Annotated in this window: 101 protein-coding genes, 2 tRNA genes, 1 other RNA gene and 2 pseudogenes (2 of these 106 cut by a window edge); 63 read left to right on the top strand and 43 right to left on the bottom strand. The window is 33.7% G+C overall.

Annotated elements, in window-relative coordinates:
• Positions 1-324, bottom strand: the 5' end (the start) of a protein-coding gene (locus PQO00_RS13725; protein ID WP_274185416.1) for a T9SS type A sorting domain-containing protein. It extends 1,620 nt beyond the left edge of the window; the window shows 324 of its 1,944 coding nt (coding positions 1-324); it begins with the start codon at positions 322-324; its stop codon lies off the left edge, out of view.
• A 105-nt stretch (positions 325-429) separates the two neighbouring features.
• Positions 430-1,365, bottom strand: coding sequence for a spondin domain-containing protein (locus PQO00_RS13720; protein ID WP_274185415.1), 936 nt, complete (start codon positions 1,363-1,365; stop codon positions 430-432).
• 381 nt (positions 1,366-1,746) lie between these two features.
• Here PQO00_RS13720 and PQO00_RS13715 point away from each other — a divergent pair, with 381 nt between their 5' ends.
• The 6 genes from PQO00_RS13715 to PQO00_RS13690 all read left to right on the top strand — a co-directional run bounded on the left by PQO00_RS13715 (position 1,747) and on the right by PQO00_RS13690 (position 9,625).
• A complete protein-coding gene (locus PQO00_RS13715) occupies positions 1,747-2,610 on the top strand; it encodes a hydroxymethylglutaryl-CoA lyase (RefSeq protein ID WP_274185414.1) in 864 nt (287 codons plus the stop codon).
• A 147-nt stretch (positions 2,611-2,757) separates the two neighbouring features.
• Positions 2,758-3,957, top strand: coding sequence for a DUF4856 domain-containing protein (locus PQO00_RS13710; RefSeq protein WP_274185413.1), 1,200 nt, complete (start codon positions 2,758-2,760; stop codon positions 3,955-3,957).
• Between the two features lie 102 nt (positions 3,958-4,059).
• The gene (locus PQO00_RS13705) at positions 4,060-5,163 is read left to right on the top strand and encodes an imelysin family protein (RefSeq protein WP_274185412.1); all 1,104 of its coding nucleotides are present in this window, start codon (positions 4,060-4,062) and stop codon (positions 5,161-5,163) included.
• A 231-nt stretch (positions 5,164-5,394) separates the two neighbouring features.
• A complete protein-coding gene (locus PQO00_RS13700; protein ID WP_274185411.1) occupies positions 5,395-6,759 on the top strand; it encodes an HTTM domain-containing protein in 1,365 nt (454 codons plus the stop codon).
• A complete protein-coding gene (locus PQO00_RS13695; protein ID WP_274185410.1) occupies positions 6,740-9,163 on the top strand; it encodes a TonB-dependent receptor in 2,424 nt (807 codons plus the stop codon). Before PQO00_RS13700 ends, PQO00_RS13695 begins: the two co-directional genes overlap by 20 nt.
• Before the next feature lie 12 nt (positions 9,164-9,175).
• Positions 9,176-9,625, top strand: coding sequence for a heme-binding domain-containing protein (locus tag PQO00_RS13690; RefSeq protein WP_274185409.1), 450 nt, complete (start codon positions 9,176-9,178; stop codon positions 9,623-9,625).
• A gap of 248 nt (positions 9,626-9,873) precedes the next feature.
• Here PQO00_RS13690 and PQO00_RS13685 read toward each other — a convergent pair whose 3' ends face one another.
• Positions 9,874-10,074 carry a hypothetical protein gene (locus PQO00_RS13685; RefSeq protein WP_274185408.1) on the bottom strand — a complete coding sequence of 67 codons (201 nt, stop codon included), beginning with the start codon at positions 10,072-10,074 and terminating at the stop codon, positions 9,874-9,876.
• Positions 10,075-10,125: 51 nt separating this feature from the next.
• On the opposite strand from PQO00_RS13685, the gene PQO00_RS13680 reads away from it, so the two are divergent.
• Together PQO00_RS13680 and guaB are read left to right on the top strand one after the other, a co-directional pair.
• Positions 10,126-10,833: an Insecticidal toxin complex protein gene (locus PQO00_RS13680; protein WP_274185407.1), complete on the top strand. Its 708-nt coding sequence runs from the start codon at positions 10,126-10,128 to the stop codon at positions 10,831-10,833.
• A gap of 59 nt (positions 10,834-10,892) precedes the next feature.
• The gene (gene guaB, locus PQO00_RS13675) at positions 10,893-12,365 is read left to right on the top strand and encodes an IMP dehydrogenase (RefSeq protein ID WP_274185406.1); all 1,473 of its coding nucleotides are present in this window, start codon (positions 10,893-10,895) and stop codon (positions 12,363-12,365) included.
• A gap of 85 nt (positions 12,366-12,450) precedes the next feature.
• Here the strand turns inward: guaB and PQO00_RS13670 are convergent, their stop codons facing one another.
• A complete protein-coding gene (locus PQO00_RS13670; protein ID WP_274185405.1) occupies positions 12,451-12,687 on the bottom strand; it encodes a hypothetical protein in 237 nt (78 codons plus the stop codon).
• 137 nt (positions 12,688-12,824) lie between these two features.
• Here PQO00_RS13670 and PQO00_RS13665 point away from each other — a divergent pair, with 137 nt between their 5' ends.
• The 12 genes from PQO00_RS13665 to PQO00_RS13610 all read left to right on the top strand — a co-directional run bounded on the left by PQO00_RS13665 (position 12,825) and on the right by PQO00_RS13610 (position 28,336).
• The gene (locus tag PQO00_RS13665; protein ID WP_274185404.1) at positions 12,825-14,777 is read left to right on the top strand and encodes a peptidylprolyl isomerase; all 1,953 of its coding nucleotides are present in this window, start codon (positions 12,825-12,827) and stop codon (positions 14,775-14,777) included.
• A gap of 35 nt (positions 14,778-14,812) precedes the next feature.
• Positions 14,813-15,637: a peptidyl-prolyl cis-trans isomerase gene (locus tag PQO00_RS13660; RefSeq protein WP_274185403.1), complete on the top strand. Its 825-nt coding sequence runs from the start codon at positions 14,813-14,815 to the stop codon at positions 15,635-15,637.
• 49 nt (positions 15,638-15,686) lie between these two features.
• Positions 15,687-17,051 (top strand): peptidylprolyl isomerase, encoded by a 1,365-nt coding sequence (locus tag PQO00_RS13655; protein WP_337992848.1) that lies wholly within the window; start codon positions 15,687-15,689, stop codon positions 17,049-17,051.
• Positions 17,052-17,055: 4 nt separating this feature from the next.
• Complete coding sequence (locus tag PQO00_RS13650; RefSeq protein ID WP_274185401.1) at positions 17,056-18,009, top strand: MoxR family ATPase; 954 nt, start codon at positions 17,056-17,058, stop codon at positions 18,007-18,009.
• A gap of 602 nt (positions 18,010-18,611) precedes the next feature.
• Complete coding sequence (locus PQO00_RS13645; protein ID WP_274185400.1) at positions 18,612-20,882, top strand: aconitate hydratase; 2,271 nt, start codon at positions 18,612-18,614, stop codon at positions 20,880-20,882.
• A gap of 157 nt (positions 20,883-21,039) precedes the next feature.
• Entirely contained in the window at positions 21,040-21,813 is a 774-nt protein-coding gene (gene mazG, locus PQO00_RS13640; protein ID WP_274185399.1) for a nucleoside triphosphate pyrophosphohydrolase, read from the top strand.
• 220 nt (positions 21,814-22,033) lie between these two features.
• On the top strand, positions 22,034-24,511 hold the full coding sequence (locus PQO00_RS13635) for a T9SS type B sorting domain-containing protein (protein ID WP_274185398.1): 2,478 nt from the start codon (positions 22,034-22,036) through the stop codon (positions 24,509-24,511).
• 347 nt (positions 24,512-24,858) lie between these two features.
• The gene (locus tag PQO00_RS13630) at positions 24,859-25,296 is read left to right on the top strand and encodes a GNAT family N-acetyltransferase (protein WP_274185397.1); all 438 of its coding nucleotides are present in this window, start codon (positions 24,859-24,861) and stop codon (positions 25,294-25,296) included.
• A 23-nt stretch (positions 25,297-25,319) separates the two neighbouring features.
• Complete coding sequence (locus PQO00_RS13625) at positions 25,320-25,511, top strand: hypothetical protein (RefSeq protein ID WP_274185396.1); 192 nt, start codon at positions 25,320-25,322, stop codon at positions 25,509-25,511.
• 34 nt (positions 25,512-25,545) lie between these two features.
• Positions 25,546-26,352 (top strand): pyrroline-5-carboxylate reductase, encoded by an 807-nt coding sequence (proC, locus tag PQO00_RS13620; RefSeq protein WP_274185395.1) that lies wholly within the window; start codon positions 25,546-25,548, stop codon positions 26,350-26,352.
• 1 nt (position 26,353) lies between these two features.
• On the top strand, positions 26,354-27,124 hold the full coding sequence (gene proB / locus PQO00_RS13615; RefSeq protein ID WP_274185394.1) for a glutamate 5-kinase: 771 nt from the start codon (positions 26,354-26,356) through the stop codon (positions 27,122-27,124).
• 12 nt (positions 27,125-27,136) lie between these two features.
• A complete protein-coding gene (locus tag PQO00_RS13610) occupies positions 27,137-28,336 on the top strand; it encodes a glutamate-5-semialdehyde dehydrogenase (protein WP_274185393.1) in 1,200 nt (399 codons plus the stop codon).
• Positions 28,337-28,867: 531 nt separating this feature from the next.
• Here PQO00_RS13610 and PQO00_RS13605 read toward each other — a convergent pair.
• The 7 genes from PQO00_RS13605 to PQO00_RS13575 all read right to left on the bottom strand — a co-directional run bounded on the left by PQO00_RS13605 (position 28,868) and on the right by PQO00_RS13575 (position 38,850).
• On the bottom strand, positions 28,868-31,381 hold the full coding sequence (locus tag PQO00_RS13605; RefSeq protein WP_274185392.1) for a DUF349 domain-containing protein: 2,514 nt from the start codon (positions 31,379-31,381) through the stop codon (positions 28,868-28,870).
• Positions 31,382-31,488: 107 nt separating this feature from the next.
• On the bottom strand, positions 31,489-32,229 hold the full coding sequence (locus PQO00_RS13600; protein ID WP_274185391.1) for a shikimate dehydrogenase: 741 nt from the start codon (positions 32,227-32,229) through the stop codon (positions 31,489-31,491).
• A complete protein-coding gene (locus PQO00_RS13595) occupies positions 32,222-33,241 on the bottom strand; it encodes a DUF368 domain-containing protein (RefSeq protein WP_274185390.1) in 1,020 nt (339 codons plus the stop codon). The genes PQO00_RS13600 and PQO00_RS13595 overlap by 8 nt, the downstream gene beginning before the upstream one ends.
• Positions 33,241-34,161 carry a DUF368 domain-containing protein gene (locus PQO00_RS13590; protein ID WP_274185389.1) on the bottom strand — a complete coding sequence of 307 codons (921 nt, stop codon included), beginning with the start codon at positions 34,159-34,161 and terminating at the stop codon, positions 33,241-33,243. Before PQO00_RS13590 ends, PQO00_RS13595 begins: the two co-directional genes overlap by 1 nt.
• 133 nt (positions 34,162-34,294) lie before the next feature.
• Complete coding sequence (locus PQO00_RS13585; protein WP_274185388.1) at positions 34,295-35,683, bottom strand: lipopolysaccharide assembly protein LapB; 1,389 nt, start codon at positions 35,681-35,683, stop codon at positions 34,295-34,297.
• Between the two features lie 162 nt (positions 35,684-35,845).
• The gene (locus PQO00_RS13580) at positions 35,846-37,027 is read right to left on the bottom strand and encodes an aspartate aminotransferase family protein (RefSeq protein WP_274185387.1); all 1,182 of its coding nucleotides are present in this window, start codon (positions 37,025-37,027) and stop codon (positions 35,846-35,848) included.
• A 2-nt stretch (positions 37,028-37,029) separates the two neighbouring features.
• Positions 37,030-38,850 (bottom strand): OstA-like protein, encoded by a 1,821-nt coding sequence (locus PQO00_RS13575; protein ID WP_274185386.1) that lies wholly within the window; start codon positions 38,848-38,850, stop codon positions 37,030-37,032.
• Positions 38,851-39,151: 301 nt separating this feature from the next.
• Here PQO00_RS13575 and PQO00_RS13570 point away from each other — a divergent pair.
• Positions 39,152-39,301 (top strand): annotated as a pseudogene (locus tag PQO00_RS13570) (IS3 family transposase); the annotation flags it as partial.
• A 103-nt stretch (positions 39,302-39,404) separates the two neighbouring features.
• Here the strand turns inward: PQO00_RS13570 and PQO00_RS13565 are convergent.
• Complete coding sequence (locus PQO00_RS13565) at positions 39,405-40,493, bottom strand: M42 family metallopeptidase (RefSeq protein ID WP_274185385.1); 1,089 nt, start codon at positions 40,491-40,493, stop codon at positions 39,405-39,407.
• 101 nt (positions 40,494-40,594) lie between these two features.
• On the opposite strand from PQO00_RS13565, the gene PQO00_RS13560 reads away from it, so the two are divergent.
• Together PQO00_RS13560 and PQO00_RS13555 are read left to right on the top strand one after the other, a co-directional pair.
• Positions 40,595-41,269 (top strand): DUF4294 domain-containing protein, encoded by a 675-nt coding sequence (locus tag PQO00_RS13560; protein WP_274185384.1) that lies wholly within the window; start codon positions 40,595-40,597, stop codon positions 41,267-41,269.
• 4 nt (positions 41,270-41,273) lie between these two features.
• Positions 41,274-41,900, top strand: a complete 627-nt coding sequence (locus PQO00_RS13555) for a hemolysin III family protein (protein ID WP_274185383.1) — start codon at positions 41,274-41,276, stop codon at positions 41,898-41,900.
• Positions 41,901-42,042: 142 nt separating this feature from the next.
• Here PQO00_RS13555 and PQO00_RS13550 read toward each other — a convergent pair whose 3' ends face one another.
• The 3 genes from PQO00_RS13550 to PQO00_RS13540 are packed head-to-tail and all read right to left on the bottom strand — an operon-like array spanning position 42,043 to position 46,030.
• A complete protein-coding gene (locus tag PQO00_RS13550) occupies positions 42,043-42,798 on the bottom strand; it encodes a T9SS type A sorting domain-containing protein (protein ID WP_274185382.1) in 756 nt (251 codons plus the stop codon).
• A gap of 2 nt (positions 42,799-42,800) precedes the next feature.
• A complete protein-coding gene (locus tag PQO00_RS13545; RefSeq protein WP_274185381.1) occupies positions 42,801-44,219 on the bottom strand; it encodes a DUF1501 domain-containing protein in 1,419 nt (472 codons plus the stop codon).
• A 5-nt stretch (positions 44,220-44,224) separates the two neighbouring features.
• A complete protein-coding gene (locus PQO00_RS13540) occupies positions 44,225-46,030 on the bottom strand; it encodes a DUF1800 family protein (RefSeq protein WP_274185380.1) in 1,806 nt (601 codons plus the stop codon).
• Between the two features lie 292 nt (positions 46,031-46,322).
• Between PQO00_RS13540 and PQO00_RS13535 the strand changes: the two genes are divergently transcribed.
• The gene (locus tag PQO00_RS13535; RefSeq protein WP_274185379.1) at positions 46,323-46,814 is read left to right on the top strand and encodes a GNAT family N-acetyltransferase; all 492 of its coding nucleotides are present in this window, start codon (positions 46,323-46,325) and stop codon (positions 46,812-46,814) included.
• Positions 46,815-47,023: 209 nt separating this feature from the next.
• On the opposite strand, the gene PQO00_RS13530 is transcribed toward PQO00_RS13535, so the two are convergent.
• The 3 genes from PQO00_RS13530 to PQO00_RS13520 all read right to left on the bottom strand — a co-directional run bounded on the left by PQO00_RS13530 (position 47,024) and on the right by PQO00_RS13520 (position 49,337).
• Positions 47,024-47,452 carry a DUF4268 domain-containing protein gene (locus PQO00_RS13530; RefSeq protein WP_274185378.1) on the bottom strand — a complete coding sequence of 143 codons (429 nt, stop codon included), beginning with the start codon at positions 47,450-47,452 and terminating at the stop codon, positions 47,024-47,026.
• Positions 47,453-47,884: 432 nt separating this feature from the next.
• Entirely contained in the window at positions 47,885-48,559 is a 675-nt protein-coding gene (locus PQO00_RS13525; protein WP_274185377.1) for a ZIP family metal transporter, read from the bottom strand.
• Positions 48,560-48,605: 46 nt separating this feature from the next.
• Positions 48,606-49,337: a bifunctional 2-polyprenyl-6-hydroxyphenol methylase/3-demethylubiquinol 3-O-methyltransferase UbiG gene (locus PQO00_RS13520; RefSeq protein ID WP_274185376.1), complete on the bottom strand. Its 732-nt coding sequence runs from the start codon at positions 49,335-49,337 to the stop codon at positions 48,606-48,608.
• A gap of 486 nt (positions 49,338-49,823) precedes the next feature.
• Between PQO00_RS13520 and PQO00_RS13515 the strand changes: the two genes are divergently transcribed.
• The 4 genes from PQO00_RS13515 (at position 49,824) to PQO00_RS13500 (ending at position 54,144) form a co-directional block, all read left to right on the top strand.
• Positions 49,824-50,981: a class I SAM-dependent RNA methyltransferase gene (locus PQO00_RS13515; RefSeq protein WP_274185375.1), complete on the top strand. Its 1,158-nt coding sequence runs from the start codon at positions 49,824-49,826 to the stop codon at positions 50,979-50,981.
• 675 nt (positions 50,982-51,656) lie between these two features.
• Entirely contained in the window at positions 51,657-52,916 is a 1,260-nt protein-coding gene (locus tag PQO00_RS13510; protein ID WP_274185374.1) for an ImmA/IrrE family metallo-endopeptidase, read from the top strand.
• 19 nt (positions 52,917-52,935) lie between these two features.
• Positions 52,936-53,565 carry a hypothetical protein gene (locus tag PQO00_RS13505; RefSeq protein WP_274185373.1) on the top strand — a complete coding sequence of 210 codons (630 nt, stop codon included), beginning with the start codon at positions 52,936-52,938 and terminating at the stop codon, positions 53,563-53,565.
• Positions 53,566-53,805: 240 nt separating this feature from the next.
• Positions 53,806-54,144, top strand: a complete 339-nt coding sequence (locus tag PQO00_RS13500) for a ThuA domain-containing protein (RefSeq protein WP_337992847.1) — start codon at positions 53,806-53,808, stop codon at positions 54,142-54,144.
• Positions 54,145-54,417: 273 nt separating this feature from the next.
• Here PQO00_RS13500 and PQO00_RS13495 read toward each other — a convergent pair whose 3' ends face one another.
• From PQO00_RS13495 to rlmD, 3 genes are all read right to left on the bottom strand, one after another.
• Positions 54,418-55,149 carry a DUF6048 family protein gene (locus tag PQO00_RS13495; protein WP_274185371.1) on the bottom strand — a complete coding sequence of 244 codons (732 nt, stop codon included), beginning with the start codon at positions 55,147-55,149 and terminating at the stop codon, positions 54,418-54,420.
• Positions 55,115-55,660: a DUF6452 family protein gene (locus PQO00_RS13490; RefSeq protein WP_274185370.1), complete on the bottom strand. Its 546-nt coding sequence runs from the start codon at positions 55,658-55,660 to the stop codon at positions 55,115-55,117. Before PQO00_RS13490 ends, PQO00_RS13495 begins: the two co-directional genes overlap by 35 nt.
• A 311-nt stretch (positions 55,661-55,971) precedes the next feature.
• Positions 55,972-57,384, bottom strand: a complete 1,413-nt coding sequence (gene rlmD, locus PQO00_RS13485; protein ID WP_274185369.1) for a 23S rRNA (uracil(1939)-C(5))-methyltransferase RlmD — start codon at positions 57,382-57,384, stop codon at positions 55,972-55,974.
• Between the two features lie 293 nt (positions 57,385-57,677).
• Between rlmD and PQO00_RS13480 the strand changes: the two genes are divergently transcribed.
• From PQO00_RS13480 to rocD, 3 genes are all read left to right on the top strand, one after another.
• On the top strand, positions 57,678-57,908 hold the full coding sequence (locus PQO00_RS13480; RefSeq protein ID WP_274185368.1) for an RNA polymerase sigma factor: 231 nt from the start codon (positions 57,678-57,680) through the stop codon (positions 57,906-57,908).
• Positions 57,909-57,971: 63 nt separating this feature from the next.
• Positions 57,972-58,358: a DUF6768 family protein gene (locus PQO00_RS13475; protein WP_274185367.1), complete on the top strand. Its 387-nt coding sequence runs from the start codon at positions 57,972-57,974 to the stop codon at positions 58,356-58,358.
• Positions 58,359-58,580: 222 nt separating this feature from the next.
• Positions 58,581-59,825: an ornithine--oxo-acid transaminase gene (gene rocD, locus PQO00_RS13470; RefSeq protein WP_274185366.1), complete on the top strand. Its 1,245-nt coding sequence runs from the start codon at positions 58,581-58,583 to the stop codon at positions 59,823-59,825.
• Between the two features lie 784 nt (positions 59,826-60,609).
• On the opposite strand, the gene PQO00_RS13465 is transcribed toward rocD, so the two are convergent.
• The 5 genes from PQO00_RS13465 to PQO00_RS13445 all read right to left on the bottom strand — a co-directional run bounded on the left by PQO00_RS13465 (position 60,610) and on the right by PQO00_RS13445 (position 63,766).
• Positions 60,610-60,939 (bottom strand): CCC motif membrane protein, encoded by a 330-nt coding sequence (locus tag PQO00_RS13465; protein WP_274185365.1) that lies wholly within the window; start codon positions 60,937-60,939, stop codon positions 60,610-60,612.
• A 9-nt stretch (positions 60,940-60,948) separates the two neighbouring features.
• Complete coding sequence (locus PQO00_RS13460; RefSeq protein WP_274185364.1) at positions 60,949-61,233, bottom strand: DUF2752 domain-containing protein; 285 nt, start codon at positions 61,231-61,233, stop codon at positions 60,949-60,951.
• 15 nt (positions 61,234-61,248) lie between these two features.
• Positions 61,249-61,635 (bottom strand): DUF2752 domain-containing protein, encoded by a 387-nt coding sequence (locus PQO00_RS13455; RefSeq protein ID WP_274185363.1) that lies wholly within the window; start codon positions 61,633-61,635, stop codon positions 61,249-61,251.
• Between the two features lie 10 nt (positions 61,636-61,645).
• Positions 61,646-61,918: a CD225/dispanin family protein gene (locus PQO00_RS13450; RefSeq protein WP_274185362.1), complete on the bottom strand. Its 273-nt coding sequence runs from the start codon at positions 61,916-61,918 to the stop codon at positions 61,646-61,648.
• Positions 61,919-62,002: 84 nt separating this feature from the next.
• Positions 62,003-63,766 carry a T9SS type A sorting domain-containing protein gene (locus PQO00_RS13445; RefSeq protein ID WP_274185361.1) on the bottom strand — a complete coding sequence of 588 codons (1,764 nt, stop codon included), beginning with the start codon at positions 63,764-63,766 and terminating at the stop codon, positions 62,003-62,005.
• Between the two features lie 178 nt (positions 63,767-63,944).
• Here PQO00_RS13445 and PQO00_RS13440 point away from each other — a divergent pair, with 178 nt between their 5' ends.
• Positions 63,945-64,136, top strand: coding sequence for a hypothetical protein (locus PQO00_RS13440; RefSeq protein WP_274185360.1), 192 nt, complete (start codon positions 63,945-63,947; stop codon positions 64,134-64,136).
• Positions 64,137-64,138: 2 nt separating this feature from the next.
• Positions 64,139-64,708, top strand: a complete 570-nt coding sequence (locus PQO00_RS13435) for a Smr/MutS family protein (RefSeq protein WP_274185359.1) — start codon at positions 64,139-64,141, stop codon at positions 64,706-64,708.
• On the opposite strand, the gene PQO00_RS13430 is transcribed toward PQO00_RS13435, so the two are convergent.
• Positions 64,701-65,624 carry a hypothetical protein gene (locus tag PQO00_RS13430; protein WP_274185358.1) on the bottom strand — a complete coding sequence of 308 codons (924 nt, stop codon included), beginning with the start codon at positions 65,622-65,624 and terminating at the stop codon, positions 64,701-64,703. The genes PQO00_RS13435 and PQO00_RS13430 overlap by 8 nt on opposite strands.
• A 154-nt stretch (positions 65,625-65,778) precedes the next feature.
• Here PQO00_RS13430 and PQO00_RS13425 point away from each other — a divergent pair, with 154 nt between their 5' ends.
• Both PQO00_RS13425 and PQO00_RS13420 read left to right on the top strand, forming a co-directional pair.
• On the top strand, positions 65,779-66,924 hold the full coding sequence (locus PQO00_RS13425; RefSeq protein ID WP_274185357.1) for a cysteine desulfurase family protein: 1,146 nt from the start codon (positions 65,779-65,781) through the stop codon (positions 66,922-66,924).
• 81 nt (positions 66,925-67,005) lie between these two features.
• Positions 67,006-67,755, top strand: a complete 750-nt coding sequence (locus PQO00_RS13420) for a hypothetical protein (protein WP_274185356.1) — start codon at positions 67,006-67,008, stop codon at positions 67,753-67,755.
• 87 nt (positions 67,756-67,842) lie between these two features.
• On the opposite strand, the gene PQO00_RS13415 is transcribed toward PQO00_RS13420, so the two are convergent.
• Positions 67,843-70,323 (bottom strand): carboxypeptidase-like regulatory domain-containing protein, encoded by a 2,481-nt coding sequence (locus PQO00_RS13415; RefSeq protein ID WP_274185355.1) that lies wholly within the window; start codon positions 70,321-70,323, stop codon positions 67,843-67,845.
• A 13-nt stretch (positions 70,324-70,336) separates the two neighbouring features.
• Complete coding sequence (locus PQO00_RS13410; protein ID WP_274185354.1) at positions 70,337-72,022, bottom strand: M23 family metallopeptidase; 1,686 nt, start codon at positions 72,020-72,022, stop codon at positions 70,337-70,339.
• 189 nt (positions 72,023-72,211) lie between these two features.
• Between PQO00_RS13410 and PQO00_RS13405 the strand changes: the two genes are divergently transcribed.
• The 4 genes from PQO00_RS13405 to rny all read left to right on the top strand — a co-directional run bounded on the left by PQO00_RS13405 (position 72,212) and on the right by rny (position 74,628).
• The gene (locus tag PQO00_RS13405) at positions 72,212-72,502 is read left to right on the top strand and encodes a hypothetical protein (protein WP_274185353.1); all 291 of its coding nucleotides are present in this window, start codon (positions 72,212-72,214) and stop codon (positions 72,500-72,502) included.
• Between the two features lie 15 nt (positions 72,503-72,517).
• On the top strand, positions 72,518-72,811 hold the full coding sequence (locus tag PQO00_RS13400) for a cell division protein ZapA (protein ID WP_274185352.1): 294 nt from the start codon (positions 72,518-72,520) through the stop codon (positions 72,809-72,811).
• A gap of 57 nt (positions 72,812-72,868) precedes the next feature.
• Positions 72,869-72,997: non-coding RNA, 6S RNA (gene ssrS, locus PQO00_RS13395), on the top strand.
• Positions 72,998-73,053: 56 nt separating this feature from the next.
• A complete protein-coding gene (gene rny, locus PQO00_RS13390; protein ID WP_274185351.1) occupies positions 73,054-74,628 on the top strand; it encodes a ribonuclease Y in 1,575 nt (524 codons plus the stop codon).
• Positions 74,629-75,980: 1,352 nt separating this feature from the next.
• Here the strand turns inward: rny and xerD are convergent.
• On the bottom strand, positions 75,981-76,877 hold the full coding sequence (gene xerD / locus PQO00_RS13385; protein WP_274185350.1) for a site-specific tyrosine recombinase XerD: 897 nt from the start codon (positions 76,875-76,877) through the stop codon (positions 75,981-75,983).
• Between the two features lie 225 nt (positions 76,878-77,102).
• On the opposite strand from xerD, the gene PQO00_RS13380 reads away from it, so the two are divergent.
• The 4 genes from PQO00_RS13380 to aroQ all read left to right on the top strand — a co-directional run bounded on the left by PQO00_RS13380 (position 77,103) and on the right by aroQ (position 80,063).
• A complete protein-coding gene (locus tag PQO00_RS13380) occupies positions 77,103-77,585 on the top strand; it encodes an outer membrane beta-barrel protein (RefSeq protein WP_274185349.1) in 483 nt (160 codons plus the stop codon).
• Between the two features lie 176 nt (positions 77,586-77,761).
• The gene (locus PQO00_RS13375) at positions 77,762-78,292 is read left to right on the top strand and encodes a porin family protein (RefSeq protein WP_274185348.1); all 531 of its coding nucleotides are present in this window, start codon (positions 77,762-77,764) and stop codon (positions 78,290-78,292) included.
• Positions 78,293-78,904: 612 nt separating this feature from the next.
• A complete protein-coding gene (locus PQO00_RS13370) occupies positions 78,905-79,417 on the top strand; it encodes a porin family protein (RefSeq protein ID WP_274185347.1) in 513 nt (170 codons plus the stop codon).
• A gap of 232 nt (positions 79,418-79,649) precedes the next feature.
• The gene (aroQ, locus tag PQO00_RS13365; RefSeq protein ID WP_274185346.1) at positions 79,650-80,063 is read left to right on the top strand and encodes a type II 3-dehydroquinate dehydratase; all 414 of its coding nucleotides are present in this window, start codon (positions 79,650-79,652) and stop codon (positions 80,061-80,063) included.
• A gap of 192 nt (positions 80,064-80,255) precedes the next feature.
• Here the strand turns inward: aroQ and lpdA are convergent, their stop codons facing one another.
• Entirely contained in the window at positions 80,256-81,632 is a 1,377-nt protein-coding gene (gene lpdA / locus PQO00_RS13360) for a dihydrolipoyl dehydrogenase (RefSeq protein WP_274185345.1), read from the bottom strand.
• Between the two features lie 194 nt (positions 81,633-81,826).
• Between lpdA and PQO00_RS13355 the strand changes: the two genes are divergently transcribed.
• Entirely contained in the window at positions 81,827-83,110 is a 1,284-nt protein-coding gene (locus PQO00_RS13355) for an NAD(P)/FAD-dependent oxidoreductase (RefSeq protein WP_274185344.1), read from the top strand.
• Between the two features lie 356 nt (positions 83,111-83,466).
• On the opposite strand, the gene PQO00_RS13350 is transcribed toward PQO00_RS13355, so the two are convergent.
• Both PQO00_RS13350 and msrB read right to left on the bottom strand, forming a co-directional pair.
• Complete coding sequence (locus tag PQO00_RS13350; RefSeq protein WP_274185343.1) at positions 83,467-84,024, bottom strand: DUF1572 family protein; 558 nt, start codon at positions 84,022-84,024, stop codon at positions 83,467-83,469.
• A 74-nt stretch (positions 84,025-84,098) separates the two neighbouring features.
• A complete protein-coding gene (gene msrB, locus PQO00_RS13345; protein WP_274185342.1) occupies positions 84,099-84,572 on the bottom strand; it encodes a peptide-methionine (R)-S-oxide reductase MsrB in 474 nt (157 codons plus the stop codon).
• Between the two features lie 163 nt (positions 84,573-84,735).
• Between msrB and PQO00_RS13340 the strand changes: the two genes are divergently transcribed.
• Positions 84,736-85,551 carry a M48 family metallopeptidase gene (locus PQO00_RS13340; protein WP_274185341.1) on the top strand — a complete coding sequence of 272 codons (816 nt, stop codon included), beginning with the start codon at positions 84,736-84,738 and terminating at the stop codon, positions 85,549-85,551.
• 570 nt (positions 85,552-86,121) lie between these two features.
• Positions 86,122-87,435 (top strand): MFS transporter, encoded by a 1,314-nt coding sequence (locus tag PQO00_RS13335; protein WP_274185340.1) that lies wholly within the window; start codon positions 86,122-86,124, stop codon positions 87,433-87,435.
• Between the two features lie 427 nt (positions 87,436-87,862).
• Here the strand turns inward: PQO00_RS13335 and PQO00_RS13330 are convergent, their stop codons facing one another.
• From PQO00_RS13330 to metE, 5 genes are all read right to left on the bottom strand, one after another.
• Complete coding sequence (locus PQO00_RS13330) at positions 87,863-88,594, bottom strand: head GIN domain-containing protein (protein ID WP_274185339.1); 732 nt, start codon at positions 88,592-88,594, stop codon at positions 87,863-87,865.
• 26 nt (positions 88,595-88,620) lie between these two features.
• Positions 88,621-89,703 carry a hypothetical protein gene (locus PQO00_RS13325; protein WP_274185338.1) on the bottom strand — a complete coding sequence of 361 codons (1,083 nt, stop codon included), beginning with the start codon at positions 89,701-89,703 and terminating at the stop codon, positions 88,621-88,623.
• 119 nt (positions 89,704-89,822) lie between these two features.
• Positions 89,823-90,392: a hypothetical protein gene (locus tag PQO00_RS13320; RefSeq protein ID WP_274185337.1), complete on the bottom strand. Its 570-nt coding sequence runs from the start codon at positions 90,390-90,392 to the stop codon at positions 89,823-89,825.
• A complete protein-coding gene (locus PQO00_RS13315; protein WP_274185336.1) occupies positions 90,385-90,945 on the bottom strand; it encodes an RNA polymerase sigma factor in 561 nt (186 codons plus the stop codon). The genes PQO00_RS13320 and PQO00_RS13315 overlap by 8 nt, the downstream gene beginning before the upstream one ends.
• A gap of 305 nt (positions 90,946-91,250) precedes the next feature.
• The gene (gene metE, locus PQO00_RS13310; RefSeq protein ID WP_274185335.1) at positions 91,251-93,563 is read right to left on the bottom strand and encodes a 5-methyltetrahydropteroyltriglutamate--homocysteine S-methyltransferase; all 2,313 of its coding nucleotides are present in this window, start codon (positions 93,561-93,563) and stop codon (positions 91,251-91,253) included.
• Between the two features lie 159 nt (positions 93,564-93,722).
• On the opposite strand from metE, the gene PQO00_RS13305 reads away from it, so the two are divergent.
• Positions 93,723-94,184, top strand: a complete 462-nt coding sequence (locus PQO00_RS13305; RefSeq protein WP_274185446.1) for an Lrp/AsnC family transcriptional regulator — start codon at positions 93,723-93,725, stop codon at positions 94,182-94,184.
• Positions 94,185-94,271: 87 nt separating this feature from the next.
• Here the strand turns inward: PQO00_RS13305 and PQO00_RS13300 are convergent, their stop codons facing one another.
• The gene (locus PQO00_RS13300) at positions 94,272-96,818 is read right to left on the bottom strand and encodes an ATP-dependent Clp protease ATP-binding subunit (protein WP_274185445.1); all 2,547 of its coding nucleotides are present in this window, start codon (positions 96,816-96,818) and stop codon (positions 94,272-94,274) included.
• Between the two features lie 261 nt (positions 96,819-97,079).
• On the opposite strand from PQO00_RS13300, the gene gyrA reads away from it, so the two are divergent.
• Both gyrA and PQO00_RS13290 read left to right on the top strand, forming a co-directional pair.
• A complete protein-coding gene (gyrA, locus tag PQO00_RS13295; protein ID WP_274185334.1) occupies positions 97,080-99,647 on the top strand; it encodes a DNA gyrase subunit A in 2,568 nt (855 codons plus the stop codon).
• A 17-nt stretch (positions 99,648-99,664) separates the two neighbouring features.
• A complete protein-coding gene (locus tag PQO00_RS13290; RefSeq protein ID WP_274185333.1) occupies positions 99,665-100,924 on the top strand; it encodes a tetratricopeptide repeat protein in 1,260 nt (419 codons plus the stop codon).
• A 53-nt stretch (positions 100,925-100,977) separates the two neighbouring features.
• On the opposite strand, the gene PQO00_RS13285 is transcribed toward PQO00_RS13290, so the two are convergent.
• A complete protein-coding gene (locus PQO00_RS13285; RefSeq protein ID WP_274185332.1) occupies positions 100,978-101,727 on the bottom strand; it encodes a C40 family peptidase in 750 nt (249 codons plus the stop codon).
• A gap of 218 nt (positions 101,728-101,945) precedes the next feature.
• Positions 101,946-103,124, bottom strand: a complete 1,179-nt coding sequence (locus PQO00_RS13280; protein ID WP_274185331.1) for an acetyl-CoA C-acyltransferase — start codon at positions 103,122-103,124, stop codon at positions 101,946-101,948.
• Between the two features lie 796 nt (positions 103,125-103,920).
• Here PQO00_RS13280 and PQO00_RS13275 point away from each other — a divergent pair.
• From PQO00_RS13275 to PQO00_RS13240, 11 genes and pseudogenes are all read left to right on the top strand, one after another.
• Positions 103,921-105,969 (top strand): HD family phosphohydrolase, encoded by a 2,049-nt coding sequence (locus tag PQO00_RS13275; protein ID WP_274185330.1) that lies wholly within the window; start codon positions 103,921-103,923, stop codon positions 105,967-105,969.
• A 95-nt stretch (positions 105,970-106,064) separates the two neighbouring features.
• Positions 106,065-106,153: transfer RNA gene (locus PQO00_RS13270), tRNA-Ser, on the top strand.
• A gap of 125 nt (positions 106,154-106,278) precedes the next feature.
• Positions 106,279-106,353 (top strand) — tRNA-Pro (locus PQO00_RS13265).
• Between the two features lie 219 nt (positions 106,354-106,572).
• Entirely contained in the window at positions 106,573-106,881 is a 309-nt protein-coding gene (locus PQO00_RS20355) for an Arm DNA-binding domain-containing protein (RefSeq protein ID WP_337992846.1), read from the top strand.
• A gap of 51 nt (positions 106,882-106,932) precedes the next feature.
• A complete protein-coding gene (locus tag PQO00_RS20350; protein WP_337992845.1) occupies positions 106,933-107,364 on the top strand; it encodes a phage integrase SAM-like domain-containing protein in 432 nt (143 codons plus the stop codon).
• A gap of 101 nt (positions 107,365-107,465) precedes the next feature.
• Positions 107,466-107,774 carry a site-specific integrase gene (locus PQO00_RS20345; protein WP_337992849.1) on the top strand — a complete coding sequence of 103 codons (309 nt, stop codon included), beginning with the start codon at positions 107,466-107,468 and terminating at the stop codon, positions 107,772-107,774.
• Positions 107,775-107,863: 89 nt separating this feature from the next.
• Positions 107,864-108,406 (top strand): Crp/Fnr family transcriptional regulator, encoded by a 543-nt coding sequence (locus PQO00_RS13255; RefSeq protein WP_274185329.1) that lies wholly within the window; start codon positions 107,864-107,866, stop codon positions 108,404-108,406.
• Positions 108,407-108,485: 79 nt separating this feature from the next.
• Positions 108,486-109,040: an NAD(P)H-dependent oxidoreductase gene (locus PQO00_RS13250; protein ID WP_274185328.1), complete on the top strand. Its 555-nt coding sequence runs from the start codon at positions 108,486-108,488 to the stop codon at positions 109,038-109,040.
• 43 nt (positions 109,041-109,083) lie between these two features.
• Entirely contained in the window at positions 109,084-109,560 is a 477-nt protein-coding gene (locus PQO00_RS13245) for a DUF4405 domain-containing protein (RefSeq protein ID WP_274185327.1), read from the top strand.
• Between the two features lie 231 nt (positions 109,561-109,791).
• Entirely contained in the window at positions 109,792-109,905 is a 114-nt protein-coding gene (locus PQO00_RS20420) for an FAD-binding oxidoreductase (RefSeq protein WP_369128016.1), read from the top strand.
• Positions 109,901-109,996, top strand: a pseudogene (locus tag PQO00_RS13240) (RteC domain-containing protein); the annotation flags it as partial. The gene PQO00_RS20420 and the pseudogene PQO00_RS13240, both read left to right, overlap by 5 nt.
• Here the strand turns inward: PQO00_RS13240 and PQO00_RS13235 are convergent.
• Both PQO00_RS13235 and PQO00_RS13230 read right to left on the bottom strand, forming a co-directional pair.
• Positions 109,979-110,131: a hypothetical protein gene (locus tag PQO00_RS13235; protein WP_274185326.1), complete on the bottom strand. Its 153-nt coding sequence runs from the start codon at positions 110,129-110,131 to the stop codon at positions 109,979-109,981. The pseudogene PQO00_RS13240 and the gene PQO00_RS13235 overlap by 18 nt on opposite strands.
• A gap of 49 nt (positions 110,132-110,180) precedes the next feature.
• On the bottom strand, positions 110,181-110,747 hold the full coding sequence (locus PQO00_RS13230) for a TetR/AcrR family transcriptional regulator (RefSeq protein WP_274185325.1): 567 nt from the start codon (positions 110,745-110,747) through the stop codon (positions 110,181-110,183).
• A 264-nt stretch (positions 110,748-111,011) separates the two neighbouring features.
• Between PQO00_RS13230 and PQO00_RS13225 the strand changes: the two genes are divergently transcribed.
• From PQO00_RS13225 to PQO00_RS13215, 3 genes are all read left to right on the top strand, one after another.
• Positions 111,012-114,575: a PAS domain S-box protein gene (locus PQO00_RS13225; RefSeq protein WP_274185324.1), complete on the top strand. Its 3,564-nt coding sequence runs from the start codon at positions 111,012-111,014 to the stop codon at positions 114,573-114,575.
• 173 nt (positions 114,576-114,748) lie between these two features.
• Positions 114,749-115,162 carry a hypothetical protein gene (locus tag PQO00_RS13220; protein ID WP_274185323.1) on the top strand — a complete coding sequence of 138 codons (414 nt, stop codon included), beginning with the start codon at positions 114,749-114,751 and terminating at the stop codon, positions 115,160-115,162.
• An 11-nt stretch (positions 115,163-115,173) separates the two neighbouring features.
• A protein-coding gene (locus PQO00_RS13215; RefSeq protein ID WP_274185322.1) for a hypothetical protein crosses the window boundary here: on the top strand, positions 115,174-115,343 show its start. The gene runs 223 nt beyond the window's last position; only the first 170 of its 393 coding nucleotides appear in the window; its start codon is at positions 115,174-115,176; its stop codon lies beyond the right edge, outside the window.

Below are 115,343 nucleotides of genomic sequence, written 5' to 3'. Positions count from 1 at the left end.
AATAGCGTTAAGATTTTCAATAGCCTTATTAAGATCTAAAATGTCAAGGCCGTTTGTACCATTTGAAGACCTAATAATATGGGCTTTAATAGGAATGGAATTCATTATTTTACGAGCACTACCTTTACCGGATTTACTAAAATAAAATGCTTGTTCGTATTGCTTAATTTGTGGTTTTATGCTCTGTATATATTCAAGGGATTCAGACGTTGTAATGGTGCCACAACCAGGTTCTGATTTATGCTGTCCGGAGACCATATAAAATGAAACCGATAAAAATATCGAAAGAAGTAAGGATTTAGGGTCAGTAGTAAAAATATTCATTAGGGCTAAACATTTTTCCAAATGTATACCTTAATAAAAAAGATGAATAATAAAAACGTTAAAACGTAAATTTTATCGCTTACCCTTCAATTATATACTTAATATTTAGTTGATTACTAATTTTTGTGACCTGTTTGCACCATCTATAGTTTTTAAATTTAATAGATAAATACCCTTATTCAGGTTTGTCAGATTAACATTTAATTTTGATACCCCTTGTTTAACATCTATTTGTTTTACTAAGCAGCCTAATATGTTATACACTTCAATAGCCTTTAATTCAATATTTTGAAGATGGGAAATCGTAATGCTTCCTCTAGTGGGATTTGGGAATATTTTTACCATATCAATCTTATTAATAGTTTCTGTACTTAGGGTCGATGAATTATATGTAAAGGTAACAGTGCCAATTTTTTTATTATTAAAAGGTGTTATATTCGATCGACTTGTTATAACTCCTATGGGGTTGCTATCTGCATTGTTTAAAGAATAACCGTCTCCGTCTTCGGTACCAGCATCGTAAGGAAACAAATCCAACGTAAATGTGTCTTTCCACCCATTGTTAATGCTATTATTTCCAGACCTTAGGGTAACACCATTAACGGCAATAAACCAATCTGGGGTAGGGGCTATCATTGAAACCAGCGTAACTAACGGAAAATTTTCGCTAACCTCCAAGCTGTTTATGGAAATGGTTCCTTTGGCACTATCAAGTCCGTTGCCAACAATCACCTTATCGGCATCAGGATTATTATTAACTTCAGTGACAAAAATACTTGTAGCACCAGTTTCTGCAATGGATTCAATACCAGGAGAAGCAGCCGCTCCCATCATTAAAAAAGTATTTGCAGTTTGGTGTGTCGTAACTACTAATGGTGACCAATGGGCATTTGAAGGTAAATCAATGGTACTTTGACCATCGGTGGCATTGCTGGCAGTCCATTCCCAAATACTTTCAAAAGTGACCGTATAATTTGCTGTGCTTTGACCAAAAGAAGACCAGGAAATAAAAAAAATAAAAAGGAAATTAATATGCTTCACGGTATGGTTATTTATTAACTCATTTAAAGTTTTTCAATGCATTCTATAAGATAAAGGTAAAGTCGTTTAATTGTATTTAAACTTACAGATAAATCGAAAAGAATTTCCCCTAGGATTTGTCTTGGGGATAGTTCGTTTCAAAAAATTATTTATGAAGTGATTTAAACTTTTTTCAATTGGCTGCAAAATGCTCCTTTTCACCCTTTTTTCGTCTTTTTATTACTTCGTAACGCTGCTATGAAGTGCAAAAAAGGCTTCAAAACGAATAAAAATCAGCTATTTTTCGCTTCAATCAAAAAAGTTTAAATCACTTCTATTTAAAAATCGTTAATAGCTTAACTAAATTAATAGTATTTTTATCTTTTCATTTTTTTTGACTAAATGCAAAACAACGTAAAGATTATTGAATGCCCACGAGATGCCATGCAGGGTATTAAAGACTTTATTCCAACAGAGAATAAAGTGCAGTATATCCAATCGTTACTTCGCGTTGGCTTTGATACTATCGATTTTGGTAGTTTTGTTTCTCCTAAGGCCATACCCCAAATGGTCGATACTGCCGAAGTGTTGTCAAAACTTGATCTCTCTAAAACGACCAGTAAGTTACTGGCCATTATTGCCAATACAAGAGGTGCGGAAGCTGCAAGTAAGCATCCAGAAATAGATTATTTAGGGTATCCGTTTTCAATATCAGAAAACTTTCAAATGCGTAATACGCATAAAACGATAGTGCAATCTGTTGAAACCCTTTCAGAAATATTGGAAATTGCTAATAAATCAAGAAAGGAAGTGGTCGTTTATATATCTATGGGATTTGGTAATCCTTATGGAGACCCTTGGAATGTTGATATAGTAGGGGAGTGGACTGAAAAACTTTCGAAGATGGGCGTGAAAATTTTATCTTTAAGTGATACTATTGGAAGTTCTGATGCCGAAAGTATTCATTATCTTTTTTCAAATTTAATCCCCCTATATCCAAATATTGAATTTGGAGCACATTTACATACAACGCCAAGCACTTGGTTTGAAAAAGTGGATGCGGCCTATAAAGCTGGTTGCAAACGTTTTGATGGAGCCATTCAGGGCTTTGGTGGATGCCCTATGGCCAAAGATGAACTTACGGGCAATATGCCTACCGAAAAACTATTGTCATACTTTACTTCAAATAAAAATAATAGTTTAAATGCACTCAGTTTTGAGAGTGCTTATAATGAAGCTTCTAAGATTTTTAATTTTTATCATTGATTTTTTTTGTTAAAGCGTTGATTTCAAAATTTATTTAAATTTAATCTAAATAAACTTTGTGTAAATAATTATGAGTTTTATATTTGCAACTTTAAAATAACAATTATTTATAATAAGTCTAAATAAAAATTATTAATCTACTTTAAAATGAAAAAAATAGTACTAAGTCTTTTTGTGGTATTGGCATTGCTTCAATCATGTTCAAGTGATGACGATGGAGGAAGTAAGCATAATGATGTTGTAGCTCCTGCAACTTATGAGTTTGTAAGAAATGGAAGCTCGACAGTAAATTTTGGTGGGCAAACAACAAGAATTCAAATGGCGGAAGAATTAGTGGCTGCATTCAAAGATAATTTACAAACAAAAATAGCTTTAGATGCTATGTTTGCTCATGTTGAAAACGAGAATGATTTTAGTGATCCAGATTTAAATGCATCTGATAAGAGCATTAGAAGTAAAACAGCTGCTTCAGTAGATTATTTTTCTGCAAATACCACTGAGGCAAACGCTATTAAAGCAGATTTTGACAATTGGATAGAATCGCAAGTTTTAGATGTGTTCCCTAACTGGAATACAACAGCTACACCAGGTAATGCTGGTAATTTACAAGAAGCTGGAGGTGGTTCTACTCGTTACATTAATGCAAAAGGCTTGGAGTACAATCAAGCATTTGCAAAGTCTTTAATTGGTGCTTTAATGGTAGATCAAATGTTAAATAATTATTTGAGTTCTGATGTATTGGATGCTGGGACAAATGTAGCGGATAATGATGCTGAAACTGTAGAAGATGGTAAGTCGTATACTACTATGGAGCATAAATGGGATGAAGCATTTGGTTATTTATACGGCAATGAAGAAAACCCTGAAGCGCCACAATTAAATGCTGATAGTTTTCTAAACAAATACTTGTCTAGAGTAGAAAACGATACAGATTTTGCTGGTATAGCTGCAGATGTTTATAATGCTTTTAAATTGGGAAGAGCAGCAATTGTAGCTAAAAACTATGATGTTAGAGATGAGCAAGCCGAAATTATCAGAGAAAAAATATCTCAGGTTATTGGTGTTAGAGCTGTACATTATTTACAACAAGGGAAAGGAAGTTTAGGAACCGATAATGCTGCAGCATTCCATAATTTGTCTGAAGGTTTTGGATTTGTTTACAGTTTGCAGTTTACAAGAAAACCAGGAACTAACGAACCATATTTTACAAAGGCAGAAGTAGATGCAATTATTGCAACACTTATGAACGGGAATGGCTTTTGGGATTTAACAGAACAAGCTTTAGACACTATATCAAATACGATATCAGCTAAGTTTAGCTTTACAACTGCACAGGCAGGAAGCTAAAAATAAAAGTTAGGATTAACTATTTATTATAAAAGTAGTTGTTGTATCATATAATACAACAACTACTTTTAGTATTTTTGCAAAAATTATATTTTATAGGTTATGTTTACAGTAAGAAAGACTTTTTTAGGTTTATTATTTGCCGCTTTTATGATAGGGTGTGGTTCTTCGTCTTCGGATGATGGGGCTTCTGAAAATACTGATACTTTTGACAGAGGCGCTTTATTAACCAATATGGCAGATAATATTGTCATTCCAGCTTTTCAAGACTTAAGTACTAAGCTTTCTACTTTAAAATCTGATAAAGAAGTTTTTATCGCAACACCAGATCAAACCAATTTAGATGCCCTTAGAGTATCATGGTTGGCAGCATACAAAACATGGCAGCATGTAGAGATGTTTAACATTGGAAAAGCTGAAGAGATTTTATATTACTTTCAAATGAATGTATATCCAGTTTCAACAACAGATGTCGAAGCAAATATAGCATCTGGTTCTTATGATTTGTCACATGTTAATAATAATGATGCTGTAGGCTTTCCTGCAGTAGATTATTTATTATATGGTATAGGTGCAGATGATACTGCTATTTTAGGAAAATATGCAGAGGTTAATTATAAAAACTATCTTTCTGATGTAATAGACCAAATGCAGTTATTGACAGAATCTGTGTTAAATGATTGGACTAGCTCTTATAGAGAAACTTTTGTAAGCCAAACAGGAAATACAAGCACCAGTGCTTTGAACAAGTTTATTAATGACTTTGTATTTTATTATGAAAAAGGATTGCGGGCTAATAAAATAGGTATTCCTGCAGGAAACTTCTCTACAGCTCCATTACCAGAAAAAGTGGAAGGATTCTATGGTAAAACATTTTCAAGGGAATTAGCTTTAGAAGCTTTAAATGCAGTACAAAATTTGTTTAAAGGAAAAGCATACTCCAGTAGTAATACCGGGGAAAGTTTTAGTAGCTATTTAATAGATTTAGGACGAGGAGAATTGGTGACTTTGATAAACTCCAGATTAGATAATGCCCGTCAAAAACTACAAGCTTTAAATGCAGATTTTAATTCACAAATAAATACTGATAATACAAAAATGACCGAAGCGTATGATGCGCTTCAATTAGCTGTGGTATCCTTAAAGGTAGACATGCTCCAAGCATTTAATATCAGTGTGGATTATGTAGATGCAGACGGCGATTAAAACAATGAAAATTAAAAAAAAGGTTGTCTTTATTTAGACAGCTTTTTTTGTATAGGACTCATTTTGATTTTTTGTTTTTAACCGAAAATGGGATAAAATTTGTTTGGATGAGGCCATTTTTGAAAGGTATAGCATAACTAAGCCTAAAAAAGCAACGAAATATGGACAAATTTTGGACATGCCTGTCTATGCAGATTTCGGGAAACAGAAAAGCGAAGATGAGTTCATAGAATGAATTTCGATATAAAAACATATTTAAGTAAAAATACCAACGCAGCACCTTTAGCAGTGTTTAGAATAGTTTTTGGTATTATGATGTGTTTTAGTATGATCCGTTTTTGGTATCATGGTTGGATTGAAACCTTATATATCCAGCCAAAATTCCATTTTTCTTATTATGGTTTTGAATGGGTAAAACCATTGGGAGGGTATACATATTTACTTTTTATTATATGTGGCGTCTCGGCATTGTTTGTAGCGTTTGGACTTAAATACAGATTAGCTATAATTACTTTTTTTTTAAGTTTTACTTACATCGAGTTGATGGATAAAACAACGTATCTAAATCATTATTACTTTGTAAGTTTGTTGAGCTTTTTAATGATTTTTTTACCAGCTAATGCTCATTTTTCGGTTGATAATATCTTAAGGAAAAAAACATTTGAGAAGGTCCCAAAATGGACCATTGATAGTGTGAAACTTCTATTGGGTATTGTCTACTTTTATGCTGGTTTAGCTAAAATAAATAGCGATTGGCTATTTAAAGCCATGCCTTTAAAAATATGGTTGCCGTCTAAATATGATTTGCCATTAATTGGTGACACCCTGATGCATCAAAATTGGTTTCATTTTGCTATGAGCTGGAGTGGTATGTTTTACGATTTAACGATTCCATTTTTATTACTATACAGGAGAACTCGGGTTTTTGCTTTCGTTTTAGTACTCATATTTCATGTATTTACGCGCATCCTATTTCCAATAGGCATGTTTCCATTTATCATGATTGTGTCAACATTAATTTTCTTCGATGCTAATTTACATATCAAGATTATTGGTTTTCTTAAGCGCATTTTTAAAAACCGAGCTGCAAACCCTACTATGAATATAAAATCGAGCTATAATTATCAATTTAAAAAGCCAGTGACTAGACTGTTAATCTTGTTTTTTATAGTTCAATTATTGTTTCCTTTTAGATATTTGTTATATCCAAACGAATTGTTTTGGACTGAAGAAGGTTTTCGTTTCTCATGGCGCGTTATGCTTATGGAAAAAAAGGGAATATCGACTTTTAAAATTGCAAATGCCGAAACTGGAGATTTTTTCTATGTTGATAATAAAGATTTCTTAACTTCATTTCAAGAAAAACAAATGAGCTTTCAACCAGATTTTATATTGGAATATGCACATTATCTGGGAGATCATTTTAAATCACAGGGTCATGAAAATGTTCAGGTTTTTGTTGAAAGCCATGTCGCATTGAATGGTCGGTTAAGCCAACTTTTTATAGATAAAAATGTTGATTTATATCGCGAAAAAGAATCATTAAAACCAAAGTATTGGATATTACCTTTTAAAGATGAAATTAAAGGACTGTAAACTTGTTTTTGCACTTATTTTTAGTGTATCTCTCTACTCGCAACAAACCATCAAAGGGGGTGTTGTATTTTCTAAAAACAATAAACCTATTGCAGGTGTAAGTGTTTATGATAAAACATCAGGCTTATTGGCAACTACAAATTCAAAAGGGGATTTTGAATTTCAAACGTCCAAAAAAGAAATAACCTTGGTGTTTTTTTCTTCTGAATATGAAATTAAAGAAGTGAATATAAATACCGAAAACACTCAGGATTTGAATATAGCTTTAGATGATTTAACAACAGAACTTTCGGAGGTGATAGTTACTGCAAATAGACAACGGATTTTTGAGTTAAAACGATTAAACGATGTCGAAGAAACAGCTATTTATGCAGGTAAAAAAACCGAGGTTATTTTAGTAGATCAATCAATGGCAAACCTGGCTTCAAATAATTCACGGCAAATTTACAGCCAGGTTGCAGGATTAAATATTTATCAAAATGACGATGCGGGGTTACAGTTGAATATTGGAGGTAGGGGACTGGATCCTAATCGAACTGCGAATTTCAACACCAGACAAAATGGATATGATATTAGTGCAGATGTTTTAGGATACCCAGAGAGTTATTATACACCAGCATCAGAAGGTTTAGAAGAGATACAAATAATTCGAGGTGCAGCTTCCTTGCAATATGGGACACAATTTGGTGGTTTGGTGAATTTTAAAATGAAATCACCAAAGCAAAGCAAACCTTTAGAAATAATAACTAGAAATACACTTGGAAGTTTTGGCTTGTATACCAATTTTACTAGTTTAAGCGGTACTAAGAACAAATGGAGTTATTACACATATTTTAATTACAAAAAGGGTGATGGTTTTAGACCAAATTCAGAATTTGAATCTAAAAATGTATTTGCCCATTTGGGATATCAATTTACAGAAAAGACGTCATTATCGGCCGAAGTGTCTTATTTAAGATATCTGGCTCAGCAAGGCGGTGGTTTAACAGATCAAATGTTTGATGAAAACCCTTTGCAGAGTAATAGATCGCGTAACTGGTTTGAAGTAGATTGGTTATTATATAACTTAAAATTTGCGCATGAATTTTCAAAACAAACAAACTTTACGTTTAATTTTTTTGGTTTAAATGCATCGCGCGATGCACTAGGTTTTAGAACGAACAGGGTAAACCAAGTTGATCCAAACACCGAACGGGATTTAATAAAGGGAGACTTTAAAAATTTTGGTTTTGAGTCCAGATTATTGAGTAAATACAAGTTGTTTAACAAGAATGCTACATTTTTAATTGGTACCAAATTTTATAAGGCAAATAATTACCAAAAACAAGGACCAGGAAGTGATGGTATAGGGCCAGATTTTGATTTTGCAACAGATCATTTTCCTAACTACCCTAATCAGTCGGAATTTGATTTACCAAACGTAAATGTTGCGATATTTGGAGAGAATATATTTTATGTATCGGATAAATTTTCTATAACGCCTGGATTTAGATTTGAATATATAAAAACTGAAAGCGACGGGTATTTTAAGCGTATAAATACTGATGGAGCTGGGAATGTTATTTTTGAAGAAACAGTAGAAGATGATAATAGCTTTGAACGTTCGTTTGTCTTATTAGGTTTGGGTTTAAGTTATAAAGCCAGTTCTGGTTTTGAACTTTACGGAAATATTTCTCAAAATTACCGTTCTGTAACTTTTTCAGATATTAATATTACTAATCCAGCATTTTCTATAAACCCCGATATTACAGATGAAGAAGGCTTTACCGCAGATTTGGGAATTCGTGGTAACTACAAAAGTTTGGTGTCTTACGATTTAGGTGTTTTTGGATTGTTCTATAATGGTAGAATTGGCTTTGTTCAAAAAGGATTGCCAGATGGAAGGGTTATTAGCGAACGTGGAAATGTTGGTGATGCCATCATGTATGGCATCGAGTCATTGTTCGATTTTAATCTAAAGAAATTGTTTGGTTTAGATAATAATTTTAAACTGAATTATTTTATTAATACATCCATTATAAACTCTGAATACACAGCTTCAGAGCAATCAGGTATTAAAGGGAATCAAGTAGAGTTTATTCCAGATTTAAATTTAAAAACAGGCTTACAAGGAGGATACAAAAATTTATTGGCCAGTATTCAATATACATACTTAGGAAAACAATTTACAGATGCAACTAATTCTACAATTGCAAGTTTAAGCGGAGTCGTAGGTGAAATTCCAGAATACGATATTCTAGATGTATCGCTGTCTTATAGTTACAAGCGATTTAAGTTAGAAACAGGGATTAACAATGCTTTAGACAATAGTTATTTTACCAGAAGAGCTACTGGATATCCCGGTCCGGGAATTATTCCATCTGCTCCTAGAAATTTTTATGCTACATTGCAGGTTAAATTTTAAACTTGATAATAAATGAAAACAATAAAAAAAGGACTGATTGTATTATTGGTAGCTTTGGTTTTAATTCAATTTTACAGACCAGAAAAGAATAATGCAGAGCTTAGGGACGTAGCAGCATTTGAAATGGAAACTAAACCCAATACAGAAGTAGCTAAAATTTTAAAAGCACAATGCTACGATTGCCATAGCAATAAGACAACGTATCCGTGGTATACAGAAGTAGCACCGGTATCTTTTTGGATAGGTCATCATATAGAAGAAGGTAATGAACATTTTAATGTATCTAAATGGGATACATATAATGATAAAAAGAAAGATCATAAATTAGAAGAGTTAGTAGAAGAAGTAGAAGAAGGAGAAATGCCATTGAGCTCTTATACGTGGATGCATGGCTCTATCACTCAGGAAGAAAAAGAAGCTTTAATCGCCTGGGCAAAGAAAGCTCGTGAGAATTATAAATAAGAATAGATGATAGCTTTTAAGGAGTTGTAACCGTCAAATGAGGCTATCTGAAAAGTAATATGTTTTGTCATTCAGAGTACTTCGACTACCCTCAGTACAGGCTATAGCGAAGAATCTTATTATTTTTTAAATCAATATATTATGTTTTTAAGAGATTCTTCACAGCTTCGCTGCTACCTTCTAAACAAAATATATTTTGTTTCTCGGTAATATTCAGAATGGCACTTTTCAGACCTTGTTTATTTTAATCAATCTCCATTGTTGTCGGTAGAGATTATTATAATAGAAAGAATACTTCTAGTGTCTCCGCTAAACAATATAGCTAATTCGTTAAGTTTTAGATGAAGTGGATTAACCCCGTTGGGGTTGCTATTAATAGCTTCAAATAAAGAGATGGAAATTACATCAATAACCTCATAATACTTCATTGATTTTATTATAAATGGCATTATTTAAAATTTGTGATAAATATGACTGCTAATTGTTTAGTTTTATAAACGATGAGGTTTTTAATTTTTATATTGATTATATTCCTAAACGCACCTTTACTATTAGCAAAAGAGTGGAAGAGCCTTAGGGTCTATAAAAAAGAGACCCAAAAAGAAACGCTATCATCTTCCGATTGGTTAAAGCTGGATAGAGTAAAAAACACTTTGGTGTGGCAAGAGGCTAATCTATTTAACCTTAAAAACAATTTACCGCAAGAGTATAAGAGCATTTCCCAACGACGCGATTTTTATAAATGGCTTTTTAGTGAATTGGATAAGAAGGAGCACGAGATTATTTGGGTGAAAATGGCCCATTTTATTTCAAAAAAAATGCACCTTATGGAGGTGTTTCCTTATTCGGTATTTTCAAAAAAAGATATAAGATCCTATGCAAGAAAAGGAAGTGAAATCGTTTTTAATAATGCATTTATTGAACTACAAGGACTTTATAATTCCCAATCAATATTAAAAGCAGGGAAGGCTTTGGAATGGGATAGGACCATAATTGAAAAAGAACAATACGAATGGCTACATGGTATCTATAAAACGATGGATGACGGTAATTTAAAGATTTTAGAGCGTATTGCTAAAGGAAAGTTTTTATATGGACTCTTGGTGCCAAAAGCTATCAGATTTAAAGGCAACCTTTTAAAAGCAGAAATGCGTTATAATTATGCTATTGAAGTGCTTAGGCCTTATTGTGAAAACAGATATAAATAATATCATATTATCTTAGAATTTAGTTGTATATTTGCACGCAATTATAACGTAATTGCATCATGACTGCACATCAAAATAAAATAGTAGGAGAAGGATTAACCTACGATGACGTCCTTTTAGTTCCAGCTTTTTCAGAAGTTCTTCCACGCGAAGTTAATATTCAAACAAAATTTACTCGTAACATTACTATTAATGTGCCTATTATTTCGGCAGCAATGGATACGGTCACCGAGAGTAAAATGGCTATAGCCATGGCACAAGAAGGGGGGATTGGTGTTTTGCATAAAAATATGACCATTGAGGCACAAGCCTTAAAAGTTAGAAAAGTAAAACGTGCTGAGAGCGGTATGATCTTGGACCCTGTTACGCTGCCTCTTACCGCTAATGTTAAAGATGCCAAACAAAATATGGCAGAACATGGTATTGGAGGGATTCCCATTGTAGATGCAGAAGGGACTTTAAAAGGTATAGTAACCAATCGTGACTTACGTTTCGAACATAATAACTCAAGGCCCATTGTCGAGGTTATGACCGGTGAAAACCTGGTAACTGCAGCTGTTGGTACTTCTTTAAAAGATGCCGAACAAATCCTTCAAAAACATAAAATCGAAAAATTGCTTATTGTTGATGATGCTTATAAATTATCTGGTTTAATTACATTTAGGGATATCACGAAGCTTAGTCAGAAACCAATAGCCAATAAAGATCAATATGGACGTTTACGTGTTGCCGCTGCCATAGGTGTTACTGGTGACGCTGTTGATAGGGCAGAAGCTTTAGTAAATGCAGGCGTTGATGCCGTTGTTATTGATACGGCACATGGTCATACTAAAGGTGTGGTTGGCGTATTAAAAGACATAAAAGCCAAGTTTCCAAGTTTAGAAGTTATAGTTGGTAATATTGCCACAGCTACTGCCGCAAAATATTTAGTTGATGCAGGAGCAGATGCCGTAAAAGTAGGTATTGGACCAGGCTCAATTTGTACCACACGTGTGGTTGCAGGTGTAGGGTTTCCACAATTCTCTGCGGTTTTAGAAGTTGCTGCTGCTTTAAAAGGTACTGGCGTACCGGTAATTGCAGACGGTGGTATTCGTTATACAGGGGATATTCCAAAAGCGATTGCAGCAGGAGCAGATACGGTGATGTTAGGATCGCTATTGGCAGGGACTAAAGAGTCTCCTGGAGAAACTATCATTTATGAAGGGAGAAAATTTAAATCTTACCGAGGTATGGGCTCTGTCGAAGCTATGAAGCAGGGTAGTAAGGATCGCTATTTTCAAGATGTCGAAGACGATATTAAAAAGTTGGTACCGGAAGGGATTGTCGGTAGAGTGCCCTATAAAGGAGATTTATACGAAAGCATTCATCAATTTATAGGTGGTTTACGAGCCGGTATGGGATATTGCGGTGCTAAAGATATAGAGACATTGAAAGAAAATGGACAGTTTGTAAAAATCACGGCTAGTGGCATTAATGAAAGCCATCCCCATGATGTAACCATTACCAAAGAATCTCCCAATTATTCAAGATAGTTTCGTTTTATATAGAACTCATTTTTCAAAATGGGAAATGGTATAAAGAGCTGCCAGAGGCTTATAAATTAAACAACAAGAGTGTTTAGACACTATAAACCTGGCCACGGTGTGGTTTTAAGGCATCTCTTAGAGGTTTCATTTTATTTTCCTCAACAACTAAAAAGGCTATAGCATGTGTCTCATTTAAACTTTCAATACCGGTAATAGAAATATTTAGGTTTTCTAATTGAATGTATTCTTTTAAATGAATCTCATGGTGTTGTGCTATTTTAGTAGCATTGGGGCCGTAAAAATCCCAAATAAGCTTTAATTTGCGCATAAAAAAGAAACTAATAAATGGAACCAAATATAATCTAAAAAAGCGTAATAAAAGCCTTTTTTAATCGTTTGTAAAACAACTTGCAATATAGGTTTATATTACTATTTTTGTAAACCATTGAATAATTTTTCACTCACATGCCATTAAGATCTTTAGTTACTTTTTTGTTAATCACATTCATATTAAATGTTAAAGCACAATCTGTTCAGGAAGATGTTCTTTTTTTTGTTGACGATACGCCTGTTTACACATCGGAATTTTTACGGGTTTATAATAAAAACCTTGACTTAGTTCAAGATGAGTCCCAAAAGGATGTTGATGAGTATTTAACACTTTTTACCAATTATAAATTAAAGCTAAAAGAAGCGAGAGCTTTAGGGCTTCACGAAAAGCCGTCATATAAAAGAGAATTATCCAGTTATAGAAAGCAATTAGCGAAAAGCTTTATGACCGATGCTAAGGTTACCGATGCTATGGTAAAGGAAGCTTATGAACGTATTTCCTATGATATAAAAGCAAACCATATTTTAGTAAAGGTTGATGAAAACGCAAGCCCAGAAGATACACTTGCAGCCTATAATAATATTTTGAAACTTAGAGACAGGGCTTTAAACGAAGGCTTTGAAGTTGTTAGAAAAGAAGTGCACAACGGACAAACTGTTTTTGGAGAAGCATTAGGTTACTTTTCTGGCTTTAGGATGGTGTATAAGTTTGAGACTGCTGCTTTTAATACCAATGTAGGAGAGATATCAAAACCTTTCAGAACACGTTTTGGATACCACATCGCTTATATTTTGGATAAGCGAAAATCGAGGGGGGAGCGTACCGTGGCGCATATTATGATCACTGAAAAAAGTGCAGGAGCTTTAGACGAAGCATCGGAAGCAAGAATTCAAGATATCTATAAAAAAATAAATCAAGGAGAGGCCTTTGATGTTTTAGCAAAACAATTCTCAGAAGACAAAAGTTCTGCATCTAAAGGCGGTGTACTAAAACCTTTTTCAAGCGGACAATTAGGCTCGCAAGCATTTGAAGATGTTGCTTTTGGTTTAAAAAATGTTAATGACATATCAGAACCTTTTAAAACTAAATATGGATGGCATATTGCTAAATTAATTGCAAAAAAGCCAGTACCGGAATTTGAAGCTATCAGGCCAGAATTAGAAGGGAGGGTAAAACGAGATGATCGCTCTAAACTAATTGATGAAGCCTTATACACATCATTAAAAACAAAGTATCATATTGAAAAGGAACAACCAGCATTAAATTATTTTGAATCTATACTTAATGATGACTATCATAAAAGAACATGGCGGTTACCAGGTGATTTTAGTAAAGATAAGCCTTTGGTTAAAATTGGTAAGAAACAATTTTTGTATAAAGATTTTGGAAGCTATTTATTAAAAACACAAGGAAGAGGCACACAAAAAACATCATCAAGATCACTTGTTTTAGAAAAGTACAAAGATTTTTTAAACAGTAATTTAGTAAAATATCGTGAAGATAATTTGGAAACCGACAACGAGGAATTTTCTCACATTATTAATGAATATAGAGATGGTTTGTTACTGTTTGATTTAATGGAAACCACCATTTGGAATGCAGCTAAAACAGATTCCATTGGTATTCAGGATTTTTACAAAGCGCATAAAAATAAGTACGTTTTGCCCCAACGAGTGGATGCTGTGGTAGCTTCTTCATCAAAGCAGAAAATATTAAGAAAAGTAGCCAAACTATTAGACCAAGGGATGCCGTTAGACCAAATAAAAAGACTCGTAAATAGTAATGATAAAATAGAAGTGATGTTTACTTCTGGTATTATGGATGCAGAGCATCAAGCGCTTCCTAAATCTTTTCAATTTAAAAAGGGGATTTCAAGGATGTATGCTCATAATGGTACTTTCGCGATTGTTCAAGTTAAAAATGTATTGCAAAAAACGCAACAAACCCTAGAAGAAGCCAAGGGAACAGTTATAAGCGATTACCAGGTCTTTAAAGAAGAAAACTGGCTAAAGGATTTGGCTAAAAAGTATAAAATTAAGATCAATCAAGAAGCTTTAAACAAAATAAAGGAACAAATTAAAAAATAAGGAAGTAGGTGAGGGACAAAATCATTATATTTTTTATGTTGTTAACGGTATTATCATGTGATTTTTTTAAAAAAACAGATGAGCAGATTCCTATTGCAAGAGTAAATGAATCCTATTTGTTTTACGATGATATTAAGGATTTAGTATCTGATGGGACATCAAAAGGGGACAGTACGCTTGTTGTGCAGAATTTTATTAATCGTTGGGCAACACAACAGTTATTAGTAGATGGTGCCATACTTAATTTAAGTGAGCAAAAGCAAGAAGCGTTCAATAAATTAGTGAATCAATATAAAAACGATCTATACACAAAAGCATATATAGAAGCTTTAGTAAAAAGAAGTATAGATACCATAGTCAATAAAGAAGAAGCTCAAGATTATTATGATAGTAATAAAGAAGTTTTTAAATTAAATGAAGAACTTCTTAAATTTCGCTACATCCACGTAGATGAAAATATTATTAACTATGAAAAGATCAAAGAAAAGTTTAAACGTTATAATGATGAAGATAAAAAAGAATTAGACTCTATATCCATACAGTTTAAGTCCTATTCTTTAAATGATTCTATATGGATAAAATTAACTCAAATAGTTGATAAAATTCCAGTAGTTACTTCCGAAAATAAAAATCAACTGTTAAAAAAATCTAATTTTATACAACTCAAAGATTCATTAGGAGTATATTTGATGCAAATTAATGATGTTTTATTGAGAAATGATAATGCTCCGCTTGAGTATGTTAAACCTACCATAGATCAAATAGTTATTAATAATAGAAAATTGGAGCTTATTAGAGAATTAGAAAAAGACATAACAAAAGATGCCATTAAAAACAAACAATTCGAAATTTACGATTAATTTGAAACATATATCAGTTTTATGCATAGCTTTACTAGTAGTAAATGTTATGTCTGCACAAGAAATTATTGAAGAAGAAGCAAAAAAAGAAGTCGTTAAAAAAGTAGATTCAACGCTTGCGAAGAATGCTAAAAAAGTAGATGGTGTTGCCGCTGTTGTAGGTGATTATATTATTTTAGATTCTGATGTGCCAAGAGAAAGAGAGCAAATAATAGCAGCTGGTGGTTCAGTAGAAGGTGTTACCAATTGTCAATTATTAGGGAAATTACTAGAAAACAAATTATATGCACATCATGCCATTCAAGATAGTATTCAAGTATCTGATGCAGAGGTTAGGCAAGAAGTTGAATATACGATTCAGCAATTTTTGCAACAAAAACCGGATATAGACGAGCTTGTTAAATTTTATAAGCAAGAAGATGAAAAAGGCTTAAGGGATTATATCTTCGAAATTATTAAGGGCAATAAGCTTTCTGGCAAAATGCAGGCTAAAATTGTTGAAGAGATTGAGATCACCCCAGAAGAAGTTCGTACATTTTTTGATAAAATACCAGAAGATGAGCGCCCTATTTTTGGTACAGAACTTAAAGTAGCTCAAATTGTTGCAAAGCCAAAGGTATCTGAGGAAGAAAAGCAAAAAGTGATTGATAGGTTAAAACAATTTAAAGTAGATGTGGTTGAAAATGGCGCCAGTTTCCGTTCAAAAGTGGTGCTTTATGGGCAAGATCCAGGCATGAAGCAGTCAGGGTATATTTATACATTGAACAGAAAAAAGCCTAAGATGGTAAAAGAATTTAGGCAAGTTGCTTTTTCACTTCAAGAAGGGGAAGTGTCCGATCCTTTTGAGACAGAGTTTGGTTATCATATTGTATATTGTGAGAAAATAAGAGGCCAGGAATACGATGTCAGTCACATTTTGTTATTTCCAAAAGTGTCGATTGAAGCTGTTAAAGAAGCTAAAGAGCGTTTAGAAAAAGTAAGGCAACGTATTGTAGATGGAGATATTACGTTTGCAGATGCGGCAAGAGAGTCGAGTGACGAAAAAGAAACTCGCGGCGATGGAGGGCAACTTATTAACCCAAGAACTCAAGATTACAATTTTGATCTAACAAAAATGGGACCGGAACAATATGCCCAGATTCAAAATTTAAAAGATAACGAAGTGAGTCAGGTTCTAACTGAACAAGATCGTAAAGGAAATGTTTCGTATAAGATAATGAGGGTTACAGATAGAATAGACGAGCATGAAGCTAGCTATGCAAGAGATTATTTAAAAATAAAGGAATTAGCACTTACCGAGAAAAAAATTAAAGCTATTGAAAAATGGCAAGAAGAAAAGATATTAGATACATATATAAAAATTAGCGGATCATATAGAGATTGTGAGTTTTCAGGTAATTGGTTAAAAAAGTAAGAATATGTCTGATGTAGCTGCTATTGAACAATTTGTAAAACAATATAAAGATTTAAAAACTGAAATCGCGAAGGTCATTATTGGACAAGATGATGTTGTGAATCAAATTTTGATCTCTATATTTTCAGGAGGACATTCATTACTTATTGGTGTTCCTGGCTTAGCAAAAACCCTCATGGTGAATACCATTGCACAAGCATTGGGATTGGATTTTAAGCGTATCCAATTCACTCCGGATTTAATGCCAAGTGACATATTGGGGAGCGAGATTTTGGATGAAGACCGTCATTTCAAATTTATTAAAGGCCCCATTTTTTCGAATATTATCTTAGCAGACGAAATTAATAGAACCCCACCAAAAACGCAGGCGGCCCTTTTAGAAGCTATGCAAGAAAGAGCAGTTACCGTTGCTGGACATCATTATAAATTAAGTTTGCCATATTTTGTTTTAGCAACTCAAAATCCTATTGAACAAGAAGGCACTTATCCATTGCCAGAAGCTCAATTAGATCGTTTTATGTTTGCGATCAATTTAAATTACCCCTCTTTTAAAGAAGAAGTAGAAGTCGTTAAAGCTACTACTTCAGACACTCAGGCTAAAGTAAATGCTTTGTTTTCGGCACAGCAAATAATCGATTTTCAACATCTTATTCGTCGTATTCCAGTTGCAGATAATGTGATTGAATATGCGGTTTCCGTGGTAGGGAGAACCAGACCTAACGGAGATGCTGCTACAGATTTGGTTAAAACATATATAGATTGGGGAGCAGGACCCAGAGCTTCTCAAAATTTAATTTTGGCAGCTAAAACACATGCCGCTATTAACGGTAAATTCTCTCCAGATATTGAAAATGTTCAGGCTGTAGCGAAGAGTATTTTAAGGCACAGAATCATAAAAAATTATAAAGCCGAGGCCGAAGGTATCACAGAAGAAGATATCATTAAAAGTCTATTTTAAATTCTTATACATTGAGTCTATCGATGTATAGCTAAGTCGCTATAAAATGGCAAAGAATATTTAGAAATAAAAAATAGAAGTTCAAGGCAAAAAGCGTAGGCATAGCCTAGTTCAATGTCATTAAGTTAAGGCCGTAATGTCAGTCTGAGCCTTTCGGCTTTTAGATTACGACACAGTCTGTGAGCGTAGCCGAAGTACTCAATGTGACAAAAAAAAGAACAAATTACCTTAACTTAATGACATTGAACAAAGGCTATGATTGAATTTTCTATCTTATCTGAACAAAATATAATTCAAATTATTTATAGCTCATTTTAAATAATAATTGGTATTATATCATTTATCGATTTTTTTTTTGAAAGCCCAATAACTAAATTAAGAGGTTCTAATTTTATCAAAAAAGATTTATTTAATAAAAAAGCTTATTGAATTATCAATTTTATTCAAATTATAGTGATAAAACGTAAACCATATTAATTAATAATGTCACTATAACAAATTAATATTATCAGGTCATGTATTACATCGTTTATTTTTAAAACTTTGTTTTTATTTTGTAATTTGCATGACTTTTAAATTAACTGATACTTAAATTTTTTTTTATGGCATTTGACATCGATATGATCAAAGGTGTATACACCAAAATGACTGAACACGTTGATAAAGCACGTGAAATAGTAGGGAAACCATTAACACTTTCTGAAAAGATTTTGTATTCCCATCTTTGGAATGGTAATCCTACGAAAGCATTTGTAAGAGGAAAGGATTATGTGGATTTTGCACCCGATAGAATAGCGTGTCAAGATGCAACAGCTCAAATGGCATTATTGCAATTTATGCAAGCAGGGAAACCTAAAGTAGCCGTGCCTACTACGGTGCATTGTGATCACTTAATCCAAGCGAAAGAAGGTGCTGCAACAGATTTAAAACATGCTAACTCGGTAAGTAGTGAGGTATTTAATTTTTTAGAGTCTGTTTCTAATAAATATGGGATCGGTTTTTGGAAACCAGGAGCTGGGATTATCCACCAAGTGGTTCTGGAAAATTATGCATTTCCAGGAGGTATGATGATTGGTACAGATTCCCATACAGTAAATGCAGGAGGTTTAGGAATGGTCGCTATTGGTGTTGGAGGTGCAGATGCTGTAGATGTGATGGCGGGTATGGCTTGGGAATTAAAGTTTCCTAAACTAATAGGAGTTAGGTTGACCGGTAAATTATCTGGTTGGACGGCTCCAAAAGATGTTATTTTAAAAGTAGCTGAGATCCTAACCGTAAAAGGAGGCACTGGAGCTATTGTTGAATATTTTGGTCCAGGTGCAACCTCTATGTCTTGTACTGGAAAAGGGACTATTTGTAATATGGGAGCAGAAATTGGAGCGACCACGTCAACATTTGGTTATGATGATTCTATGGAACGGTATTTGCGTGCCACAGATAGAGCAGATGTTGCAGACGCTGCAAATAATGTAAAGGAATATTTAACGGCCGATCCGGAGGTATATGTAAATCCTGAGCAATATTTTGATCAGGTTATCGATATAAATTTATCTGAATTAGGCCCTCTTTTAAATGGTCCTTTTACGCCAGATTTATCTACTCCAGTAGGTTCGGCAATGACCGAGAAGGCAAAAGCTAACGATTGGCCATTAAAAGTGGAATGGGGCTTAATAGGTTCGTGTACAAATTCTTCTTATGAGGATTTGTCGCGTGCATCTTCCATTGCACAACAAGCTTTGGATAAAGGTTTAAAAACAAAAGCCGAGTTTGGTATCAACCCAGGGTCGGAACAGGTACGTTACACTGCAGACCGCGACGGTATTCTTGAAGTTTTTGAAAAGTTAAACGCTAAGATATTTACGAATGCTTGTGGGCCATGTATTGGACAATGGGCCAGATATAGTGATCCGAAAAATGCACCAAAAAACAGTATAGTACATTCATTTAACAGGAACTTTGCTAAGCGTGCCGATGGTAATCCAAATACACATGCGTTTGTGGCTTCACCAGAATTAACAGCCGCTATAGCTATTGCCGGTCGTTTGGATTTCAACCCACTCAAGGATAAGCTTATTAATGAAAACGGGGAAGAGGTTATGTTAGATGAACCTACAGGATGGGAGTTACCACCAAAAGGTTTTGATGTAAAGGATAATGGATATTTAGCTCCTGAAGCAGATGGTAGCCATGTAGAAGTAACTGTTAATGATGACTCTGAACGTTTACAGTTATTAACTCCTTTTGAACCTATTGGAGGTTCGATTAATGGAGCAAAACTATTAATTAAGGCGTTTGGCAAATGTACTACAGATCATATTTCTATGGCAGGACCATGGTTACGTTTTAGAGGGCATTTAGATAATATTGCTAATAATACGTTAATAGGTGCCGTAAATGCTTTTAATCAAAAAACAAACTTTGTTAAAAATCAATTAACGGGCGATTATGGAGGTGTGCCAGATGTACAACGTGAGTATAAAAAAGCAGGAATTAAAACCATAGTCGTTGGCGATCATAATTATGGAGAAGGATCATCCCGTGAGCATGCTGCGATGCAGCCTAGACATTTAGGTGTTGCTGCAGTTATTGTAAAATCATTTGCACGTATTCATGAAACAAACCTTAAAAAACAAGGTATGTTGGGCTTAACCTTTGCTAATGAAGCAGATTATGATTTAATACAGGAAGATGATACGTTTAATTTCTTGGATTTGAATGAATTTGCACCTGATAAGCAATTAACTATTGAAGTCGTTCATGCTAATGGCAGTAAGGATCAAATAAAAGTAAATCATACATATAACCAGCCTCAGATAGATTGGTATAATGAAGGATCTGCTTTAAACCTAATAAAAAAACAAAATGCAGTATAATTACTGCGTTTTATTTATAAAAAATCCAGCTTTAAAGCTGGATTTTTTGTTTTGTCTTAATTGATAAAATTATTTATAATCGTATTTTTACTAAACTTGAAGTTTCCATTAAAATTGGTATTAAATAAAAATCAATAATTCTTTATTAACACTATATATGAATTCCAGAGCAACCCAACTAAAAGCCTTTGATAGATTGTTAACTATCATGGACGAACTTCGTGAACAATGTCCGTGGGATAAAAAACAAACTATGGAAACATTACGGCATTTAACCATTGAGGAAACATACGAGCTAGGAGAAGCTATTTTGGATAATGATCTGGATGAAATAAAAAAGGAGTTAGGGGATGTGTTGTTGCACATTGTTTTTTATTCAAAAATAGGAAGCGAAACGAATGATTTTGATATCGCGGACGTTTGTAATGGTATTTGTGAAAAGTTAATTAGCAGACACCCACATATCTATGGTGACGTTAAAGTTGAGAATGAAGAAGATGTAAAACGAAATTGGGAAAACTTAAAATTAAAAGAAGGCAAAAAAAGTGTTTTAGAAGGCGTCCCTAAAAGTTTACCTGCATTAGTAAAAGCAAATCGAATACAAGAAAAAGTAGCAGGTGTTGGTTTTGATTGGGAAGCCCCTCATCAAGTTTGGGAAAAAGTAGAGGAAGAATTGGCAGAGTTTAAAGCTGAAGTACAATCTGGGAATCAAGATGCGATAGAAGGTGAATTTGGAGACCTTATATTTTCCATGATAAACTATGCCAGGTTTTTAAATATAAATCCAGAGAATGCTTTAGAGCGTACTAACAAGAAATTTTCTAAACGTTTTCAATACCTGGAAGAAAAAGCTAAAGCACTTAATAAACCTTTAAAAGATATGTCTTTATCAGAAATGGATGTTTTTTGGGAAGAAGCTAAATTGTTATAATTTTTAAGACGATTTGCACAGAAAACTTCTATTAAAAAGGTTTTGATATTTTAAAAATTTTTAGAGAATATACAGAAAAGGACAGTTTTATTCATAGATAATTGATAAACAATAAAGTATTGACATTTCATCCTTTTAAATTATCATTTGGTGTATAAAGTTGATTAATCAAAAATATATTTTTTTAAATTGTATGTTTTAATTATCAACTATTAAATGGATGTTTCGTAAAATAAGTACTTTGCTAATGCTTTTGGTCTTTTTAGCTATAGCTAATAGCAGTGCACAAAATATAGCCCCAACCTTATCGGCAACAGGAAACCAAATATATTGTCCTTTAAACCCAATTAATATAGTTACCGATTTTAATATTGTTGACCCCGATGATACGGGAATTGATGCATTATTTGTCCAAATATCGACAGGATATCAGGCAGGGGAAGATATGTTGGTACTAACAGGAACCCATTCAAATGTTTCAACATCATGGAATGCGCTTGAAGGAAAGCTAACCTTAGAAGGAAATACGGCTGGTCCTGTTAGTTATATTGATTTAATAGAGGCAGTAAAAGATATTGAATTTCAAAGTACCAGTACACGTTTGTTGGATAAGTCGTTTTCTATTACTATAGGAGATGTTAATTATTTGCCTTCTACAGGCCATTATTATGAGTATATACCTGCACTGGGCATTACCTGGACGGATGCAAAAACAGCAGCAGAAACAAAAGAATATTTTGGGCTTAAAGGTTATTTGGCGACAATTACGTCTCCGGAAGAGGCCCAATTATCAGGAGAACAAGTTGCTGGAGCTGGATGGATAGGGGGCAGTGATGCAGAAACCGAAGGCGTTTGGAAATGGGTAACCGGACCTGAAAATGGTACGGTGTTTTGGAATGGTTCAATTAATGGGTCAACTCCTAATTATGCTAATTGGAATATAGCGGAACCTAACCAGGCAGGAGACGAAGATTATGCCCATGTAACAGATCCAAGTGTTGGAAGAGCAGGTTCCTGGAACGATTTGAGCAATACAGGAGCTGATTCTGGGGTTTATCAACCAAAAGGTTATATCGTTGAATATGGTAGTCCTTCCGAGCCTACTCTTGATATATCTACAAGTACAAGTATTTCCACAGCTAGTATTATTGCCAGTCAGGGAAGTTCTAGATGCGGAAGTGGATCACTTAATATGACGGCGACAGCTTCTCCGGGAGCTACGGTGCTTTGGTTTGACTCTGATTATGATCCTGTTTCTCCTGGTACGCAATTGGGTACGGGAAATTCTTTTACTACGCCAACAATCAACGCTACGACAACATATTATGCATATGCGTCCATTAACGGGTGCATAGTAGGCGATAGAACGCCGGTTCGTGCAGAAATTTTACCAATTCCAACTATTTTATCTGTTGATGGAGAAGTCGTTTGCGAATCAGGTTCTGGAGTTTTAAGTGCTGTACCATCGTCTGGTGATGTTAATTGGTATTATAATTTAAATGACGTGATCCCTTTTTTTACGGGAAATACATATACCACACCAGTACTTTCCAGTTCAACTACTTATTATGTTGAAGCAGAAAGAACGGCATTATCTGGTTGCAAATCACCAACTAGAACACCAGTTACTTTAACTGTGCAAAAAACACCGACTCCAACGGCTAATGTGTCGCAAGTTTTTTGCGATATTGATACTGCTACAATTTCAGATTTAGTTGCTACTGGAAATGCTATTAAATGGTATGTAACAAGTACTGGTGGCGTGCCGCTAGGCATTACTGAAGCGTTAACTGATAACACGACCTATTACGCAACCCAAACTGTTAACAATTGTGAGAGCATATTAAGGTTTGCTGTTCATGTAGAAATTTATGAAACAGTGAAAGCGCTTCAACCAGCAGATACCCCTATTTTATTCGAATGTGACACAAATGCAGATGGAGACAACACAAACGGTTTTTCTACTTTTGATTTAACCCTAAGTGAAGCTATTCTGTTAAATGGTAAAAATATGGCAGATTTTACTTTTTCTTATTTTATAGATAGCGCTTATACTGTTCCAGTACCAATGCCATATAACGTTTTTGAGAATACCATTAAGGATAACCAGACCATATATGTAAGGATTTCAAATAATATTGATAACAGTTGTTATACAGATACCTCGTTTACGATTGTTGTACCTCTTAAAGCATCTATCGATATGGAAGATGTTACCATTGTAGAGCTGTCCGATAATAATAGCATCACAATTAATATTGAAAATAATAATTTAGGTAATGCCGTATATGAATTTGCTTTGGATGATGAATTTGGAGCTTATCAGGATGAACCTTTTTTTGACCGGGTAGAGGCTGGGCAGCATACTATTTATGTTCGGGATAAAAATAAATGCACTACTGTTAAATTAGATGTATTTATTCTTGGATTCCCTAAATTCTTTACCCCTAATAATGATGGGAAAAATGATACATGGCAAATAAAAGGCATCGAAACAGATTTTTCTAATGCCTCGGTTGTGAACGTTTATGACAGATACGGTAAATTAGTTAAGCAACTAAATGCTAAAAATGGTAGATGGGATGGCACATTTAATGGTAACCAATTACCAACGTCAGACTATTGGTTTGTTGCACAACTTATAGACCATACGGGTGTTAAACGTATTTATCGTGGACATTTTAGCCTCATTAATTGATTTTTGAAATTTTGTTTAACTTAATTTGTAATTATCTTAACAAACGTGATTTGCTATTAAACCTCGTTTTTCGTAAGTTTGCACCATGGGAAAAAGAATTCATGAAAGGCGAAACAACAGAATCTTCAATTTTAATTTTTTGGTTTTTAGAAACCAATCGGATAAATTCATTCCCCCTGCTTTATAATAAATAAGCTTCACTACTACAAAGACATTTTTTATGCCTTATTGAATAATTATCTGTTTACTTATTACAAGTTAAGCATTTAATCAATCATATTTAATTAACTTTTTGGGTTGTATCTATTATCTAAGTTTTATAGGTAGAACTTATATTATATCATTTAATGACTATAAAAACCTTTGATGCTTTTTCTAGGCTGTCGATTATTGACATAAACCGTATTACAAATTTTTTATATGAACATTCAGGAGAGTTTAGAGATACAAAGACTGCCATACGAAAGGCTGTTATGTATGCAGCAAAAGAACTTCCGGGTTTAGGCGGTTATGTATTTGTTATGGAAAATAAAAATGAAATATTAGGAACTGTGGTAGTGAACAGAACGGGTATGAATGAATATTTATCAGAAAACATATTGGTTTATTTGGCTGTTAAACAGAATTTTAGAAAGAATGGTATTGCCAAGAAATTAATCGATCATACCATAAGGTATTGTAAAGGAGACATAGCTATTCATATTAACAAGCAGGATCCTGTTATAAAATTATTTGAAAAACTAGGGTTTAAGGCAAGAAATATAGAAATGAGATTAGAGAGATAATAATCAATTACAAAAAACAAACAATGACTATTTTAAACATAAAAAGAAAAACAAAATACGAAAAGCGACATACGGTCAAAATGGGCGAACTAACCACTAAAGTGACATATATAAAGAAATATTTATTCGGGTTACCTATAAAAACACTTCACAAATACCGTGAAACTTATTATGGAGAGGTTAAAGATTGTAACGACTGTATACTCTTTGTTTAATCGATAGAATTATTAATTAACTAAAATATATTAAATGAAAGTATTGGTGATTGGTGCAGGTAATATGGGGCTTACGTATGCTCAAGGGATGTCGAAATCTAAACTTCTTAAGAAGAAAAACATTATGGTATTGGACAATTCCGAAGAAAAATTAGAGGCACTTAATCAAATGTCGCATTTTGATGCATTTAATGAGTTGGATGCGTGTATTCCAAAGGCAGATATTATTTTTATTGCAGTGAAGCCACACCATTCCGAAGGTGTGTTTAAAGCTATAAAAAAATTAGTAAACCCCGAACAAATTATAATCTCTATTATGGCTGGAGTTTCAATCGCTTACATAAAAGAAACCACAGGACTGAAAAAAGTAGTTAGAGCGATGCCCAATCTACCAGCTCAGATAGGGAAAGGTCTAACATCTTATGTAAGGTCACCTGAAGTCTCAAGAATTGAAATGTTGACTGTTGAGAGTTTATTGGACACAACGGGAAAATCTGTTTGTGTATCTAATGAAAAGTTAATAGATGCTTCTACTGGAATTTCGGGTAGTGGCCCTGCTTATGTATTCTATTTTATGCAAAGTATGATGGAAGCTGCATTACAAATGGGCTTTTCAAAAAACGATTCTACAGTATTAGTGGGGCAGACTTTTACAGGAGCTGTTGAGCTTTTCAATCGATCTAACCTATCACCTAATTCATGGATGGAAAAAGTCGCTTCTAAAGGAGGGACTACACGTGCAGCTTTAGATTCTATGGAAGATAATAATGTAAATGAACTAATAAAGGAAGCTGCCTTTGCCGCATTTAACCGCGCAGTAGAATTGGGTAAAGAATATTAAAATGTGTAAAGAAAGAATAGTTATAAAAGTTGGTACAAATGTTATGACCAACAAGGATAATAGAATAGTCAGGCCTGTTTTAAGGCGATTAGTGAAACAGATAGCAGAACTTTATGAAAGAGGTATTATAACCGTTTTGGTGTCTTCTGGCTCTGTCATAGCGGGAAAAGAGGTTTTAGGTAATTCAAAAATTAAAGACAGGACCCAAAAGCGTCAAGTATATTCTGCTATAGGACAGCCAAGAATGATGCGTCTTTACTATGATATTTTTCATGATTATGGAATGAAATGTGCTCAGGTATTGCCTACAAAACGAGATTTTAGCCCTGGGGTTCACAGACAGAATATGGTTAATTGCTGTGAAGGGTTATTGTCTGAAGGCGTTATTCCTATTGCCAATGAGGACGATGCTGTATCGGTAACCATGTCTATGTTTTCAGATAATGATGAACTTGCGAGTTTGATCGCTCAACTAATAAATGCAGATAAACTTATTATTTTAACTGATATTGATGGACTTTATAACGGACACCCAGATGCAGATAGTAGTGATTTAATAAAAAATGTAGCCCCAGAAGAAGACTTAAACAAGTATATCAAAGATAGTAATAAAGCAGAAGAAAAAGGAAGAGGGGGCATGGGGTCAAAATTAGATTATGCACAACAGGCAGCTTCTAAAAATATCCCGACTTTTATTGCTAATGGGAAAAATGACAATACTATTATTGATATTATAGATGGAAAATCGGTTGGTACAAAAGTATCGCTTTAACAAAAAATGAAGATGGAATTATTATCAGAGAAAGTAAAGAATAGTGTTTTAGAAAGCATGGCAAACCTATTAAGGGAAAACCAAGAACTTATATTAGAGGCCAACAGAAAAGATCTTGAGCTTTTTAATAAAGAAGATCAAGCCATGTACGATCGTTTAATTTTAAATAGTAAGAAAGTAGATGGTATGATTACTGCCATTGAAGAAGTAAAAGCACAGGATGATCCTGTAAATAAAACGATAAGCAATAACAAATTAAGTAATGGATTGGAAGTTATAAACAAAACAGCTCCTTTTGGAACCATTATGATTATTTACGAGTCAAGACCAGATGTCACTGTAGAAGCCTCAGTTCTTGCTTTTAAAGCCAATAATAGAATTTTGCTTAAAGGTGGTAAGGAGGCATTACATAGTAATACTGCTATTGTAAAATTGTGGCACAAGGCACTTGAAGAAAATAATTTAAGCACAGATTTTATTAAAATGTTGAACATGAACAGGCAAGAAACACAAGCTTTTTTAAAGAACCCTGCGGAGCCCCTTGATCTCATTGTGCCAAGAGGTGGCGAGCAATTAATAAAGTTTGTAAAAGAACATGCTAAATGTGCTGTTCTGGTAAGTGGTCGAGGGAATAACTTTTTATATGTTGATGAAAAGGTAAACTGGAAACAAACAATAGAAGTCATTATTAATGCAAAAACCCACAAAATATCAGCTTGTAATGCCATTGATAAAATATTGATTAATAAAAACATTCCAGATTATGGGAGTAAGGTCAAAGAACTAAATACCATACTTAGAGAATATGGTGTAGAGGTTTTGGTTGATTATAAAACTAAAGAACTACTGGTCGATGAAAAATTAATTGAAGACCCTTCCATTTGGTATGAGGAATTTCTGGAAATGAAATGCTGTATCGGAACAATTAATTCAATTGATGAAGCTATTAAAATGATAAACGAGTTTTCTGGTAAACATTCTGCAACTATTATGACTACAAACGATGAAGCAGCTAAAGTCTTTATGGAACGAGTAGATTGCGCGGTTGTTTATCAAAATGCATCCACAAGATTTACTGATGGTGGACAAATTGGAGCAGGAGCAGAACTGGCGATTAGTACAGATAAGTTACATCATAGAGGGCCGTTAGGACTTAAAGAACTTGTAACTAATAAATACTATGTTTTTGGAGCAGGGCAGGTAAGAGTTTAGGATTTTTTGTCTTATCGATTGTTTTTCAATTATTTAGACCTGACAGGTCTGAGCTGTAAATATAGCTAAATCAATCTTTGGCTATATTTAAAAAAAGGGTTCAACCCTAAAAAGTTGAACCCTCGATAATTTTTATATTCAATAGGAATTATACCAATTATTACTCAAAATAACCCATATAATTTGTTTAGTTCACTATTTTTCATTTTAAAAATAGGAGTTCATGAATCTTCGATTTCTATTTCGCTCATATTTCAATATAAAACATGTGCTCAGCTTGACTGGGTATAAAACCATAACAAAGGCTCAATGTCATTAAGTTAAGGAAATTTGTTCTTTATTTGTCACATTGAGCGCAGTCGAAATGCTAATAAAAACTAGAACTCCAATTGGTCTTCGACTGCGCTCAGACTGACATTACGGCCTTAACTTAATGACATTGAACAAAGGCTATGATTGAATTTTCTATCTTATCTGATCAAAATATAATTCAAATTATTTATAGCTCATTTTAAATAATAATTGGTATGACTAATAGAAATCCTTAATTTTTTGGAGTTTACTTTTCCAAAGTTTTAGGGATTCTTTATGCGTTTTAATATTTTGATGAACTTCTTTTACAAGCGGGTTGTCATCGTTAACATTTGTAAAAAACTGTAAATTATTTTCTAGTTGATTGATTTGACTTTTTACTTCATCGATCTTTTTACGAATAAAAGAACGTTCATTATCTAAATTTCTGTTGTCATCATCAGAAGTATTCATGTGGTCAAGTTTGTTTTCAAACTTGATCATTTCAACTTCATTTTTATCCATATTTAAACTTGCGAGTAAACCATCAATAGTCTTTTGAAATTTACCTTCAATGTATCGTTTGTCATTTGGTACCCTTCCAAAGGTTCTCCATTGCGTAATTTGTTCTTTTATAATCTCTAGATTCTGATCTTTATTATCAGTTAATTTTAAATCTTTAAGTGTATTTAAGAAATCGTTCTTTTTATTGAAAGCATCTATGTTTTCTTGATTTGCAGAATTTCTTTTAGCATGTAACTTGTCAAAGTAACTATTGCATGCAGATTTAAATTGCTTCCAAATTTTATCACTGTCTTTTCTAGGAACGTGGCCTATTTTTTTCCAATCACTTTGGATTTTCTTCATTAAAGGCGTTGTTGCTTCAAAATCTTCACTGTCTTTATTATCTTCTGCTATTTTAATTAAATCTAATTTTTGTTGGAGATTTTTATACTGTTCTTTTTTAAGCCCTTTATAAAAAGCATTTTTACGCCTATTAAAAGTACGTACAGATTCCTTAAACTTGGCCCAAGTACTTTCATTTAATTTTATGGGAACCTTTCCTGCATTAAAAAAGGCATTACGCTGCTCTTCAATTTCCTTGATTTTCTTTTGCCAAGCGTTATGGGATTTATATTCTTGTGCATTGATAGCATCAATGTTGGCTATGATTTCAAGCTTGATCTCAAGATTTTTTTCGTAAACTTTATCTATTTCCTGATAGTAAATTTGTCTTCTGTCATTGATAATTTTTGTTGCGGCCTTAAAGCGTTCCCAGATTTCCTCCCTATGTTCTCTGGCTACGGGACCAAGCTCTTCTTTCCACATTTTATGTAATTCTTGTAGCTCCCTAAAAGCCCTCATAACATTGTCATCTTGAGCTAGCTCTTCAGCGCGGTCAATAATCATTAACTTTTTTTCTAAGTTATGTTTAAAGTCTAGGTCGCGCAGGTCCCTATTTAAATGCAAGAAATCGTAAAACATCTCTACATGGTGATGGTAACTATTCCAAGCGTTATTATATTTGTCTCTTGGAATAGGGCCAGTTGTACGCCAGCGTTCCTGTAACTCTTTAAAGTGTTTGTAGGTCGTGTTTATATTTTCTTCAACATTAATTAAGCCTTTTAGCTCTTCAATAATCTCTAATTTATTTGCTAAATTTTGCTTTAAGTTCTTTTCTAAGCCTTGGTAATGTTCATTTAGCCTTTTTCGATACTCTTTATATGCCGTTTTAAATCTTTTTTGAATGGGAGAAGCGTAATAAAAATCTATTTCGTTGCCACCATCATTCAAAAACTCTTCTTTTTTCTCGTCTATTAGTGCTTGAAATTTGCTTTTAAACACAGCATTTATATTATCTACATGAGATTTTATAGCCTGTACTTTTTCATTTTTTAAAAGCTTTTCCAATTCAATAGCAAGTGCTTCTAAAGACATCGTATCGTATTCTTTAACTTCAATAGTATGCCTTTCTTTGTTACCTTCGTCTTCAGCATCTTCGGCATTGGATTCTTCTATTTCATTGATAACCTCATCATCTTTTTCATCTGTTTTTGAAGTTTTGCCTGCTGCTGTATCTTTCTCAGCGCTTTTGTCTGTATCTGGAGTTTCAATATCTTTATTAGTAACATCATCGGCCTTTTCATTGGCATTAACCGCTTCCTCAGAATCAACAGGAGCTGCCTTTTGAGTGTCATTTAACTCTAATGAAGGATCGTTGGTCAAATTATTATCGGATTGACTTGCGGGTGGATTGCCTTCGTTGCCATCTTCTGTTTCTATAGTTTTGGCTTCGGCAGTTTCCTCAACAACATTTTTGTCTGTATCTGGAGTTTCAATATCTTCATTAGTAACATCATCGGCCTTTTCATTGGCATTAACCGCTTCCTCAGAATCAACAGGAGCTGCCTTTTGAGTTTCATTTAACTCTAATGAAGGATCGTTGGTCAAGTTATTATCGGATTGACTTGCGGGTGGATTGCCTTCGTTGCCATCTTCTGTTTCTATAGTTTTGGCTTCGGCAGTTTCCTCAACAATATTTTTGTCTGTATCTGGAGTTTCAATATCTTCATTAGTAACATCACCAACTTTTTCGTTGGCGTTAACTACTTCCTCAGAGCCGACAGAATCTGCCTTTTGAGTTTCATTTAACTCTGATGAAGGATCATTCGTCAAGTCCTTATCGGGTTGACTTGTGGGTGAGTTATTTTTGTTACTTTCTTCCGTTTCTTGTAGTTTATCAATATCAGACATTATAAAAAATGTTAAGGTTCATCAAATTACTTTCGACTTTAAAGATACTAACAAGTCTTATTAATTACAAAGATTAAGAAGGGGTTTTAATTATTGTAAGATAGCTCTTACCGTAAATTCCATATGGACCAAGCTTTTTCTGCCTGCAATTTTAACATATTAAGTCCATTGATTGTTACTGCCTTATTTTGCTTACCCAGTTTTAAGAATTTAGTTTCTTCAGGATTATATATTAAATCAAATAAAATATGATGGCTTGTTATAGATTGATATGGAATATTTGGACAATCATCAATATTGGGAAAAGTGCCTAGTGGGGTACAATTTATAATTATTTGGTGTTTTTTAATGTCCGCTTCAGTGAGGGAATTATAAGTAAAACCAATGCCTTCGGACTGTTTTCTTGAAACATATTGAAAAGAAATCCCTAACTTTTTTAAGCTATAGGCAATAGCTTTGCTTGCGCCTCCTGTTCCTAAGATCAAGGCTTTTTTATGCTGTGATCTTAAAAAGGGGGCTATCGTTTTTTTAAAGCCATAACAATCTGTATTATAGCCTACTAGTTTTCCTTTTTTAGTAATTTTTATAGTGTTTACGGCTCCTATGGCCTTTGCTTTTTTATTTACTTTATCAAGATATGGAATAACGGTTTCTTTATATGGTATGGTAACATTTAAACCCTTTAAATTTGAAGTGTTTTTTATTATGGATGGGAATAAATCGATGGTTTCAATATCGAAGTTTTCATAGGTTGTATTTGCTATTTTTTCGTCTTCAAATTTCTTTTTGAAATATGCTCTTGAAAAGGAGTATGATATATTTTTACCTAAAAGACCTAATTTATTCATGTTTTTTTCTAGTTTTTTGACCGTACCATTCTAAGGCTAATACTATAGCAATTCCAAAAAGAACAAATGCTATGGCATAATAGGTTTCTGTATTTAATTCTGGAATGAAACGCTTATAATTTTCTATTATTTTTTGACCTGTCGAATCTAATATATAATCACCATCAACAGTCATTTTATATATTGTTTTTTTCCAGGGCCACACAACACCTAGAGATCCAATAATAAAGCCTATAATGGTAGATGTTGTGATATTTTTATAGTGTTTTAAAATATAGCTTAGAACATGGGAAAAAGTGACTAAGCCTGTTACAGATCCTAATGTAAAAACGGTTAGCACTTTAAGCATTCTTATACGTTCTATATTATTAATAAAGGTGAAATCCCCCCCTAAAACTTCATAGAAGGTATCATAAAGAGCATTTACCGAATCTACTAGTAGTAAGACATAATTACCAAGTAAAATAAGTATGAAAGAGCCAGAAAACCCTGGGAGTGTCATACCAGATACACTTATAATACCGCAAAAAAACACAAACCAAAGATTGTCGTTTTCTTTCGCGGGGTTAAAAAAGCTAATACTTAAGCCCAATATGATTCCTAAGGCCAGAGAGCTGTAAGTTTTATAATTCCAACCTCTAAAATCTTTGTTGATATAATAAACAGAGCCTATAATCATTCCGAAGAAAACACTCCAAACATAAAGCTCATAGTGCTTTATTAAGTAATCCAGAACTTTAGAAATACTAAAATAACTAATGATCATCCCTAAAAAGAGAAGGCTTAAAAAGCGGCCATTTATGTAATTAAAAAAACTTTTAAATCGGCCATTAATGAATAATTTGAAAGCTTTGCCGTTTACTTTTCTAAGTGAATAGATAAACTCTTCGTAAAAACCAGCAACAAAGGCAACAACACCTCCAGATACACCAGGAACTTTATTGGCGGCTCCCATACCCAATCCCTTTAGAATAAGGAAAATTTTATCAGTAAATGTTCTGGTGCTTTCCATTATTGTTTTTTTGAACCTACTTTTTCTAAAATGAAAATAGTTAAAAAACCAATAATTATTAAAATAATAGCAAACAAAAGTTGGTTTTCACCATTGAAAGAAAGCGGAGAAATACTTTCTTGTAAAATAGGTGTTTTTATGCCTTTGGAATTAGTATGCCATGTTATGGTTTCTTTCCATGGCCATACTTTATTTAACGATCCAAAAATAAAACCGGTAAGTAATGCTAATGTAATATTGTGATAATGTTTGAAAAGCCATTTTAAAACATGGCTAAAACTAAGTAAGCCTATAATAGCGCCACTGGCAAAAATCAATATTTTTTTTATGTCCATGTCATGGATGGCATCGCTAAGTGCTTTGTAAGCTCCTAAAATAATTAATATAAAAGATCCTGAAATCCCTGGCAATATCATGGCGCAAATAGCAATAGCCCCGGCAAAAAATAAAAATAAAGGACTTTCATTTGTCGATAAAGCAGGAAGTCTTGTTATGTAAAATGCGATACCAGCACCAATAGTTAAAGCTACGACTACAGGTATATTCCATTTAGAAATTTGTTTTCCAATAAAGTAAATACTAGCCACGATTAATCCGAAAAAGAAAGACCAAATTAAAATGGGATGATTTTCTAATAAATATTTGGCAAGTTTCATAAACGACACAAAACTTATTATAATACCCAATGCTAATGCTAGTAAAAAGTTTCCATTTAATTGTGTCCAAAAAGCTATTGGGCCTTTAGAGAAAAGCGTTTTAAAAAGAGATATATTTATATTGCTAATAGACGAAATCAATTCTTCGTAAATACCAGAGATAAATGCTATAGTCCCACCTGAAACCCCTGGAACCGCATCTGCTGCTCCCATGGCTAACCCTTTAAAAGAAATTATTAAATAATCCGTTAAGCGTCTTTGCATTTTATAATTTTTAAGTTAAAATCAAAGGTATACATTTTAACCAAATTATGCATTAGAAAATCCCGTTTGCCAGACGACTAGGGATTACTACGTTAAGCATCTTTAAAAAGAAGGAAAAAGAAAGGATGCTGGCTTAAAGTTTTGGTTTAAGTAGCTTTTTTACTAATATTCTATTAGAAACTTCAGGAAAAAGCTCTTCGATTATAAAAGCATATTCCTCGTTAGAAAGGATGCCGTTTTTTAAATGAAATATGCCTTTATCATTTTCATTTAAGGTAAGGTATAGCCCAGCCAAGCGATATTCCAATTCAGCGTTTTCTGGATAAAATTCCAAAGCTTGTTCAAAATTATAAATGGCGGCTTGTGGTTCACCAAGTTTAATCAATAAATCGCCCCGAGACAACCATGTATTGAGCTCATAATTCCCTAACTCTAAAGTTCTTTTGAATCCACGTTCTGCTTCTTCATAAAAATTGAGCCGTTGGTTAATTTGTGAGTACAACTTCCAATAGATAACATTTTCTGGGTCTATATTAATAGCTTTGTTTATATAATATAACGCTTTTTGGTATTTTTTTTGTCTGTTATAATACTTTGTTATGGCTATCCACCCTTTATCTAATAAAGGATCCTCGTGAACCGTTTTGTAATAATACTGAACCGCTAAGTCATCATTTTTTAACTTTTCATAGCAGTTACCTATCCTTAACAAGGCAAAAGAAGTGGGCTCGTCCAGTTTTAAAGAGATGCTGTAATTTTCAATGGCATCTTCATAACGTTTCAACGCTTCAAGTACTTTCCCTCTTTCAAGATATGCCCCTACAAATGTATCGTCGGAGATTATAGCAAAATCAAAGGCAGCTAATGCCTTCTTGTATTTTTTAAGGGTGTAGTATTGTTTGCCCAATTGATGCCATGCTACTTCACAATATGGGTTTTTGTCTAGGAATACGTTTAAATAAGAAATGGCTTCTTCATTTTGATTTAGATACTCAAAGCAATATATAATATTGTAAAGAGAAGAATAATCTTCCAAATCTTCTTCTAAACATTTCATGAAATACATTTTGGCATTTTCAAATTGGTCTAAAAAAAGATATTCCATACCAATTAAAGAATATATGTCAATCACATCATCTGTAAGTTCTAATGCTTTTTTCAATACATCTATAGCTTGTTGATGCTCATCCTTTTTTGATAATATATTGGCTTTTTGAATGTAGATTTCCTCATTCATGGGATCTAAGCTATAGAGTTCATTTAGTAAAGCATCTGCTTCAATTAGCTTGTCTTCGAATACATAAACTTCAACTTTAAAAAGTCTTAGATTAATAGAGGTGGTGTGCTGGCTTAAACCTAATTTTATAGCTTTCTTTGCCAAAGCTATTTTACCATGATTTAGATAGTGGTGAATAATGTTTTCGAACTCTTCAGAATCAAAGAACAAAACATGATTTGTTTTTAACATCGATTCGAATTTTGATAGCGGCAAATTGTTGTTGTCATTATGACTAAACTCCATATAGCACTTTTGTAAGTTTCTACTTGAATAAATTTAAGCTTCTATATTGTCTTTATGCAATAGATTAAGCAAATGTTTTTAACAAAGTAATCAACAATCATACCTTTAGGCATGGTTTTAAAAGTTTTTTACTTTGATTTACAGGTGGTTAATGGCGTTTGATTAGTTCTGGAAGGTATTTAAAACCTTTATGATTATTGAGCACCCCTTAGTGATTTCTTCATTTGAAATGGTCAAAGGAGGCGTAATTCTTACTGCCTTAGGTTCAAAAAGGAGCCAAAACAGGATTAAACCTTCTTCCTGACATTTAAGAATTAATGCATTTGTTATTTCCTCTGAAGCGGTTATCAAGGCCAGCATGAGACCTTTTCCTCTTATCTCTTTAATTAATGGGTGGACTAATAGTTTACGAAAAACAGTTTCTTTTTCTGAAGCTTGATGCATTAAGTTACTTTCTGTGACTTCTCGTAAGGTTGCTAGGGCAGAGGCTGCAATAACTGGGTGACCGCCAAAAGTCGTAATATGCCCTAATTTAGGATGATCTTGTAATAAATCCATAAGTTTGCTTGATGCTGTAAAAGCACCTATGGGCATACCGCCGCCTAAACCTTTACCGGTAACTAAAATATCTGGAATGCAATGATAATGTTCAAATCCAAATAATTTACCTGTTCTGCCTATTCCTGGCTGTATTTCATCTAAAATTAAAAGAGCTCCAACGGCATCACAACGGCTTCTTACTTTTTCTAAATACCCCTTTTCTGGTTCTATAAAACCAGCACCACCTTGTATGGTTTCTAGAATAACGCATGCTGTTTTGGTAGTGATGTACTCTAAATCGGTTTCATTATTAAATGTGATGAATTGCACGTTTGGGAGCAATGGCCTAAAGGCTTGTTTTCTTTCTTCAAACCCCATGACACTCATCGATCCCATGGTATTACCGTGATATGCTTTATGTGCTGCTATCATTTCACTTCTACCAGTAGCACGTTTTGCTAATTTAATGGCCCCTTCTATGGCTTCTGTACCAGAATTGGTTAAATATGTTTTTTCTAAAGGGCTGGGGAGATTATTAGCTAATAATTTAGTGAGTTCTACCGCTGGCTTTTGGATATATTCCCCATATACCATGACATGTAAATAGGTGTCTAATTGGTTTTTAATGGCATGGACAACTTTAGGGTGATTATGTCCTAAAGGACAAGCTGATACGCCTGCAACAAAATCTAGATATGCTTTGTTGTTGGTATCATAAATATAGGAACCACAAGCATGGGAAATTTCCAGAGCTAATGGATGCGGGGTTGTTTGTGCTTGATATGTGAAAAAATCAGACCTCATTATTACTTGCTTGCCGCACGGGAGTTACTAAGCTTTTTTTTTGATTTTTTTATCATTTTTGGAGTTATAGGCTCTTGTTTTTCTTTTACTGATTTTGGTATGTTCCTTGACGCTTTAGAGGGTTCGTTTTTATCGCCTTTTGCTCGATTATCGGCGTTTTCAATACGTTTTAGCAACTCTTCATCAAAGAAATCCTCTTGAGGGATATAATCTTCTAATCCCTTAATAACTGGTAAAACTAAAGGAGGATCATCTTTAAATAAATCTTCAACGCTCATGGGGCGTTCGTCTTCACGCCAATCAAACCCTTTTAAGGTTTTTTCTTTTTCCGGGTATTGGGATTCTGGGTATAGTTTACCGTCAACTTGATTTATGCGGTTATATTCTTCAATATCGCCATTGTCAAAAAGCATGGAAATACTACCGGATTTTGCTTTATCAATGCCTATAAGTTCCTGTTTATCATTACGTGTATAAAAAATGGACTCTGCATTTTTAATAATATCAACTTGTCGCAATTTGTTTTCTTCATTAAATAGGCCTATCAATCGTATACCGCTAATTTGATTGTAACCATTTTCGCTTATGGTATCTTTGCTTATAATAAAAGCATTGTTGAAAACTTTAAGAGAGTCTATTTTTTCTGTTTTGGGGTTTGAAATTAAATGAATGGTATCACCTGTCATTTGATTGGCTATATTCCAAAGGATAGGTTTTCGTTTTGTAGAAAATTTATCGTTGGACGAAAAACGGTCTATATTTATTAGTTCGGTAATCCCAGTTTTTTGGTTAGAATGTATGGAATCTGCTTTCCCGCTTAGATCAGACTTAAAAATTTTAGCATTATAATACGCTCTAACAATACGGTTTTCGGGTTTGCCGGTGACCATGATTTTATCTGCGTGCATATAGATAGAATCGTTTTCTTGTTGTGTAATAGCTAAGGCGTGCTTTGTAATAAATAAAGAGTCTTTTTCTTTGAAAACCTCAGCATAATGCCCCTTTATGATACTATTATTTATAGTGTCTGTTACTTTTATATTATTGGTGGCCGAAGCAAAGCTGTTATTATTGTCAAAATATAAACTATCTCCTTCTATAATACGATTATCGTAATCTATTCTTGCTTGTTTAAGGGCATACCCTATTTTGTTTTCGGTGTCATAAAATCCCTTTTCGCAATACGTTACACTTGTTTCTGTTGTTATGGTCGAAGGGCCAAATAAATAGGCATGACCACTGTCTGAATAAAAATCAAAAAAATTGGAATGAATGGTTGATTCCTTATTTACTAATACCACATCTTCGACAAATTGATATTTTTTAAGGTCCATATAGTACCGACCAATTTTACTGGTAATCGTTCCAGAGGAATCTTTTACAACCGTTCCGCCATTTTTGTAAAATGCTTGTTGTTTAATGCGGTCTAGATATAGGGTGTCCGAAGATATTGTAGAATTAGGGTCTTTTAAAACCACATCCCCACTTGCAAATGCCAACCCACTTGCTCCGCTATATTCAACATATTTAGAGGTCATGTTAATAGTGTCCCCTTGTTTCATTTGAACATTGCCATAGGCTTCGATAAAATTTTCTTTGCCATAATGTATGGCTTTATCACACCACATGTCCGACCCCTTGTGCTTTATATGCACTTGTTGTGAATCATCGCGGGTTAGTATTTTGGCACCCGGGTAATTTCCTTCATCAATAGTGAGTTTACCAGCGTATTCTATTTCAATTTTCTTTTTTTCTTGAGCTTTAGCAGCTATTGAAACAAAGCCAATAATAAGTGTAAAAAATAAAACTTGTAGTTTGTTCAAAATATAAAAAGTTTGTCACAAAAATAACGATAATTATAATGAACTCGTCTTGACTTTTTCTATTTCCTAAAAAATGGCTGAAATTCGTCCATATTTAGTTTCTTTTATTAACTGTCGCGATACTTAGGCTTCGCTCAGCACAAGTGTTATGCCTATCAAAAAGAGACCTAGCTATATTAGACTGAAGATAGAGGTGCGAGATTTAGAGTTACATAAATTAACTTTGAATTATGGAAAAGCAGTACAGGAATTATAGCCATTTTTTAGGAAATAGAAAAAGAATAAGTTATGCCAGAGACAACACAAATACAATTATAGGTCTCAAGCTGAATTATCGGTTTTTTCTTGGATTAAAATGCGATACAATAAAAAGAGGATACACTCAATTTTAGGCTACACAACTATTAACGAATTTGAAATAGAAATGTATAACCAAAATGTAGCAGCTTAAATCTCGCAATTAATGGCCCTCTTTTTTATTGCGGGTCAATCTTAAAAAGCACCATTTAGGAAACATTATTTAAAATACAAACGAATACCAGAAGGTAGTGGCATTATTCAAAATAACTAAATGTTTCGCCATCTTTTATATTAAGTAATGTTTCATAAATTAATTTAATAACATTTTCTACATCGTTTTTATGTACCATTTCTACAGTGGTATGCATATAACGAAGCGGTAATGAAATTAAAGCAGAAGCTACGCCACCATTACTATAAGCAAAGGCATCTGTATCTGTTCCCGTTGCACGGGATAGGGCAGAACGTTGAAAAGGGATTTTCTTGGCTTCTGCAGTATCAGTAATTAAATCACGTAGTTTTTGCTGTACAGCGGGCGCATAAGCTACAACGGGCCCTTTACCAATTTCAAGATGCCCTTCTTTTTTTACTTCTATCATGGGGGTCGTCGTATCGTGAGTGACATCGGTGACAATCGCTACATTTGGTTTAATGGTCTGCGTGATCATTTCTGCACCACGTAAACCTATTTCTTCTTGTACCGAATTTGTAATGTAAAGCCCAAAGGGAAGTGCTTTCTTGTTCTCTTTTAATAAGCGTGCTACTTCGGCAATCATGAAGCCGCCCATTCGATTGTCTAAAGCACGGCAAACAAATTTATCATTATTTAAAATATGAAACTCATCAGGGTAGGTGATAACACATCCTACGTGAATTCCCATTTTTTCAACTTCTTCCTTGTCTTTGGCACCAACATCGATCGTAATATTATCCGGTTTTGGAGCTTCTTCCTTGGTTTTATTACGTGTATGGATAGCCGGCCACCCAAAAACACCCTTTATAAGGCCCTTTTTTGTATGTATGTTAACTATTTTGCTCGGGGCAATTTGATGGTCGCTCCCACCGTTTCTAATCACATAAATTAATCCATTATCCGAAATATAGTTTACATACCATGAAATTTCATCGGCATGACCTTCAATGACCACTTTGTATTTCGCTTTTGGATTTATAACGCCAACAGCTGTACCATAAGTATCTGTTATAAATTCATCTACATACGGTTTTAGGTAATCCATCCACAATTTTTGCCCGGTCCACTCATAACCCGTAGGGGCCGCATTATTTAAGTATTTTTCTAAAAAGTCCATAGACTTCTTGTTTAGAATGCTTTTCTTCGTCATTTATAAAAAATTTTTGCACTAAAATAGTAATATAAATAGAAAAAAAATGTTTTAAACGGTGTAAATTAGTAAATTTGAAATATCGAAGCTCCGGTATATTGATGAACTGTTTTAAATATATATTCTTGGTATTCCCAATTTTGCTCTTTGCACAGGAGGATCATGTTGTACAAGATTCTCTAACTGTCAAGTATCTTATTATTGAAGGCGATTCCGTTCCAAGAACATCCATCGATTTAAAAGAGGTGAGACTTTTACATAAGCTTAGGTTTGATGATAAAAAAGAGCGTATTGGATATTTGATTCTTAGAAGGAAAACGATGAAAGTGTATCCGTATGCAAAAATGGCGGCTGAACGTTTAGACTCTATGAATAAACATTTATTGACACTTAAAAGGAATCGCGAAAAAAAACGTTATACCAGGCGTATTCAAAAATATATAGAAGGAGAGTTTTCTGATGAATTAAAAAAACTGACTCGTACTGAGGGACAAATACTGATTAAGTTAATTCACAGGCAGACAGGCAGTACGGCATTTAATTTGATAAAGGAATTGCGTAGTGGCTGGCGTGCATTTTGGTATAATACCACTGCGAGCATGTTCGATATTTCATTAAAACGGGAATTTGACCCTGTACATGTAAAAGAAGACTATTTAATTGAGGATATTTTATTACGTAACTTTCAAAATGGCCGTTTAGAACGTCAAAAATCTGCCATTGAATTTGATTTTTATGACTTAACGGATAAATGGCTACCGGTTAAAGAGCCATGAATTCATGCGCATCCAAACTCTTTTTGAAGAAAAGCTAAATGTTGCCACACATGCTGTAGGTGCTTTATTTGGTATTGCAGCATTAGTACTTCTTATTGTTTTTGATAACCAAAAAACCAATTGGAGCCTCTTTAGTGTCATCGTTTATGGTATTTCAATTATTATATTATTTACTGCCTCTACACTGTACCATGCCATAAAAGGAAAGCGGCGAAAACATTATTTTAGAATTATAGACCATATTGGTATTTACTTGCTTATTGCGGGTACGTATACACCTGTTTTATTAATTGTACTACATGAGAGTTTAGGATGGACGCTTTTTTGGATCGTTTGGGGTATTGCAGCGTTTGGGGTGATTTTAAAATTGTTTTTTACGGGACGCTTCGAGGTTTTTTCTACATTACTTTATTTGGTAATGGGGTGGCTTATTATATTCGATTTTTCAAATTTATCTCATATTATAGGCCGTGATGGCATATTATTCTTGTTTTTGGGAGGATTATCCTATACCGTTGGGATTGTTTTCTATGCCATCCAAAAAATACCATTCAATCATGTTATTTGGCATTTATTTGTTTTAGCAGGTGCCATTTTTCATTTTTTTATGATCTTCTTTTATGTGATTTAGCTATATAAGACCGCTTCGCCATTAGAGCCAAAAACGAAGACTTGTTTTTAGTTGGTTTGAAGTAATTCAATTCATGAGGGTAGTAATTGTACAATATTACTTTGCATCTTAGTGTCTTAGCGAGGCCAATACCTAAAACCTATTATTTTCTTTTTATAATCTTGAAAGAGCGCTTTTTATTATGTTGTTCAACATTTAGAATATAAATACCTACAGAGAGTGTATGGCCATTTATTGGTAATTCATAAATTTCTGTGTCTTCAATAAAATCTACACTACTAGAGGTTATAGGTCTTCCCAACATATCATATAGCGTATAGTTTATTGGACTGGCTTCATCAAGAGACACAATTCTGAGATTAATATTATTTACAAAAGGGTTAGGGTAAACTAAGGCGTTAAACCCATTTTCTTCTTCAACAATATCAAAAGGATCTGTAATGTTTATTTTCATTTCACTAAGCCCATAACAAGCGCCTCCAAAATTTGAGGTAGGGGTAATGAGTACATATCTCGCTTTTGTAGCATTAAAGTTGGGACCTTCAGTGCCTTCATAAGTAGATAATCCTGACCCCTGTTCCATTTCAAAGGCTCCTAAATTTGTCCATGTAACACCATCTAATGAATGATCTAAATAATAATCATTGATCCCATAATTAAGGTTTTTTGGCTCGTTGGCATTCCAGAACTTAGATTCTTTTAATTCATATTCATATCCCAGATCATACATAATCCAATGGGTTTCGCCATATGCAGCATTAGGGTTTTGTGATATATCACAAGATATCCAACTATCGATCCAGCTTGTGCTATGCCTATCTGGGTAGCATTGTGCACTTATTGCAGGCGTGATAAATATAAAAGCAAGTAGTAATGGGTAGACGTGTATTTTTTTCATCATCATATCATGTTCATAAAACCTATTGGGGGTGTGCCAGAGTTTGTATCGTAAAAATTAGACAAGTTTGGAAAAATGGTTGAAAGATCTGAGGGGGAAACGCCAAACCATAAAGCTAATTCTGCCATATAAAGATCTGCTGGAGTTGTTGGGATCATAACGCCACTTTTTCGGAGATCGACATCACTGCCTAATGCTAAAACGGGGTAATCACCATATATTTCTTTACCTTGTACTGCGCCACCCATGATAAAAGCATTACCTCCCCAAGCATGGTCTGTACCATTTCCATTTGATGTAAGTGTTCTTGCAAAATCCGAGACACTAAATAAGGTCACACAATCATTTGTATTTAATTCATTCATGAGCCCATTAAAGTATTTTAAAGCGGCATTTACTTCTGCCAATTTATTTGCTTGGTTTATTAGTAGTTCATCGTGATGGTCCCAACCGCCAATTTGAACAAAAAATGTTTGCCTGGAAAAGCCTAAAGTATCTCTACTGGCAATGGTTTTGGCAACCATTCTTAATTGTTCGGCTAAATTGTTTTCTTCAGGAATTATAGTGCTAAATTCCGAAATCCCATCTATAGCAGCCTGAAACTCTAAACTTGAATCATTAGAAGATTTTATGGTGTTTTTATAGGTGTTCTTAAATATATCTTGATAATCTCGCTCCAACATAGAATTTAAAGCTTGTGTTTTAAGCTGATTAAAAGAATTCTCCCCGCCATAACCTCTAATACCTATACTACCACTGTTTTTAATAGCATATGGTATTATTTGATCACCGCGTTGAAATATGTTTGCCCCTCTTAATGAGACGTTCATGGAGATATTTTGATTGGAGTTCATGGATTGCACTAAATCAGCAATACGCCCGCCCCATCCTATATTGGTCCTTTCATGTGGTCTTCCTGTTTGCCATTGCTGTATCTGATCTGAATGCGAAAACAGCCCTAAGGGTGTTTTAACCATGTTATTTTTTATGTCGGTTTTTGTTGAAGGCTCTATAAGGGTGCCTACATTAGAAAGAAAAGCTAGGTTGCCATTTTCAAACGATTGCTGCATATCTGGTATGGCAGGATGTACCCCAAAAGCTCTACCATCTGAGATCTTTGGATTAATTGGTAGGATCTGATTTTGAGGGAGGGCCAGATTTGATCTTGTTGTGGCATATTCGGCATACTCACTATTTCCTCTGGGAATAAGCATGTTGAAGGAATCGTTGCCACCACCCAACATCAAACAAACCAAAGCTTTATAATCGCTTCCTAATGAAATAGTTGGCGAGCTGTTCATAGCTGTCGCTGCCATGGCCTTTAAGTTTATTAGTGATGAAAATATAGTCGTATAGCCTAGTGCAGCACATGACTGCTCTAAAAATTTTCGTCTTGATAGGTTATTTTTATGCTTTGTCATCTGTGTTATTTTAGTATAACATAATCTGGACTTATTAATATTAAATAAAGCCCCATTTTTACCCGGTTATACATATAGTCGGTATTTTGATTGGTGCCCTGTATAGGTTCAATAGCTTCGACTATGGTCCGCTTTGTTTCATCTGAAAGTTGTCCACGAGTAAATAATTTATCTAACATATTTACAAGCACGTCACTATCCTTTGCGTAATACTTTAGTTTTTCATAATTAAGGGGTGTTTTTTCAAGATCTAAATCCCAGGTATTTAACATGGATGTGTATTTGGGATTGGTCCATTTGTCTACTTCATTTATATAGGCCAGACTCGAGGCAGAAGTATGTATTTCAAATTCCGGCGCTTTTAAATTAGCATCTGAAAATTCAGAATTTGGAACATATTCTGGTAGAAAAAAGTTAAAAACACTAGGAGCTCCCATAGGTGATTGACCGGTAGCATTAAAAAAATCATACCCGATATTCCAATTTACCCCATTTCTGTTATCTAAATCTAATTGTCGGGTCACATTAAAATACCGCATCATAGGTTCTATTAATTTGCCATTATTGGGGTCGCTCATCCAACTACAACTTCTTGCTTCTTCATCTAATAAAATGGCTTTAATAACAGCTTTCATATCACCTCGAACGCCTTTGGTATTATTAAAAGCAGCACTAACCCTTGATATATAAGCTGGTGACGGATTGGATTTTACTAGTTGCTGAATTAAGCGTAAGGCAATAAAAGGTCCCGTGTTTTTATGATTAAACAAGTTGTCTATAGCATCTTCAATGTCTTGCATTCCAGATTGTCCACTAGGTACAACCTGCCCGTTTAATAACTTTTTTTCTCCAGATTGATGCCATTCGTCATACATGATCATTGGTAGGTCTTTTTTGGCAAAATTAAAACCAACTCCAAAATCTGGAGTAACCCCGTATTTGTTTCCCTCAACTTCTGGGGTTCCCAGCCCTGTGAATATTTTGGCGAATTCCTTTATGTCTTCATTGTTGTAAGTTGGAATTCTATCACCATTTCCATCCAACTCATAACTGCCATCTTGATTAAGTTCGTATAAACCAATGGTGAATAATTGCATAATTTCCCTTGCAAAATTCTCATCGGGATGAATGTTTCTTTCTGGATCGCTTTTAGGATTGTTATAATGGCTTAAATAACCACCCATCATAGGATGCAAGGTCATTTCCAGTAATAAGTCCCTGAAATTTCCAAAAGCATTGTCTTTTAAAACATCATAATAATCCCCTAGACCTACACCATAACTTTTTAGGTTAGAGTCCCATGATATGACCAGTATTTCACTTAATGCCAATGCTATTCTTTGTCTTAACAAATCTTCATTATCAATATTGGATTGCCACCAGGCATATTGAAAATGGGACCAATCTGGCCCATTATAATCGGCAGGATTCCCCCCTTTAGAAATAAAAACAACAAGCGCTTGATTGTAAACATTGTTGGTTAGATGCCCCATTGCAGGCGAATGAATATCAAATTGGGTATCGATCCAATCTTCAAACGCGTTTTTTGAAACCGTTTTAATATAGTCTAAATTAGTTCCAAAAGTTGCTTGTGCCAAGAATCGTGAGGTTTCTAATAAACGAGCATCTAAACCTTGCCCATTGACAGTGTTTTCTGCTCTAGCAGTTTCTCTCCAATCGCCACGACTTTGTTCGCTACTGGAGGTTACGGTAATTCCATTACCATGTCCTGCACCTAAATAGTCTGAATATTCTTGAGAAAAAAAGAAGTAGGGAAAACATAGGAAAAGGAAAAGTAAATGTTTTTTCATATAAGGGTTTGGGCTTTTGTTTTTTAGTTACGATATTTATTGAGGATTAGACTTTAAATATAGATATAAAAATAGGTGAAGTGCCTTTTTTTTCGATGAAGTACGCCTTTTAATATGTTTTGCCGCTTAGATAATTCGGTTTTAATCGTTTAATTTGAACTGTTTATTAATCCACGCCTTTGTCGTGGCAGCTTATCCCGCTTTATGTGCTGAACTTGCCAGTGCTGAGCATGTTTTAGTATTTCAGTATCCAGCGGGACCTCAGGTTTAATACCTTTTATTTAAATTTTATATGATAGATATTATTATAGCTAATACGGCGAACCATTATTCAAAAATTGCAAAACTAGCAGATGTTATTTGGCGAGAACATTATATTCCTATAGTTGGGAAGCCCCAGATAGACTATATGCTCGATAAGTATCAGTCTGCAACGGCCATAAGGGAACAGGTCGTAAATGGGTTTGAATATTTTTTAATAACTTTTAACACAACCCCTGTTGGCTACATTTCGATTAAAAAGGAAGCAGAATCATTATTTTTAAGCAAAATCTATGTTTCAAGTGTTTATAGGGGTAAGAAGATAGGTAAAGCTGCCATGGCATTTATTGAAGAAAAAGCAAAAGACTATGAATTAAAGCGCATCAGGCTTACTGTAAATATAAATAATACCAATTCTATTAAGGCTTATGAGAAATTGGGATTTGTAAATACGGGGCCTTTAGTTACAGATATCGGTAATGGGTTTGTGATGGATGATTATCAAATGGTAAAAACGGTTTAACTTTTATAATGAATTTCCAGTGTAGAATACCATTTCTAGCTTAAAATTAACCGTAGTTAGTGCTATGCTTGCATTTTCTTTTTCGCCTATGTAAAAGTGCTGTATTTTATTTTCGCCATTTTAAATCAGAACGGGTATCACTTGGTTAATTCTAAAACTAGTCTAGAGGGTCAGTTCGTTTTAAAAGAGTTTTATTGCTTAGGGTTTATTTACCCTTCGATCACATCTTTATATGTTTCAAAAAAGGCTTCAAAAGCGCTCATATTTTTATTGAAAAATCCCATAACATCGCGCCATGTGTTTTTATTGTGAATGGATACTTTCTGTTCTAAAGGCACATAAATTCTAGAAATTTCCTTTTTATTATCTAAAAAGTACGTTTCGTTAAAAATAGCATCTGGAAGAAATTCATCTAAAAGAATAGATTTTAAGGCCTGAAGTTTTTCCCAATATTTAATTCGGTTTTCAAGATCGTCTTCTAAATCTAAAGCCACCAAAGCTTTTTTGTTATCAAAATGAAACTTAAAGCTTAAACCTTTTAGTTTCGTATTGTATAAAATCCACTTCCGTGGAAACGATTTTCCAAAGCTAGTCCAAAATTCTTGCCGTAATTGTCGTGATTCTTCCTTACTAAACAAATTTGAATAGATAAAAATTAAAAAAATGAATAATTAAAAATGCTGCCACGAATATATGTGGTTTAATTAAAAGTGAGTAATTAAAAATTAAAAATGCTATTGTAAATTCACGAATATTTATTTTTCTAGCTTCTAGCTTCTAGCTTCTAGCTTCTAGCTTCTAGCTTCTAGCGTTTCGTGTCAAGCTTTATTAATTAATAACACCTTTACGTCTTAGTGCCTTTGCGAGAAAACACCTTTCATATGAGTTTAATTAAAAATGAATAAATAAAAATTAAAAATGCTGCTAGAGATTCACAAATATTTATTTTTCTTAATTCTTAATTCTTAATTCTTAATTCTTAATTCTTAATTCTTAATTCTTAATTCTTAATTCTTAATTCTTAATTCTTAATTCTTAATTCTTAATTCTTAATTCTTAATTCTTAATCCCTATATTAAATAAGCAATACCAACCCCTAAAATAATAGCAATAAATTTAGATAAATTGAATTTATGTCCATCACTACTTTCAAATAGAATAGTTGTAGAAATATGAAAAAAGATACCAATAACAATGGCATTTATAACATGCGCAAAACTAGCAACTGTTTGAGAAGTATGTGAAATAACAGTTCCTAAAGGCGTCATACAAGCAAAAATAATTAGAAAGATAGCAATCTGTATTTTACTGTAATTAGACTGAAATAAAAACATACTAATTAAGGCCGCAATAGGTATTTTATGTATTAATACACCGTAAACCATATCGTTGTGTTCGTGTATGGCAAAACCCTCTAAAAAACTATGAATACATAAACTAACAAATAGTAACCAGGGAAAAGCTGTTTCGTTTTTATGTATATGTACATGTCCATGTTCGGCACCTTTAGAGAATAATTCTAAAATAATTTGCAGCAAAATACCACACATTATATACAAACCGGTTAGTTTGGTGTCTAAATGCTCATAAACCTCGGGCAGCAGCTCAAAAAGTGTGAGGGCAAGTAAAAAAGCACCACTAAAAGAAAGTAGAAGTTTGGTATTCCAGGATTTTTTTGTTTTGGTAATGCTGGCTATTAGTACACCTAAAATAACAGCGTAAAAGGGTAAAAGGTAATTATTCATGTATTAAATTAAATATTCAAGAAAGTGTTTTATACCAAACTATGGGCTATTTAAAAATCATCACTAAACGTTCTGATGTTTTCTCATTAAACTTGCGCAATTTATAATCACCAAAAACATCTAGCAAATGTACATTTGCTTTTTTAAATAATTTTTCAAAATCATCAAGCGTAAATGCTTTTACACGCTCCTGAAAATTATAATTTTCATCATCAACAGAAAAAGAAATATCTTTTACTATATAACCGCTTTCTACATAGCGTTTTAAATTAAAATCAATGGAGTTAACTGTTTTAATTTCTTCGGGTACTAAATGATCAATTATAAACTCACTGTTCATAAAATCGATCACGCCAAAACCAACATTATTTAAATTGGCTTTTATGGCTTTAATAGTGTTTAGGTTATCTTCATCTTTATCAAAATATCCAAAACTGGTAAACAAATTAAAAACCGCATCAAATTGCTTATGGTAAGGCTTACACATATCATGAACCTCAAAATGCAACGTATCATTTTCAAATTGTTTGGCGTACTTAATACTATTTTCACTTAAATCCACACCTGTTACATCGTATCCTAAAGTGTTTAGGTAAACGGCATGTCTCCCTTTACCACAAGCCAAATCCAAAATAGTCCCGAGCTCAGGGATATTTAAATAGTTGGTAAGGGTATCCATAAATGCGTGTGCTTCGGCATGATCCCTATCCTTATATAAAATATGGTAAAATGGTGTATCAAACCAAGAAGTAAACCATTTTGCAGTATCTGTTATCATATTCTTTTTTTGGTGGTCTTCTTGTATCGTTTAGTAATACAAGGCGAGACTTTTATTTGTGGCTCCATATTTTATAATCGAGATATTCATGAATATAAATATTTCGCCATATCTTTTTGTTTAAAAAGATGTTTCTGTATCCTTTAACCTAATTCGTATTAACGTTAATCGAAAAGAGTTCCTTGAGGCTCTCAGCCTCGGGTTTCCTTTGAAATTGTCATTCCCGTGAAAACGGGAATCTAAATAATATCATTTCGATTTTTGACCAAAAGGGACAAAATGTAACGAAAAAAATATCTCTATGGCTCTACCCTGAGGATATTTCGTTTCAAGAAATTATATTAATTTAACACAAAATTACGCTATTTTTGCAAGCTAATAAATTGAACTCGTTTAAACTTTTATAATTGGCTGGAAAATGACTCATTTTCGCTTTATCCTAAAAGTTTAAAATGAGTTCAGGTATATATCAAGTAGTAGGAAAAAATGGAAGAAAATTTCACAATGGTAGCCAAAACTTTATTTGGTTTTGAAGAATTATTGGCAAATGAGCTTATAAAATTGGGAGCGCAAGATGTTAAAAAAGGCATTCGAAATGTTAGCTTTTCAGGAGATAAAGGGTTTATGTACAAGGCTAATTTAGGTTTACGTACAGCTGTTAAGATCTTAAAGCCTATTCATTCATTTACCGTAAATAGCGAAAAAGATTTATACGATAAAATTTATGCTATGGCGTGGGATAATTATTTAAAACCCACAGGTACTTTGGCGGTTGATGCCACTATTCATTCCGATTTGTTTTCACATTCTTTGTACATAGCCCAAAAAACAAAGGATGCTATTGTAGATAAGTTTCGCGACACCACAGGGCAGCGACCAAATGTTGATTTAAAATTTCCTGATTTAAAAATTAATGTGCATGTAGATAGGCGTCAATGTACCATATCTTTAGATGCTTCGGGAGATTCCCTACACAAGAGGGGCTATAAAACAGCGACCAATATAGCGCCAATAAATGAAGTATTGGCTGCGGGATTGATTCTATTGTCGGGTTGGGACGGACAAACCGATTTTATGGACCCTATGTGCGGTAGTGGTACGCTGTTAATTGAAGCGGCCATGATAGCTTGTAACATTCCACCTAATTTAATGCGTAAAGAATTTGCCTTTGAACGTTGGCAGGACTGGGATGTTGATTTATTTGAAAAAATAGAGGAATCGCTCCTTAAAAAAACTCGGGATTTCCATTATAAAATAATTGGTTACGATAAAGCGCCAAGCGCGGTTGCCAAAACCAGGGACAATGTAAAGAATGCCCAATTGGAAGATTTTATAGAGGTTAAGCACGAAGATTTCTTTAAAACCCAAAAAGGGGGAGATGGGAAATTGCACATGGTATTTAACCCACCATATGGTGAACGTTTAAATATTGACATGCAGGAGTTTTATAGTCATATTGGGGATACGCTTAAACAAAACTACCCAGATACCGATGCTTGGTTTATTACTTCTAATTTGGACGCTTTAAAACATGTAGGGCTAAGACCCTCGCGAAAAATACAGTTATTTAATGCCAAACTGGAATCGCGATTGGTTAAATATGTGATGTACGAAGGTAGTAAGAAAGGGAAATATATGAAGTGATATTCCATCGACCTGTGCTGAACTTGTTTCAGTAAGGCAGGAATCTCATCATTATAAGATTTCCCAAGTTTATCCAAAGGGAAAATACCACATGGTATTTAACCCACCATATGGTGAGCGTTTAAATATTGATATGCAGGAGTTTTATAGTCATATTGGGTCATACTGTCTGAAATCCATTTCATAGAGATTGAGACCTAAACTCTCATTTAATTCCACGCCCTGAAACTTTCTCTTCAAGGCTATATTGGTAGAGTTTAAATTATTATTGTATCCTTTATGTTTTAAGCCAAAAGGGTAGTAGTTTATGCGTTTTTTTCAGCTCTGGCACACTTTTACAGCCCACCACTCCAAAAAGCTACTACAAAAATTTTCATTTTAAGAACGTATACTTAAGCCACACTTTAGTGATAAAGTGTGGCTTCCTACTTTTATTTATTGTTTACTCAATACGGCACTCGTCAAAGACGAAGTGCTAGCGCATACGAGGACTAGCAGAGGGTTTTGTCCTTTCACGGACTGCAAGTCCGCGCTATCGGGTTTTTTATTTTTTACTTAGTATGTTTTAAGAACGTAATGTAAAGATAATAACTTGTTTATAAGTTGTAGTATTTTAAATATAAAATATATAAGGAAAATGTAACTTAGTAGAGTTTTACAAGTAATGTTATATAAATGAATAATGTTAAAAAAGGAGATGTCCTAGAGAAAAAAGCAATTGAAATCATTCATAGGCTGATAGATAGCAAAATACTTTATTTAGATAAAGAATACATTAAAATTCATTCTAAAAAGAAATACCAATCCAATATTAGGAAAGGCAAAATTGAGTTTGATTTATCAATTGAAGTATGGCCACCAAATGCGGACAGGTATTCAATGATTTACTTACTTGAATGTAAAAACTACGATAAGAGGGTGCCTATGTCAGAAGTAAAGAAGTTTTATGACGATATTATGGAAACCCAAGGGGTAAATGCTAAGGGTATTTTTATTAGTAATTCTCCATTACAAAAAGGAGCCTATGAAATAGCCGAAGTTCGAAGAATGATGGTCATTGAAGGAGAATCCAAGGACGATTTCAAAATAACATTATATAGAAAAAATAAGCCAGTAGAAAATCGAATTCCAATCATGGAAGAAACCGTTGATAGCAGTTTAATAGATGAAGGTGTAAAGATATTTGAAAAAATAATTGATGCCGAGATTTTAAACTGTTTAGCAGTTTCTAAATCTAATGTTTCGTACGGCATAGATTTGCTTACTAAGAAAGATATATCCATAATTGCTAAGGACGAACTAAATAAGTTAAATGAATATTATCTCACCCATGCAGAAGGTTTAGATGCTAATACAATTGCAAACTACTTAAAAACGGAATATGGTATTGAGGTAACAAAATTCAATCCCAAAGGAAATAATTATTTGGGCACATGCAATATTGAAGAAAAAACAATTGGTCTTAGTAAATCAATTGTTGGTACACCCAGAGAGTTATTTGTACTATGCCACGAATTTGGTCATTTCATTCTACATCAAAAATTGTCTATAAACCAAGTACTACTGGATTCTTTCTCTGATTCGGTAAAGAATCTTGCGACTGGAAAACATAGTTTGGAAAATCCTAACCATTGGTTAGAATGGCAAGCTAATTATTTTTCAGTTTCATTTCTCTTACCCGAAACTTCAATTGCCGCAATGTTATGGAAATCGCAACTTAGAAGAAACCTTCCAAAAGGGAATTTATATTTAGATGACCAAAGAAGTAGCCAAAAACATTTTAATGCAATTATTGCATTTTTAGCATATCACTTTAATGTTTCAAAAACAAGCGTAATATACAGATTAGAAGAATTGCAACTGATAACTCATAATACCAGTGTAAAAACAGTTGGAGAGCTAATCAGGGATTATAAGACAAATTTTTTCGCATAATTTTAATAGCAATTTTAATATGGAATTAGATGAGAAATTTTGGGAGTTTAATAATCGTGCGAATATACATTTCAATATTATACATAGACTGGGAAGTTTGTTATTAATGTATTGTGTAACAAATGAAAAGATAGATGATTTTCCAAATGATGTTAATTGGTATAACAAAGATGATGTTCGTTCTACCAACAAACATCGAATGAAAGAAACCAGCAGAATGATGCATGGTTACAGAAAAAACCTAAATGAACTTACCATTATTGGATTAGCTAAAACTATTGAGGACTTAATTAATGATTTAAGAGATTATTTAAACGTGGACGTGAGTTTTTGGAACGATTGCGAAGGCTTTATTTTTTTTGAAGAAATGAAAATCATTAGAAACTTAAATAACTGTATTAAACACAGTAAAGGGATTATAAAAAGAGGACATCCCGCTAATGATTACCTAATAGATATTGCTGGGTTTAATGAAAATTCGGCTGTTGAGAGTTTAAGTTTGGATATAGAAAAATATATTTATAATTCATTTTCTTTCCAGATGGATTTGTTCTGGAGTACGGACAAAAGAAATAATCCTTACGATGTTATAAAAAATGAGTATAAGAAAATAAGACATCAATTAATTCCTGAATTTATAGAAAAATAGATTACCATTATTTAAAACTAAATATAAAACTATTGTTTATAATTTTACCCAATAATAGAAATCAATACAAAATATGGAAGAACAAATATTAGATATAAAAAACCTATTTAGTCATGGAATAAACCTCGAATTATTTGAAAAGCTGATTCTTCATTCTACTGATGGAACCAATAAAAGACATTCAGCATACCAAAATGATTTAAACATCGATGGCTGGACTGCAAGTCCGCGCTATCGGGTTTGCATACTAAAGATGAATTATACGAACGTTTAAGAGGGCCAGCTAAAAATATGACTGTATTAGCAACCGCATTTTCCGGTACGGAAGCCGACATATATAAGGCTAATAAAAATGAGGGACGGACAGGCAGGCATGAACCGTTGTTAATGGCTGTTGAATATGGCAAGGGCAGGGTATTTCATTCTGCTTTAGGCCACATGGATTATTCTATGGAATGTGTTGGGTTTATAACGACACTTCAACGAGGAGCAGAATGGGCTGCTACAGGCAAGTTCACTCAAAGTATTCCCCACGATTTTCCCACTGCCAATACAGTAAGTGCCAGAAAATTTAAGTAATAAAAATTATTTGATATAATTTCTAATACCAAATGAATTTTAAAATGATTGGTAATAAATTTGAATTATATTTTCTTTAGATGAGATAAAAAACATATGCATAGCCTAGTTATGGTTACGTTTTTTATTGAAATATAAAGGAAATAGTAATCGAAGATTCATGAACTCCTTATTATAAAAATAAATGATAGTGAGCTAAACGGATTTAACCAGTTATTTTGAAGTTTATTTGGTATAAAAGAAGAAAGCGCCTTTTTAAGTAAAGAAACAGGGTTATTTGTCTTTCTTAAAAAGAGGAATCCGATAAGATAGTGTATAACTATAACCAGTGCCAATCCTACTACTATCATAGGTTTTGTTAAACCCTGGGATGTAAACGTTTTCAAAATTATCTGGAACAGTTTCGCTAGCCAATATTTTAAGCTGTGCGTTTAGGCCTACATATAAATTATTAAATAATTCTACTTCTATACCTAAAATAAGTTCTGCCCAGAATGCTGTTAAACCATTAAATTCCTGTTTTTCACTTGAAGAAAATTGAGGCCCCCAGTATTGGTTTGTACTATAAACGGTAAAGCTATTTAAATCATGACTAAAAGTGCTGGCCCCAATACGGAAACCAGCATAGATCATATTATCCATATCCAGCCAGTTTCGATACATATTATAGTCGATACCGCCTTTAATGTAAGAGCCCTTACTTGTAATATTTAAATAGTCGTTAACCGTATTTTTTTCTTCAATACCAATTTCACCTGCAATATATAGACGTTTTTTTAGTCTGTAATCCGCCGAGATTTCAAACCCGCTATATTCGTCATCTACAAACGAACGGATTAGCTTGCCCACATCGCCCCCTACACGAAGTCCATATTTCAATTTTACTTTTATAGAATCGCTTGGTGTGCTAATAATACTATCATTTTGAGCGTTAACAGTTACGCACAAAAGGAGTAAGCATACAAAACTACTAATGAGACATTGTAAAGTGCGCTGTTGTTTCATTTTCTACAGATGGGTTATCGGTTATGGGTTGTCTGGATATTATCCAAGGGTCTGTGTCACTTGCGTCCAGATTAAGTGTCACATTTTTAAAAATAGTCTTATAGCCACAGGCTCTTGATACATATACCTCTTCACGACTATAATTGATAGTAATAAGATCGTAATTGCCATCAATAAAATCATCAGATGCATCATCAGGCGTACCATTATCATTTATAGAAGCTTCTTTTATAAGTCTATATTGCGTGCTATTTTCATCCGTTCTTAACGGAAGCACAAGATGATCTGTATCTACAAAACTGTAATCGGCTAAAATGGCATCATCGGCAACACCAACACCAGCGGCAACTAAATCAAAAACACGCTTTTTATTATCGGCATTATTAACATCGAGAAGATCAATAATTAATCTAGGGGTAGTGGGTGTACTATCTGGACAGATATCGTCCCGCTCACAACTAAAATAGCATATGGTTATGATGGCGATTAGTACAAAGCTTATTTTTCTCATTGATATTTTTGTATATGTTTATTTGTTTATCCCTTAAGTTGGGAGTTTGTATCCCTCAAGGAATTTGACATATTTATTGTTTTTCTATTTTACTTCAGACGACGTAATTTAAATTTTTTCCTTTACTTAAAAAATGTCACAAATTCACTCACTTTTTGTTCCTTTTTTTGACCATAGCTACGGCTATGCACTTCAAAAAGAGCCTCAATGTCGCAAACTCCCACTCATTATCAGTTTAAAACAAAAAGTTTAAATCACTTCGACTAATATATAATCATTTTTAGAAACTATGAATCGATTCAGCACTATATTTATCGCTTTTCAAGTAATACTACATTTTCAACGTGAAATGTCTGTGGAAACATATCTACGGCTTGCGTTTTTATTACTTTATATGTGGCATCCATTAACTCTAGATCTCTGGCCTGAGTCGCACTATTGCAACTTACATAAACTACTTTTTTAGGTGCGATGTTTAATATTTGTTGCACCACATCTTTATGCATGCCATCACGAGGTGGATCGGTTATGATAACATCCGGTTGTCCGTGCGTTTCTATAAAGGCATCATTAAAAACCTGTTTCATATCTCCAACATAGAACTCAACGTTATTTATATTGTTTAATTGTGCATTTTCCTTTGCTGCAATTATAGCATCTGGAACAGATTCTACACCAATAACCTTACTTGCCTTTTTTGCAACGAACTGAGCTATGGTTCCAGTGCCCGTATATAAATCGTAAACCAGTTCATTTCCAGTTAATCCGGCAAAATCCCTTGCGATTTTATATAACTCAAAAGCTTGATCGGAATTCGTTTGATAAAATGATTTGGCATTGATTTTAAATTTGAGACCTTCCATGTCTTCAAAAATATGATCTGCCCCTTTATAGCAAATCACATCCTGGTCGTAAATGGTGTCGTTTGCCTTTCCATTAATGACATATTGCAAGGAGGTAATCTGTGGAAATGTATCGGCAATATAATCTAACAATAATTGACGTTTTGCTTTGTCTTCTTTAAAAAACTGCACCATCACCATAATATCGCCCGTACTGGAGGTACGAATCATCATGGTTCTTAATAGACCTGTTTGATTACGGGTATTGAAAAACTCCAATTCATTATCAATGGCAAATTGTTTAACGGCATTTCTAATGGCGTTAGAAGGGTCTGCTTGTAAATGGCATTTTTTTATATCCAGAATTTTATCCCACATCCCTGGAATATGAAACCCCAATGCATTTCTATCGCCTAAATCTTCGTCGGATTGTACTTCTTCTAAGGTTAACCATCGGCTATCACTAAAGGAAAATTCCATTTTATTTCTATAGAAATACTGATTTGAAGCCCCTAGAATAGGTGTGATTTCAGGAAGTTCTATATGTCCTATGCGCGTTAAGTTATTGGTAACCTCTTTTTGTTTGTAGAACAATTGATGCTCGTAAGCCATATGTTGCCATTTACATCCGCCACAGGTACCAAAATGCTCGCACTCGGGATCCGTTCTTTTATCTGATAATTTATGAAACGTAATGGCTTTACCTTCATAATAGGCTTTGCGCTTTTTAAAAGTTTGTACATCGATAACATCACCAGGAACGGCATTTGGTAGAAAGATTACTTTTCCATCTGGTGCTTTGGCTATTGTTTTTCCTTTAGCCCCTGCATCAATAACTTCTACTTGCTCAAAAACTTGTTTTTTTGCTTTTCTTCTAGACATGATGCAAAAATAATAATAGCAACAAATAAATATGGTTTTATTTCCATTAACTTTAGGAGATTTTAGCTAAAGCTTAACTTGAGGATTTTCTAATACAAAAATTAAAATGAACCTTTTTGGTTTTTTACGGTCTTTAAAGTATGAACCCATTTAAACTTTTTCAATTTGCTAAAAAATTGCTGTTTTCAGCTCTGTTTTTGTCTTTTTTTCCTTCCGTAGCTCTGCTATGCAACTCAAAAAAGACTTCAACTGAGACAAAAACTTCTAATTTTCGCTTAAATCCAAAAGTCTAAATGAGTTCTATAAGTTGCCTGTTACAAATGAATAGTGAACAACGAAAAATAGATAAACAACTCGTTTTAGATTATCAATCCGGGAATAAAAAAGCCCTGGTTTTTTTGGTGAAGCGTTGGCATAGATTGTTTTGCGAAAAAGCTTTTTATATTTTGAAAGATGCCGATGTAGCAAAAGACGTCACTCAAGATTGCTGGGATATAATTATTGACAAAATAGATCGTTTTTAGGCATTAGGCATTAGGGGTGAGGACTATTGTGTTAAATATGATATTAATAAAATACAGAACAAAATGAAAACAAATAATGAAGACATAGACAAATTAATTAAAGAAACCTTGACAGAGGAAGAAGCTAAATTTTATGATAGGTTAGATGAGCAAAACATGTTTCAAATGTTGGGCGGATTATTTCAGGGAAAAAACAAATGGATTATGTATATGGCGAATATTGTAACCTTGGTTTTCTTTTTTTTATTTATTTATTGTACCGTTCAGTTTTTAAATACTGATGTTACAAACGAAATGATTAAATGGGGATTAGGGAGTGTGGTATTTCTACTAGGGGTAAGTATGCTAAAGGTTTTTGCCTGGATGCAAATGGATAAAAATGCTATCATTAGGGAAATTAAGCGTTTGGAATTGCAGTTATCGTCACTCTCAAGTAAAATATCTGAATAAAATCATTTTTAAGTTATAAATGGTATTACGGCATTAAAACAGTTTTTCGTTTACAATAACTTTAAAAACGGAACTAATGTAAGGCTTTATAATACAATTAATATTTGTTAACTTTGTACCCTTATCTGGGGATGATTTCTCTCCCACGCTGAATTTTCGTTTCTTCGAAAGAATAAAGGTACAGTAGGAATTGCATATTTTTTATATTTAAACTTTTTTAAAATGGCAATTTTAGAACAACAAACATCGCAACAATTAATTGAATTAGAAAACAAGTATGGTGCTCACAATTACCATCCATTACCTGTCGTATTAAGCAAAGGGGAAGGTGTGTACGTGTGGGATGTGGACGGCAAACAATATTATGATTTTCTTTCGGCATATTCTGCTGTAAATCAAGGGCACTGCCACCCAAAAATCGTTAATGCTATGGTGCAACAAGCACAAACATTGACTTTAACTTCTAGGGCATTTTATAATGATATGCTTGGTAAATATGAGAAATTTGCTTGCGAATTTTTTGGATTTGATAAGCTATTACCAATGAATACAGGGGCAGAGGCCGTAGAGACGGCTTTAAAACTATGTAGAAAATGGGCTTACGAGGTAAAGGGCATTGATGAAAATAAAGCAGAAATTATAGTCTGTAAGAATAATTTTCATGGACGTACCACGACCATCATTTCATTTTCGAACGACCCTGTTGCACGGAAAAACTTTGGACCATTTACCAATGGGTTTATTAAAATTGAATATGATAACCTTAAGGCATTAGAATCTGCTTTACAAAACAACCCAAATGTTGGTGGTTTTTTAGTAGAGCCCATACAAGGGGAAGCGGGGGTTTATGTCCCTAGTGAAGGGTATTTAACCAAAGCAAAAGCACTTTGTGAGCAATATAATGTCTTGTTTATTGCCGATGAGGTACAAACGGGTATTGCCAGAACAGGAAAACTGTTAGCTGTAAATCATGAGAATGTAACACCGGATATTTTAATTCTTGGTAAAGCGATAAGCGGAGGTGTTTATCCTGTATCTGCCGTTTTAGCCAATGATGCTATTATGAATGTCATTAAGCCCGGTAATCACGGCAGTACATTTGGAGGAAACCCTGTAGCTGCAGCAGTGGCTATGACTGCTCTTGAAGTCGTAAGGGACGAAAAATTAGCAGAAAATGCCGAAGTATTAGGAAACGTATTTAGAAGTGAATTAAATAAATATATTGAAAACAGTAATATAGTTACTTTGGTTAGGGGAAAAGGCTTGCTTAACGCTATTCTTATAAATGAAGAAGAAGACAGTGACACGGCCTGGAACATTTGCCTGGCATTAAGGGATAATGGCTTATTGGCGAAACCTACACATGGGAATATAATACGTTTTGCACCACCTTTGGTCATGAATGAAGAACAGCTATTGGATTGTGTGGGTATTATTATAAAAACACTTAAGGAATTTGAGGAATAGATAGTGTCATTCAGAATACAATGAGGAATCTCTTTAAACTATAATGCTTTGATTTGTACAGGCATAAGATTCTTCGCTATAGCCTGTACTGAGCGTAGTCGAAGTACTCTGAGTGACAAAAAAAGTGTCATTCAGAATACAATGAGGAATCTCTTTAAGCTATAGTGCTTTGATTTGTACAGGCATAAGATTCTTCGCTATGCTCTGAGTGACAAAAAAAGTGTCATTCAGAATACAATGAGGAATCTCTTTAAGCTATAGTGCTTTGATTTGTACAGGTATAAGATTCTTCGCTATGCTCTGAGTGACAAAAAAAGTGTCATTCAGAAAAAGTGTCATTCAGAATGCAATGAGGAATCTCTTTAAACTATAATGCTTTGATTTGTACAGGCATAAGATTCTTCGCTATGCTCTGAGTGACAAAAAAAGTGTCATTCAGAATACAATGAGGAATCTCTTTAAGCTATAGTGCTTTGATTTGTACAGGCATAAGATTCTTCGCTATGCTCTGAGTGACAAAAAAAGTGTCATTCAGAATACAATGAGGAATCTCTTTAAGCTATAGTGCTTTGATTTGTACAGGCATAAGATTCTTCGCTATAGCCTGTACTGAGCGTAGTCGAAGTACTCTGAGTGACAAAAAAAGTGTCATTCAGAATACAATGAGGAATCTCTTTAAGCTATAGTGCTTTGATTTGTACAGGCATAAGATTCTTCGCTATGCTCTGAATGACAAAATAAAACACTTTTTAGACTGCCTCTTTTATATATTACAAATGGCATATTACTGATTTTTTTGCCATTGTTCCATCATTTCTTGAGACCGTTGCATAAGCTCATCCCAGCCTATGGCATATATAGTATATATGGTATATATAAAATACAGAAGGTTTATTATTAATATAACCAAGGCTACAATTTTAGCTGTATTCATAGCTTTAATACTGTTTGGATCGTAGTTTTCCGGGTTAAGCTTTGCCGCTTTTAATTTACTAGTAGCAATTATAAGTGCAATCCCGGCAAGAATAAATCCCAGCCCGCCAATACAGCAGCATAGAAATCCTAAAATAGCTAATATGTAAACAATTACAGGGTTGAGTTTTTGTTGTTCCATTTGTTAATTTTAATTGATTGTTTTAATGATATAACTTATTATAATTGTTGCCACTGTTATGATGGCCAGTGTGCCAATAATTTTATTGGAATGTTTAAATTTAAAGAAAATATTTACTCCTATAAGCAGAAAGAGGATAATTAAGCTGTAAACTGCAGGATACATATAAAAAGCATCAACAAAATGCCCTTTAAAGATGAGAGCCATAGACCTTTGTAAACCACAGCCCATGCATTCAACTCCAAAAAGTTTTTTATTTAAACAAGGTAGCATGTAATCGTCTAAAGCTTGCATGTATATTTCATGGTTTTATGGAGCTAAAATAGTAAAAGGATATAAATTGATGTTTCTTAGTATCCAAAATAAAATAATAACTATTAATATAGCGTAAGTGGTTTTTGAGTCGTGCAAAAGGTTTTTAACAGTTCTATTGAAAATTATTTTGATAAGTTTAATGGAGGCATCATATAATAAAACAGCTACTAGTAGAACAATTAAAAAGTTGTGTTTAAAACCATCAAGGATATGTCCTTGAAGTAATTTATGAGCAGCTCTTTGGCTTCCGCAGCCTGGGCAATATATTTCGGTTAGGGAATAAAAAGGACACTTCGGGAATATTTTATATCCCAAAGGGTCATAATTATAATATAAATATGAAATAAAGATTAAGGCTATTATAATAAATATAATAGCCAAGAGGTTTCTTTTATTGAGCGCTTCCAACCGCACCTAAAAATGCTGCTCCAAAAATAAATATATAGATTAACCATCCAAAAAGAGCAATTCCAACAGAAATAAGTCCCCATATTTTTGCATTTTTTGAAGCTCTATTTGCTTCATCGTATTTTCCATCTTCGTAGGTGCTGTTAACTTTGGTAGCATAAATAATACTAATTATTCCAGTGGGCAAGCAACATAAGATAGTACTTATAATGGCTAGGGCTAAATAACTATTGGGTCTTGGTGGTTTGTTTTCCATAATATTTAAAATGATTTAAAATAAAATTAAATATATGAAAAATGTTTAAGATATGTGTCAAGCAATTAGTTAGATAAGGTTGTTCTATTTCTTGTTACCAACTATAATCTTTTTGTTAAACACCTGATTGTTGTCCAGATTAACCTGAACAATATACACACCGTCGCTAAGTGATTTTGTAGAGTAAGTGTATATCTTTTTGGAATCATGAACGCCTTTATTTTCAACTTCCTTACCTGCAACATCAAATATGCTAAAAGTTTTTATGTTTAAGGAATTTGGGTTAGAAATTCTCAATTCAGAAACAGTGTTGTTCTGGAATACCTTTAGGCCATCAAAACTGGTGTCTATGGTATTTAGACTATTTTTCTCAAAAACAATATTAAAGCGATCTGTATAATTGCCAGTCTCCAGATTAATGTTAAAATCCTGAACCTTTAAATCGACAAATGTATTGTTTTCAGTATCATGCACATAAATAGGCTGATCACTTTCAAAATTCTGAACATCGGCAATTCTGACCCTAATCTGGGTTTCTTTATTTACTTTAATATATAAAGGAATCCTTAAGGCAGGATCAAAAGGTAGCGCTTCGGCTACATAAGACTTTCCGTCGATTAACCAAAGTGCATCCGAGGCCAAGGTCTCATTTTCGTTTATTTTGCATTCCAGCCCATAATCAAAGCCATTGGTAGCAGAACTATGGAGCGTTTCGACCAGTTGCCTGGTATAAGTGTCATTAAAGTCAATATTTAGCCTAAAGCGCTTATAGTCGCTAGGTACTTTAAAAAAAGTATTTGTGCTTTTTATAGCTTCCTTTTTAGTATTTGAATTTTTAAAAAATTCACTGTCAGCATGGGCTTCTTTTATATATACTCTATGGCTATTTTTTGCCCTAACGACTCCCGATGCTGTGCCCTCGACCATGAAACCTTGACCTATAGGGATATAACGTCTAGGGGTTTTACTACCTGTACCAGTTCCCGCATTGTTAATAGTGCCATCACCATTATAGGTATTAAACACGGCTGCTACAGCAGTTTCCACAGTGCCCGCCGCATTAATAGTATAGTTTGCATATCCGCCATCATAGTCTCTAAGATAGTGGGAGTTCACGCTAGGATCCTGTTCCCAATACTGTAAAGTACCTGTAATCACGGCAGCGTTTTGAGGGTCATGGATATAGGCCAAAGCATCCATAGCAGAAGGGTAAGGGTTCCCGACCAATGTAAGCTGGTTATTATCAACGCTTACACCAATGGTGCCATTGTTGGGCTTCCCCCTAAAATCATATCGTTGCGCATCACCAGACCCAACTGTTCCTTTCATGGTAAAGCCTTCCCCAGGGTTTATACTGGTAGCTCCCCGTACATGTATCCAATCTGCATACGTATCGGAAGCAATATACTTCCAGATCCAGTAATCTTCAATAGCCAGCAGTGGACTGGACGTACCATTGTACCCAGGCAAATGGGCAACGGTAGCAGGTGTTGAGGTTATAAGGCCAGTAACATCATTAAGAAACGTCACCCCAAAAGGATTGTTTACATTATTACTGGTCTTGCTACCAATAGGAGAGCACCAATAATTGTATTCGTATTCGCCTACATTGCCTTCCTGGTAAACGCTTAGTTCACCAACACCGGAATTTCCAGTGACACCAGTACCCTGAATCACTTGGGCCTCATTGCGCAAATAGATGCTACTATCGGTTTCATTTAGGTTAATATCGTCTTCAACAAAGACAACTTGATCATTTATAAAAACATAAGCATCGTTTCTTACCGATAACTGAGAGAACGAGAGATTGCTTATTAATAGAAGAAAAAGGGTTAATCTACTAAACATGGCTTAAATAGGTTATGTACATTTGGGATAACAAATATATATTTTTTTTCGTAAATATTGTTATTTCATCGATTTAAAACGTTTTTAAGCGAAATAATTGTTAAAAAACGACGATGAAATGATTATTTAAAATCTAATTTTTAATGTAATTTGCAGACCGATAAAAGACATATTACTAATGAAATATTTAAATTATATATTAATCGTTTTAGGCGCTATTATTGCCATATATGCAAAATCTGATACGCAGCAAAATGAATATATTTTAATAGGGGGAATCGTTATACTTATGATTGGGGTTTATAGAATCTCCAAAGGGATACCTAGTAAGCAGGATGGAGAAGATATTGATAATTATAAAAACGACTAGCTATGTCTTTTAAAATAGGTGATTTTGTTCTGGTTATAGATGAAGATTTGTCCGGAGTCATAAAACAAATTTCGGGACATACTATTTCTATTGAAACAACAGATGGTTTTTTATTGGATTTTCAAAGTGATGAACTCGTTGTAAATAAAGAAAGTAATACACTTACTAAGGAATTGTTTTCACAAACAACTATTGGCAATATTGTTTCAGAAAAAGAACAGCCCACAAAAAGGAAGCAGATTAAAACAAAGTCAAAAGATAGGTATGAGCCTACTATGGAGGTTGATCTGCATATCAATCAATTAGTTCGATCCCCAAAGGGGATGTCCAAATACGATATATTGACCCTGCAATTAGATACCGCTAGGCGTCAACTGGATTTTGCCATAGCCAAGCGTATTCAAAAACTGGTGTTTATTCACGGTGTTGGAGAAGGTGTTTTAAAAGTGGAATTGGAATATTTATTTGGACGCTATGATAATGTGAAATTCTACGAAGCCAATTACCAGAAATATGGATTAGGAGCTACAGAAGTATATATTTATCAGAATGCAGCACCTCATACTAATTAAAGACAGGCGCTCCTTTTCTTGTTTTTAACAACCTGGAATCTTGTAATATTCCAAAATCAAATACATCTAAAGATATTAGTTTTAGATCAAAATTGGAAATAGTAAGTGTCACTGTATATGTTTGCGAGATATTATGATCCCTATATTCTGTAGCTGCTACTGTAGTAGCCACATCTGGATTTAAATAATCGGCACCTACATCGCCATTGGTAATATCGTTGGCAGGATTTTTGTCTTGAGAATCGTTTTCCTCATCACGGGTATCAACGCCATCACCATCGTCGTCCCTGTCTAAATAATCTGGTGTCCCATCTCCATCGGTGTCTTGCGCATCACTTAAATTGCCATCTTCATTTGGGTCTGGAGCTTCATCTTTTGTTAAAATATTATCTCCATCATCGTCCGCATCAATATAATTAGGTATGGTATCGCCATCTGTATCATCATCTTCTAGATTACCATTACCATTTATATCCTCTAATTCGGCTGGAATGCCATCATTGTCATCTTCAGTTAAGGTCGTTTTAATTAAAGCATTCCCGCTAGTACTTTCAATATCCTGGGTAATTACTATATCGGAAAGTGGAATATCACTACAAAACAAACCGCTAGACGGTAAATTAGTGTTGCTATAAGTCCTATAATTAAATGGATTGGCGCTACTTAGATCGATTTCTTCTTCATAAGTTTTAGTGTCTTCATCGACCTCAAGAATTTGATCAATAGTAAGCCCGGTCACTTTTAAGGATAAAGATTCAGACGGATCATCTTTAGTTTTATAAAATACTAAATCTGTCTCTCCACAAGCTATAAAAGTTTCACCAAAGTCCAATTCAACAGTAATGACATCACCATCGTCGCAAGAGTATACATTTAATAGGCATATAGATATTAAAACTAAAAATAATTTACGCATTGATTTTGGATTTTAGGACAAAAATAAACGAATTGTTATTTATAACGCAGCTTATTGATAATAATTTTATTTCAAGTATTTTTGAACCTTGAAAGTTTACTTGATTAACTGATTTTGTTATGGGATCCTTGAACTAATAAAATATCTTTAATTTATGAAGCATGTATATTTTGATAATGCTGCGACCACTCAAATAAGAGATGAGGTGGTCACTTCTATGACCGAAGTTATGAGGGGAAACTATGGGAATGCTTCATCATCACATAGTTTTGGAAGATCTTCTAAGTCCTTAATAGAACAATCAAGAAAAACCATTGCGAATTATTTAAATGCATCTGCAGGAGAAATCGTCTTTACTTCTGGAGGAACAGAAGCAGATAATTTAGTCTTGAGAAGCGCTGTTAGGGATTTAGGAATCAAGCATATTGTTACTACGAAAATTGAACATCATGCGGTTTTGCATACCGTACAGCAGCTCGAAATTGAGTATGGTATATCGGTTAGTTATGTTAATCTAGAAACGAATGGCCATATTGATTATTTGCATTTGGAAACTTTGTTACAAACAGAAAGTAAAACACTGGTTAGTTTGATGCATATCAATAACGAAATAGGTAACCTATTGGATATGGAGCGTGTTGCCTATTTATGTAAGACCAATAATGCCTTATTTCATAGCGACGCTGTGCAATCTGTGGGGCATTATAAAATAGATTTACAAGCATTACAAATAGATTTTTTAGCAGCAAGTGCCCATAAGTTTCATGGGCCAAAAGGGGTAGGATTTGCTTTTATTAGAAAGAACTCTGGTTTGCAGCCATTGATTTTTGGAGGAGAACAGGAGCGAGGACTTAGAGCAGGAACCGAAAGTGTCCATAATATTGTAGGTATGGAAGAAGCGTTAAAATATGCCTGTGATAATATGGATAAAGAAGCAGATCATGTTAAAAAACTGAAATACTATTTTACAAATAAGGTATTAAAGGAGATTCCAGGTGCAACATTTAATGGCGAGTCTGGAGATATGGATAGGAGTACCTGCACACTTGTTAATATTTGTTTGCCTATACCACCCCAAAAAGCGGCCATGTTATTATTTCAATTGGATTTAAAAGGCATAGCATGTTCTAAAGGGAGTGCTTGTCAAAGTGGTAGTTCCCAAAATTCACATGTTCTGACCGAAATTTTAAGTGATGCCGATTTGCAGAAACCTTCCATTCGTTTTTCGTTTAGTATATATAATACTAAGGAGGAAGTGGATTATGTAATAAATGTTTTAAAAGAGTTTGCCCTGGGTTAATTGAATATATTTTTTTAATGTAGTATTTTTTATTATATTGGTATAGAAAGTTCCTTACTTTATTAATGCCCAAAAAATACTATGAACTGTTATAAAATTATTTTCCTGCTTTCTTTATTATTTATTTTACAAACAAACGTTTATTCTCAAGTTGGTATAGGCAATACAAACCCAGATGCTTCGGCTATTTTAGATATCACTTCTACGACCCGTGGTATGTTGACTCCTAGGATGACTACCGTACAACGAGTTGCCATAGCTTCGCCAGCTGAGGGTTTAGTTGTTTTTGATATTGATGAATATGCCTTTTATTATTATGATGGTGTGGATTGGGTGAGACTTATTTCTGAAAATAGCATTAGTGATTATACGGGGTGGGCTGATTATGTGGATGGGACTTACACTTCTGCTAGTCCTTTGTCCCTAACAGGTTCTAACAAAATAACTTTACCAAATGATGCAAATACTATAAGAGATAGTCAAAAACCAACAGATGTAACAGAGTTTTATAATTCTACTAATTCTACAATAACAGGAAGAAATGGGGATGGTATAAATATAGTGATAGAATTTAAAGCTAAACCAACGACTGGTTCGATAACGAAATTAACTATAGCAATAGATATTGGAGGGGCAGTAGGAGAAATATATATAAGAGACTTTATAATGTCAAAAGGTAATGGCGTAGAGCATTATTATTTGAGTTCTTTTAATGCTTATACGTTAGATACATGGGAAACAAATGGCGGAACAGTTAAAATTGTATCGGATGCTGCTGCAGAAGTTTACGATATAAGATATGTGATAGCAAGAACCCATAAAGCAAGATAATACTTAGTGCCTTTCAGGCATCATTTATTTCATTTCAGCTGTTAATATTTGTGCCCAGAGGGTAGCTGCTATGGTTTTTAATGAAACTTAAAACTTCATAGTGGTTCTCACATTAAAAACCCTAGGTGTTAAATAATTTGGTATGGCGTATTGCCGCTTACTATATACATCTCTTACCCAGGTATTGGTAATGGCGTTTTGAACATCGAATATGTTGAAAATTTCAAACCCAAAAGAAAGTTCTTTAAAAGGCTTTTTCCAACCATTGGTAAACTGCTTTTTTGCATCAACAAGTACAAATTGTAAACCTAAATCGGCACGCTTATATGCTGGTAATCTGTTTTGGTATTCATAAGGATCTGCATAACTGGGAGATCCTCCGGGTAACCCGGTATTATAAACCAAATTTAAATACATTTTCATGCTTGGTACATTCGGTACATAGTCTTGAAATAAGGCAGCAAATTTTAAACGTTGGTCTGTTGGTCTGGATATATAACCTCTATTATTTATATTCTCTTCGGTTTTTAAATATCCAAAGCTAAACCACGATTCGGTACCTGGCACAAACTCACCGTTTAATCGCATATCTAATCCATAAGCATACGCTTTGGCATTGTTATTTGCCCTGTAGCGGATACGTACATTTTCTAAAGTATATGGGTTTACATCTGTCAAATTTTTATAATATACTTCTGTGGTTAGTTTGAAAGGTCTGTCCCACATTTTAAAACTATAATCGTTACCTAATACTAAATGAAATGATTGTTGTGCTTTTACATGAGGTTGTACGGCGCCATTAGCATCACGAAGTTCTCTATAAAAAGGGGGTTGATAATACAAACCGGTCGCTATTCTAAAAAGCATATCCTTTTCCCAATCTGGTTTGATAGCAAATTGTACCCTCGGACTAAACACGGTTTGTGACGTTTTTGAACCTGTGCTGAGCGTAGACGAAGCATCATCCTTAACATTCCAGTTGTGCATTCTAACCCCTGCATTGTACCAAACGTCACTGGTTCCTATTTTAGAGCGTTTGCTCCATTGGGCGTAAGCCTGTAACCTATTTATCTGTGTGTTATTGGTTGCTCTTACATTTTGAAATGCTTCCAGTGGACCATTATAAGGGATGTATGGTTGTTCGTTTGTAGGCAGTGTTTTTGGGGGCCTAATTGAGAACCCTGCAGAATCGATAATTTCCCATTCAATTAAACGATCACGAATATCCTCATTTGTATATTTTACAGACCATTCGATATGATTATCATTAATATTAAAACGGCCCTTGTGTTCTATAGTTGTTATAAGGGCATCTAAATCATTCCGTCCATGATTAAGCTGACTACCAATGCCCTGGCTAAATTCTACTTCGCCTAGATTTTCGTCTCCGATATTTGTGTTTACTTCTCCTAATCTATATTGGGCCAAAATATCAAAATACTCTTCTTCAGTGGTGTGATAGGTAGAGGCAATTAACTTAAGGTTTAAATGGTCATTTACAAAATAAGTCCCTTTAAAAGCGCCAAAATAAGTTTGGTAGCGATCTTTTTCCTGCCCTTCATAAAATACTAATAGAGCCATGGGATCGCTTAGGGTTCCAAAATTGGTTTGCCTTGTTTGTGGCTCATAATTGTATCTGTTCATTGAAATATTTCCTAAAAAACTTAAATGAAATTTGTTAGAAAACTTATAAGTAAAATATGCTTGAGCATCTGCAAAAGCAGGATTAAAATTAGTTTCGGTTTCTTTGGCGTTTACCAACAAACTATTATCGCGATAACGAATGCCTGCAATGCCGGTAAATTTTGAATCCTTACTTATATTTTCAATAGAAAGGCTACCTCCTAATAAACTTAAATCTGCATTTACTTCTAATTGATAGGGTGTTTTGTACGTAATATCAAGTACAGAAGAAAGCTTGTCCCCGTATTTGGCCTGAAATCCACCAGCAGAGAAATCGACGTTTTGTACCAAATCCGTATTTACAAAGCTCAAGCCTTCTTGTTGTCCTGAACGCACTAAAAAGGGACGGTAAACTTCTATGTCGTTAACATACACTAAGTTTTCGTCGTAATTACCGCCACGTACCGAGTACTGTGTACTTAACTCATTGTTGTTACTAACTCCAGGAAGGGTTAACAATAAATTCTCTACTCCCGCATTAGCTCCGGGAATTTTTCTAATGGTTTCTGGCTTTAAAGTAACAATACCTTCAACTTCCTTGTGTCTGTTATTTGTTACAATAACAGTCGCTATTTGTTCAATAGAGGTGCTCATTACAGGATTGAACTCGTATTCTTCTCCGTTTTTTAAATGAAAGGTACTCACGATTTTTTTATGGGAAAGATGCGTGAATTCGATAATAACGTCTTGGTTTGCTTTGATTTTAAAAATGTAAAAACCATTAGAGTTAGTTATGGTACCACTCGTTCCAGCAGTAATATTTACTTTTTCAATAGGTTGATTGTTTTCATCTAATATCACGCCTTTAATCGTTGCCGTTTGCGAATAACTAATTGTGATTAAGAAAAAAAATAAAAAAGAGATTAGTGCTGGTTTTGCTTTCAATAGAGTTTAAAGTTTATTTTCGGTAAAATAACGTTTCAAAAGTAGCATTATTTCCTACATTATCGGTAACTATTATTTTTAAATTGTTCTTTGTATCGGTGACCATACCATCATTAAAATCGTGAGTGAGTGTTTTTGTTTTATAATCATACTCCATTAAGACCCATTTACCATTTATTGTAGCTCTATAGTTGGAAATTCCAGACAGCTCATCGTCGATTTTAATTTTTAAGTAGCGGTAGTTGCTTAACCACTGTTCGTTTTTAAAATTAATAGGCGTAATTGTAGGTTTTATGGTGTCTGTAGCCAGCGTGAAAGTGCCTAGGTTTTTTGTTCTTGCTATTAAAAGGTCTCCTTGTCTTTTAGTAGATGTATAAGCAGGTTGTTTTTTATAGCCCAATAAGCGCGCTATGTATAATTTAGACTTATCTTCATCCGTGTATGCACTTATATCGTAAGTTATATTGAATCTTTTTTTAGCAGCTATAATATTTTCATGTAAAGTAAGTGTATCGTTTTTCACTTCAAAATTCAAGTAAAAATCATTATAAAAAGTGTCCTTGTAAAAATCAACGGAAACTTTTCCTTCCTTTAAATTGGTTGTCTTGTTAGCTTTAATATAATAAGGTGTTGTGGGGGCTTTTTGTGATTCTAAAATACCGCTTTTGGACCCCTTTATATTTATAGTTGCCCAAGATTCATTGTTTTTGTAATCGGCAACCCTAATTTTATAGACTGAATACGTGCTATCCTGTATAAATAAATAACCATTGTTTATTAGGGATTTATATAGGCTTAGTGGCGTGTTTTTTTTGAATAATTTTTGAATCCGCTTATTTTTGGTGGTATAATGTTCGTAATCTATAAGCTGATTGATATGTTTGGTCTCATCAAATGAAAAGCTTCTAAAATCCAATTCGAAATTTCTTCGACCATTAAAAAAGGTTTGAATATTATATACGCCATTAGAGTTTGCTGCCAGATCCTGTCTGTCTATGGTTTCAATACCAAAACCAATATGTCCATAAGCTTCAATATTCTTTATGGTATAATCGCCATTTTTTAGTGGAATTAAGTGTAGTTTTTGTTTAGTATTGGCTTTGTTTATAAACGAATTTTCATCCAAAGGATAGGCGTAAACCGATTTTATTATGGGGTTTGTAGAATCTTTTATATCCATACCAAAAAGCATAGGATTCATGGGACGTTCCATTTTATCACGAATTTCATAATGTAAATGGGGACCTCCCGAGCCTCCCGAATTTCCACTATAAGCTATAAGGCTATCCTTAGTTACGGGTAAAGTTTCCGCACTGGGAAATAACTCAACCTCATAGGATTCTTTTTCATATTGATGCTTTTTAATATACGCTTGAATATCTGGAGCGAATTTCTGTAAATGTGCATAAACGGTTGTGTAACCATTGGGATGCGTTATGTACAATGCTTTACCGTAACCATAATGGGAAACTTTTATTCGGCTTACATAGCCATTAGCAGAAGCCTTTACTTTTAAGCCAGTGCGTTGTTGTGTTTTTATATCAATACCAGAATGAAAATGATTGGAACGTAATTCGGCAAACGTACCAGACAATATTAAAGGGATTTCTAAAGGACTATTAAAATAATCTTGAGGGTAGTTATTTTGTGCATTTAAAAAAAAAGAGGATATAACAAAAAGGGACAGTGTAAAACGCATATAAAAGTATAATGGCTAAAATATTAATTTGAAATGAATATGCAAAGAATAAAACAATAATCGGACCATAGTTGAATCCATTCTTTTGATTTATGGGTCATATCAATAGATTTTGAAATTTTATGGGAAAACAATTGTAATTTATGGACAGGTATGTTAACTTTGTGTTATAAGTATTGAAATTTGTAAATGAGTAATATTGAAGATATTGTAGATTCTTTAGAAAACAAAATTAGTAAAGTATTACACAAATTAGAGCTTTTAAAACTTGCTAATTCCAAATTAAATGAAGAATTGGAGGTTTCAAAGAAAGAAATTCAGAACCAAAAATTGCATATTGCAAGTTGGGAAGAAAAATATGAAGCTCTAAAATTGGCAAATACAATACTTGGTAGTGACGATAATAAAAGAGAAACTAAGCTTAAAATAAACGCGCTAATAAGAGAAATAGACCATTGTATTGCTCAGCTCTCAGATTAGTGTAAGATAAATTCAATGTCAGAAAAGCTTAAAATAAAGCTATCTATAGCTAATAGAGTATATCCTTTAACAATTGAGGCAAGTCAAGAAGAAGGATTGCGTAAAGCGGCTAAGAATATTGAAGCGATGATAAAACAATTTGAGCAAAGTTATTCTGTTAGGGATAAACAAGATGTATTGGCCATGTGTGCGTTACAATTTGCATCTCAAGTAGAACAGGATTCAATTAATAAAGATAATGTAAATGAGCATGTAGAAGAAAAGCTAAATGCACTTAATGATTTATTACATTCTTATTTGATTTCTTAAACGTTCTTTAAAATAAACTAAAAAGTTACTGCCTACATTGGTTATTTTTTTTGATAAACTCAACGTTAATTCTTTAAAAAGGGTGAGTTTAAGCTGTAAAAGCATGCTGCTAGTACTGATTTATTTTAGTTACTTGAGCAGATCCTTGATCAGCTTGTTAGCCCTAAACTTGTTTTTAAGGGGTTTATACAAAACTTTATATCGGTGTAGGCTTTTTTATATACAAAAACTAACTAAATACAATGGACAACTTAATTATATATGCAGTAGGAGGTGTTATTTTAGGACTTATAATAGGTTTTATAATAACAAAGAGGCTAGAAAAAAACAATGCTTCCAAACTTATAAAAGAAGCAAAGAAAAATGCGGATTTAATACTTAAAGAGGCTAAAAGTGAAGGAGAAAGACTTAAAAAAGATAAAATCCTTCAAGCCAAAGAAAAATTTATAGAGCTCAAGTCTGAGCATGAAAAGGTGATCTTATCAAGGGATAAGAAAATGGCAGAAGCCGAAAAACGTACACGTGATAAAGAATCGCAAATATCAAGTGAACTTTCAAAAGGGAAAAAACTTAATGAAAGTTTAGAAAATAAAATAAAAGGTTATAATCATAGACTTGATGTCCTAGAGAAAAAACAAGAGGAACTTGATAAGCTTCATAAAAATCAAGTGCAACAATTAGAGGTTATTTCAAGTCTTTCCGCAGAAGAAGCCAAAGAGCAATTAGTAGAATCTTTAAAAGGGGAGGCTAAAAATGATGCGATGGCTTATATTCAAAGTGCTTTAGAAGAGGCTAAGCTAACAGCAGAGCAAGATGCTAAAAAAGTAATTATAAATACTATACAGCGTATAGGCACAGAAGAGGCTGTTGATAACTGTGTCTCCGTATTCAATATAGAATCGGATGATGTTAAGGGACGTATTATAGGTCGAGAAGGTAGAAATATCCGTGCTATCGAAGCAGCGACCGGTGTTGAGATTATAGTTGATGATACACCAGAAGCTATTATACTATCATGTTTTGATTCTGTAAGAAGAGAAATTGCACGTTTGTCATTGCACAAATTAGTCACGGATGGTAGAATTCACCCTGCGCGTATTGAAGAGGTTGTAAAGAAAACCCAAAAACAAATTGAACAAGAAATTATTGAAGTAGGAAAACGTACTGTCATTGATCTTGGGATACATAATTTAAACCCAGAGCTTATTAAGATGGTGGGGCGTATGAAATATCGTTCTTCTTATGGGCAAAACTTGCTACAGCACTCACGTGAAGTTGCAAAACTTTGTGGTGTTATGGCGGCAGAATTAGGGCTTAATCCAAAACTTGCAAAACGTGCTGGATTATTACATGATATAGGAAAAGTACCAGATGCAGAAGCGGATATGGAAACGCCACACGCAATTCTTGGGATGCAATGGGCCGAAAAATTTGGTGAAAAAGCGGATGTATGTAACGCTATAGGAGCGCATCACGATGAAATTGAAATGAAATCTTTATTGGCACCGATCATACAAGTTTGTGATGCCATTTCTGGAGCGCGCCCAGGAGCCCGTCGCCAAGTGCTCGATAGTTACATTCAACGTTTAAAAGATCTAGAAGATATTGCTTTTGGGTTTACAGGAGTTAAGAAGGCTTATGCTATTCAAGCAGGGAGAGAATTAAGGGTGATTGTAGAAAGTGAAAAAGTAGATGATCAAAAAGCTGCAGATTTATCATTCAGTATCTCACAAAAGGTACAAACAGATATGACCTACCCGGGGCAGGTTAAAGTCACTGTAATTAGAGAGACCAGAGCAGTCAATATTGCTAAGTAAAATTCCTGCGGAGGCAGGAATCTCATGAACCAAAACAAAATAATTATTATATTTAAAGAATCAAAAATTCCTGTTAGTTCAAACTAGCAGGATTTTTTATTTTAGTTAGGAGTTAGAAGTTGGAAGTTGGAATTAGTTAGATTTGACGCAATATGAGAAAACCGTTTCTAATAACATTCATTGGACTTTTGACGGATCATGCTCAAAAGTTGTGTTTAGGTAAAAGTTTTGGTCGATCTGAAAAAAGGTCTGTCATCGACCTATCCTGGTTTAGCCCTCCTAAATTTTGACCTTGTCGAAATTATCCTCCCTTTCAAAACTACCGTGTGTACACATCTATAAAAAAGACACGAATGGCACAAATTCACACGAATCCAATACATTATGGAATAGATTGGACACGGCATGAATAAGAATCCCTAGACTATATAGGCTTGAAATCTGTCAATAGACAGAATAATTAGTGAAAATTTGTGCCATTCGTGTCTAATCTTTTTATTGTGCATTATTTGTGTACACACAGTAGTTTCAAAAGGGAGGAGCAAGTCCGATTTGTATTTTCGGGTACTGTTTTTAATTTTATTCCACATGTTGATCTAGCAGGGCTCTCCTCTTAAATTTAACTACCGTGAGTACACATCTATAAAAAAGACACGAATGGCACAAATTCACACGAATCCAATACTTTATGGAATAGAATTGGACTCTGCATGAATAAGAATCCCTAGACTATATAGACTTGAAATCTGTCGATAGACAGAATAATTAGTGAAAATTTGTGCCATTCGAGTCTCATCTTTTTATTGTGCATTATTTGTGTACACACAGTGGTTAAATTTAAGAGGAGATGAATTCTAATTTTAAGCCTGAAATTGGAAGAAAGAGGTGTTTTATTTTTATGGTACACTCTCGGTATACTTGGGCTATCTGGATTTACCTTGAAGTGGTTATTATGCACTTGGTCATGCTAGTTACCAAGTTCCAAAAAGATTATTTGAAGAATAAAATAATGTGAGCAGCGACAGTAATCGTAGCACAAGGCTTTAAAAAAAAGACAGGAATTTTAAAATAAAGTTATAGAACTCGTCTTGACTTTCACTATTTCCTAAAACCTAAAACCTAAAACCTAAAACCTAAGAGCTGGGAGGCAGGAATGGCTAAAATTCGTTCATATTTTGTTACTTTTATTAACATAAAAATCCAGTAATTAAATGCTGGATTTTTTAATTTCCTAATTCCTAATTCCTAATCCCTATTAAGCTATTACGCAGAGATTCATAGAGCTGGCACAGAGACTCGCAGAGGAAAAACTAATTAGTACTGATTACCACCTAATTCTTCATGCCTCGTCCCTACTTCCTAGGATGATACTTCTCCACGACTTTGGTTAAATGACTTCTATCTAAGTGTACGTATATTTCGGTAGTGGTTATGCTTTCATGGCCTAACATTAATTGTATAGACCTGAGATCTGCATTATTTTGTAATAAATGAGTAGCAAACGAATGCCTGAAAGTATGTGGAGAGATCTTTTTTTTGAGTCCGATTTTCTCTGCCAAACGCTTAACAATGGTAAAGACCATAGCTCTGGTAAGTTGTTTGCCTCTTCTGTTTAAAAAAAGGGTGTCCTCATATCCAGCTTGAATATTTAAATGATTTCGGATTTCTTTTCTATATATGTTAATATACTTTTGAGTGATATCTATAATAGGAACGAAGCGTTGTTTATCACCTTTGCCAGTAACCTTTATAAAGCCTTCATCAAAAAATAAATCAGAAATCTTAAGATTTATGAGTTCACTTACTCGCAATCCACATCCATAAAGTGTTTCTAGCATAGCACGGTTGCGTTCTCCTTCTGGTTTACTTAAATCTATAGCACTTATAATGGTGTCAATTTCTTTTTCACTTAACGTATCGGGCAACTTTCTGCCAATTTTTGGGGATTCAATAAGTTCTAAGGGGTTAGTAACCCTATAATCCTCAAAGATTAAATAACTGAAAAAGCTACGTAAACCAGAAATCAAGCGTGATTGAGAACGTGCATTCACGCTTTTGGAAATATCATATATAAAGTCTTGAATGGTTTCTTGCACTATGGCAATTGGAGATTCATTGATCTTATGATGCTCTAAATAACCAATTAGCTTTTTAACATCACGCGTATAGTTTTCAATGGAGTTTTCCGATAGGCCTCTCTCAATTCTTAGATATACTTGATAGTCTTTAAGTGCGTGTTGCCATTTCATGTGGTGTAAAAATAGAATAAATATTCAATAATGATGATTCAATTTTTGTTGAAAACCTTATAATGTATTTACATTATTTGTTATTATTTTCCGATTAAAAGCGTTTTTAGTCGACTAAATCCGTTTTTTTTCGATAAATCGTAAGATAAAAGTGTTTTTTTTTTGGTTATTAAAAATCTTCGCTTTACGTTTGCTGGAATCAAAAACTAAAAATAACTTTTTATTATGAAAAAATTATTACTATGTGCTGCGATTGCAGTGTTTGGATTGACAAGTATCAATGCTCAAGGTGGATTTAAAGCAGGGATTAACGCAGGACTTCCTATAGGAGATGCTGGAGATTTAACAACATTTGCTATAGCTGTCGATTTAGGATATTTATTTGAAGTATCTGATGCCTTTGAGGTAGGACCTACTGTTAGTTATCAACATTTTTTGAAAGATAAAGATATAATTACAGAGGATATCAGTTTTTTACCAATTGGTGCTGCTGCAAGATTTGGTGCTTCAGATAAAATTACTTTAGGTGCAGATTTAGGTTATGCAATAGGTGTTAACCCAAGTGGAGTTGATAGTGGATTCTATTATTCGCCTAGAGTACAATATGGTCTTAGTGAGGCTGTAGATTTAGTTTTGTCATATAGAGGTATAAGTTTAGATGGAATTACACTTAGTACGATTGGTTTAGGTGCTGAGTTTAGTTGGTAATATTATATCTATTAACTTATAATAACATAGAAAAGGGAGCTAATTGGCTTCCTTTTTTTATGCTATAAACCTAGAAATTATTCAGAAAAATAAAATTTAATACTATTTTAAGAGTTATCTTTTATTAAAGATATCTGGGTTAAACCCGATCTAAAATCAATTAAACCAAATCTATTATGAAAAAAATAGTATTGTGCACTGTTATTTCAATATTTACTTTCTTAAAAACGAATGCCCAAGAAATTCAATTTGGAGCAAAAACAGGCGTCAGTTTTGCGTCATTAAAAGTTAAAAATCAAACATTCAGTATAACAAATTCTGAAACAGGATTTTATATAGGAGGTTTTGCAGGGATAAGAGTTTTTGAAGCTTTTACTTTTCAGCCAGAACTGATTTATGTTGCTGTAGAGGGATTGAACCAAATCAATATGCCGCTTATGGTTAATTATGAAGTGTCTGAAGATTTTAAGGTCCTTGCTGGTCCAAGTTTGGGGTTTTTGCTTGATGTTAATGATGGGTTTGAGTCTTTTAATTACGGCATTGAAATAGGAGCTGCTTATGATATTTATATTAGTAGGTCTATAGAGGGCCTATATGCTGAAGCCAGATATAATTTTGGTTTAGCTAATTTGCTTGAAAATGCCCCTAGCGGAGTTACCAGAAAGTTAAGCGGCCTTTTTGTTGGTTTGGGGTATAGGTTTAAATAGTGTTTAGTCGGGAATCATAGCAAAATCAAAAAGTGTTTTTTTACAATCTTAGCATTTATTCGCAAAGAGTTCCTGAGGCTTGTCTCGGGGTTTCTGTTGAAATTGCGCATTCCTGCCATAGTAGGAATCTAAATAGGCTGCCTGAAAAGTGTCAATCAGAATATTACCGAGAAACAAAAAATATTTTGTTAAGAAGGTAGCAGCGAAGCTGTGAAGCATCTCTTAAAAACATAATATATAGAATTACCAAACAATAAGATTCTTCGCTATAGCCTGTACTGAGCGGAATCGAAGTACTCTGAATGACAAAATATGTTGCTTTTCAGATAGCCTCTTCGTAATCACTTGATAATAAGGTATCACTTGTAAAAGGTAAATACATATCTTCTCGAAAATAAATCTTTTGATAAAACTGGCCTGTTTCCGGTCAGTCACTAAATAGAACTTATGACATGTTATCTGTAAGGGGGCTATAGTTTTTTTTATTCTATAAATCTGACATTCAATCAGTAAGAAAAACATTTGATGTTTATGGGATTTTTCTTTTTTATTTGAATCGTTGTGGCATCAATTTTGATTTTAGTCTGGAAATTATAAAAACTTAAATTTATTATGAAAAAATTATTATTGTGTGCTGCTATGGCAGTATTTGGATTATCAACTATGAATGCTCAAGAAACAAAGTTTGGTGTAAAAGCAGGTGCGGATTTTGCATCAAATAGGGTTAAAACCAATATGTTCACTATAACAGCTTCAGAAACTGGGTTTTATGTAGGTGGTTTTGCTGAAATTGGAATTTCTGATACTTTTGCTTTTCAACCAGAAGTTCTTTATGTATCTGTAGATGATTTAAATCAAATTAGTATTCCACTTATGGCTAAATTTGGAGTCTCTGAAAAATTAGATGTACTTGCTGGACCAGCTTTAGGTATTTTACTTGATACTGAAGATGAGCAAAAATCTTTTAATTATGGTATTGAAGCTGGAGCTGCTTATGATATAAATGAAGAACTATTTGTTGAAGCTAGGTATAACATTGGGCTGGCTAACTTAATTAAAGATGCTCCTAGTGGTAGTTCGAGTAAATTAAGTGGTCTTTTTGTAGGTTTAGGATATAGATTTTAATTAGAAAATAAGCTTATATATTATTAAAGGAAGCCAATCGGCTTCCTTTTTTATTCTATAAATCCACCACTAGGTAGTAAACAAAACAAGTATATAGAGCCGAAGTATAAAGCTTCGGTTTTTTTATGATCAATTTTTTAATCAAAAAGGTCAAAATGAAATGAGCAAAACACCTTTATGGCCCTGCTTTGAGGGTAGCTCGTTTCAAGATTTTTTTTATTATTTTTACGCCATGAAGAAATTGATAATAATTAATGGGCCAAATCTAAACTTATTAGGAAAAAGAGAACCTAATATTTACGGAAGTTTGTCATTTACTGAGTTTTTAGAGGAGGTTAAACAAAAATATACCCATGTAGAGATTGAATATTATCAATCTAATATTGAAGGCGAGCTCATTGATAAATTACATGAAGTTGGTTTTAGTCACGATGGTATTATTTTAAACGCCGCTGCTTATACGCATACTTCGGTTGGTATAGGAGATGCGGTAAAAGCTATTGAAACCCCTGTAGTAGAAGTGCATATTTCGAATACTTTTAGTAGGGAAGAATTTCGTCATCAGTCCTATATTTCTCCCAATGCTAAAGGCGTTATTCTCGGTTTTGGATTACAGAGTTATGAATTGGCTATTCAGAGTTTTTAAGAGAGCCCCACCTAGCCTCCCCGAAGGGGAGGGATTCTTACTCAAAACTATTAATAATAAAATGCGATTCTTAAATGTTCAAGAATCGCATTTTATTTTTTTACACTATAATTATAATCGTGTCCTATTCAACCGAGTGAAAGTTCCTCCCCTTCGGGGAGGCTAGGAGGGGCTTTGAGACTAGGAGGGGCATTACAAATGTATCACTTCATCATAAGCATCTGCAACAGCTTCCATAACCGCTTCACTCATGGTCGGGTGAGGGTGTACTGCTTTTAATACTTCATGCCCAGTAGTTTCTAGTTTTCTGCCTAAAACAGCTTCGGCAATCATATCGGTAACACCGGCACCAATCATATGGCAACCTAACCATTCTCCATATTTTGCATCAAAAATCACTTTAACAAAGCCATCTTTGTTTCCGCCTGCACTTGCTTTACCAGAAGCTGAGAAAGGAAATTTACCAATTTTAATATCCAAGCCTTTATCTTTAGCTTGTTTTTCGGTTAAACCTACACTGGCAATTTCTGGTGAACAGTATGTACAACCAGGAATATTTCCATAATCTAAAGCCTCCACATGTTGTCCGGCTAATTTCTCAACACATAGTATGCCTTCGGCCGAAGCGACATGTGCTAAAGCCTGACCAGGGGTCACATCACCAATGGCATAATACCCCGGGATATTGGTTTGATAAAAATCATTAACAATAATCTTGTCCCTATCTACTACGATTCCAATATCTTCTAGACCAATATTTTCGATATTTGATTTTATGCCAACGGCAGATAGAATTACGTCTGCTTCAAGAACTTCTTCGCCTTTTTTGGTTTTTACAGTTGCTTTTACCTCTTTTCCAGAAGTATCAACAGAAGTTACTTCGGCAGAAGTCATAATTTTTATACCGCTTTTTTTAAACGAACGTTCTAATTGTTTAGAAACCTCCTCATCTTCAACAGGTACCACATTAGGTAAATATTCAACGATGGTCACCTCAGTTCCCATAGAATTATAAAAATATGCAAATTCAACACCAATAGCACCAGAACCCACAACGATCATCTTTTTTGGTTGTTTCGGTAAGCTCATAGCTTCTCTATAGCCAATGACCTTTTTTCCGTCTTGTGGTAAACTTGGTAATTCACGAGAACGAGCGCCTGTTGCAATAATTATATTATCAGCACTATATTCGGTTCCATCAACATCAACCTTTTTTCCTGGCTTAAGTTTTCCAAAACCGTTAATAACGTCAATTTTATTTTTTTTCATTAAAAACTCAATACCTTTACTCATGCCATCTGCAACACCACGACTACGTTTTATAACGGCATCAAAATCCTTATCGAAATCCTTAACAGTAAGCCCATAATCTCCTGCATGTTTAAGGTATTCAAATACTTGGGCCGATTTTAATAAGGCTTTTGTTGGGATACAGCCCCAGTTTAAACATATACCACCAAGACTTTCTTTTTCAATAATAGCAGTTTTAAAACCTAATTGTGACGCTCTAATAGCAGTAACATAGCCCCCTGGACCGCTACCAAGAACAATAATATCGTATTTACTCATGTGTGATTTTTTAGGCTACAAATCTACAAAATCGAATTCGAATAAAGAATTTAGAAAGCCTTAAATTTACATCTTTGTATTACCTTTGTATAGCAAACATTTATATATAAAATAAGCATAACCAATGTTTTAACAATAATTTGGATTTTTATGCGAATTGAACGAGACCTAATTAAAAAGACAAAAGCCTGTTTATGAACATAAAAAGAACAAGTTTCCCTCGAATTGTTATTATTGGAGGCGGTTTTGCAGGAGTTGCTTTAGCAAAAAGGCTATCAAAACAAGATCTTCAGGTTGTTTTATTGGACAAGAATAATTATCATACATTTCAACCATTATTATATCAAGTATCTACAGGCGGTCTAGAACCAGATTCAATAGCGTATCCTATTAGAAAAATATTAAAGGACTTTCCTAATTTTCATTTTAGATTGGCAGATGTTGAAGAAATCGATCTTGTAAAAAACGAAGTTATTACGAACATAGGTGAACTTAAGTTTGATTATTTAGTGGTAGCTTCTGGTTCTAAAACTAATTATTTTGGAAATGCAGATATAGAGAAATATAGTATGGCTATGAAAACCATACCACAGTCTCTTAATTTGAGGAGTTTGATTTTGGAGAATTTTGAAGATGCTTTGCTAACTTCTGATTTAAACGAGCGGAATGCACTTATGAACTTTGTTATTGTGGGAGGTGGCCCTACAGGTGTAGAGTTAGCAGGTGCTTTGGCCGAAATTAAAAAAGGTATTTTGCCAAAGGATTATCCAGATTTAGATACCCGATTAGCGCAGATTCATGTGATTCAATCTGGCGATACTATTTTAAAGGGTATGAGTGCCAATGCTTCCCAAAAAGCTGAGGATTTTTTAGAGAAATTAGGCGTTAATGTTTGGAAAAATGTTAGAGTGACCAACTATGATGGGAAAACAGTAACAACTAATACCGATTTAATATTCGAAACCGCTACTTTAATTTGGGCAGCGGGTGTAAAAGGGGCATTGATAAAAGGGCTAGATAATGAAGGGGGGGTGACCAAAGAAAACAGGCTTTTGGTGAATGAATATAATCAAGTAAAAGGATTCGATCATATTTTTGCCATTGGCGATGTGGCATGTATGGTAAGTGACGAATGCCCAAGGGGTTTACCCATGATGGCACAACCGGCGATTCAGCAAGGAGATCAGCTAGGAGAGAATATTCTGCGATTCATAGAAGGACGACCTATGAAACCATTCACTTATAAAAATAAAGGTGTGATGGCAACCATTGGGAGAAACAAAGCGGTAGTCGATTTGAAGCGCTTTAAGTTTCAAGGTGTTTTTGCCTGGTATGTTTGGATGTTTGTTCACCTCTTTTTTTTAATAGGTTTTAGGAACAGGATGGTCGTTTTTGTTAATTGGGTATACAATTATGTACGTTTTGATAGAGAAGCTCGTTTAATTATTAGACCTTTTAAGAGGAAAGGTAATACCTAGTTCTATTCTTGCAGAGGTGCAAATACACAAAGATTATTGGGAACTATAACGCTTACGGAGGTGCTGAGTCCGTATAGGGATTTTTGGGAGCTGGAATTCTCGAAAAGGCGCAATGGCACAAAGTTATACCAATTATAAATTAAAATGAGCTACAGAAAACGATATTGCTTATTTGTTTTAGCCTGCTGCGAGTTATTTGCATAGCCTAAGCTATGGAAATGATGAGTAAAGTGATAAAACGAATTAATGAATGAGTTTGAATAGCGTATTTTAATTTATAATTGGTATTATTATTGAAAAGTAAAGCTTTAAACTAAAATAAAACGGACTGCTAATTGAGACAGAATGCGGCGACTTTATTGCAGATCATCTGTAAAATGGCGCCGCTCTTTTTCTTTACTAAATTTTTCTGCATTGTATTTGGAAGAATCTCCTTTTGGAATTGATAAAGATGGCCAATTTTTACCCTTTACCAGTTTTCCAAGAAAAACAATTTGTCCGATATGATAGGCATAATGGGCTAATTGTCTGTTAATGGCTTCTGTAACCGTATGGCCTTGGTTTCGAATATAAATAATGCGTTCTAAATCATTTTCTGTTAATGGTGTTATAGCATCAAATAGGCAGTTCCAACCTTTATCCCAACTTTCAATAAGTTCATCCTTGGAAGCATAGGTGTCCACAAATTCTAAATCGCGTTGCCGCCATTCTTTTTCACCATCTTCTGTTAAAAAGTTGGTCCACCTGCTTAGCATATTGCCAACTATATGTTTTACAATAATGGCCACTGAATTAGAATCTTCTGCAAACTCCTTTTGGAGTTCTTCTAGGCTCAGTTGGTTGAAAGTTTTATCACCTAAACTTTTATAATATTCAAATTGTTTAATGACGCTGGATAGATATGATGTTTGCATACCTTAAAAATACCCCATTAAAATTTAAAGTCCAAATATGACATCCAAATTTAATATATACGGGATTTGATCGTTTATTTCTTAGGAATAAATTTCAAGGCTGCACCATTGATACAATGACGTTTTCCGGTAGTCTCTCTAGGGCCGTCATTAAAAACATGTCCCAAATGGCCACCACAAGTGGCACAATGTTCTTCATCACGCGAATATCCCAATTTGTTATCTGAGCCAAAAGCCACATTGCCTTTAATTTCTCTGTCAAAACTAGGCCAGCCTGTACCGGAATCAAATTTGTGTTCACTTTTAAATAAGGGAGTGTTGCATGCCGCACATGCATAAACACCTTCTTTGTAGTTTTTATTTAGAGGACTTGAAAAAGGATGCTCTGTTCCGGCTTCTCTTAATACATAATATGCCATTTCGGATAATTGTGCCTTCCATTGGGCATCTGTTTTAGAAATTTTATAGGTTTTTTGTGCTTTTTTTTGGGCATTGCCATTACAATTAAAAAGTGTTATTGTTAAACATAATAGGATTAGCTTTTTCATTTTTAAAGGTTTTTTTTAAAGATATGTCGTATCTATTTAAGAAACATGACGTTTTTAATCTAGATATTTTTATTATATTTTATGTGACCAATAAAACTTAATAGTGTCTAAACTATTAAGATTCAAATTTTGTATTTTTATAGAAAATTATAAATTTTATATGATGAAATTAAAAAAAGGCCTTTTTGTATTTGGTACGATCATGTTCATATTATCATGTGCTACGAATCCATTTACAGGTAAAAAGACGATGGCGTTAGTGCCAAATTCTCAATTATTTCCAACGGCTTTTGCTCAATATGACCAGTTTTTAACTGAACATAAAGTCGTTACAGGAACAAAAGATGCAGCTATGATAACCCGTGTAGGGCAGCGTATTGCTGTAGCGGCAGAACGTTGGTTAAATGCGAATGGATACCAGGGCTATTTAAAGGATTACAAATGGGAATACAATTTGGTTAATGATGAAACGGTCAATGCTTGGTGTATGCCTGGAGGTAAAATAGTATTCTATACAGGTATTTTACCTATTGCAAAAGGAGAAACCGGAGTGGCAGCCATCATGGGGCACGAGGTGGCACATGCACTGGCAAATCACGGGCAACAGCGTATGAGCGCTGCTTATGTGCAACAAGGTATCGCAGTAGCAGGAAATGTTGCGATTAAAGATGAAAAATCCAGAAATGCGTTTAATCAATATTATGGTGTTGGATCTCAGGTAGGCGTGATGTTACCTTTTAGTAGAAGTCATGAAACCGAGGCGGACAAAATTGGTTTGTATTTAATGGCAATTGCCGGTTATAACCCTGATGAAGCTTCAGAGTTATGGAAGCGAATGAAAGCGAATAGTGGCGGGGGAGCACCACCAGAAATCTTAAGTACACATCCATCAAACGACTCTCGTATTGCAAATCTAAAGGCATTGGCACCTAAGGCTAAAGCGGAAGCTGAAAAATTTGGGGTGACTTCGTTTAAATGAGTTCAATGATTTCAGCCGAATTTAATGGTTTGTTATTACTCATTTCTTAACGTAGAAATAAAAATATTTATTTATTTTAGTGGGCTGCTCATAAAAGGGCAGCTTTTTTATTAGTGAAACTCAATTTTGGGAAGCCTGAAAAAGAAGCACTCAAAATGGTAAGTTGAGCTAATTTTGCATCATGTGCTGAACTTGTTTTAGTATCTTGCAGGATCTTTGGTTTAATACCTCGGCTGGCCCCGAGGATATTTAATCGAAAAGAATTCCTCGACGCTCAGCGTCGGGGTTTCCGTTGAAATTGTCATTCCCGTGAAATCGTAAGATTCATGAATTCATTAATATAAAATAGAAAACAATGAATAAAACGGGAATCAAAATAACAGAATTTCGGTTTTTGACCCTTAGGTCAAAACCTGTGCTCAACTTGATTGGGTATGAAACTAGTGAAATACCACTATGGCCCTGCCTCGAGGATAGTTCGTTTCAAGAAATTCTTTTATTAACCCCAATGTAGTTTGGGATCTCATATTAATGCGATAAAGATTTATTTATTATATCTAAGATAATTGTATGGAACAACTTAAAAAAGGAAGTAAAAAACTCTTAAACGCTTGGGCGTTTTACGATTGGGCAAATTCAGTTTATGCGTTAACTATAACTTCGTCCATATTTCCAATATTTTATTCGGCATTATTTCTATCTGAAATAAAAAATGTTTCGGCTTTTGGGTTTGAATTTAAAAGCACGGCATTAATTACTTTTGTTACCGCATTTACTTTTCTTGTGGTTGCTTTTATGTCGCCTATCCTATCAGGTATTGCCGATTATGTGGGTAACAAGAAAAGTTTTATGAAGTTCTTTTGTTATGTTGGCGGACTAGGCTGTATAGGTCTGTATTGGTTTAATTTAGAGCATATTCATTTAAGTTTATTATTTTATTTTATGGGCTTAATAGGGTACTGGGGGAGTTTGGTTTTTTATAATTCTTATTTACCTGATATCGCATTTCCTGAGCAACAGGATAGTATTAGTGCCAAAGGATTTTCAATGGGGTATATTGGAAGCGTTATTTTGTTACTTGTAAACTTGGGAATGGTGATGAGTCAGGATGATGGGGCAGATAAGATGCAAATGATGAGATACTCTTTTCTAACAGTAGGTTTATGGTGGATTTTATTCAGTCAATATTCATTTTATTATTTACCAAAAGGAGCTTCTTCGGGACACAAAGTAACGAAGGCTATTGTTTTTAATGGCTTAAAGGAATTACGGCTTGTATGGAAACAGTTAAAACAAGACTTAAGATTGAAACGTTATTTATATGCTTTTTTTGTGTTTAGTATGGCGGTACAAACTATTATGTTGGTTGCTGTTTATTTTGGAGAAGAAGAAATTGCGTGGGGTGGCGATAGTGAAAAAACAATGGGTTTGATTATAAGTATTTTAGTGATACAGATCGTGGCTGTTTTTGGAGCGATTCTAACATCGAGAGCTTCTTCAAAATATGGAAATATTAAAACTTTAATCGGCATTAATTTTATTTGGATGGCATTATGTTTTTATGCCTTTTTTATGGAAACTCCCGTACAGTTTTATATTGCGGCATCGATTGTTGGTTTGGTGATGGGAGGTATTCAGTCTTTGGCCCGATCTACTTATTCAAAATTTTTACCAGAAACAGAAGATACCACATCCTATTTTAGTTTTTATGATGTGGCAGAGAAAATAGGAATTGTTATTGGTATGGGAATCTTTGCGACCATAGATCAAATAACGGGAAGTATGCGAAATGCCATTTTGTTTTTATTTATATTCTTTTTGGCAGGAATCATTTTGCTTTTTAGAGTGCCAAAAATGTCGGAGATAAATAAAGAGGCTGTCTAAAAAGTGGGTTCTTCGGTCATTTTGAGCGTATTTTAAATTTATAAAAATGCTTCATGGCTAGCTTCGTGCTACCTTTAAACATATCGGTGCCTTGAAATTCAGTAATAATAATTAACAAGATCTCTTTGAGGAACCCCCGGGCGATTTTGAAAAGAAGTATTGTTTTTTATAGGGTTGTTTTACTACTATAAACAGGGTAGAGGAATTGTTGAGCTATAGTGATTTATTAGCCTATGTTTATGGCGTGGGAAAAGTTGTGAAGCAATGTATTTAAAACAGAAAGAAGAACCATGCCTAAGTCGTGCTAGACTAATCCTGCATTATGTGCAGCACTAGCCTGTGCAGAACAAGATCCGGCAGATCCCAGGTTTCATGTCCAGACCCTTGGGGCGATTTAAGGATCCAGTGCTGTCCTGGGTTTATCCTTTTATTGGCTAATACTTCCGGATCCGGCAACTTTGGAATCTACAATAGGGTTTCCTTTATAAACAATATCACCAGATCCCGCTACTCTTGCTTTTAAAGTCTCGTTGCTAACAACTTTAGCGTCTCCAGAGCCTGCAACAGAAACTTCTGTATTGTTAGCTTGTAAATCGAAACCATGAAAATCACCAGACCCTGCTACTTTGGCTACTAGATTATTCGTGTCTCCTTTTAACTTAAGATCTCCCGAACCTGATAAGGATGCTTTTGTAGATGATGCTTTGATATGAAGAATAACATCTCCAGAGCCAGCTAATGAAACATCTAAATGAGTTGCGGTTATGGCATCTTCATTCCATAAATCTCCAGAACCGGAAAGAGAAACTTTACTAATATCCTTAAACGGGATTGTAATTTTTATAGTTTTATTATTTCTGGATCTTAAGTTAACACCGTTTCTTTTTTTTACAATTAAGGTGTTGTTCTTAACTTCAGTAATAATATATTCTAGTAAATTTTCTTCTCCTTCAATTTTGATGTTTCCTTCAGTACCGTTTACAATTACAAAATCCATGTTTCCGGCACATTTTATGCCATCGTATTCAGGGGTTGTTCTGGTTATGCTTGTCACATGGCCGTTTCCTTTTATGGATTTTCCCAATTGGGCATACGATGTAGAAGCTAAAAGTAGCATTGCTATGATTAAGACTGTTTGTTTTTTGATTGATTTTTTCATGTATTTAATGATTTATTATTGATGAATTAATTTTTATAAAGCGAGACACTTCCATATTCAGATTCTATATTAATAGTATTTCCGGATGTTTTGTTACCATGATAGCCTGCATAGAATTTGTCTGTAGATTTTATAGTTTTATTAGTGAATTCTAACCCGTCACCATTTAAAGAGCCATACTCTAAATCTATATTGAAATTAAAATGATATGTTGGCGCGTAGCCTATTTTTATGCCGACATAATCAGATTTTATAGTGACATTCCCAGCATTTTCAGTCATCCTTTTTATCTTTATAGAACCGTAATCAGCTTTAATGGTTATGTTCTTGTAAACATCTCCGATAATGGCGGTTAAATAATCTCCATTTCCAGTAATATTGTTTGCTTTATCAATATTTATATTACCGTAGTCGCAATTGTAATGAACGTCTTCGGCTACTTCAATTTTGGAGTTGGTGTAGTCTGCATTAATGTTTAATTTATTGGTTTTTGAAACTGTAAAACCGCTATAATCAGCATTTATTTTTCCACTTTTTATATATTCAAAATAGCAATTGTTAGTATAATCAAAATTAATATTGTTCCCATCGGCCATTAATTCCTTGGTCGTTATTTTACCATAGTCACAGTTAATTTTTGCTACGCCTTCAAGTCTGTCTAAATTGATTGTTCCATAGTCATTATTTAGATCAACGTTGTTTGTGATTGGTATTTTTACCACATAGTTAATTTTCATATGTACTTTATTTTTTCTCCCCCAATTCCACCAGGAATCAGATTTTTTCGGAAAGTTCGTTTTTGCAGAAACAAAGTTTGATGAGGCCTCAAAATCTACAGTAATACCATCTAATTTATCTTGAACTTTTTCCTCATCATTACCCGTTGTTGTAATGGTAATTTCAAAAACTACTCTATTTTCATTCCATGTAATAATATCGATATTTCCATAGCTGTTATCTACGCTTAAGGAGGCATTAGGTGTTACAGAGTATTCCTTTTTGATTGTTTTCTTTTTCGTGTATTTGCCATTTGTTTCTGTTGATGCACTGGTAAACAGCGGTAGTACCAGAAACAAGATTAGTGTTTTAAATTGTAGTGTTCGTTTCATCTGATGGGTTGTTTTTAATTATTTCTTAGTGATATGCTTCGACCCTTCAACTTTAGTTTATACTGAGCGGAGCCGAAGTGCTCGGGGCAGGCTCAGATCGGTAAATGATTTTTGAATCATTAAATATCGATGTCAGACATTTCATGTGATGACTTATTTAATTGTTTAATGTTTTCAATTTGTTCTAAAGTGTTTTGTAATATGTCTATTCTATTTTGAAAGTTGGAAATCATAGCATAGATAACACGACTATCATTGCCGCTTTCGGTTAAATCTATTTTTAAGGATTCGTAATTTTTTTCCAATGCTTTTATACGAGCCATAGTATCTTGAATTAATGCTTGAACTTTTGGTGAATCTTCATTCTTGATTTTGTTTAATTCTTCTGCTATTGTAAGCGTAAAAAAGTTTTCTGTTTCCGCCATTTTAGGTGATACACTGGCTAATTCCCTATAGTTTGAATCTTGTCGAGAGCCTATAAAAAGTGCCACTAATAAAATGACAGAAGCGGCTACACCAATTAATGGTCTCCATAAACGACGCCTTTGTTTATCAACTTTAATTAGTTGTAGCTCGCCTTGTTTGTTTAATTTGTTTAAAAAACGTTCTTTATGGTTTGATTCCGGATTTTCTATATCGAAATCATTTTCATGGTCTTTAAACAGTTGTTCTAAAGTGTCTTTATTCATAAACCATTTGTAATTTTACCCTTAAGCTCTCTTTTGCTCTAGAAATAGTTGTTCTGCAATTAGCATAGGTCATGTTTAAAATGTGACTTATTTCTTCATAATCGTAACCTTCAATTAAATTTAAGGTTAAAACAATTCTATAATTATCCTTTAAAGACTTCATGGTATTTAAAATTTGCTTCACTTTTATATTTGCAAATTCGTAATTGCTTTCTATCCCATAGCTATCATCTTCTATTTTATATAAAATATCATCTAAAGGAACTTCTTTGTTTTTATTATTCTTTTTATGATAATAAATACTATTGTTTATAACAATTCGTTTTAACCAAGCCCCAAATATTTTTGATTCTTTAAGACTATTAAGTTTTGTAAAGGCCATTAAAAATGAATCCTGCATGATATCCTCTGCTACAAAACGGTTTTTTACAATTCTAAAAGAAGCATTGTACATGGCTTTATAATATCTGTTATATATTTCCAATTGTGCAGATTGGTTTCCAGATTTACAAAGCTCAACAAGCTGTTCGATATTTAATTTGGTTGGCGTCAAAAAAACAAATTGTTATAATATAGATTACTGTTATTGTATTTTGTTACAGTTTCACAAAAAAATCCTATATGCTTAAAGAATATAGGATTTTTATATGGAAGTGATTTAAACTTTTTTGATTGAAGCGAAAAATAGTTAGTTTTTATTCGTTTTGAAGCCTTTTTTGCACTTCATAGCAGCGTTACGAAGTAATAAAAAGACGAAAAAAGGATGAAAAGGAGCATTTTGCAGCCAATTGAAAAAAGTTTAAATCACTTCATGATTAAAATGAATAATTTTAAAGTTCTGTGGACATTTTATACCAATTATGCGATTTCCATTTCTCTTTCTCTAAGTTGTTTAGCTGCTTTTACAAGGTTTTTTAAGGCGGTTTTTGTTTCTGGCCAGTCTCTGGTTTTAAGTCCACAATCGGGATTTACCCAGATATGCTCTTTAGGTAAAACGTTTTTTGCTTTAATAAGTAAGTGTTCAATTTCTTTTACAGAAGGGACTCTGGGGGAGTGAATGTCATAAACACCAGGGCCAATTTCATTTGGGTATTTAAAATCGACAAATGCATCTAATAATTCCATTTCAGATCGAGATGTTTCGATGGTAATAACATCGGCATCCATAGCAGCAATATTATTAATAATATCATTAAATTCAGAATAGCACATGTGTGTATGAATTTGTGTTTCATCTTTTACACCACTTGCAGAAATTCGGAATGCATTTACGGCCCAGTCTAAATACTTATTCCATGCTTCTTGTCTCAATGGTAGGCCTTCGCGAATAGCAGGTTCGTCAATTTGAATAATTTTTATGCCGTTAGACTCTAAGTCAACGACTTCGTCTCTAATTGCTAATGCTATTTGATTGCATGTTACCTGTCTAGGTTGATCATTTCTAACAAACGACCATTGCAAAATAGTTACTGGCCCAGTAAGCATACCTTTAACCGGTAAGTCTGTTAAAGATTGTGCGTAAGCAGACCATTTTACGGTCATTTCATGTTCACGTGATACATCACCAAATAGAATAGGGGGTTTTACGCATCTACTTCCATAACTTTGCACCCAACCAAAACTGCTGAAGGCAAACCCATTTAATCTTTCTCCAAAATATTCCACCATATCATTTCGTTCAAATTCCCCATGAACTAAAACATCAATACCGGTTTCTTCCTGAAAACGAATAGAATCTTTTGTTTCTCTTGCAATTAGTGAATCATACTCTACTTGTGATAAAATTCCTTTTTTGAATTTGGATCTCCAACTTCTAACTTCTTTGGTTTGTGGAAATGACCCAATGGTCGTTGTAGGGAACAATGGTAAGTTTAGTGCTAATTTCTGCTTTGTTTGTCTGTTTTTAAATGTGCTTTTTCTTTGACTATCGGTATTATTTAATGCAAGTACTCTGTTTTTTACTTTTTCGTTATGAATTAATGAAGAAGCTTTTCTGTTTACATGCGCTATTTTGTTGTCTTTAAATTCTTCTTCAAACTCATTATAGTTAGAAGAAGCCAGCCCTTTTAGAGTTCTAATCTCCTGTAGTTTTTGTTTAGAAAATGCCAGCCATTGCTTTATTTCTGTGCTTAAGTTGCTTTCATTGGTTTCCAGGTCTAAATCATAAGGACAGTGGAGTAGGGAACATGATGTAGATATCCAGATGTTTTCTTCTCCAATTTTAGAAATAACAGATTTAATGGTTTGTAGAGAGTCATCAAAATTATTTTTCCAAATATTTCTTCCGTCAACTAAGCCCAAGGATAATTTTGTGTTGGTGTTATAATGTTTGGATTCTAAAATGTCATTTAATTGTAATGGGCATCTCACTAAATCTAAATGTATAGTGTCGATAGGCAGTTGTAGGGCAGTGTTTAAGTTATCGCCATAACAATCAAAGTAGTTTGCTAAAAAGACCTTTAAATTAGGGAATTTAGTGCTTATTTTTTTATAAGTAAATTTAATAGCATCTCTTTCTTGTTCGTTTAAATTTAAGGCCAGGCAAGGTTCGTCAAATTGAATATATTCAACATCTAATAATGTTAGTTGCTCAATAATTTCTAAATACACAGGTAGTAATTTTTCTAATAAGCTTAGTCTGTGAAAACCTTCCTCTTTTTCTTTTCCTAATAGTAAAAATGTTACAGGACCGATTAGTACAGGTTTGGTTTTAATACCTAATTCTAATGCTTCTTTGTATTCCTCGATTATTTTAGTTGAGAAAAACTCAAAGGTTTGTTCTTTTTCAAATTCCGGTACTATATAATGGTAGTTCGTATCAAACCATTTGGTCATTTCCATGGCGGTACAGTCTATTTCTTTATTCTGGATGCCCCTGGCCATTGCAAAATACAGATCCAGCTGGTTTCCATGCTTTAGCTTATCATAACGCTTGGGAATACATCCTACACTTAAACAAGTGTCAAGTACCTGATCGTAAAAAGAGAAGTCATTAGAAGGGATACTGTCGATTCCTGTATTTTTTTGAAGTAGCCAGTTTTCTTTTCTAATATGTCTACCTGTCTCTAAAAGTTTTTTTTGATTTGTTTTATCTGCCCAATAGGCTTCACTTACTCTTTTTAGTTCTCTTTCTTTTCCGATTCTTGGGTAGCCTAAAATTGTAGTTTTCATAAATTGATATTATTTTTTATGTCTAAGCAAAGTTAGTTTTATAGATTTTTTATATTGATAAATATGGATTATTTGGTTGTAATAACTATTTTTGTGATTAATTAAAGTTTTTTGATCTTTTAAAGCTGTTTAAAAAAAGGTTGGACAGAAAATAATTCTATAATGCCATTAGATAAAATAGATTTACGCATCTTGAACATACTTCAAAACAATTCTAATTTAACGACTAAGGAATTAGCCGCTAAGGTTAATTTGTCTACAACACCGGTATTTGAAAGGGTGAAAAAATTAGAAAAGGAAGGCTATATTAAAAAATATAAAGCCATTTTAGATTCTGAAAAGTTAGATAGGGGGCTTATGGTATTTTGTAATATAAGGCTTAAAGAGCATACCCGTAAAATTGGAAATCAATTTGTAAAGGATATTCTCTCTTTAGATGAAGTTATTGAATGTTATAATATTTCTGGAGATTATGATTTTTTGCTAAAGGTTTTGGTGAAAGACATGAAGGACTACCAAAATTTTGTTCTAAATCATTTGGGAGAATTACAAAACATAGGAAGTGCACACAGTACTTTTGTTATGGGGGAAATTAAGAATTCTTATCTAGTTCCTCTCTAATACTATATTTAAATTGCTTTAAGCGAGAGGGGGCCATTTAAAAGAAAAAAACCCGAAAATTAATTTTCGGGTTTTTTAACAAGCTTTTTAAGACTCCGCGGGTTTTTCAGCTTTATCTATTGATATTTTTAGCTCTTTGGTTGTTTTGTCTAAATCAATTTTAATTTTATCACCTTCTTCAAGATGGGAGGTAATAATTTCTTCAGCTAAAGCATCTTCAATATACTTTTGAATAGCTCTTTTTAAAGGTCTTGCTCCATATTGTTTGTCGAAACCTTTTTCTGCAATATAATCTTTAGCACTACTACTAAGTTTTAAGGTATAGCCTAATCCTTTAATTCTTGCTAAAAGTTTTTCCAGCTCAATATCTATGATTTTGTTAATGTCCTCTTTCTCTAAAGCATTAAATACCACGACATCGTCAATTCTATTTAAAAACTCGGGGGCAAAGGATTTTTTTAGTGCATTCTCAATAACACTTCTGGCATTAGCATCTTCTTGAGCTTTTTGTGATGCTGTTCCAAACCCTATACCTGTTCCAAAATCCTTAAGTTTTCTAGCACCAATATTTGATGTCATAATGATGATCGTATTTCTAAAATCAATTTTTCTTCCTAAACTATCTGTTAAGTAACCATCATCGAGGACTTGAAGTAGCATATTAAAGACATCGGGGTGTGCTTTTTCTATCTCATCTAACAATATAACGGCATATGGTTTACGTCTTACTTTTTCGGTTAATTGACCACCTTCTTCATAGCCAACATATCCTGGAGGTGCTCCAACTAGCCTAGAAATGGCAAATTTTTCCATATACTCACTCATATCAATTCTAACGAGCGATTCTTCACTATCAAATAGTTCTCTAGATAATACTTTAGCTAACTGTGTTTTACCGACACCAGTTTGGCCTAAAAAGATGAACGAACCAATAGGTTTATTAGGATCTTTAAGTCCGGCACGGTTTCGTTGTATCGCTTTTACGACTTTAGCAACGGCATCGTCTTGTCCTATCACTTTGCCCTTAATAAGGTTTGGCAACTCGGCCAGCTTATTAATTTCTGTCTGTGCAATTCTATTTACGGGCACTCCTGTCATCATGGAGACCACATCGGCAACATTATCTTCAGTGACAATTTCTCTATGTTGTTTAGTGTCTTCTTCCCATTTTTCCTGAGCAACGGCTAATTCTTTTTCAATGCGTTTTTCATCATCTCTAAGTTTAGCGGCTTCTTCATATTTTTGCTTTCTTACAACGGCATTTTTAGTTTCTTTAATACCTTCCAGTTGCTTTTCGAGTTCTAGAATTTGTTTAGGAACGTCGATATTGGTTATATGTACACGAGATCCCGCTTCATCTAAAGCATCAATAGCTTTGTCCGGTAAAAAACGCTCCGTCATGTATCTGTTTGTTAACTTAACGCAGGCTTTAATGGCTTCTGGTGTGTAATCGACGTTATGGTGTTCTTCGTACTTGCCTTTTATATTGTTAAGGATTTCTATGGTTTCTTCAACTGTAGTAGGCTCAACAATCACTTTCTGAAAACGACGTTCTAAAGCACCATCTTTTTCAATATACTGTCTGTATTCATCTAAAGTTGTGGCGCCAATGCATTGAATTTCTCCACGTGCTAAAGCAGGTTTAAACATATTGGAAGCATCTAAACTTCCTGTGGCTCCACCAGCACCGACAATGGTATGGATTTCATCAATGAAAAGGATCACATCGTCATTCTTTTCAAGTTCATTCATAACAGCTTTCATGCGTTCTTCAAACTGTCCACGATATTTAGTTCCAGCAACTAAACTGGCTAAATCTAAAGTCACAACACGTTTATTAAATAAAATACGCGACACTTTACGCTTAACAATTCTAAGGGCCAGACCTTCGGCAATGGCAGATTTACCAACACCAGGTTCGCCAATTAAAAGCGGGTTGTTTTTTTTACGTCTACTTAAAATCTGTGAGACTCGTTGTATTTCCTTTTCACGACCAACAACAGGGTCAAGCTTTCCTTCTTCCGCCAAAGCGGTTAAATCACGTCCAAAATTATCTAAAACAGGTGTTTTGGACTTCTTATTTGTTTTTCCGGCAGGCGTATTAAAAATATTTTCCTTGGAAGTATCGCCTTCGGTATTCATGTCGTCATCTTGAAATTCGGATTTGGGTTCTATGTAATCATTGTCGTTTGTAATCATAAGCTTAAATTGTTCTTTAACATTGTCGTAGTCAACTTTTAGTTTATTTAAAAGCTTTGTAGTAGGGTCGTTTTCATTTCTTAAAATGCATAATAATAAATGAGCTGTGTTTATGGAAGAGCTTTGAAATAGTTTGGCTTCTAAAAATGTGGTTTTTAAAGCGCGCTCTGCTTGCCTGGTAAGGTGTAAGTTCTTTTTTTGATTAGAAGCTACAGTAATATTTGAGTTTGCAGGGCTTAATATTTCAACTTTGCGTCTCAAATGATTTAAATCTATATCTAAAGCATTCAATATATTAATGGCTTTGCCGCTACCGTCACGCAAAAGCCCAAGCATTAAGTGCTCGGTACCAATAAAATCATGGCCTAATCTTAGTGCCTCTTCTTTGCTATATGCAATTACGTCCTTTACTCTTGGGGAAAAATTGTCATCCATAATCGTGTCCTTATCTGCATTAAAAATACTAAAACATTTCACTAAAGGCAAAAACTATACCTTAAATTGTCTGTAAGTTGCTAATTGACGAAAAAAACTTTATAAAATCAAAACTTTTAGCGGCATACTTATTAACTAAAAAACAACCTTAAATTGTTAATAAAAAAACATGAAAAAGTATGCTAATAGTCTTACTGTGACTAATGAAATTCTTATATTAGCACGTTTTGAAATACTTATAAAAATTAAACTAAATTTTATATGACAGAAGGAGAAAAATTGATTCCTATTAATATAGAAGATGAGATGAAATCGGCTTACATTGATTATTCAATGTCGGTCATTGTGTCACGTGCTTTACCAGATGTAAGAGATGGTTTAAAACCAGTTCATAGACGTGTGCTTTTTGGGATGCATGAATTGGGTGTTAGAGCTAATACGGCACATAAAAAATCCGCAAGAATAGTTGGGGAGGTTTTAGGTAAATATCACCCGCATGGTGATACTTCTGTTTATGATGCTATGGTACGTATGGCTCAAGAATGGAGTTTGCGTTATATGCTTGTTGACGGACAAGGAAATTTTGGTTCTATAGATGGGGACAGCCCTGCTGCAATGCGTTATACGGAAGCACGTATGCGTAAAATATCTGAGGACATGTTGGCAGATATTGATAAAGAAACAGTTGACCACAAATTGAATTTTGACGATACTTTGCAAGAACCTACTGTTTTGCCAACACGCATCCCAGGACTTTTAGTTAATGGAGCATCAGGGATTGCTGTAGGTATGGCTACTAACATGCCTCCACATAATTTAACCGAAGTCGTTAATGGTACTATTGCTTATATTGAAAATAATGATATTGAAATCGATGAATTAATTACGCATGTTAAAGCTCCTGATTTTCCAACAGGTGGAACTATTTATGGTTACGACGGGGTTAAAGAGGCGTTTCATACAGGACGAGGCAGGATCGTGATACGTGCCAAAACTAATATTGAAGAGGTAAACGGACGCGAATGTATTATAGTTGATGAGATTCCTTACCAAGTGAACAAAGCAGATATGATCAAGAAAACTGCAGACTTGGTAAACGATAAAAAACTAGAAGGGATTTCTACTATTCGCGATGAATCTGATAGAAATGGTATGCGTATTGTATATGTTTTAAAACGTGATGCTATTCCAAACATTGTATTAAACAAGTTATTTAAGTATACAGCTTTGCAGTCTTCGTTTAGTGTGAATAATATTGCATTGGTAAATGGGCGTCCACAGTTGTTGAACTTAAAAGATTTGATTCATTATTTCGTTGAACATAGACATGAAGTTGTTGTAAGGCGAACCACTTATGAATTACGTAAAGCGGAAGAACGTGCTCATATTTTAGAAGGGTTAATTATAGCTTCGGATAATATTGATGAAGTTATTGCCATCATTAGGGCATCTTCTAATGCCGATGAAGCCCGAGAAAACTTAATTAAACGTTTTGAACTTTCAGAAATTCAAGCCAAGGCCATTGTCGAAATGCGCTTGCGCCAATTGACAGGTTTAGAGCAAGATAAATTGCGTTCAGAATATGAAGATATTATGAAAACGATTATCGACCTTAAAGATATTTTAGACAAAAAAGAACGTCGAATGGCTATCATTAAGGAAGAGTTGGAGGTTGTTAGGGACAAATATGGAGATGAGCGTCGTTCTGTTATCGAATATGCGGGCGGTGATTTAAGTATTGAAGATATGATTCCTGATGAAAAAGTGGTCATTACCATTTCGCATGCAGGTTATATTAAGCGTACATCACTTACAGAATATAAAACACAAAATAGAGGAGGCGTTGGGCAAAAAGCATCAAAGACCCGTAATGAAGATTTCTTGGAGCATTTATTTGTAGGTACTAATCACCAGTATATGTTGTTCTTTACGCAAAAAGGAAAATGTTTCTGGATGCGTGTTTATGAAATCCCAGAAGGTAGCAAAACCTCAAAAGGGCGTGCTATTCAAAACTTGATAAATATTGAGCAGGATGATAAGGTAATGGCCTTCATTTGTACTCAGGATTTAAAAGATGAAGATTATATTAATAGTCACTATGTTATTATGGCTACTAAGAATGGCCAAGTTAAGAAAACGTCTTTAGAGCAGTATTCGCGTCCTAGAACCAATGGTATTAATGCGATAACAATTAAAGACAATGATGAGTTGTTGGAAGCAAAATTAACCACAGGAAATAGTCAGGTCATGCTTGCACTTAAATCTGGCAAAGCGATTCGTTTTGAAGAAGCAAAAACGAGACCTATGGGACGAGGCGCTTCTGGGGTTAGAGGTATTAGGCTTGCTCATGATAAAGACGAAGTTATAGGTATGGTTACTATTGAAAACCCTCAAGAAGAGTCTGTGCTTGTAGTTTCTGAAAATGGTTATGGTAAGCGGACGTATATTGATGACCCTATAGATGGAGAACCGGTATATAGAATTACTAACAGAGGAGGAAAAGGTGTTAAAACCATTTCTATAACAGCGAAAACAGGAAATTTAGTAGCAATAAAAAGTGTTACGGATAGTGATGATTTAATGATTATTAATAAATCAGGTATTGCTATACGTATGGTCGTGGCAGATTTACGTGTTATGGGAAGAGCCACTCAAGGAGTTAAACTGATCAATTTAAAAGGGAACGATTCCATAGCTGCGGTTGCTAAAGTCGTGCATGATGAAGATGAAGTGGAGGTTGAAGAACCTGAAACTACTGAGAATACTAATAATTTAGAGGATGGCACAACTCTTGATACAAGTGCAGAGGATAATAATACCGAGAATTAATAATAATATTTTATAAAATGAGAAAACAGTTAATTATAGCTTTGACCTTTTTAGTAAGCGTATTTGCATTTGCGCAGAAAAAAGAGTTGAAAACAGCAGAAAGAGCTATTAAAGGAACAAAATATGCAGAGGCAAAAGCTGCTTTAAAACAAGCAGAATCATTAATGTCTGAAATGGATGATAAAGCAAAAGCAAAGTTTTATTATTTAAGTGGAGAAGCCTTGTATGCTGGAGGGAAAGGGTCCATAGCCGATATTGATGCTGCTTTGGTTAACCTAAGTAAAGTTGAAAAGGGATATACGTCCGAAATAAACCAATTAAAGCAAGATATGGCCAATGGGCTATTGGTTAAAGGAAATAGTGCTTATGAGGAAAAGGATTATTCAAAAGCTTCTGTGTTTTTTGAAAAATCTTATAGAGCTACAGAAAAAGACACGGTATTTCTTTATTACGCAGCAGCAACAGCAGTGAATGTTCAAGAATATGATAGAGCTTTAGAGCTTTATGAAGAACTTAAAAATTTAGGATACACAGGTGTTGCAACACAGTATTATGCAACAAATGTTAAGACAGGAGAAGAAGAGGCATTTAACAATAAAAATATGCGTGATATTTCTGTTAAAGCTAAAACACATATTGATCCAATTGAACGTGTATCAGAGTCAAAAAAACCAGAGATTGTAAAAAATGTGGCTCTTATATATGTTAATAAAGGCGATAATGAAAAAGCGATTGCAGCAATGAAAGAAGCAAGAGCAGAAAGCCCTAACGATGTTAATTTAATATTATCCGAAGCAAATGTTCATTATAAAATGGGCAATACGGAAGAGTTTAAAAGCTTATTGAAAAAAGCGACGCAAATGGATCCTACGAACCCTGAATTACAATATAATTTAGGAGTTATAGCTGCAGAATCCAATCAGGTTACAGAAGCAAAAGCATATTACGAAAAAGCCATAGAGTTAGATCCAGAATATATAAATGCCTATATAAATTTAGCAGCTTTAGTTTTAAGCAAAGAAGAATCAATGATCGAAGAGATGAATGGTTTGGGATCTTCCAAAGCTGATAATAAGCGCTATGATGAGTTAAGGGAAGAGCGTCAAAATCTTTATAAAGAAGCCGTGCCTTACCTAACCAAAGCACTTGAGATTAATCCTAAGAGTATTAGTGCGGCAAAAACCTTGATGAATATTTATAGTATTCTAGGGGAAACCGATAAATATAAAAGTATGAAAGAAAAAGTGGCTGTTCTTGAAGAAGAAAATGCAAACTAATCTACATATACTTGAATAATATAAAAAAGGGGCGAATTTAATTCGCCCCTTTTTTATATTATTTTTTTTATGACTCGTAATTTATGCGTGTGCATTTTTTTGTCAACATTATAAATACCCGAGTGGTCCAATCTATCAATTCTAACTTTGCCGTGCGCATGTATAATGTAATTATCTTTCATAATAATTCCTACATGTGTTATGATACCTTCACTATTATCAAAAAAGGCCAAATCGCCAGGTTCGCTTTCCTCAATAAAACTCAAGGCCTCTCCTTGGGTAGCTTGCTGTGATGCATCACGTAATAGTTTATAGCCGTTTAATTTATAAACCATTTGGGTAAGACCAGAGCAATCTATACCAAATGGTGTTTTTCCGCCCCAGAGATACGGCGTGTTTAAATATAAAAATGCTGTTTGAATAATGTTGTCCTTGTTTTTTTTACCTTCTATACTATTGCCCTCATGTTTATGATTTAAATAGGATAGCCCATTTAGGGTAGATCCTAATAAAATAGGATGTAGCTGGTTATCGCTATCTTCAATAAACTCTACCAAATCAATAGAGAGTTTACAGGGGGCGCTATTTAAAGATTTATATGCACTTTCTGTAATTTCAAGATATTGTTTGTTGTCAATCCAGCCTTCATAAGCATCAAAAGCTAAACGAATTTTACTCCAGTTTTTACGTTGCTCCAAGACTTTAAAAATGTCACCATAGATTACTTGGGATACAAGTTCACTGGTGTCTGCTGGCTCATCTCTAAGGGGAACAATGCTTAAATTACAAATTCCGTATTGCATAAAGTTATTATCTATTGGGTATGACTATTGACTATTTATGCAATTATTGGTGAGGAATATCAAATTGCTGAATAAAAATTTTAAAGAGTATTTCATGTGTTTATATGTATTGTTTTTTATTTGTCACATGTAGCATCTATATAATCATTGTCCTTGGGTATCGAACTTTTTAGTTATAGATGTTTCATAATAAATAATAACAATAAAAATATTTAATATTACGAACGTTCTATAACAATTGCAGACGCACCACCGCCACCGTTACAAATGGCTGCTGCTCCTATTTTAGCATTGTTTTGTTCTAAAACATTTAATAACGTGATTATAATTCTAACACCAGAGCAACCTAAAGGGTGGCCCAACGATACAGCTCCACCATTAACATTTACATTGCTGTCATTCAATCCCAGGATTTTCATATTGGCTAAGCCAACTACGGAAAAAGCTTCGTTAAATTCAAAATAGTCAACATCGTTCATTTTAATTCCAGCTTTATTCAAAGCTTTTGGCAGTGCTTTTGCTGGGGCCGTTGTGAACCATTTGGGTTCTTGAGCAGCGTCAGCATAACTTTTTATGGTTGCCAAGGGCGTTAATCCCAATTCGCTAGCTTTAGCTTTACTCATCAAAATCATGGCGCCAGCTCCATCATTGATGGTTGAAGCATTAGCCGCTGTTACAGTGCCATCTTTAGTAAATGCAGCACGTAACTGTGGGATTTTATCTATTTTTACATTGGTAAACTCTTCATCTCTATTAACTATTAATGGTTCTCCACGACGCTGAGGTACTTCAACAGGAACAACTTCATTGTCAAATTTCCCGGCATCCCATGCGGCGGCAGAACGATTATAGGATTGTATGGCGAAAGCATCTTGTTCCTCTCTTGAGAATTTATATTCTGTGGCACAAGCATCAGCACAAACCCCCATAGCATTTTGATCGTAAGCATCTACCAAGCCGTCCTTTTGCATACCATCAATTAATGACGTAGGCCCAAATTTAGTACCGGTTCGAGCATGTAAATAATGAGGAATTAAACTCATGTTTTCCATGCCTCCAGCAACAACAATATCTGCGTTGCCAAGCGCAATAGTTTGTGCAGCTTGCATAACTGCTTTCATTCCAGATGCACACACTTTATTAACAGTAGTGCATGGGACCGTATTGGGTATTCCGGCATAAATAGCAGCTTGTCTAGCGGGAGCTTGACCTGTTCCGGCTTGTACGACATTGCCCATTAGAACTTCTTCAATTAATTCGGGGTTTAGGCCTATTTTATCCAAGGCCCCTTTAATAGCAATAGCCCCCAGTTTTGGAGCAGGAATAGTGGACAGGGCTCCTAAAAAACTACCTATTGGAGTTCTTGCAGCCGATACAATAACTACTTCTTTATTCATTAATTTAATACTTTAATTTGTACTTGCGAAAATAACGATTTTTTAGTAGAAATATGAATGATTCATTTATGAACTCATCTGGACTTTTTCTATTCCATAAAAAAGGACTAAAATTCACTACATTTCATGACTTTTTATGCTTCACGATAAAAAATGCCCTGTTTTAAGAAATGTCACCTTGTTTTAGGTTAAAAATAAAAGGTATTAAACCTGAATTGAATCCCGCTAGATGCTGAAACATGTTCAGCAGGGGCAAGTTCAGCATATAATACCAAATAAACATCAAAACAACCTATAATGTTTGTTTAGTTCACTATCTTTCATTTTAAAAATAGGTGTTCATGAATCTTCGATTTCTTTTTAGCTCATATTTCATAATAAAATAGAACCGTAGCTTAGGATCAATGTCATTAAGTTAAGGAAATTTGTTCTTTATTTGTCACATTGAGCGCAGTCGAAATGCTAATAAAAACTAGAACTCCAATTGGTCTTCGACTGCGCTCAGACTGACATTACGGCCTTAACTTAATGACATTGAGCGAATGCTATGCTTAGATTTTCTATTTTATCTGAACTAAAAATAATTCAAAATAATTACGGTTATTTTGAAATTCATTTGGTATGATGCACGATTCGCCTGCCCCCCAAAGCTGTGGTTTAACTATTTATTTTGAATGCGTGGCTCCGCAACTTTTCCCATACAATAAGTGTGGACTAATAAAAAGTCAAGATGAGTTCATTATAAAAATGGTGAAAGCTTATAATTTTATTACATTTGAAACCATTAAGTTTTTCGATGAAGGATTTTATAAATAAATTGTATAGAAATCACTCCTTAATTTACAAGGGGTTATTGTTTATAGTTACCACTTTTTTAATTGTGTATTTATTTCCTAAAGGAGGAAAGTTTAAATATAGCTTTGAAAAAGGAAAGCCTTGGCAATCGGAAAATTTATACGCGCCTTTTGATTTTGCTATAAAAAAAAACGATAAAGAAATTGCTTCTGAAAAAGATGTGCTGATCAAGAATTCGGTACTGTATTTTGATTTAGATAATACTATTGAGGCTAAAGTAAAATCTTTATATAAAAACCAGTTTAAAAATACGTTTTCAGATTCTATTCCTAAGACGACATCCGATAAGTTGTACAAGGCGGGAGAAATGATTATTGCAGAACTGTATTTATTTGGGGTTTTAGGTGAAAACTATCACTTTTCGAATGATAAGGCTATAGTTATACTTGATGAAAGGGTTAAAAAGAAAGATGGTTTCTTTTCTCATTTGGTTAAGCAAGATGCTGTTTCAAAAGTCATTGATAATGTTTTAAGTAAGTATGGGTTAATTCGCTATAAAACAGATTTTACTTCTTTGTTTTTTGATTTAATAGAACCCAACTTAATATTCGATAAGTCGTTTACAGATAAAGCATTACAAGAAGAGATTGATAAAATAGTTTATGCTAGAGGGAGTATTGAAAAAGGCACTTTAATAGTTTCGAAAGGGGAAGTTATTGAAGGTAATAAATATCAGATTTTAAAATCTTTACAATCTGAATACGAATCGCAAGTTTGGAGCGAGTCTAATTATATATGGGTGCTTTTTGCATATACATTATTGGTTGCTTTGGCTTTATTAATGTTGCTTTTGTTCTTACGAAAGTATAGAATAACTGTGTTCGAAAATAATACAAAGGTCACTTTTATTTTTTTTAATATTTCTTTATTGATATTTATTACAACCTTGGTTGTAAATTATGACTCACAGTATATTTATATTGTTCCAATTTGTATTTTGCCTTTAGTGTTTAAAGCTTTTTTTGATGCTAGGCTGGGCTTATTTGCACATGTACTTACAGTATTGCTAATAGGTTTTATTGTACCGAATAGTTACGAATACATGTTTCTACAGATTATTGCAGGAATTGTAACCATACTAACTGTTTCTGAGCTATATAAAAGAGTTAATTTATTTATTTCAGTAGGCCAAATAACCCTTATTTATATTATAGCTTATTTTGCTTTTTTTGTTATTCATGAAGGGAGCGTGAAAACGATCAAATGGGAAACGTTTATGTGGTTTATCTTGAGTGGATTAGCTACTTTGTTTGTACAGCCTTTAATATACATTTATGAAAAGCTTTTTGGTTTGGTTTCAGATGTGTCCCTTTTAGAATTATCTGATACTAATTCAAAACTGCTCAAAGAGTTGTCCGATAAAGCACCAGGAACATTCCACCATTCTTTAAATGTAGCAAATCTAGCTGAAGCTTCAGCAAATGAAATTAGGGCGAATGCCATGTTAGTGAGGGTAGGAGCCTTGTATCATGATATTGGTAAAATGGAAAATCCTACTTATTTTACCGAAAACCAATCAACAGGAATTAACCCACATGATGAATTATCCTCAAAGGAGAGTGCTCGAATCATCATAAATCATGTGATAAATGGTATTGAGATCGCTAGAAAAAATAATTTACCGGATAGAGTTATAGATTTTATACGTACACACCATGGTACCAGTGTTGTTTATTACTTTTATATGCAAGAAAAAAAGGGTTTTGAAGAAGTTGATAAATTAGATTTTAGTTACTCTGGCCCTAAGCCGTTTAGCAAGGAAACAGCTATACTAATGATGTGCGATAGTATAGAAGCGGCTTCGAAGAGTTTAAAGGAACCTACCTCTACAAAGATTGATGCATTTGTTGAAAATATAATCAATAAACAAATTGAAGATGGCCAATTTTTGAATGCAAATATTACATTTAAAGAGATTGAATCCATAAAAAAGGTGTTAAAACACAAGCTTGCAAATATTTATCATTTGCGTATTGAATATCCAGAATAAAAATTATAAAAAAATAAATAAAATAGTTGTGTTATATCTAAGTATCTAGTACATTTGCAACCGCAATTTTATTTAAAAGTTCTTACTATTTAATTGGAGAGGTGCCTGAGTGGCCGAAAGGAGCGGTTTGCTAAATCGTCGTAGCTAGAAATAGTTACCCAGGGTTCGAATCCCTGTCTCTCCGCATTTTTAGGATAACCCATTTCGTGTGTAGTACCGTATCAAATGCGGCATAAACTACGCTCAAGGAAATAAGGTTAAGAAATGGAATTGAGCTCCCAAGCATCTATGTTCAATTCTATTTAAATTCGGGGTGTAGCGTAGCCCGGTTATCGCGCCGCGTTTGGGACGCGGAGGTCGCAGGTTCGAATCCTGCCACCCCGACAAAAATTAATACCATTAGAAACTAAAACCTTGTAAATCATACGATTTACAAGGTTTTATGGTTTTTAGACTATCATAAGAATTGAATTAATATAGTTTAATTCGGTTAATAGTTAGCAAAGTAAAAAAGTGTTAACCGAATGGATGCTTACAATACTGTAATTGAAATAGTTGATTTGACTTTCGTCTTGATGAATGTTTAATAAAAAGACGACAACTATGCAATCACAAACCACCTTTAGCTTATCATTTTGGGTAAGCGCTTCACGTAAAATTAATAATCAAGTTTCTGTTTATGCTCGAATAACAGTAAACGGTAAACGAGCAAATATCAGTTTACAACGAAAAGTAATTGTGTCTGAATGGGATTCCAAGAAAGGAAGAGCAAGAGGTAACAAACAAGAATCTCGACCACTCAACAGATATTTAGACCAAGTTAAAAATAGAATTTACAAAGCTCACGATGAATTGGTTAAAGAAAAAGCGTTTATCTGTGCTCAATCCATAAAGGCTCGTTTCCTAGGATAGGATAACGAAGAATGCTCTTTGCTAACATTGGTAGATTACCACAACACCCAAATGAGTGAGTCTTTAAGTTATGGGACTTTAAAGAATTACTTCACGACTCAAAAGTATATCAAACTATTCTTAACCAAAAAGAAAATCCAAGACATCTATTTATCTCAATTAACATTTCGTTTTTTAGTTGACTTTGAAAAGTTTTTGCGTTCCTATGTTCCGGAGGGCCATCAAAAGCAAATGGAAAACAATACGGTTGTGAAGCATATTCAAAGACTTCGTAAAATGGTGACATTATCTTATAAAATGGAATGGATAGACAAAGACCCCTTTATAAAATTCAAGCCTACTTATATTAAAAATGAAAGAGAGTTCTTGAGTGAAAATGAACTGCAAACTATAATTGAAAAAGAATTTGAAGTCGAAAGACTGGAGCTTGTTAAGGGTTTGTTTTTAGTTGCTATACAGGCTTGTCATATATCAATGTCATGAACCTTAACGAAGATAATATTACTTTCGGTATAGATGGTGGTAAATGGATAATCACCAATAGACAAAAAACACATAACAAAGTAAAAATTCCATAGCTTCCAATTACTGAAGAATTAATTCAGAAATACAAAGGACATATTAAAACCAAGAAAACCTTATTCCCTAATATTTCAAATCAAAAGCTCAACTCGTATTTAAAAGAAATTGCAGATTTATGCAGAATCAAAAAGAATTTAACTTTTCACATCGCACGACACACATTTGCCACTACAATAACTTTAAGTAATGGTGTGCCAATAGAAACAGTATCAAAGTTGCTAGGTCACTCTAAAATTGCTACCACTCAAATTTATGCTAGAGTTATTGAAAGAAAAGTAAGTTGTGATATGGGATTACTTAAAAAAAATTAGAGTATCAAAAATTGAAAAGAATGAAAATGTGAGTATAAATAATTGTATAAATCAAATTCCATAAATTTGACCTTAACAAATGTAGTCTAATGAATAAAAAGAAAGAAATCAAGACTAACAAGTGGCATAAATTAAGCCATTTTTTTAAACAAATTGAAATTCCAGCCAAAACAACCCTATTAGAAGAAGGTAAGGTATCAAAAAATATGTTTTTTATTGAAAAGGGATGCTTACGTACTTGGGTAAACAACAAAGGAAAAGATATTACAACTCAATTTTTCTTTGAAGGAAATAGTGTTTCGTCTATAGAAAGTTTTAGAACTAACCAACCAAGTTTATATAGTATTGAAAGTATAGAAGAATGTATTATACATACTATTTCTCAAAAAGATTTTTACATAATTTTAGATAAATCGCCTTCAATTAAAAAAGAAATGGAAGAGCATCTATTCAGACGTCTTGCTCATTACCAACAGCTTTTACTTTCACACCTTATAGAAACACCTCAAGAACGTTATGAAAACTTACTTAAAAAAAAACCTGAAATTATAAAACGTGTACCACAGCATTACATCGCATCTTATTTAGGTATAACATCAGTTTCGTTAAGTAGAATTCGAAATAGACGTTAACATCATTAATTAACAATTGTTATCGTCCAAGGCTTAATTGCTTCTCAATTTTGCACTGTGAAATTTAATCAGTTCAAAAATGAGAATCGCAATTGTTTTTAATCATCCTCATGAAGGTAGTTACTGTAATGCAATTTTAAATGCAGTAATGAAAGGACTTCAAAAAGCAAATCACGAAATAGACCTTTTTCATCTAGATAAAGATGGCTTTAATCCGATAATGACTCAACAGGACTTAAAAGCATTTATAAACAGAAAACCAATTGCCCCTCATGTTATTGACTATGGTCAGAGATTGGAAAAAGCCAACCACTTAATTTTTATTTTTTCGATTTGGTGGGAATTGATGTCAGCATTGACCAAAGAGTTTATTTACAGAGCTCTTTTTCCAGGAATTGCTTACGATCATAATCCTAAGGGACATGGATTGACACCCCTTCTTAAAAATTTAAAAAGCATAACTACTATAACAACAATGAATACACCCAAAATTATTTATTGGTTGTTTTTTGGAAATGCAATTAAAAAAGCAATGATAAAAGGAACTTTTAAAAATATGAGATATAAAAACGTTAAATGGATAAGCTTTAATATGGTAAAACAGGCTACTCAAAAAAAAGAAAAAACTGGTTAGCTAGCCTTGAAAATAAATTTTCTAACTTAAAATAGAACACACTATGAAACTAAATAGAAATTACGTAACACCTTTTATTTCCTTAATTTTTCTTGTGGTTGGAATATCTGGTTTATTAATGTTTTTCCACCTCTTTGATGGTTATACAGAAGTAGTACATGAGTATTTAGGAGTAACTTTTGTTGCTTGTGCAATATTTCACATTATACTTAATTGGAGGGGCCTGAAAAGTCATTTTGGGAAAAAAGTATTTATTCCCGCTTTATTAGGAGTTTTAACAATCTCAGCAATACTTATTGTTTTAGAAAAAATGAACCCACCTGTAGATATGATTATCATAAATAAAATCATAAAAGCCCCTATTACTGATGTTTTCAAAGTTTTAGAAATTGATTATTCCGAAGCATCTAAAAGACTAGAAACTAAAAATATTGTAATTGGAAACTCAAAAACATTAGAAGATATCTGGATTAATAATGAATCTGACCCTGAAGTAGTAATTGATTTATTGGTGGAGTAAACAAGAAAAACACCTCAAAAACAAACAATTATGAATACTAAAATAGATTTAAAAGTTCTAAGTGTAACCAAAGAAACCTCGGATGCTATTATAGTTCATTTCAAATAGCCACAAGAAAAATTTAATTACCAATCTGGTCAATTTTTAACACTTATTACAGAAATAAATGGTCAAGAAGAAAGAAGAGCATATTCTCTATGTTCTTAACCTTATACTGATCAAAATTTATCTATTACAATAAAAAGAGTAAAAGCAGGAAAAGTATCAAATTACCTAAACGACAATATTGAGATAGGAAATTCAATAAAAGTTTTATCGCCTATGGGGAATTTCAAATACAAATGAGTTAGTTAAATTAAAAGCATTTTTTGATAACGAATTAGAGTTTTATAAATACTATCGTTCTGGTAGCACCTATCTAGATCATAAATTCTTTTCTTACCGTATATTCAAATTCTATATGTCCTTTTTCAGTTGATTTTATTATAGGGTTAAGCCAACGCATAAATGGCGATTGAGATTCTAAAAACTCTTTACCCACAAATGATTTTAATTGTTCTAGTATGTTCATATTGTTTTTAGTTTCATATACCGGTAGGTATATGAGTATTTAAATTTTTTTATTCTGATTTAAGTCTATTTATTTCCGATTCTAAAAAATCCATATTTTTCAATAAAATTTCCGGTTTGTTAAGGGTCTTTGCTAACATAATACTGCCTTCTATCATTGCAATCATCCGATAAGAAAAGGTTTCAACATAAAAATTGTTTTCTAACTCGTTTTGTTTTATTCCATCTTTTAAAATAGAAACAATTGTTTTATGCCAATTATAAATGGTCTTTATTACTTCATCTTTTAGTAAATCGTTCCCGTCGTCTGCATCTATAGCCGTATTTAGTATGGCACAACTACCATTATTAAAAATGGGCCTAAAAGCAGTTCTGTAATGATTAAGGAAAATCAATAATTTATGGATTGCCTTGTTTTTTTGATTGATTTTTTGAAGTATTTGATCTGACTGAAACTTATAATTATATTTAAATGCTTCAACAGCAACCTCATTTTTATCCTTGAAGTTGCCGTAAATACTGCCTTTTGCCAAACCTGTGGCATTGGTTAAATCCGATAAGTAAGTTCCTGTATATCCTTTTTTGTTAAATATAGAAGCTGTCTTTTCAATTATCAATTGTCTTGTTTTCCGAACGCACCATATTACAGATATACTCTACGGTATATAAACCTGCAAATTTTAATTTATATCAGGTTATCTTTATTGTAAGTTTTTTTTGCATAAGGACAGCTACCTTTACTTATGTATATTTTATCGAATATTTTTTACTATTTTAAATTAAATTACTTACTTATAGGTGTTTTTAATTGCAATTATCAATTCAATTATCAAAATAACAAATGAGAATACTTAAATTGAGGGGTTGTATTTATATTCTTTATGAAAAGAACAGATATTGAATTGCTTCAAGAATTAAAGCAAGAAATTGGGTTTTCCGAAAGTTTTATTGAGTCGTTAGAAGATGGGCTTATAATAATAAACCTCTTGGGCAGGATTGTTATGGTTAATTCTGCATTTAGTTGTATAACGGGGTTTAAAGTAGAAGAATTAACTAATATAGGTTTCCCTTTTCCCTTTTGGCCTCCAGAATCTCGTGAAGAATTTAGCGAGGGTTTTAAAAAAATGCTCAAATCTAATATAGACGGAGAGCATGAAACCACGCATGTCCGTAAAGATGGTACATACTTTCCTGTAAAAGTATTTGTTGCTGCAATAAAGAACCGCAATAATGAAGTTATAGCACATTTAGGTTTAATAGAAGGTATAACTGGTAAAAAGAGTATTGCATACCAGCAATCAAAAAACAAAGACATTTTTTCAGTGTTAAACTATCGGAAAAAGTATCTTAAGTTAATAACTGAGAAAAAACTGGTTTCACAATTAGACCTTACGTTGAATAATATATCAGACGGACTGGTAGTACTAGACTCTAATTGGTGCTATACCTATATAAATAAGAAAGCTGCAAAGATTTTAAATAAAAAGCCAGACGATCTTATTGGCAAAAACACATGGGAGGTTTATCCAGAAGCTGTAAACAAAGCTTTTTATACAATATACCATAAAGCTCTTAAAACACAAGAAACCCAATATTTTCAAGAATATTATGAACCTTTTGACAAGTGGTTCGAGAACAGGGTCTATCCTTCGCCAGAAGGTTTGGCCATTTATTTTACAGACATAACAGAGAAAAAAAGAACGGAAGATCTTGTACTGAGAAGTGAGAGGTACTTAGAAAACATAATTAATAATATTGGAGATCCAGTTTTTGTAAAAGATGAAGAAAGTAGGTTGGTTTTGGTCAATAATGCTTTTCTTAAAATTTTTAATTTAGATAAGATTGATGTCTTAGGAAAAACATTGGCAGAAGATGTAGCTCCAGAAGAGAGAGATGCCTTTTTACGTATTGATAGGCAAGTATTAAAAGATGGTATAGAAAATATTAACGAAGAAAGCCTTACTATAAGAAAAGGTGAAACGAGAATTATATCTACAAAAAAAACCAGATTTATTGATGATGATGGTAACAAATTCCTCGTTGGGGTAATTCGAGATATAACAGATCGCAAGCAGGCAGAAAATGACTTAAAAACTGCTAAAGAATATTCAGAAGCTCTAATTGATTCTATGCAAGAAGGTTTGGTTGTTTTCGATATACATACAGAAATTATTAGTGTTAACCCTGCATTTTGTAAAATGTCTGGTTTTTCAGAAATGGAGCTAGTAGGCAAACAATGTCCTTATCCGTTTTCGCCTCCAGAGATTGAAGAAGAATCCAATTTACGTCACGAACGATTAGAGCGGGGAGAATTGATTGAAAGTTTTGAAAGTGTTTACATGCGTAAAGACGGAAGCCGTTTTAATGTACATGTAATGATTTCGAGTATTAACGATGCTGATGGTAAGATGTTGGCTTATTTTGGGACCATAATAGACATAACCGAGCGAAGGAAAGCCGAACAGGATTTAAAGTCGGCCAAGGAGTTTACAGATAAACTCATTATGTCTATGCAAGAAGGCTTGATAATAGTCGATTTGAATGGGAAAATAATCATGGTGAATGAGTCTACCTGTAAAATTTTAGGTTACGAAGAAAAAGAATTGTTAGGGTTGGATTTGCCTTACCCTTTTGTGAAAAAGGAAGATTTTGAAAAAATATCCAAAACTAATGAACGGGTCGCCCAAGGGGAAGCATTATCGTTTCAATTTGAATTTATAAGAAAAAATGGTGAGAAGTTTATGGCGTCTTTTTTAGCTGGAAATATAAAAAATGATAAGGGTGAAGTAGTAGCCTTATTTGGCACAATGAAGGATATTTCAGAAGAAGAAAAGTTGAAAAATACTCTCAAGGTAAATGCTTTAAAATCTGAGCAAAAAAAGGAAGCTATACTAAAATTAGCTAATCTTGTTGGTAAAGAAATTGACTATGCTTTTAAGAATATAACCAAATTATCTGCAGAAACTTTAAATGTGAATAGAGTTAGTGTTTGGAGTTTTAATGAAGTTAAAAACGAAATATTTTGCGAAAGGTTATATGATTTAAAAAGTGATTCTTTCGAAAAAGGATCGGTTATTAGATATGAACAAAATCCGCTTTATTTCAATGAGTTAGACAAAAACCAAACAATTCTTATCAATGATGCTCAGACCAGTGTAATTACCAAAGGATTTGTGCCTGGTTATCTTGTTCCTAATAATATTAAGTCCTTAATGGATGTATCAATTAACAGTTCTTATGGGTATTACGGTATAGTTTGTTTTGAACATGTTGGGGGTAGTTTAAGAAAGTGGACGTCCGACGATCAATCTTTTGCAACATCCATAGCTAGCATAGTTTCGTTAATGGTAGAAAGTACGGAGCGTAAATTGGCTGAGAAAAGAATTTTACTGGCAAATGAAAAGTTGGTTAAAGTGAATAACGAGCTTAGTGAGTTAAAGGAGCAATTGGTACAGGAGAATATTTACCTTAGAAATGAACTGGACTTGGTATTCAATTATGAGGAAATGGTCTATGGAAGCGTAGAATTTAGTAACGTACTGACTGAAGTTGAAAAAGTGGCACCAACCAATGCTACGGTCTTATTGTTAGGGGAGTCTGGTACGGGTAAAGAGCTTCTGGCAAGGGCCATTCATAACACAAGCCAACGAAATAAAAAACCATTAATCAAGGTTAATTGTTCTGCGATTCCTAGAGAATTAATAGAAAGTGAGCTTTTCGGACATAAAAAGGGTTCTTTTACTGGTGCTTTTAGCGATAAAATTGGAAAATTTGAATTGGCCGATGGAGGTACTTTATTTCTTGATGAAATAGGTGAACTGCCTTTGGATATGCAACCAAAGATTTTAAGGTTTTTACAAGAGGGTGAGATAGAAGTCATAGGAGGAACCAAGTTAAAGAAATTAGATGTAAGGGTGATAGCTGCCACGAACAGAAACCTGAGGGAGGAAATAGAAAAAAAACAATTTAGGGAGGATTTGTTTTTTAGGCTTAACGTATTTCCCATAGAAATACCGCCATTAAGAAAGCGGATTGAAGATATCCCTCTCTTAGTTGAGCATTTTGTTGATAAATTCAATAAAGCCTACGAGAAAAATATAAAGTATATTCTAGACGAAACGATGGCATTACTCAAGTCACATCACTGGCCTGGAAATATTAGGGAATTAGAAAATTTAATTGAAAGAGCCTTGATACTGTCCAATAGTGACACTTTAATGGTACCTGGTTTTGAAACCACAGCTCAAAAGAATAAACAGCAGCAGTTCAATGGCAAGGATTTCTCTCTTGATACAGCCCAAAAAAATCATATTGTTGAGGTTTTAGATCGGTGTAATTGGAAAATTAGTGGGGAGCAAAGCGCCTCTAATTTATTGAACATGAAGCCTAGTACCTTAAGGGATAAAATGAATAAACTAGGTATAAAAAAATCTAAGCACAAATAACGGTATTCCGTTGATTTTCAAAAAGTCCCTCAACACCACCCACGGTATTCCGTCATTTATATATCAAATAATTAAATCATATATTTATTTAACTATTTGATTATCATTGTTTTATGTTGTTTTTTGTTTTTTTGGCATTCCAATTGTTTTTCGTTTTTCAAATTTTTTAAATAATGGAAGGCAAAATAGAAGTAGGATGTATTAGGCTCTGGCTGCAAGACAGTGTAATCTATTGTAAAATAGTCAATGGGTTCTATGAAAATGAAATGGAACACAATACTGGTAAGGCTTTGCATGATATTATATCTATTGTTTCAAAAGGCAAATACTTACCTTTATTAATTGATTTAAGGGGACTTAATTTTATTACTTCTATAAAGCTCTTCAGGTTTTTATCCAGTAGTTCATATATCAAGGTCTCTGTACTTTCCAAAACATTTTTGGTTGATTCTTTCGCCCTTAAAATTTTATTGATAATACAGAGCTATGCCATCAGCCCTATAGCGCCAGATACTATATTTAGTCATTGTGGTTTATCCATCAATTATTGCAAAAAAAAATATACAATGTTTAATTCATTGGGTTAAAAATTGAGAGAATGGACAAAATCATAAAAATTGGAAACGCAAAATTTTGGATAGACAGAGATGAAATCTTTTGTTGTCGATTCAAAACCCTTGATCGAGAATATCGATTGGATAGTAAAAAAGCACAATTGTATGTTGCAACGATTATTAAATTATGTAACGAAAAGCACATGCCTTTTAT

The organism is Flavivirga sp. 57AJ16, assembly GCF_028736925.1.
GTDB lineage: Bacteria > Bacteroidota > Bacteroidia > Flavobacteriales > Flavobacteriaceae > Flavivirga.
Note: the sequence above shows the minus strand (reverse complement) of the source record. Positions and strands in the feature narration are given on the sequence as shown.

What these genes read in the sequence shown, in the direction of transcription:
- PQO00_RS13440 (WP_274185360.1), top strand. Translation starts at nt 63,945, where the DNA reads ATGAAATATTTAAATTATATATTAATCGTTTTAGGCGCTATTATTGCC.
- PQO00_RS13275 (WP_274185330.1), top strand. Translation starts at nt 103,921, where the DNA reads ATGAAGGATTTTATAAATAAATTGTATAGAAATCACTCCTTAATTTAC.
- PQO00_RS13375 (WP_274185348.1), top strand. Translation starts at nt 77,762, where the DNA reads ATGAAAAAAATAGTATTGTGCACTGTTATTTCAATATTTACTTTCTTA.
- PQO00_RS13400 (WP_274185352.1), top strand. Translation starts at nt 72,518, where the DNA reads ATGTCAGAAAAGCTTAAAATAAAGCTATCTATAGCTAATAGAGTATAT.
- aroQ (WP_274185346.1), top strand. Translation starts at nt 79,650, where the DNA reads ATGAAGAAATTGATAATAATTAATGGGCCAAATCTAAACTTATTAGGA.
- PQO00_RS13435 (WP_274185359.1), top strand. Translation starts at nt 64,139, where the DNA reads ATGTCTTTTAAAATAGGTGATTTTGTTCTGGTTATAGATGAAGATTTG.
- PQO00_RS13450 (WP_274185362.1), bottom strand. Translation starts at nt 61,918, where the DNA reads ATGGAAAACAAACCACCAAGACCCAATAGTTATTTAGCCCTAGCCATT.
- PQO00_RS13600 (WP_274185391.1), bottom strand. Translation starts at nt 32,229, where the DNA reads ATGAATAAATTAGGTCTTTTAGGTAAAAATATATCATACTCCTTTTCA.
- PQO00_RS13420 (WP_274185356.1), top strand. Translation starts at nt 67,006, where the DNA reads ATGAACTGTTATAAAATTATTTTCCTGCTTTCTTTATTATTTATTTTA.
- PQO00_RS13490 (WP_274185370.1), bottom strand. Translation starts at nt 55,660, where the DNA reads ATGAGAAAAATAAGCTTTGTACTAATCGCCATCATAACCATATGCTAT.
- PQO00_RS13495 (WP_274185371.1), bottom strand. Translation starts at nt 55,149, where the DNA reads ATGAAACAACAGCGCACTTTACAATGTCTCATTAGTAGTTTTGTATGC.
- PQO00_RS13245 (WP_274185327.1), top strand. Translation starts at nt 109,084, where the DNA reads ATGAAACTAAATAGAAATTACGTAACACCTTTTATTTCCTTAATTTTT.
- PQO00_RS13625 (WP_274185396.1), top strand. Translation starts at nt 25,320, where the DNA reads ATGACTATTTTAAACATAAAAAGAAAAACAAAATACGAAAAGCGACAT.
- PQO00_RS13325 (WP_274185338.1), bottom strand. Translation starts at nt 89,703, where the DNA reads ATGAAACGAACACTACAATTTAAAACACTAATCTTGTTTCTGGTACTA.
- xerD (WP_274185350.1), bottom strand. Translation starts at nt 76,877, where the DNA reads ATGAAATGGCAACACGCACTTAAAGACTATCAAGTATATCTAAGAATT.
- PQO00_RS13410 (WP_274185354.1), bottom strand. Translation starts at nt 72,022, where the DNA reads ATGCGTTTTACACTGTCCCTTTTTGTTATATCCTCTTTTTTTTTAAAT.
- PQO00_RS13430 (WP_274185358.1), bottom strand. Translation starts at nt 65,624, where the DNA reads ATGCGTAAATTATTTTTAGTTTTAATATCTATATGCCTATTAAATGTA.
- gyrA (WP_274185334.1), top strand. Translation starts at nt 97,080, where the DNA reads ATGACAGAAGGAGAAAAATTGATTCCTATTAATATAGAAGATGAGATG.
- PQO00_RS13355 (WP_274185344.1), top strand. Translation starts at nt 81,827, where the DNA reads ATGAACATAAAAAGAACAAGTTTCCCTCGAATTGTTATTATTGGAGGC.
- PQO00_RS13330 (WP_274185339.1), bottom strand. Translation starts at nt 88,594, where the DNA reads ATGAAAAAATCAATCAAAAAACAAACAGTCTTAATCATAGCAATGCTA.
- PQO00_RS13525 (WP_274185377.1), bottom strand. Translation starts at nt 48,559, where the DNA reads ATGAATAATTACCTTTTACCCTTTTACGCTGTTATTTTAGGTGTACTA.
- PQO00_RS13535 (WP_274185379.1), top strand. Translation starts at nt 46,323, where the DNA reads ATGATAGATATTATTATAGCTAATACGGCGAACCATTATTCAAAAATT.
- PQO00_RS13580 (WP_274185387.1), bottom strand. Translation starts at nt 37,027, where the DNA reads ATGAGGTCTGATTTTTTCACATATCAAGCACAAACAACCCCGCATCCA.
- PQO00_RS13290 (WP_274185333.1), top strand. Translation starts at nt 99,665, where the DNA reads ATGAGAAAACAGTTAATTATAGCTTTGACCTTTTTAGTAAGCGTATTT.
- PQO00_RS13545 (WP_274185381.1), bottom strand. Translation starts at nt 44,219, where the DNA reads ATGACAAAGCATAAAAATAACCTATCAAGACGAAAATTTTTAGAGCAG.
- PQO00_RS13650 (WP_274185401.1), top strand. Translation starts at nt 17,056, where the DNA reads ATGTCTGATGTAGCTGCTATTGAACAATTTGTAAAACAATATAAAGAT.
- PQO00_RS20350 (WP_337992845.1), top strand. Translation starts at nt 106,933, where the DNA reads ATGAGTGAGTCTTTAAGTTATGGGACTTTAAAGAATTACTTCACGACT.
- PQO00_RS13285 (WP_274185332.1), bottom strand. Translation starts at nt 101,727, where the DNA reads ATGCAATACGGAATTTGTAATTTAAGCATTGTTCCCCTTAGAGATGAG.
- PQO00_RS13335 (WP_274185340.1), top strand. Translation starts at nt 86,122, where the DNA reads ATGGAACAACTTAAAAAAGGAAGTAAAAAACTCTTAAACGCTTGGGCG.
- PQO00_RS13465 (WP_274185365.1), bottom strand. Translation starts at nt 60,939, where the DNA reads ATGGAACAACAAAAACTCAACCCTGTAATTGTTTACATATTAGCTATT.
- PQO00_RS13680 (WP_274185407.1), top strand. Translation starts at nt 10,126, where the DNA reads ATGAGGTTTTTAATTTTTATATTGATTATATTCCTAAACGCACCTTTA.
- PQO00_RS13635 (WP_274185398.1), top strand. Translation starts at nt 22,034, where the DNA reads ATGTTTCGTAAAATAAGTACTTTGCTAATGCTTTTGGTCTTTTTAGCT.
- PQO00_RS13560 (WP_274185384.1), top strand. Translation starts at nt 40,595, where the DNA reads ATGAACTGTTTTAAATATATATTCTTGGTATTCCCAATTTTGCTCTTT.
- PQO00_RS13510 (WP_274185374.1), top strand. Translation starts at nt 51,657, where the DNA reads ATGAATAATGTTAAAAAAGGAGATGTCCTAGAGAAAAAAGCAATTGAA.
- PQO00_RS20355 (WP_337992846.1), top strand. Translation starts at nt 106,573, where the DNA reads ATGCAATCACAAACCACCTTTAGCTTATCATTTTGGGTAAGCGCTTCA.
- PQO00_RS13445 (WP_274185361.1), bottom strand. Translation starts at nt 63,766, where the DNA reads ATGTTTAGTAGATTAACCCTTTTTCTTCTATTAATAAGCAATCTCTCG.
- PQO00_RS13630 (WP_274185397.1), top strand. Translation starts at nt 24,859, where the DNA reads ATGACTATAAAAACCTTTGATGCTTTTTCTAGGCTGTCGATTATTGAC.
- PQO00_RS13370 (WP_274185347.1), top strand. Translation starts at nt 78,905, where the DNA reads ATGAAAAAATTATTATTGTGTGCTGCTATGGCAGTATTTGGATTATCA.
- PQO00_RS13655 (WP_337992848.1), top strand. Translation starts at nt 15,687, where the DNA reads ATGTCTGCACAAGAAATTATTGAAGAAGAAGCAAAAAAAGAAGTCGTT.
- PQO00_RS13505 (WP_274185373.1), top strand. Translation starts at nt 52,936, where the DNA reads ATGGAATTAGATGAGAAATTTTGGGAGTTTAATAATCGTGCGAATATA.
- rocD (WP_274185366.1), top strand. Translation starts at nt 58,581, where the DNA reads ATGGCAATTTTAGAACAACAAACATCGCAACAATTAATTGAATTAGAA.
- PQO00_RS13280 (WP_274185331.1), bottom strand. Translation starts at nt 103,124, where the DNA reads ATGAATAAAGAAGTAGTTATTGTATCGGCTGCAAGAACTCCAATAGGT.
- PQO00_RS13520 (WP_274185376.1), bottom strand. Translation starts at nt 49,337, where the DNA reads ATGATAACAGATACTGCAAAATGGTTTACTTCTTGGTTTGATACACCA.
- metE (WP_274185335.1), bottom strand. Translation starts at nt 93,563, where the DNA reads ATGAAAACTACAATTTTAGGCTACCCAAGAATCGGAAAAGAAAGAGAA.
- PQO00_RS13715 (WP_274185414.1), top strand. Translation starts at nt 1,747, where the DNA reads ATGCAAAACAACGTAAAGATTATTGAATGCCCACGAGATGCCATGCAG.
- PQO00_RS13585 (WP_274185388.1), bottom strand. Translation starts at nt 35,683, where the DNA reads ATGGAGTTTAGTCATAATGACAACAACAATTTGCCGCTATCAAAATTC.
- lpdA (WP_274185345.1), bottom strand. Translation starts at nt 81,632, where the DNA reads ATGAGTAAATACGATATTATTGTTCTTGGTAGCGGTCCAGGGGGCTAT.
- PQO00_RS13700 (WP_274185411.1), top strand. Translation starts at nt 5,395, where the DNA reads ATGAATTTCGATATAAAAACATATTTAAGTAAAAATACCAACGCAGCA.
- PQO00_RS13605 (WP_274185392.1), bottom strand. Translation starts at nt 31,381, where the DNA reads ATGTCTGATATTGATAAACTACAAGAAACGGAAGAAAGTAACAAAAAT.
- PQO00_RS13540 (WP_274185380.1), bottom strand. Translation starts at nt 46,030, where the DNA reads ATGAAAAAACATTTACTTTTCCTTTTCCTATGTTTTCCCTACTTCTTT.
- PQO00_RS13515 (WP_274185375.1), top strand. Translation starts at nt 49,824, where the DNA reads ATGGAAGAAAATTTCACAATGGTAGCCAAAACTTTATTTGGTTTTGAA.
- msrB (WP_274185342.1), bottom strand. Translation starts at nt 84,572, where the DNA reads ATGAAAAAGCTAATCCTATTATGTTTAACAATAACACTTTTTAATTGT.
- proB (WP_274185394.1), top strand. Translation starts at nt 26,354, where the DNA reads ATGTGTAAAGAAAGAATAGTTATAAAAGTTGGTACAAATGTTATGACC.
- guaB (WP_274185406.1), top strand. Translation starts at nt 10,893, where the DNA reads ATGACTGCACATCAAAATAAAATAGTAGGAGAAGGATTAACCTACGAT.
- PQO00_RS13685 (WP_274185408.1), bottom strand. Translation starts at nt 10,074, where the DNA reads ATGCCATTTATAATAAAATCAATGAAGTATTATGAGGTTATTGATGTA.
- PQO00_RS13255 (WP_274185329.1), top strand. Translation starts at nt 107,864, where the DNA reads ATGAATAAAAAGAAAGAAATCAAGACTAACAAGTGGCATAAATTAAGC.
- proC (WP_274185395.1), top strand. Translation starts at nt 25,546, where the DNA reads ATGAAAGTATTGGTGATTGGTGCAGGTAATATGGGGCTTACGTATGCT.
- PQO00_RS13610 (WP_274185393.1), top strand. Translation starts at nt 27,137, where the DNA reads ATGGAATTATTATCAGAGAAAGTAAAGAATAGTGTTTTAGAAAGCATG.
- PQO00_RS13350 (WP_274185343.1), bottom strand. Translation starts at nt 84,024, where the DNA reads ATGCAAACATCATATCTATCCAGCGTCATTAAACAATTTGAATATTAT.
- PQO00_RS13425 (WP_274185357.1), top strand. Translation starts at nt 65,779, where the DNA reads ATGAAGCATGTATATTTTGATAATGCTGCGACCACTCAAATAAGAGAT.
- PQO00_RS13220 (WP_274185323.1), top strand. Translation starts at nt 114,749, where the DNA reads ATGGAAGGCAAAATAGAAGTAGGATGTATTAGGCTCTGGCTGCAAGAC.
- PQO00_RS13225 (WP_274185324.1), top strand. Translation starts at nt 111,012, where the DNA reads ATGAAAAGAACAGATATTGAATTGCTTCAAGAATTAAAGCAAGAAATT.
- PQO00_RS13460 (WP_274185364.1), bottom strand. Translation starts at nt 61,233, where the DNA reads ATGCAAGCTTTAGACGATTACATGCTACCTTGTTTAAATAAAAAACTT.
- PQO00_RS13670 (WP_274185405.1), bottom strand. Translation starts at nt 12,687, where the DNA reads ATGCGCAAATTAAAGCTTATTTGGGATTTTTACGGCCCCAATGCTACT.
- PQO00_RS13475 (WP_274185367.1), top strand. Translation starts at nt 57,972, where the DNA reads ATGAAAACAAATAATGAAGACATAGACAAATTAATTAAAGAAACCTTG.
- PQO00_RS13550 (WP_274185382.1), bottom strand. Translation starts at nt 42,798, where the DNA reads ATGAAAAAAATACACGTCTACCCATTACTACTTGCTTTTATATTTATC.
- PQO00_RS13645 (WP_274185400.1), top strand. Translation starts at nt 18,612, where the DNA reads ATGGCATTTGACATCGATATGATCAAAGGTGTATACACCAAAATGACT.
- PQO00_RS13710 (WP_274185413.1), top strand. Translation starts at nt 2,758, where the DNA reads ATGAAAAAAATAGTACTAAGTCTTTTTGTGGTATTGGCATTGCTTCAA.
- PQO00_RS13565 (WP_274185385.1), bottom strand. Translation starts at nt 40,493, where the DNA reads ATGACGAAGAAAAGCATTCTAAACAAGAAGTCTATGGACTTTTTAGAA.
- PQO00_RS13480 (WP_274185368.1), top strand. Translation starts at nt 57,678, where the DNA reads ATGAGTTCTATAAGTTGCCTGTTACAAATGAATAGTGAACAACGAAAA.
- PQO00_RS13340 (WP_274185341.1), top strand. Translation starts at nt 84,736, where the DNA reads ATGAAATTAAAAAAAGGCCTTTTTGTATTTGGTACGATCATGTTCATA.
- PQO00_RS13235 (WP_274185326.1), bottom strand. Translation starts at nt 110,131, where the DNA reads ATGAACATACTAGAACAATTAAAATCATTTGTGGGTAAAGAGTTTTTA.
- rny (WP_274185351.1), top strand. Translation starts at nt 73,054, where the DNA reads ATGGACAACTTAATTATATATGCAGTAGGAGGTGTTATTTTAGGACTT.
- rlmD (WP_274185369.1), bottom strand. Translation starts at nt 57,384, where the DNA reads ATGTCTAGAAGAAAAGCAAAAAAACAAGTTTTTGAGCAAGTAGAAGTT.
- PQO00_RS13705 (WP_274185412.1), top strand. Translation starts at nt 4,060, where the DNA reads ATGTTTACAGTAAGAAAGACTTTTTTAGGTTTATTATTTGCCGCTTTT.
- PQO00_RS13660 (WP_274185403.1), top strand. Translation starts at nt 14,813, where the DNA reads ATGTTGTTAACGGTATTATCATGTGATTTTTTTAAAAAAACAGATGAG.
- PQO00_RS13665 (WP_274185404.1), top strand. Translation starts at nt 12,825, where the DNA reads ATGCCATTAAGATCTTTAGTTACTTTTTTGTTAATCACATTCATATTA.
- PQO00_RS13595 (WP_274185390.1), bottom strand. Translation starts at nt 33,241, where the DNA reads ATGGAAAGCACCAGAACATTTACTGATAAAATTTTCCTTATTCTAAAG.
- PQO00_RS13250 (WP_274185328.1), top strand. Translation starts at nt 108,486, where the DNA reads ATGAGAATCGCAATTGTTTTTAATCATCCTCATGAAGGTAGTTACTGT.
- mazG (WP_274185399.1), top strand. Translation starts at nt 21,040, where the DNA reads ATGAATTCCAGAGCAACCCAACTAAAAGCCTTTGATAGATTGTTAACT.
- PQO00_RS13380 (WP_274185349.1), top strand. Translation starts at nt 77,103, where the DNA reads ATGAAAAAATTATTACTATGTGCTGCGATTGCAGTGTTTGGATTGACA.
- PQO00_RS13300 (WP_274185445.1), bottom strand. Translation starts at nt 96,818, where the DNA reads ATGGATGACAATTTTTCCCCAAGAGTAAAGGACGTAATTGCATATAGC.
- PQO00_RS13590 (WP_274185389.1), bottom strand. Translation starts at nt 34,161, where the DNA reads ATGCAAAGACGCTTAACGGATTATTTAATAATTTCTTTTAAAGGGTTA.
- PQO00_RS13555 (WP_274185383.1), top strand. Translation starts at nt 41,274, where the DNA reads ATGCGCATCCAAACTCTTTTTGAAGAAAAGCTAAATGTTGCCACACAT.
- PQO00_RS13695 (WP_274185410.1), top strand. Translation starts at nt 6,740, where the DNA reads ATGAAATTAAAGGACTGTAAACTTGTTTTTGCACTTATTTTTAGTGTA.
- PQO00_RS13320 (WP_274185337.1), bottom strand. Translation starts at nt 90,392, where the DNA reads ATGAATAAAGACACTTTAGAACAACTGTTTAAAGACCATGAAAATGAT.
- PQO00_RS13690 (WP_274185409.1), top strand. Translation starts at nt 9,176, where the DNA reads ATGAAAACAATAAAAAAAGGACTGATTGTATTATTGGTAGCTTTGGTT.
- PQO00_RS13405 (WP_274185353.1), top strand. Translation starts at nt 72,212, where the DNA reads ATGAGTAATATTGAAGATATTGTAGATTCTTTAGAAAACAAAATTAGT.